Genomic DNA, 115,343 nt, shown 5'->3' with positions numbered 1-115,343 from the left:
GCTTTTGAGAGAATTTCAGCATCTAGCAATAGCTAGATTTATGGAGATGTACACTTAGCAGAATTGCTTTACAGAATGATTGCCATTTCTAACTATTATTTATCCATTAAACTTTACCCCTAAATCAACACTTAGGACTGCTTCAATCTTACGAATGATTCCTTCTGTCGCCGGTGCTCTCAAATTTTCAGCTTCTAATTGATACCAATAGGCGCGACTAATGCCAGCCTCTCGACAGATTTGCGAGAGAGACCGTTCATCTCTCTCCCTTGCCTGCTTTATCCGCTTTCCAATATCTGGGAAGTCTTGTACCACTTCCACTACTCGCTTAACTTGCACTACTGTCGTGGGCTTAACTCTAAATCATGATTTTAGTGTAATTTGTCTACAGATATTTGACAGTTGTCTACAGACAGTAGACAATAGGAAATGTAAGTAGGATTACGACAAGATATGATAAAAACCTGTAAGGTATCCTTCAAAGTTCTAATCTACTTAGATCCCAGCAATTATTCTAAATAGTTTGCTAGTGGTTTGGACAATTTCGACTCATAAATCAGATTCTATAATGTTTTGTCATGTCTAAATTCTTGTCGAGCAAAGCTCTGCATAATGTTACTTCTGTTGAAACTACCTCGCCCAAGCAGGTTGAGCTATTTTCAGAGAAGACAAGTTTTATATCGTCAGACCTGTTTGACTTGAGGAGCATTCGCCTACTGGTATCTAGGCTTCATGATATTCTCCGTGACAATGATAGCCAGAGCAACATCATCAACCGCTTTGACGAAATCACTAAACTGGTCTTCGCCAAGATTATGTCGGACAAAACTCACAACAATGGAGCATCCACACCCTTCTCTCCTTCAGAGCTTCCTGTAAATCCCTGCGTCGTCCGAAAAGATTATCAGCATCTTGCACACCAGCACAGCAATGTTATTCCAAAACAGTTTAGTGAGCTTAATTGTTCTGATAGTACAATCGTGAAATGTGTCTTATCACTTCAATCTTTCAACTTCGCATCTACACAATTTGATATGAAGGGATTGGCTTACGAAGAAGTTGTTCGCAATACTTTTGACAAAGGCGATCACCAACAGTTTTTCACACCGCCTCATATTGTTGATTTTATTGTCTCTGCTTGCCAGCCTTATATTAAAGGTGATGTATGTGATCCAGCATCCGGGACGGGTGGATTTCTCTCTAGCATTGCAAGGCATCAAATAAATTATTCATCCCTTACAAGTATTGAGATTGATGAGCGACTGTCTTGGGTTTCGGGAATTAATATGCTTCTTCAGGGAGCAAAAAACATTCGTACAGTGTTTCTCCCTTCTGGGGGGACTCTTGGTGAACAAGCCAAACAGTTCTTTTCATGTTTCGATACGATAATCACTAACCCACCATTTGGCAGCGATTTTACTGAGCCTGATGTTTTAGAAACATTTAAATTAGGATCAGGCAAATCATCTCGTCGGCGTGGAATTCTTTTTATTGAACGCTGCTATGCTCTTTTACGTGAAAAGGGTACACTTGCCATAATTCTTGACGAAGGTGTTTTGAACTTATTTCATGCCACTGATGTAAGACAGTTTATTATCAAAAAATTTGATCTCAAGGCTGTTATCAGTCTGCCTGAAACCGCATTCATGCCTTATGCTACGGTGAATGCCTCCATTTTAATAATGTCTAAAAAAACATCAGATGATAGCAATTTTCCAGTTTTTTTTGCTAAAGCAGATAAAGTTGGACGTAAAACAAGTGGGGATGAAGATGTTCGTTATGAGGATAATGGTAAAAGTTATCTCAATAGTGATCTTCCATCAATATTGAAGGCTTGGCATAAATACCTTAATGAGGGTAAAACTGATGAGTCAGAAAACATCTATATTGCTGATATTTATTCGAACTTTATCAAAAACAACAATGGATATCGTATTGATTTCCAGTATCATCACCCATCTAGAAAAAAAAGCCAAGAATTAATTGCTAGTTGTATTTATCCATTAAAGCGTTTAGCTGAGATTTGTACAGAAAGGAATGTCTCCGTTACCCCATGTAAGGAACTCTCTGGTGCAATTATTCGATATACAGGATTAGCAAATATTGAATCAAATACTGGACGGGTTGAACAATATCCAACTCCTGCTGACTCATTAAAAAGCTCAGTTAAAATGTACCAAACTGGTGATCTTGTTTTTGCAAAAATGCGTCCCAACCTGCGAAAAGTTGTATTAATGAGCTTTGCAGAGCCAGGTTTTGTATCATCGGAATGCTCCGTTTTTACCGTCAAGCAAGATGCTGATGGTACATATTTGATTGACCCTCTTATACTAAGTGTCTTACTTAGGTCTGACTTTGTTTATGGGCAAATTATGCATTTGGTAGCGGGTATTGGTCGTCCAAGAATTAACTCGAAAGAACTCTTGCAAGTAATGATTCCGCTTCCACCTAAAAATATTCAGGAGGAAATTCACCTCCGGTATTTGAGTCAGCACCAAAAAGTCGAGAACCTCAAATCGGATATTGGAAGCTTTCTAAACCGTTCTCAATTAATGCTCACATCGTCAGTACAAGAACTAGTTTCTTCTTTTATTGGAAGCCCAAAGACAACATCTCCTATGCCCATTGAGAATAAACAAATGGTGTTCACTCCTGAAAGCCTGAGAATCTTTCTAAAAGGGGAGTCCAACCCTCTAGATACATTGTCTTGGTTAACCGACTTCTTCTTGCCAGAGGTTGTTAAAAGACTGAATGAAACTGATGTTAGGCGTAGGCTTGGCATATACGCTGGGGAGAAAATTCCAGAAAATGAGAGAAACCTTACTGATGTACGCAATCGCGTGAGTCTAATCATCGAATATGAATTAGCGCGTTTGGCAACTCGCATTCTCGAAGATTACGAGATTAAAGATATTTTCTGGAGTTATGTTGTCGCTAACCGTTTTCCTGATTTAGAAGTTCGCACATCTTCAGGCTCTCGCGGTCTTCGGGTTGAGGTTAAATGCCTTCAAACAATTGCTGAAGAAAAGTCTGCTAACTTTGATACTTTAAGGAAAGACATTCATCCTCTAACCGACTTTTTGATTGTTTTTGCTTGGGACTGGAGGTATGACTCTGAAGATGTCACTTGGGATCGAGCGCCCTTCATTCATCATGCGTATGCTTTCCATGCATCTTCACTTGCTTTACTGCGCGACTGGTACTGGCTAAATTGTCCCCCTAAGGACTTGGGTAATGGATTGCAAGGCTTTGACCTTAGATATGCTGTCAACTGCAAAGACGGTAAATATAACGAGGAGGAGGGCAATTATGGTAAGCTTTTACGGATATGGCAAGAGGGCTTTAAATATGAACCACCTGAGTCGGATCTAGTTCACCGCACGATTGCAGACTATCTTGCCTTTAAGAATGGAGTGATCAAAGCAGGTTTAGATACTTTGGCTCATTTATTTTTACCTGGGCTTTCTGGATCTACTGAGGTTGTTGCCGTCCTTTACGATAATCAGCGAGTTGGTTGGCAGTCAGCTGAGGTTTGCTTCTTATTAAGCTCTGCTGTTTCAACACAGAAAAAACAAAATTTAGTTCTCAGCCAGCTAACAGTCAGCAAAGTTTACTTACTTACAGATAAATATGCTTGGAGAGAATTTGAGTATAAAAAAGGAAAATTGACATTGAAGCGAACAGGAAAAAAACCAAAGCGGCTTATTCAACCGAATCTAACTCCGTAGGATCTGACTCCGTAGAGTCAAGTTCAGCAGATTCAGGTTCAGCTGGGTCAAGCCGGAAATTAACAACTGATTGACAGAATTGAAATACCCACTCGTTGAACTCCAAGCCTGAACAATGATTCATGAAGAGGGTTATCTGTTCTACAGGTAATGTAGCAACTAACGTTTTCTCAAAGTTGTATAACTCGCATTTACTTAAATCGCTGTCTGTAGGCAGGACATGAAAGAAATACCCACCTCGATTAATGTCTCCCTTTGTACTACGAATGCAGATACTAGCTCCCTTTTGTCGCTCTCTCAAAATGTCTGAAACTTGGCCTATAGAAACTGGAGTATCCGTATCCATGCTGACTAAAGGAGGAAAGGGAATATCTTCAAACTTCTTCTTTTGCATCTAAATTATTTGTCTAATTAGGTCTGTCTAAATAAGTGGATATTCTCTTAAAAGAGATAACCTGAAAATTTTGCGCTCTGCTAGGATTTAAATTACTTACCAGCTTTTTTCAAACCTTGCCATCTTTCTCGCAGTTGCTGCAAGTTAGGCGTATGACCGCCATAACGCCAACCAACATAAGCTTGACAAATTTCATCTATTACCTCAGCCGTTGCTAGAGCATGATGCTGGTATGAGACTCTGGCATACTCTAAAGGTGTTTGTGCTGGATGTTTGCCTAAACCTTTTTGGGTTGTCCATTGCAGCATTTGTTGATAAAGGCTCTCCATCGCTGGCAATTTCTTTAACCATCGACGGTTGCGCCACTGTCGCCACTGACCCCAACCCAGCCAAGCGAAGAAAGCTGCTGTAGTTGACAAGATTAAGCCAGTCAACACGCCGAACCAACCTTGGGAAAATAAAGCTAAAAACCAAGTGATCGCTCTAATCACCCACTTAAATATTGTCTCAAATACATTATTCAACAAACCTGTCACCGGAGAGGGCAACCATCCAGCAACCCAATGCCACAATTGGCGCAACACACTAAAAGTCTGAGTGTCTTCTATTGAAGGTGGTATCAGAGGATGATTGGGAATAGGGTCAAAAGCAAACCAACCATATTTCGGAAAATACACTTCCGTCATCGCATAAGCGTCAGTGTTACGGACAACATACAGCCCTGTAAATGGATTAAACTCTCCTGAACTAAACCCTGCTACTAAACGCGCTGGGATACCAATGGAACGCAACATTACTGTGAGAACTGTAGAGAAGTGGTCTGGATAGCCTCCCTTTTGCTTAAACAAAAAAGTTTCTACCAAGTCTTCTTTTTCACTCAAATAAGGTAGGTCTAAGGGATTTTGGGGAATAGAGTAGCGTTGCTTTAAATATTGAGCTAAATAGAGAGCCTTTTCATAGGGTGAATCCAGGCTTTTAGCAGACTTTGCGACTTTTTCTTGATTGTAGTTAGCGAGGATTTCTTCGGTACGTTGCCGGACTTTTTCGGCAATTTCGGGAGGAATTTGCAGATAATGCTTTTTAATTTGTTGAGGATATTTAGTAGAAGCTTCACCTAACAAAGTGCGATCGCGGTATGGTACTTCTGAAACTACTGTGTAGGTAAAACCTTCTGATAATTCTACAGGCGATCGCAATCCGTCTTCTTTATCAACAGCGATCACTGGTGCTGGAAAGTAAACTTCCTTGGGATAAGTCATCGCCGGAATCAGGTTAGGCAAATCCGACACCACTGTATAAGTTTGTACTACCTCTTGGGTTTTACCAGTGAGTACAGATGGGGAAAGAAAAATTTGGTAAGACCAAGGCGATCGCCTAACAGTTGTAACATCTTCATTACGGGAAACTTCCCATCCCTTACCTGTATAGTGGTCAAATCCTAATACTCGCCAAAAACCCTCAGCTTGCGATCGCACCCGCATAACAACCTTGGGTTTCATCTCGCCCCGCAGGTTTTGATTCATTTGGCTATTAAAACCGTAATAAAAATTATTATCTACTTTACCTGGTTGACCAGTTTTATTTTGTCCTGTACCACCGCTACCACTGCCTTGATTACCACCTTTCCCTTGACGGACATAACCGGGATTAATGATACTACGACCTGTGAAATTACTTTTTACTTGAATAGCAGAACTTACAGGAAAATTCCGTAATTGATAACCGGGAAATCTTGGTAAAACAGCAAAAATTGCCAGCCCTAAACCGACAATTAGTAAAAAAGTTAGAATTAAAAATTTAAAATTAAGACTTGAGGAATTCTTCTGATTGAATTTTTCCTTTTGAGTTTTTAATGGTTGCAAACCCAAGCGTGAGCGGTAATCTAGTACTAGAGTTGGCAGAGCGATCGCTAAAAATAACAGCAACACAGGTGCAAATGCTAAAGTCTGACTTAGGGTTGCTGCCACACCTAATAAAATCAGTCCGATCACAATCGAATAGCCCAAATTTTTCCGGCGCGGTGTATCAAAGCTATGTAACACCTGGAGTTGAATTAATAACTCTGCCAAACCCAACCGCGTATCATTCAACTCTCCGACTAATCGCCCAAAGAAAGCACCCAGTGCTACTAACATTCCAATGGCGATACAGAATTTAATTGCGATATTGCGATCGCGGCGACGATAATAACTCCAAATTGCACCCACTACACTCAGGGGTAACGCCCAAAAACTGAATGAAGTCTCAGCGGCAATATCCGTTGCCACAATTCCCAAAATAACCAACGCTAGCACCAGCACCCGCAATAAAATTGAATCTTCCACTTCAATCAAAGGTGCCCCCTGCGGATTTTGCCGCCAGAAGTTACCTACACGCCAAAACCGATTCATCTTGGATAAGTTAAGCATTTCGAGTCTAAGTGAAAATTCCACGGAAACAATGCTGAGGACAAAACTATTCGCCCTACTTTAAAGTATTCCCGTTAGAAGAAGCTTTCTTATCCTGCCTTCACGCATCTATGAAAGTTTAGCGCCTATTTTAAAAGTTAAAATCCTCCCAAGAAGTTCCCTCCCCTTTATCAGAGGAGAGTTAGGGTGGGGTCAAACCTTGGTTAATCAGCTATTTCAGACTTGTGTGTACACCATAGCCCCCCAAGCGAGGTGGGGTTCTTCGGCTTAAGTAAGTAATCAATCGAAGATGATATGACGTTACCGCGAACTGTAACGTCAAGCGCAAACATAATTTTTTATAAAAAAACAACCCAACCGAATAAATTCGTTGTGAAAAATTGGTGGCTTGGTAAAATAAAGGCGAAATCAGCACAACACAAGGAACTAACTCGTTCCTCAGGCTTTGCTAGTAACCCAGTAGACTGACGAGTACCCACAAAAAATCAATTATGGGGTGGAGGGTGAGTTTACACTCACTGCCTACCTGTAATCACACTTAAGTATAAGGAAGCACCCTGTTGCTAGTAGTATCTAGAGACTGAAAAAGCCCAAGGCAACAGCTAAGAAATAGTTACCTTAAGATTATTCGGCATTACGTACCAGAGGTGGCAATTAAAGTTACACAGTGGGATTAATCACAAACAACAACGACTGTTCGTCTATTTCTGGAAACTCAACTTCCAGGGTATAAGTTGGGTTAAGTTGCTCGCAGCCTAACTCTACATTTAAGTATCCCGAAGTCGAAGATGTTGTCATTGCTAAAGTGCCACTTCCCCGCAGCGTCAAAGTTCCTTTAACAGGTAACTCAGCCTGAACAAGTAACTTCGTAAGTTTACCTAGAGACTGGTATTCTACTCTGATGTTCAAAGCACCAACACTGGTTAGCCACTGTCTTTCTACTACCGGACTGGTTGCTGAAACTGGTAGAGTCAGATTTTCCAGCAGTTGTTTAGCTGCTAGCAACGACAAAGCCATCTGTTGACGCGGTTGTAAATCTGAATAATCGCTCTGAATAGCGGGCATCTCCAGAGTACTTGCAGACCGATAGGTGCTTCTTAGCACCAATCCAGCTATATCGTTTAGTGCTTGAGACTCATTGGGAAAAAAGTTCTCCACCACTTGAACTAATTTTGCCCCCAATGGCACTGAAGATGTCACCAAAGCCTGACACTGTTCTAGCAATTGCTGGAAAACTCTTTCCGGTAAGCGAGTCGGCAAGGTCAACTTCGATTGTTGTACCATCCATCCCCAGCTAGGAACGAGTGTCATTGACGGCTCATCAACAAAATCAGGATATTCGATTAATTGTGTTTCCCAAGGAAACAACGGTGGGTGCTCTTGGGCTTGGATTTGTAACCGATTCTTAAGGACAGCTTGAAAACGATCTTGCACAGTAGGAATTTCTCCCAGTTGAAAGGTCTGGGGCGTTCCTCCCAATTTTGGCTCACTGCTTTTTGAAGCAGTGGCTTCCTTGAGGAGGTTTTTTACCCCGTCATTTTCCTCACATTCTACCGATTGCTCGTTATTTTTGACATCATCTGTCAATAACCAATCGAGACACCGGTGTTGTAAGGATTCTGAGTCACTATTCATGAGTAGATGCACCTGATCCGGAAACTAATGAGTTACGAATTTCCCAAGCTTGCTCAAGAATTTTAAACCATCGTTTTTGCAGTTGTGCCATTGACAGCCCTAAAGTTTTTGCTATTTTTTCATCAGCTTGTCCTTGTTGCTTCAACTCTAATAAAGACCGTTGCTTATTGTCCAGCTGTGCTGTGTATACTTGCCATTGCTGGGGAGTTAAACCCAAATTTGTGTGCAAAGAAGCTTCCAGCCACTCGTGAACTAATTCCCAACGGTGCAACAGGGCGAATCGAATCAAATGATACTTAAAGCGCTGCTGCAAATAATCTCTCTGGCGAGGAGTTAAACCTAAAACCGATTCAATTTCCTGTGCTGATAAATCCTGGAGGCGAAGAGAAAAGTAATCAGCGCAGTCAGATTGTTGTCGTTGTTCGAGATAATTCATTAATTCCGTAACCACAACAGAACGCAAGGTGTCTTCTTCGGGTTCGGGTTCGGCTTGCGTTGCCATTGTGGAGCGTAATTGGTGAACTGCTGGCTCTTCCCAAGAACCGTCACCTTCATTATTGCTACCTTCTGCGGCTTGTTCTATATCTACACTGGTTTCTGGGGGCTGCTGTTGAGAAAAAGTTTGTGCCCGGAGGATAATTAGCTGCTGCTGACGGCCTGGTAAGGGAATGCGTCGCTTGCCGTAGCGCTCGGTAAATGCCATATACTCGGACAATTCCAAGAGTGTCTGAGGGCGATAAGTAGCACCGAGTTGATTTTCTCGCCGGAAAGCGTTCAACGCCTCCAAATAAAAACTCTGGAGAAAATCTTCAATTATCGTCAGCCGCCCTTGATAGCTCAATTGCTTCTGAGGAGGATTAATATATCGATAAACAATTGCACTCAGAGTACTGTGTAATTCGACCCTGCCCCGATTTGAACCCAACTGATAGTACCTGAGACACTGTTGCAGCCGATGCCGAGCCAGGGTTAGCGCCGAGCTTTCTACAGATCCAGAAGCTTGGATACGTTTACTCTCATGACAAATCCGGTAGACTTCGGTGGTAATACGTCTTGCTACGTCGTGACAATTCTGTTCCGAAGCCTTAGTTGACTGCTGAAACTCCTTGGACAGGAGTTGAAAGATCGCCTCCACGCCTGTAGAATTTTCTCCCAGAATAGTTGCAGATGGAATAGTTACGGTTGCGGCTGAATTCATAGTCTCGGTTTTCAAAAGACCCTAACTTACTTAAATACAACCTGTACGACTGTGGGTATTGGCTGGTTTGGTTTTACGTATAAGCTAAACGCAGGCCAATCCTATATTTAGGATATGGCTGATTTTATTATTCCCAATTCTGATGGGATTGTTCACACTTGATAGATGTTATTGCCATTACCCAGGAGTCGTATACAAGTCATTATGGATTTAGAAGCACAAATTCAATTGCTGATTGACAATGCACCCCGCGATGGTATAACACCACATCTTGTTGCAGCAATTGCTCCTGCCCTTAGAGCGATCGCTCAAAAATTACGCTACTCCCAGTACTATATTCTCCAAAATTCGGAGTCAAGCTGGGTTTTAACTACGTTGAGCAATCGTGCTAATCCAGGATTGGAAAAGCGTGTGATTTACGCTTTCCCTACCATACAGGATGTCTCTCTAATTTCCCCTGCTGGGCTTGACCCTCAAATGCTAGCTAAAATTACTCCTGTCACCCATATTTTGTTCCAATTAGTGGCATTAGAACCCGTAGATAGTATCGTTTTTTTGGAGACGCCGGGTAAGACCACTCATACCGTCGAAGTTCAGCGCACTGAACTAGAAAAACTTATGCAGAAACAGTTACGACAACAGCGATCGCCTAAACAGATCCCCCCTGATATTGCATAGAAAAAATTTGGATGTGGGATTTTTTAGATACAATCCCACATCCAAAATTTTAAATCTCAAATTTCTTTAAAAAAGTTTTCTAAATCAGTAAAAAAAGAAATTTTTTCTTTCCGTTCCACCATACAACTGACTCAACTTTCGGTGAAACCTAAAATTGATTAAAAAATAGTTATCAGTGAACATTTTTCCGTTTTTAAGTTTTAGTTTCCTAGTGAAGCAGAGTTTTATACTTAAGAATTTTCACATCAAGAAATATCCCATTCTTTATTGTGAGGTGGCCAGTAACCAAAAGCACGCAAGTATTTAGAGTGAGCGCTCAGTCGAACACTATCCACCCCAGAAATAGTAAGTAATTTATTTTTTGGAAATCCCTAATAAGAACCTCCAAACAAAACTCCACTTTCTACCTGTTAAATAAGTGGATTTAATTAAACATAAAACTGCTTTAGTGCATTAAAGCGTTAACACAACACTTCAGGTTTTCGGTGCGTTACGTAAACCACAACACACCTACATCTAAATCCCCACTTTCTACCTGAGAACTCTGAGAACTGATTTAATAGAGGCGACTTAGTGTGTACTCAGCTATGTTAATCAATGCCTGATGAGATTCTGAGGCTGGGAGAACTGCAAGATGTTCAATTGCCAACTTAGCATGGTGAGCAGCTAAGTCTCGTGCCTGCTGTATACCTTGACTATCTTGAATCAGTGCTAGTGCTTGCTCTAAATCTCCTTCTTGAGCAAACTCTCGTTCAATCAGCACTTCCAAAGATGGTTTTTCCGCCAAAGCAAATAAAACGGGTGCAGTTAGATTACCACTTTTAAGATCCGACCCCGCTGGTTTACCCAAGGTATCCGTTGTACTGGTGAAATCTAAAATGTCATCAACAATTTGAAATGCTATACCAAAATGACGACCGTAGCTATACAGATGCTCAACAGTTTCTCGCGAGACTTCGCTGAGTAACCCAGCAGCTTTAGAACTATTGGCGATTAAGGAAGCTGTTTTGTAGTAACTCTTCTCAATGTAAGTTTCAATAGAGATACCAGCATCAAAACGATTTAGTCCCTGCTGAATCTCCCCAGTAGCCAGATCCATAATGACTTCTGAGAGCAGTTTCACTACCTCCAAATTGTCCAAGTTTGCTAAATACCAGGACGATTGGGCAAAGAGAAAATCTCCTGCTAAGATGGCAATGCGGTTCCCGAACAAACTATGAACGGTAGGAACGCCTCGCCGCACGTCTGATTCATCTACCACATCATCATGTACCAAGCTTGCTGTGTGAATCATTTCTGTAATCTCAGCAAGACGGCGATGACGCGGTGTAATGTCTTGTTCTAACATTGTTGCCCGCGATATTAGCAGGACAATTGCTGGTCTGATACGCTTTCCCCCAGCTCCGAATAAATGTTCGGCTGCTGCAAACAGAATGGGGTGGCGGTTTCCAACTAGCTGTTTTAGGTTATCTGCTAGTAGTCGCAGGTCTGCTTCCACAGGGGTAAACAGGGAGGTGGCTGGGGTCATGGATGGGCGGACTCTGACTTAGGTTACGAAAGTTTACATATCCTATACTCATTTTAAGATAACCCTGTGCCAGCGCAAAGTTTTCATAAGGTAATCCCATTTTTATGAGTCTATGGGTGATAATTAAGGTTGTCGAGGTTTTTGTCAATAAGTAATTGTGCTTATTTTGTGGCTACTCAAACTTTAAACTAACTTAAAAGATGAATTCTCAGTACACGGGATAAATTCCAAATTAAATTGTGTTAAGTAGTTTCTCATCTCACCTTTCTTGCCACAGTTACAAAGATAATTTAAGCAATATTACTTATTGACAAAAAGGCAGCGTTTTAAATTCGTTGCCAAGAGGCAAGGCTAAATTTCTCCAGATTGAGGTGTAGCTCTTCAAAAAATTTGAAATTTAGCAGCCGAATAAGCTCAAAATTCAGGGCCGTTGTGTTACGCTAAAATATAGGAATTTTAAATTTTGTAAGATATTCGCACCCCAAAAGTTAAGTCAGCTACTAGTTGATTTTACTGACTTGGTGTTGTGAGTCTAAAATAAATATTCGTCGGTTAGATTAAGGGAATAAATTCTTTAATTTTTCCTACGATAGGGAAAACTCCTGGTTCGGAGCTGTGTGATATCCCTATGGGAAGTCGCTACACGTACTCAGCGCACGTAGAGCGCAAGCATTGCTCTTTTCACAGCAGTTTGAGCAAAAATAAAGCAGATCGGGTAGACCGCTGAAAATCGTAGTTTTAGATTGCTAAACGGCAAGCTAACTGCTGTGGGATCTATGGTCTGCAAGAAGTCGCATTAGCTCATAAATTCTTTGTCCGTAGAGGATTTTATCTCTATAGGTAATTTTACCATAGGAAACTACAGTCATCAAGAATGCACTTGCTTGGCTGAGGTTCTACTAATTTTATGGAATTTTATATTCGTTTAGAAGGGTGCTAGTAGAACAATGATTTACGGAAGTATACCTATGATGATTTTTATTTTAGCCTCTGGATATTTGTTCACAGTCTACCTGTTATTAGCACTGGCGAAGCGAACCGGTACAAAGACTGTTCCTACAAGTTTCCCTTCATCTACCGAAGGAAAACATAAGCAGGAGATATCAGTTAATAGTCAATAGTCATTTGTCCTTAGTCCTTCGTCATTTGTTTCGATAAATGACTAAGGACTAATTAGTTTTATTGGAGTTGGGAAATAGCGATATCAGTGAAGGAAACCTCTTCAACCATTGGGGTATAGCCTAGCCACTGCACTCCTGACTGGGAAAACTGTTGCGGACAACCGCTGACGGCGAAGCGAGTTGGTAATGGTAGATGAGTATTTCTTAAGCCTAGTAAGTCTAGTTCTTGGGCACAAGCTGCCACAACATGAACAGCTGGATCGACCAACTGGACTTGAGAGGGGAGGAGCGATCGCAGTACTGGTGTAAGGTGGGGATAATGAGTACAGCCGTGAACTAAGGTGTCAATTTCCTGCTCTAATAAAGGCTCTAGGTAGGCTCGTGCTACTTCCGCAGTGTAAGGATCGTGAATGCGGTTTTGCTCAATCAGTGGCACAAACTCTGGACATCCAACTTGCCAGACTTGGACATCAGGAGCAATTTCAAGAATAGCGTGCTTATAAGCATTACTTTTAGCTGTAGCTGGAGTGGCAATTACACCAATCCGCTTTCCTTGCTGCACCGCAGCTTTTGCACCCGGTAGGATTACTCCCAAAATAGGTATGTTGAATTCTTGACGCACAGTTTCTAGGGCTAAGGCAGAACTGGTGTTGCAAGCCATAATTACCATTTTTACCTGCTGCTGTTGTAGCCAGGTAATAATTTCACGTGTAAATCGTAAAATTTCTGCTTGTGAACGAATTCCATAAGGAAGTCTAGCTGTATCCCCAAAGTAAACAATTGATTCATTGGGGAGTTGTCGATATAGTTGTCGCAGTACTGTTAGCCCACCCACACCACTATCAAAGATGCCAATTGGGGCACGTTGGGGTTCTCGCTCGGAAAAATCGTCAAGATTCCCTTCAAAAATGGAAGATGAATACACAGGCAGATATATATTTAGGTTTTGGGATTTAAAATACAGAATTTAGCAGACAATCTCCAAATTGACCACTAAATTCTGTGTGTCAAAGAAGTTTAAATATTACCTCTTTAATTAGTAATTTGTACTATATTACCTCTGCTGTAAGTATTTTAGAATGCCACGAGCGATCGCTTCTGCCATCCGATTTTGATATTCTCGTGTTCCCAATCTGGGATTATCCTCGTAACCAGTCATATAGCCTGTTTCTACCAAAATCGAAGGCATGGAGCTTTTCCTAAGAACATAGAATCTGGCTTTGCGGGTTCCCCGATCTTTAATAGTGCCGATATCCTGGAGAATGGTTTTACGAACTACTTCAGCCAGACCATAACCACTATCGTAATAATATACTTCTAACCCATTGACATCAGGGCGATTATCAACGGAATTAGCGTGAATGCTGACAAACAAAGTCGCGTTAACTCGCTTGGCAATATCTACCCGTCCCTGAAGTTCTACAAAAAAGTCGGCATCCCGCGTGAGTACAGCTTGTACACCATTTTGCTCTAAAATTGCTCCTACCCTTTTCCCAATAGGCAGAATTACATCCTTTTCTAAAAGTCCCCCTAGACCAGGGGCACCTGAGTCTTTTCCACCATGTCCTGGGTCAATAACTACTAGCAATTTACCTCTAGGAACTGAGGGGCGTGGTCGTGACTGGGAGATTGGACGGGGATTATCTATGGGATTTGGTAATTGACCTTGGTCTGGTAATGGCAGGGGAGGTAAAGCAATGGGCGGTGTGATGCTGCTACTAGAGCGTCGTAATTCTAAAGCTAAAAGCTGGTCGCCAATCTGGTTGAGTTCCCCAATTTGTACTCCAGCGGCTGGTTGAACCAAGACGGTGACAGTGTTGGATTCTTGTGGTTGCAGGCGTACCCGCAAAATCGGGCTATTAGGATTAAAAGTCGGGCCTGTAACTTTGGGAGCTAACTTAGCATTGTTGATAGTGATGCGGAACAGACCAGAGGTTCTATCCCAGCCTCCTGTAGCAGATAAACTTTGGTCGGCTCGAATCAGCAGTTGTGTACCATTATTAGCCAGTTGCACAGACTGAATGTTAGCAGGTGTGTTACTTGGTGATATGGGACGTGGACTGTTACTTCCAGACAGTTGGGCGACTCCACGACTGGGTAGAACCACAAAACCACCAACACTGCTAGTGGTTGCGCGCCAATTTGGACTATTTTCATCCACTTGTAAAGTCAGGCGAACAACAGATGGGCTGGTTTGCAGCTGGGTGAGCTGGATACGGCTAACACCATACCGATTAATCGACAAATCTCGCTGCCCTAAATTTGGTGATAGAGTTGCGCCAGCAATGTCGATGTTAATTGCCTTCTGATCGTTGCTACGATTTACCTGAATCTGAGGATTACCACCATTGGTACGGACAAAAAAACCATCACCAGTGACTTGTAAGTTCTCAATTTGAGTAACTTTGGCGACAACCATTCTGTTGTTCAGTGGATTTACAGAACCTGCTGTCACCACATTGTAAATATTTCTTGGGGGGAATGTTTGTGTAGATGTTCTGGGTGAAGTATCAGTGGCTATAGCTTGTTCTGGTTGCCCCTCAGTGTTTCTTGTCGGTACATTGTCGGCTTCTGGCGTAGGTAATTGCACTGTCCAGCGATCGCCAGTTGTACTCACAAATTGTACTCGTTTGGGGTCTAAACTATAACCAGGAGTCAGTTCAACCACTATGCGCGTTGTTTGTTCGTCAAACTGGCCAACACGAATAGAACGAATTGCACCGCCCACTTGTTGGGTTAGCTGCGGGCGGCCAAATGTGGTTCCTGGTAAATCAATTACTAGACGAGTCGGGTTAAATATTAATTGTGCTTGGGGTTGAACATCCCCTTGAGTATTAATTTCCAGCTTGTTTTGATTGGCATCAAAACGCCAAGATTCAAGTCTCGCGGCCATTGCCGGCGACGATAGCATGAAGATGGTTCCAATAGTACTGGATAGTAACCAGCGTAATTTCACAGTCTTTTCTCCTGATTCACATTTATGGGAGCCGTCAACATCTCAACATATTGGCAAATCCTCACACCGTCACCGCGCACACTTGAGTTTGGCGCTGTTATTAAGACACAGCTAATGGCGTAAAATATAGCACGCTCCTCTGATTTTGCCATGCCATTAGCCTATATAAATTTGACTGCTAATTTTAGATTTTAGATTCCCGATTTTAGTTTTCTGCCAGACTAGGGTCTTGCTACACTAACACCTGTTGTAGGTGATACAAATCCAAAATCCAAAATCGTTCGACTGAGCGTAGCCGTATCCTCCGGGGAAGCAAGCTACGCCATTCCGCAGGACAGTCTAAAATCCAAAATTTGTTGACTTGCAAAGTATCAGATGACAATAACAAAGAAGCTACTCTTATTCCGCCGCAAGAATACTTAAATTGTTTTACTACTAAATTGGATAAAAATGGTAAAGATTAGATGTACTTACTCAACAATTTAGAAATTTAGACTAAATTACTTATCTTCTCTTTAGATACTGAAGAACGCCACGAGCGATCGCTTCTGCCATTTGATTTTGGTAAGCTGAAGTTCTGAGCCTAGCCATATCCTGTCGACCAGTCATATAACCCGTTTCCACGAGAATGGAGGGCATAGAACTTTTTCTGAGGACATAAAATCTGGCTCGCCGCACTCCCCTGTCTCGGATATTCAGGCTTTGAAGAATACTGTTATGGACAATGCGAGCTAGACCCAAACCACTGTCGTAATAATACGTTTCCAAGCCATTAACATCTGGACGACTCGCACCTGCTGAATTAGCGTGAATGCTAACAAACACATCAGCATTTGCTCGCTCTGCTAATTGTACGCGTCCTGGAAGGGTAACAAAATAGTCAGAATCCCGCGTCATAATAACCTGTACGCCATTTTGCTGCAAAATCTCAGCAAGTCTCTTACCAATAGGCAAGATAACATCTTTTTCGCGTGCCCCCCCAATGCCAAGCGCTCCTGAGTCTTTACCACCATGTCCAGGGTCAATAATAACTACAACTCGCCCATTGGTAACTCGGCGCTGTGGTTGTGTTATGGGCTGAGGATTTGGATTGTTTGGGTCTGGAAATGGCCCGCGGTTTGGCGGTGGTAGCCCAGGTAAAGCAAAGAGTGGTCTTCCGGGGAGGCTGACAACTCGCCGAGAACCTTGTATTGGTAGAGCCAAAAGCTGGTCGCCGATTTGCTGGGGTTGTCCAAGTTGCACTCCGCCTGCGGGTTGAACTAAAACAACCACTGTATTGGTGGATGCTTGAGGTTGCAGACGTACCCGAAGAATGGGGCTATTGGGAGCAAAAGTAGGCCCTGTAACTCTGGGAGCTAACTTGGCATTGGTAATTGTGACGCGGAAAATACCTAAGGATCTATCCCAGATTCCCGTAGCAGATAAAGGTTGGTTGCCTCTAATTAGCAGTTGTTTGCCATTATCGGCAAGTTGCACAGATTCAATTGTTGCTGGCGAGTTATTGGCAGATGGTCTATTGGGAAAGGAAACGGCTTCTGACTGATTGTCCGAATTATTACTTCCAGGCAATCTGACAACCCGACTAGGTAGAACTATCAAACCACCATCGTTACTATTACTTGCTCGCCAATCTGGGCTATTTTTATCTACCCGCAAAGTTAGGCGGACACCAGGAGGTTGGGTTTGCAATGAGGTGAATTCGACGCGGCTAATACCATGTTTGTTAACGGGAATATTACTCTGCTGCGTCAGACGTGGTGATAAAGATGCACCAGAGATATCTAGGAAGATGGTAGCGCGATCGCGGCTGCGAATTACCTGAATCGGAGGATTAGCACCACTGGTGCGAATGAACAACCCATCACCTGTCACTTGTAAGTTTTCAATTTGAGTTGCCCCTCGTGTAGTAGTGGCAACCCTTGAAATATTAGATTGACGTTCGGAGTCTGGGGTAACTACACTGTAAGCACTTCTAGGAGATGAAGCTACTCTTTCGACTTCTGGCTTCGGTAATTGCACTGTCCAGCGATCGCCAGTTGTACCAACAAATTGCACTCGTTTGGGGTCTAAACTGTAACCAGGAGCCAGTTCGACAACTATGCGTGTTGTATCTACATCAAACTGTCCAACACGGATTGAGCGAATTCCACCACCCACTTGTTGGGTTAACTGTGGACGACCAAATGTAGTTCCCGGCAAATCAATTACCAGCCGAGTTGGGTTGAAAATTAGTTGTGCTTGGGGTTGAACTGCTCCCACAGTATTAATTTCCAGCCTGTTTTGATTGGCATCAAAGCGCCAAGATTCAAGTCTCGCGGCCATTGCTGGCGACGATAGCATGAAGATAGTTCCAATAGTGCTGGGTAGTAACCAGTGTAATTTCACAGTCCTTTCTCCTAATTCACATTCATGGGAGCCGTCAATATCTCAACTCATTGGTAAATCATCATCACACCATCACCACCTAAACTTGACCTCTGAATCCCTTGTTTGATTTTTAAGCCGATATTTAGACACACTTAAATCATTTATCGGGTTTCAAATTAAGTTTAAATCCCCATGCGAAAACTTCCACCTTTACAGGTGGAGAACTTTGACTCCCAATAAAGCTAGAAAACTGATAATTGATAGCTGTTTACTGATAAGTGTTTGTTCTTTGTTGCCATCGATGCACTGAGTAAATAATTCCCATTACTGTCAAACGATCTAGCAAGATTTATGGGTGTTACTCCCCGATTGTCTGGAAAATATTCAGAGAAAAGCTCACAAACCGAGGGAGACTAGAAATTAAGTAACATTCTGAAGGCTGGTAGAAATTATAAACAAATGATTATTCTACAATCACACGGGACGGAGATTTGAGGATAGAAGTTTCCACTGCACAATTGGAGCAGGGGGGCAGAGGGGCAGAGGGGCAGAGGGGCAGAGGGGCAGAGGAGCAGAGGGGCAGGGGAGATTATATTGAACAAGTTTCTTCCTCTCTTCCCAATGCCCAATGCCCAATGCCCAATGCCCCATTCCCCATTTCCAATAATTAACGATCGCCAGAATCTGGAGTTACTCCCAAATTGCCGCTGTCATTTGATGCTGGCACCCTTGACTGAGGTGGTTCAATTACCAACGAAGTCCCAGAGGAACCGTCTAAAATTAGTTGCTCTGAGCTTCCATCCACGGTTTTGGGATCTGGAAACACAAATCGTAACAATGGAGGAGCTAAAAAGGTTGTCAAGATAACCATCATGATAATTGCTGCTCCTAATGGTTTTGAGAGAGCGCCACTGGCAGCGCCAACACCAGCAAATACTAACCCAACCTCGCCTCTAGGAATCATCCCCACACCGATCGCTAAACGGTTGATTTCTGGTTGACCAAACACGCTTAAGCCTGTGATAACTTTACCGAGAATGGCTACTATGATCAGGAAAGTTGCCATAATTAGACCTTCCCGATTGTCGGGAATTGCTGGGTTTAACACTCCCAAATCGGTTTTTGCGCCAACAGTCACAAAGAAAATTGGCACTAACATATCGGCAATGGGACAGACTTGCCTTTGCAGTTCTTTACGCTTATCTGTCTCTTCTAAGACTAAACCAGCTGCAAAAGCTCCCAGAATTGCTTCTAAGTGGATGACGGCAGCCAGGTATGCCATCGCAAAAGCGAAGATGAATGCTGGGATTACTAGTCCACCGCGTGTTTTGAGTTGATCGGCGATCGCTACAAAGGACTTATTGAAAACATTGCCTAGTAGGATTGCTCCCAAAATAAAACCTGTGGCGCTGATAATCAAATAAATGACTTTGCTGACATCCACCACGCCGTCTTTAGCTAAACTGGCAACTACCGCTAAAACGATGATTCCTAGTACGTCATCAATTACAGCAGCACCCAAAATAATCTGCCCTTCTTTAGAATTGAGTCGCCCCAGTTCTGACAGCACTTTGGAAGTAATACCAATACTAGTAGCAGTCAAAGCCGCCCCTGCAAAAATTGCGGGTACAGCACCAATACCAAACAAAGTCATCAGTCCCACAGTCCCAGCCGCAAAGGGTACTACTACCCCAACTATTGCGACAACAGTGGCTTGAATACCAACTGCCATTAAATCTTTTAAATTCGACTCCAAGCCAATTTCAAACAGCAAAATAATCACACCCAATTCTGCCAGAACAGAAATGACCTCGGACTGGGCTGCAAACACCGCTGGAGCGGCTTCAGGCGTTAAACCAGCAGTGGTTTGAAGGAAGGACACGATCAAAGAGTTAGAACTGTCTGTGCCGCCTTCTGGAAATACCAAAAGGTGGAAAACAGAGATGCCAACTACCACACCGCCAACGAGTTCGCCTAAGACAGGCGGCAAACCCACTTGGTTTGATAACTCTCCACCAACTTTGCTGGCGAGATAAATGACTACTAAGCTTAGTAGCACTGCTTCGACTACCATTGAACTGTCTGCGGCTTGTGTTGCGCTGGCCAGCAGAGGAAAAGAGAAGTTGATTGGATCTAACAAATGCATTAGGTTCTCTGAAAATCCTTCTCTTTGATTCTGACGCGTTTCTGAAAAACATCCTATGGTGAAGCAATCCGAATTCAAAATGAATACGGCGTAAACGTTTTATTTACGCTGTGCGGTACTAGTGTAATTTTTTTAGTTTCCAAAAATGTAACCATTTCAACTTTTAACGATCGCAGTGTCAAAGTAAGAACATACAAATCGTATCTAGCGATCGCACTTGAGTTGTGAAAAACTGATGGTGGCTGTTGTCTCTCAACGACCACCAGAAGATTGCTACATACCTTTATTCAAAACATCTGTGGATACTTTGAGGAGTGCAAATATGATGACTAGAGCCGCTTTACCCGGTTCTCAGTTTCCATCTGGAAACTTGTGGAAAATACTGCCTTTAGCAATGCTTGTATGTGCAACTTTTGTACTACCTGCATTCGCACAAGAAAAAGATAAATTGTGGCGAACCCTGAGTGTCAGTGGTCGCGGAGTGGAAACAATTCCGACAACTCTGGCACAAGTCAGTTTAGGAGTGGAGATTCAAGGGAAAACAGCCCAGGAGGTACAGCAAGAAGCCGCTCAGAGGTCATCTGCGGTGGTTGCGTTTCTCAAGAGCAAAAATGTTGAAAAATTACAAACTACCGGTGTCCGTCTCAATCCGGTTTACAGCTACACCAATAATGTACAGCGGATTACAGGCTATTCTGCCACTAACACCGTGAGTTTTAGTATTCCTGTTGAGCAAGCTGGAACATTATTGGATGATGCAGTCAAAGCCGGTGCAACACAAATTAACGGCATTACTTTTGTTGCGAAAGATGAAGCGATCGCAACTGCTCAAAAGCAAGCATTAAAAGAAGCTACTCAAGACGCACGGCAGCAAGCTGATGCCGTTTTCAGTGCCTTGGGTTTTAAATCCAAAGAAATAGTCAGCATTCAAGTTAATAATGCCAGTGCGCCTCCACCACCACCAATGTTTTTGCGGGCTGAGGCTGCGAAATCGGCTGATGCTTCCACCCCGATTGTTGGTGGTGAACAGCAAGTAGAAGCATCGGTGACGCTGCAAATTAGTTATTAGTCATTTGTCATTGGTCATTTGTCCTTTGTCATTAGTAAAGGCAAAGGACTAATAATCAATGCCCACTTGCCCTGAGCGGAGCCGTACCCCTCCGGGGAAGCAAGCTACGCGTAGCGTCTCGCAGAGAAGGGATGCCTAATTAAAAATGTTCTGAAGACATATCTCCTGTACCGCCTTCTCCATCTCGTTTAGAGCCTAATAAATCTAGTTGATCTACTCTAATAATTGGTGTAGAACGGTTTGCTCCTGTTTGGCGATCGCTCCATGTGTCAAACTTTAAGGAACCTTTGATGCCAATTAAGCTGCCCTTACGGACATAATTACCTGCTACCTCAGCCGTTTTATCCCATAACTCCAGCGTGAACCAGTCAGGTTCATCGCTGTTGCGCGATCGCCTTTTAACCGCGAGTGTCAATCTACACTTAACACTACCGGATTCAAAATATTTTATATCAGGGTCGCCACCTACACGACCAACAAGAGTGACAATATTAATACTCATGTGCGTTACCTTTCAGTACAAACGTACTTAGCAATTTCGACTTTCATCATAGCGAATTGTGAAAGACTTGAAAATAATGTGTTAAACAGTTAACAATATAATTGACTTGAAAATTTATACACACTATTTGGAGAAACACATAAAAATATACGGATATACTAATCTAACCAGAGAATATCAAAAAGTACGGAGCTTGAGACATATTAAATATTCCTGGGAATCATATAAAAATATAGTCTAGTTTACTCGAACTCAGGATACATTCGTAATCGAATCCGGCACAATTAACTATTACCGTTGTAGTCAAAAAGTATTGCACATAGGGGGCTTAGACACGCGTGGGTCTTTTTAGGAACTTCCGCACTTCATGGGATATGGGTATCGACCTCGGTACCGCAAACACCCTAGTTTATGTATCTGGTAAAGGTATTGTACTACAAGAACCTTCTGTAGTTGCTATCGATGTCAACGAAAAGGTTGCACTAGCAGTAGGAGAAGAAGCCAAAAAAATGCTCGGTCGGACACCGGGAAATGTGATTGCTCTCCGCCCTTTGCGGGATGGTGTAATCGCTGACTTTGAGATCGCCGAACTGATGCTGAAAAGCTTTATTCAGCGTGTAAATGAAGGTAGGTCTTTGATTTTACCCCGAATTGTCATTGGTATTCCCAGTGGCGTCACAGGAGTAGAAAGACGAGCGGTGATGGATGCAGCTCACCAAGCAGGAGCCAGAAAAGTCTATTTAATCGATGAGCCTGTAGCTGCGGCCATTGGTGCAGGACTACCTGTTGCCGAAGCTACAGGCAACATGATTATCGATATTGGTGGTGGCACAACAGAAGTTGCAGTGCTGAGTCTTCAAGGTACGGTGATTAGCGAATCAGTACGTATTGCTGGAGATGAACTGACTGATGCGATCGTTCAGTATATTAAGAAAGTTCATAACTTAGTCATTGGTGAACGTACTGCCGAGGAAATTAAGATTCGGCTTGGTTCTGCCTATCCGACTAATGATGATAATGACGCCATGATGGAAGTCCGAGGCTTACACCTGCTTTCTGGTCTACCGCGAACTGTAACCATCAAAGCCCCAGAAATCCGTGAAAGTATGTTGGAACCGCTATCAGTAATTATAGAAGCTGTGAAGCGGACACTAGAACGCACACCGCCAGAACTGGCAGCAGACATTATTGACAGAGGTATTATGTTAGCTGGTGGCGGTGCTTTGCTCAAAGGCATAGATACCCTAATTAGCCATGAAACAGGGATTATTACTCACATTGCTGCCGATCCTTTGTGCTGTGTTGTACTGGGAACAGGTCGTGTGTTAGAAAACTTTAAACAGTTGGAACGAGTTGTTACCGAAAGCTCTCGCAATATGTAGCAAAAAAATATCAGAATTGAGTTCTATTTGAGTTCTATTTGGGTTCTATATAAATAGAATCCAAGTAGAACTTAATTTATATAAGTACATACAGGTATATATGGTGACAATACGGCGTTGGTGGGATCGTAAAGGGTTGCAAATTGGGTTGTTAGCTTTAGTGCTTGGTAGTGCTTGGATATTGCGACAGACTCAAGGTGAACTAGTGCTTGAGACATACCAGGCAATTACCCGTCCATTAGAGATGTTGCAGTCAGGGCCAACTCCAGAAGAACGTCTCAAAGATGCCCGGATGATGGAATTGCAAACCCGTATAGTAGATTTGGAAAGTCAAAAGACAAAGCTACAAGATTTATTAGGCTATGTGGAAAAAGAGCCATTGGCATCACGACCAATTCCAGCACGGGTGGTAGGACGTAGTGCTGACCAATGGTGGCAGCAAGTTACGCTGAATCGCGGTGCGAATGCAGGGATTCAGGAAGGCTTCGTAGTCAAGGCAGAAGGCGGATTGGTGGGTCTGGTGGAGAGTGTAACTCCCAATACTAGCCGGGTGTTGTTAATCAGTGACCTCAAGAGTCAAGTGGGTGTATCGGTTAGCCGCACAGCAGCTAAAGGCGTTTTGCGAGGAGATTCTTCTGCTGAAGCTGTATTGGAGTTTTATGAAAAAGTTCCAAATGTGAAAGTAGGAGATCTAGTTTCCACATCTACTTACAGTCAGAAATTTCCCTCTGGTTTGGCAGTAGGACGAATTAAGTCGCTGGATTTAAAGAAACTTCCGGCATCAGTGGCGAAAATTGAGCTTTTTCCGCCAATCCGCTCTCTCGATTGGGTAGCTGTTTATCCCAAGCCAGAAAACCAAGAGTCGGCAAATCAAGTGCCGCAAAAGTCTAAGTAAATTCTTTGAAAAAATCCATAGAAAAATGAAGATTCCTGCATTTGGTGCTAGCAGGCAGAAAAAGCCAAAATCGTCAGAGCGAAAATCGAAATTCCGAATCCAGCCGCTTGCTCGTTGGCATCCCGGTATACGTCAGTTGTTGGGTTGGATCGTGACGGCTAGTTCTGTACTATTATGTTTACTATTATTACCAACCCGATTCCCAGGTATGGAATTGTTGGGAATTGGCCCTAACTGGCTATTAATTTGGGTGGTAGCTTGGAGTGTGAAGCGCACGGTGTTTGCCGGAGCATTGGCAGGTATAGTTCTGGGGCTACTTCAAGATTCGATGACATCACCTAGCCCGACTCATGCCATCAGTTTAGGTATAGTGGGGGCTTTAACTGGTCTACTTCAGAAACAGCGTTTTATCGAAGAAGATTTTATTTCGATTGCTGTAATTGTCTTTGTTTTGGCAGTTTTGGCAGAAACTATCTTTGGGTTGCAATTAACTTTGCTCGGCAATGAGCGCAAGGTGACAGATATTTGGACATATTATCAGCGCGTCGCCCTTGCCTCTGCCATTCTGAGTAGTTTGTGGGCACCTGTGGTCTATTATCCGTTGAATCTTTGGTGGCAACGGATGAAATTGTTGGAGCAATAGTAAAGTTAGAGACGCGATTAATCGCGTCTGTACAGGAGTTAGGAGTAGAGATGCGATTAATCGCGTCTGTACAAGAGTTAGGAGTTAGGAAGGGGATAGGTTACAGGTGACAGTAAAGAAAATTATCTTTTGTACCCTGTAACCTAAATCTTTATGGAATTTGGGCAACCTCTGGCAATATTGATTCAAGCTACAGTTAACTGTAAGTGTGAATATTACAGACTCATGTAAATTGAGACAGCCAATAATAGCGCCTAGATATTACTGTTTAATTATCAGGAGCAAAGCGCGATTCTCTTGTGGAGAGGCTGCGCGATCGCGTGCAGAATATTGACAGTGTTGCCTAAAATTATGGATAATTCCCCAGTGGTCGCTCAAGCAGATGCATCCTTACCAAATGACACTCAGGAAAATACACGAATAGTGGAGTCAGCAGCTGGCTCGAATTCACCACCGAAGCAAAAGGTAGGAACTGACTTTGACTCTCGCATGATGCTGCGGTGTTTGGAACTGGCTCGTCGCGCTTTAGGGCGGACTTCGCCCAATCCGTTAGTGGGAGCGGTGATTGTCAAGGATGGCGAGATTGTCGGCGAAGGATTTCATCCTCGCGCAGGTGAGCCTCATGCAGAAGTGTTTGCCTTGAGGGCAGCAGGCGTTGGCGCAGCCTCTCCTCAGGAGAATCGCGCGCGTGGTGCAACAATCTACGTCAGCCTCGAACCTTGCAATCACTATGGACGTACTCCCCCTTGTTCGGAAGGATTGATCGAAGCAGGGGTGGCAAAAGTAGTGGTGGGTATGGTTGATCCCAATCCGCTGGTAGCTGGAGGTGGCATTGCCCGTTTACGGGCGGCGGGAATCGAAGTATTGGTTGGAGTAGAAGAGGAAGCCTGCCGTCAGCTAAATGAAGCTTTTGTGCATCGGATTCTCTATAAGCGACCTATGGGAATTTTAAAATATGCCATGACTTTAGACGGCAAAATTGCTACTACCTCTGGTCATAGCGCTTGGGTGACAAGTCAAGAAGCCCGCAGTGAAGTACATCTAGTGCGGGCAGCTTGTGATGCCATAATTGTCGGCGGTAATACAGTCCGACAAGATAATCCTTATTTAACCAGCCATCAGGTAGGGGCACATAATCCCCTGCGGGTGGTGATGAGTCGCCATCTCAACTTACCGGCAAGTGCCCATCTATGGCAAACTGCGGATGCTCCAACTTTGGTGTTGACACAGAAGGGTGCTAACCCCGATTTTCAAGAACTGTTGCTCAAGCAGGGTGTGGAGGTAGTGGAATTAGCGTCACTGACACCAGATAAGGCAATGGCGTACTTATATGAACGAGGTTTTTGTAGCGTGCTGTGGGAGTGTGGTGGTACTTTAGCTGCTAGTGCGATCGCTCAAGGAGCAGTACAAAAAGTTTTAGCATTTATTGCCCCAAAAATCATTGGTGGTAGTATTGCTCCCACACCAGTGGGCGATTTAGGTTTTACTACCATGACTGAGGCGTTGTCTTTAGAACGTGTTCGCTGGCGTGTAGTCGGCTCTGACTGCTTAGTGGAAGGTTATTTGTCCCAAAAAGTTAATAGTCAACAGTAATAACGCTTGACGATCGATCTATTTATCTTGATTTTGCGTTGGCGTAGCCCAACCTAGGCATCATGAACACTGTCGTTCATGGGCAAGATCGCGTATAAGGGCTAGTCGAGATTGAATGTAGTGGCTAAGAAAATCAGTTTCGTTAGAATCTAACAACACTTGCGTTTCGGTTTGTTTCACTAACCACTGCACCAAGGTAGCATCATCCAGTTGTAAAAGTAGCTTGGCTTGAGCGGTTTCAACCACTGACCAAAGCTGACGCATGATTGTAGGAGTCATCAGACCTCAATTGAATAATTTAGCTTTGCTGTCTTCAGATTACACAATTCCAATCGAACTTTACGACATGAATGTAGAAGCTGAGACAAGTATTATTAAAAACTTAATAATGGTATTTATAACTTTATGAAGATTAAGAATTGAAAATAAAGAATGGGGAATGGGAAACACAGATTTTTATGGATTTAGTTGCAAAATCTAGCGAACAAATGCACTAATTCTAAAAATTGGGTTTTTGTGTTTGGGAAGACTGAAATTATCTTGATTGTAGCCGAATAAAATCAGTTTTTAAATCACTATGTTGAATCCTGAGTCTGTCTTGTAGGATACAAAAATCTAACTTTTGAGAATGGTGTTTGCCAGAAAGTTAACACTGTTTGGCTGTAGATGGATCTACAAAATCATGTAAATCTGCATCCCAAATGCTGATGTAAATAAAATCACATTGTTGGCGGATAATTTGACCTTTAACTGAGCCATTTTTAAAACTAAAATTATCCGATTGACGTTGTTGTACCTGTTTGAGTCCCTGCTTAATTTCTTCAGTGGCTTGCCCTGCTAACATTCCATTCAAGGTAGTCTCCATTACTTCTGGGTCTACCGATTGAGCAAAAGATACTTCAGTTTGACGCAGCGTTTTAGAATTACGATCGAATAAGTAGCCAAGGTCAATTTTGTTTGGCACAAGTTTATAAACGACAGCACGAGTCTTGCCCCATGCGCCTCTTAAATCTTGATTTGGTTTGCCGAGGGTAGCTTCTACGATGTTTCTTGTTGTACCTGTAGGGAATGCGGGAACGCTTTGTCTGCTGGCAGTGGCAGCTAATTTACTGCGCGGCTTGTTTTGTGGTGTAGAACGCGCTTCTGGTGTGGGAACTGCACTTGCCTCATTCTCTGGTTCTGGCTGTGGTGTGGATGTTACTACGGGCGCTGGAGTCTCTGAAGTTATAGGATCTTTTTCTGGCTGTGGTATAGGTACAACTGGGGGATTAGAGGTTGGTCGCTGTCGTGGTGATGAACTAGGGATAATTGGAACTGGAGAAGTTTGGGAGGAAACGGGCGGTTCGGTAGATTCAGAAGTGGGAAAAGATTCTGGTGATGGCGTGGGATTTGTACCAATGGTTGTTTCTGGTTGTTGCTGACGAATGATGCTAGGAATTGCTACTGCACCAATCAAGCCACCTATGAGCAAACTGCCAATAATCACAGCAGATTTTTGCCAGTTTCCAGGAGTGGAAGACCCTGGAATCGCAGAATTGTTTTGCGGAGAATATAATGGCTGAGTTTGTCGAGTCGATGCATTGGGAGAAAAACTAACTGTGGGAGTATTGGTAGTTAACTCAGTAGGTATATTACTAGCAGACTGCAAGGCATATAGCATTTTACTGGCAGTGCTGTAGCGATCGCCAGCATGAGGCTTAATTGCCTGATTGAGTACCGCCGCCAATTGAGAAGACACGTTAGGGGCGTGCTGCTGCCAAAGTATTTCCCCAGTTTTTAGATCGGTTACTAGTTCTTGCGGGTGTTTGCCAGTCAGCAGATAAATTGCCGTTAAACCTAAACTGTAAATATCAGTGGCGTAAACTGGGCGGCCAACGGCTTGTTCGCTAGGCATATATCCCGGCGTACCAATAACAAGCGATCGCGTGGGGTATCCTGGAGAATTCACCACTGAACGGATTGTTTCTTTGACTGCACCAAAATCAATCAAAACTGGCTCGTTATCAACAGAACGTAGAATAATGTTATCTGGCTTGATATCTCGGTGAATAATGCCTTTACTGTGAACATAATCTAAAACTGAAAGCAGACTCAAGAGAATTTGCCGAACAGCAGTTTCACTCTCAAATCCTTTGGCTTCGACAATTTTTGTCAGGGTTTGGCCGTGAATCCATTCTTGGACGAGATAAAATTGTCCATTCTCAGAAAAGTAGGCGTAGAGTTTGGGAATTTGGTGACTACTTTCACCCAAATACTCCAAGGTTGCCGCTTCCCGTTCAAACCTTTGTTGGATAAGTTGGTAGGTTTGCGGGTCATTATTGGTTATCGGTTTTAGTTGCTTGATTACACAGCGACGGCGAGAAGGCATGTGAACATCTTCTGCTAGAAAGGTTTCGCCAAACCCACCAGCGCCGATTACCTGGATAACTTGATAGCGATTGTTCAGCAGGGTTATTGTCATGAAAAATTATAAGCGTAGACACCCAGTGCAGAGCCGGAGACTTCTTGTCTTCTCCGAACTTGTCGTCAGACATTGCCCTTTCCAAATGTACATCACATAAGCGAAGCCAGGGCGAATATACTCTGGTGAAATTAAATATGCGTTATCCAGAACCCTTGTAGAGACGTAGCAGTACTACGTCTCTCCATTCTTTTTCAGCACATACAGCAGATTTCAAGTTAGTGAAGTACACAAACTAAGTCTCAAAGCCAGGTACAAAACCTGTTTTACTTCTGTTAGCGCAGCGGGCGTAGCCCATTCTGACTCCTGAATTCTGACTCCTGAATTCTGACTCCTGAATTCTGACTCCTGAATTTTGGAATGAATGAAATACTTTACTAAGCGAACTCTATAGTCTCAACAAACTCTAAAATACTTTCTTTGATGTCTTCAGCCTCTTCCTCAACAGAATCGGGAATTTCGCCGTTAATAAAGCTGTGCTGACTACTAACTATGTACAAAAATTCACCACTGATAAAGGCGAGCAAACCCCGGTACGCATCTAATCTGATTGCAGTTCCATTATTTTCTTGCTTAGAAATTGTGGAACCTTTGGGCATATCAATTAACACGTAGTAAGCGCCTCGCAAAGTATTTTCCAGATATTCGGTATATTCCACAGAAGCATCTGGTACATTGGCAAAAATCGCTTGGGGTATATACTTGTCTACTAAAATCGTTTGTAAATATTCTTCTTGTCCAACAGACTCCAATTCCTCTAACTGCTCTAGGGGGAAAGGATAATAATCGATTCTCAGTAAAGTACCAATGTCATCAGAAAAGCCAACTACTCCTTCTTGGCTTTGAATTCTACCACCCTGCTGCGGTTCAACCGGAATCGGTACGGTAAAATTACCTAAAGGAGATTGATATGTCTGTTCGCTAAAATCTTCGATGACCACTGTTTCATCATCATCATCGTCGTCTGCATATTCTTCATCTTCTGCTTCTTTAAAAGCTGCAATTACCTCCTTGATGATTTCCTCTGCTTCTTCATCTTCAAGTTCTAAAGCTGCTTGTAGCTTTTTCAGGTAGATTTGTTTCGGTTTGGGGATGGCGAGGTCGTCGTCTAAAAGCACTATTACCCCAGCAGCAAAACCATCTAGCACTAATTCATCTGAGAGAGATACTTTGGCGGCATTAAACAGGGGCCCAATTCCCTCTTCTTCGGCAATGGAGATGAGTCTATCAACTATTTCTGTAATTTCATCTTCTGAGTATTCCTCGAAAACCTCGAATTCCCAGAGGATACCCGCTAAACTTTCTGCATCTACCTCTTCAATAAATGAATCAGCGATCGCAGTCACAGTTGCGATCGCCGCCACCGCTTCCTCTGGACTTAGTGATTCCTCTGATGTCTTTGGTGAGTTAAAAACCTTGTCATATTTGGTCATAATTGCTACCTAAATTAATTCCTTGATAGTAATAACAGATTGAAAGTGACAATGGTCAGTTTACCAATGGAGCGAATCTTCTAGAGAAAAAGTTGGCTTATACGTGGTTTACTCAGTATCGATCGGGTGTAACAAAACTTTATTGACAACTAATTTCCCAGGAGTTGAGGTTTTCTAAAATCTGTTGTCGAATATACACTTAAACACGAGCTAGGCTCAATATTTACCGCAAGTCAATTTGATTAAATATTGTAAATTGTTGCGATCGAGCAATTATCGTAGATAACTGCTATAGCTTTCTATATTTATTCTCTAGCAGATGAATTATATCTACCGATAGAATTATAAACTAGCTAGCGATAGATACCTACACCGTAGGCAGGATGTCACAATACCGAAGTTTGTAGTGACACACAATACTCGAAACGTTGTACTGTTGGTTCTGCAAGTGTGAATTAGATGAAATTTTGAGTTTTTTATGGTACAAACCCCACCATCGCAGTTTTCACCAGATCAATATAAAGTAGATCCTGCAAAGGAAAATGTAGAAGCTCTTATACAAGAACCGCAGTTAGATATTGAGATTGCTCTAGAGTTCCTTTACACCAGAGATATTGAATTTCGTCAGGAAACAATTTATTTTCTCGTAGTCGATCGCTTTTATGATGGCGATCCAGATAACAGCGAAGGTGCAAACTCAGAACTGTACGATCCAACTAGACAGGATTGGGGTAAGTACTGGGGTGGCGACTTGCAAGGTGTCATCGATAAATTAGATTATCTCAAAAATATGGGAGTTACCGCTCTTTGGCTAACTCCACTGTTCGAGCAAGTTGAAGAGTTATTTGTTGGCAATGCAGCAATACATGGCTATTGGACAAAAGACTTTAAAAGGCTAAATCCTCGATATATTGCTGAGGGAGAGAACCCTTCTTTAAATGCTACTCAAGAAGAAAAAAATACAACTTTCGATCGGTTAGTTACAGAAATGCACAAGCGCAATATGAAGCTAGTGCTGGATATTGTCTGCAACCATAGTACACCTGATACTAGCGGTAGTAAAGGTGAATTGTATGATGATGGTGTCAAAATTGCTGATTTCAATGATGATGTCAATAATTGGTATCACCACTATGGCGAAGTGCAAAATTGGGAAGATGATTGGCAAGTACAAAACTGTGAACTATCTGGTCTAGCAACCTTTAATGAAAACAATACTGAATATCGGGAGTATATTAAGTCAGCAATTAAACAATGGCTAGACCGGGGTGTAGATGCACTGCGGGTGGATACTGTTAAGCACATGCCGATCTGGTTTTGGCAAGAATTCACTGGCGAGATGACCAATCACAAACCAGATGTATTCATTTTTGGTGAATGGATTTATAGTAATCCAACTGACGATCGCTCAGTGGAATTTGCCAATCACTCAGGCATGACACTTCTAGACTTTGGTTTGTGCGTGGCAATTCGAGCCGCACTAGGGCAAGGTTCAGAAAACGGATTCCAAACAATTCAGTATATTTTTGACCAAGATCATTGCTACAAGGGGGCAACAGAGCTAGTTACCTTCATTGATAACCACGATATGTGCCGTTTCCAATCGCTGAACCCAGATCCAGCGATGTTGAAGGTTGCGATCGCCTTAATTATGACCTGTCGCGGCATTCCCTGCATATATTACGGCACAGAACAGTATCTGCATAACGACACTGATGGCGGCAACGACCCGTACAACCGCCCAATGATGGAAAATTGGGATACTGAGAGTGAGATTTATCGTTGCATCAGGCTGCTGTCTGGCTTACGACGACTGAATCCAGCGGTGTCAATGGGTAGCCACTGGCAAAAATACTTAACACCGGATGTTTACTGCTATGTACGCCGCTATCGCGACTCTGCGTGTTTTGTCGCTTTAAACCGGGGAGGAGAAGTTACTTTACCAGAAGTAGAAACAGAATTGCCCGATGGCGAACATACCTGCGTGGTGACTCGCAACAAGTATGAGGTGAAAGATGGCAAGATTTACGATCTAGTACTAGAAGAACGGGGAGTGATTGTTTTCAGCCACGTTGGCGAACGAATAAAAGCACAAACAATTGTCCGCGTCCAACTCAATGGCGTAGAGACTAAACCTGGTGAAATCATTGTGGTGACAGGAGATTGCCCAGAGTTAGGTAACTGGGATATCAGTAAAGCCTATCCCTTAGAGTACATCAACACCAATACTTGGTTTGCCGAGATTCCCTTTGATGAAAGTGCTGGTAAGCTAATTGCTTATAAATATGCCATGTGGCGGGAAGGGCGATCGCCTCTACGCGAAAATCTCGTAAATCGTCGTTGGGTAATTGCGAAAGAAGGTACTGTCAAATGGCGTGATACTTGGGCATCGGGAAGAGAATCTTAGAAATATGGAATGAGGTATGAAAAGTGAAGAGTCAAGGATTAAAATTTTGATTCTTCACTATTCATTATTTTGGAATTTCCAGTAACAAAAAATACATAAATACGCGTATCGAACCGCAGTGTGCGCCATAGTGTAGTAGTTAGACACTTTAGTAATTTTGTACTGATGAGACTCTTCTCTTACTGCCTACGTTATGATGATGGCGCGGCTCCTAACCCATTCTGGGAACTTTGCACTCTCGCAATTTGCAAGCCTGTTATCCGACGAGCCGCAAACATTGGAGATTGGGTTGTAGGACTTGGTTCTACACAGTCACCAATTGGGAATATTACCGATTGCATTGTATATGCAATGCAGGTAACGGACAAAATGACATTGCGAAAATACGACGAGTTTTGCCGAATTCATAGTCCTCACAAAATTCCAAAATGGAACAGCGAAAAATTTGAGTATCGTGTTGGTGATTGCATCTATGATTACAGCCAAGGAGAACAACCAGTATTGCGACCAAGTGTTCATGACATCAGTAATCAAGAAACAGATTTAGGCGGTATAAATGTTTTGATGTCACGGCACTTCTACTACTTCGGTGACAAGCCTGTTCATTTGCCTGATCGGCTCACTCCACTTGTTCATAAAAACCAAGGACATAAATCGACAGCAAATCAGCCATACGTAATAGAATTTATAACTTGGATCGATAATTTAGGGTACACGCCTAATCAAGTACATGGTGAATCTCAACTCAAAAACGAATTTATTTTCAACCCAGATATCAGCGGTTTCTGTACCCAACACAACCTGCAAGATGACGATGCTAATAAGAGGAGTAATTGCTAGATTACTTTTGTGAGATTATTCGTGGGTCAAGATTGAGCAAAAATAAGCAAAATGTTGCTGAAAACAAAGGGGTAACTGTTGATGAGTAAAACGACACTCTACAATCAGGACTTTCTAGTGTGGATACAGCAACAAGCTGAGTGCCTAAAGAAAGGACGCTGGGCTGAGTTAGATGTTGAACATTTGGTAGAGGAACTACAGGCTTTGGGTCGGAGTGAACAAAAGGAACTTGGAAGTTATTTACAGCTACTTTTAATACACTTACTCAAATGCCAATATCAACCAGAGCGAAAAACTAAAAGTTGGATTAACACAATCTCAAACTGCCGAAATAAAATTCAAGATTGCTTGGAAGATACTCCCAGTTTGCAGCACCTTCTAGAAGACAGGGAGTGGATACAGAAATATTATCGCCGCGCTCGTCGAGATGCCGCAAATGAAACTCAACAGCCAATAGAAACTTTTCCCCTTGAGTGTCCTTTCACTATGGAACAACTTCTCGATCCTGAATTTATCTAAGTTAGACTGCTGAGACTCAGTAAGTAGGCATAATTAAACATAAACAGGACTTACGCAAAATAATGAAAAAACGAACCGCAAAGGACGCAAAGGACACAAAGGAATGAGAGTTTCAGAGAGTTATTGCGTAAGTCCTAATAAAATAAAATCCTAGTTCGTAGTGAGTTATTCATCGCTCAAAACAAAGATTATCGGCTTCCTCAAGGTGGGAGAACACCACTGTAATTTAACATTGTGGGTGCATAGGCAAGCAAAAACCGCAGGCATCGCACATTCATCGCAAACTTTTAATATTGATGATATCTATCCACCTCTGACTTTTTATTGCGATAATTCCCAAGGGGGACGCGCTCTCCACTGGTCAGTTAAAGGGGGATAGATGACACTCAAGCGGTTGGTTTTATTTTTTGTGATGACGCCGATAGCAGTTCTGTTGGCAGTTTCAGCTTTATTCGGTAGTTGGCAAGAACCTCAATTTCAAAGTCGTTTGGAACTATACCAAACAAATATTGCTTTACAAGCTCAAGCTTGGCAATCAGAAGATAGCGGTGATGACAAACTCCAGACGATTCGGGAAGCAATACTTGGTGAGCAACCCCTAGAAAGCGCTACAAAGCAGTATCAGGAGGCGCGTCAATCAGTTCAAGCTAATTTAGACAAAGTTAACAACAAACTTGCACAATTACGCTCTCAAGCTGAAATAACTCCCACGCCTCCGAAACCTCTACCAGACGCTCCTCCCACTATTAAAACCTCTAAACAGGGACAGCAACAGTTACAACAGTCTTTTAAGCAATTACAAAAATTACTGGCTGAATTAGACCTGCGCTTGGGAATCTTACAAGCACAGCAAGGACAGACGGATATAGCCGTCAAGACTTGGAGCGAATTACAACAACGCTCAGATATTAATCCAGGATTTGGGGAAACCGCTGCTGTATTGACTGGACTGTGGAGCAATCCTCCGCGTATCCTCCCAAATGCTCAAGAACCAATTCAAAAGAATTTAGAAGGTTGGTTTCGCTCTACTGCTTTGGTTAAGTTATACCAACTCCAGCAACGACAAGACGCGTTATCAGCAGTAAAAGCCGCACAACAAGAATCTTCTGCTCAAGCAGTGGTGAAATTGGCAGTTATTGGCACTATTCCCACCTTGGCAGCTTTAATTGGTTTAATATTGCTGATTTTATTATTTGCTCAACGGTTGTTGAAAGGAAAAGCCTCGTTATTAGCTCAAAATGCTGATATCCCTTGGTCAACGCCTTGGGGTGGTGAAACGGTTTTGCAGGTTTTTATCATCGGCTTTTTCTTCATGGGGCAAATTTTTGTACCTTTGGTGATATCACTGCTACCCATCCCGCGTCCCATTTTGGATGTGCGACTTCAGGCATTTTCTGTGTTGGTTAGTTACTTCTTGGTGGCATTAGGTGCGCTGTTAGTGCTGTATTTCTCTCTCAAGCGCTTTTTCCCACTACCAGAATTCTGGTTTCGCTTCCGTTTTCAAGATAACTGGTTTTTGTGGGGACTGGGAGGCTATTGCACGGCTTTACCTGTAGTTGTGGTGGTATCTTTGATTAATCAGCAGCTATGGCAAGGACAGGGTGGGAGTAATCCTCTGTTGCAACTAGCTCTGGAAAGCCAAGATAGTATCGCACTTGGTATATTTTTCTCCACAGCGGCGATCGCAGCTCCATTTTTTGAAGAAATCCTCTTTCGTGGTTTTTTGTTACCCTCTCTAACTCGTTACTTACCCGTGTGGGGATCGATTCTGATTAGTAGTTTGTTGTTTGCGATCGCTCACCTCAGCTTATCGGAAATTCTCCCCCTGACTGCATTGGGCATTGTTTTAGGAGTAGTTTACACGCGATCGCGCAATCTCCTCGCTCCTATGCTCCTCCACAGCCTTTGGAATAGTGGTACACTATTAAGTTTATTTATTTTAGGTAGTACTTAATACAGGTACACTACTGTTGCCAAAAACAAAAATATCTGATTTTATCTCCATAGGTAGAGACAATTTACTAGTGATAATTGGTTATAAGCATAAATACTAGCTGAAAACCCAATTACGATAATGGCAAAAGCAAATTAACGAATGCTATTAACATTCTCATTCGGGTAGATTTTAGCCATTTTTCGAGATGTTAATTGTCTTCTTGAACCATTTTTAGCTGTCATAAATTGGAATGCAATTCCGGTTTGCGCTCATGGAAGTGGGGATCGGTAACTAAAAGCGGTTAGAAAGATATGGAAGATGCCTTTTGCGCTTCTAGATTCCCACTAGCCAAATTGTCTTGCCATTGGTGCGATGGCGTTTTACATTCGCTGGAAGCATCGCAAAAGAATCCGGAAATAATACTGATGGACTTGTAAAAAGTGGTGTATGTAGCAGCTTTTGCTGATTATTTAAGATTTATTCTGCTCAAGATAAATATCTGAGCTAAAAATCTGCAAAACTGCTGCACCAGGGTTTGCGATCGTCAAATCCAGCAAAAGTCATCAAGGAGTACCAGTTCGGACTAAACAGCAAGACATCTTGGCGTCTCCTCTGGAATAAAAGCACGCTGATTTTAATTATTCATCTTGAGACTTACTCAGACTGAAAAAATTAAAAATCTATTTATTAAGCAAGTAAATGTATTTGCTTCCATTACAATAAAGACTTTATTTTTATACTCACTTATCAAGGAGCAGCACTTATATGGCAAATCTCAACCCCAGTCACCCTACCAAACAACTTCTAGCTGGTTACTGTGGCATTATCCTGGGAGCGTTTGGGGTTCATAAGTTTATTCTAGGATACGCTTCGGAAGGCTTTATCATGTTAGTGATTTCTGTAATTGGGGGTTCTTTTACCTACGGCGTTGCTTTGTTAGTTATGCAACTTGTAGGTCTAATTGAAGGCATGATTTACTTAAATAAATCCCCTGAAGGATTTGTAAGTACCTATTTTGTGAATAAGCAGGGCTGGTTCTAGTGCAAGAATAGCTTTCTTACTGGAAGCAGAGAATGATATCCACTTCCCAACTTAGGATTGCAGCAAAAGCGCAGGGATAAAGGGCAGCAACCAAAGAAAGATCCTTTTTCCCTTCCGCTTCACCCTTAGCAGAAGTTATATAGCACTTTTACCTCCTATATTTATTTTTATTAATATGCTCATTTTCAAACCTAAACAGCTTAACTGGGCAATGTTCTTCTTGTTAGGCTTAGGATATTTCAGTGTTATGTCTCATTTAGAAATCAACTATTTCTTCAAAAACCTGATTGCGATCGCGCCAATACAGGTGGCAGCGATTATTTATGTGACTTATCGACGTTGGAAATGTCAACCCCCTGTAGGGGAGTTAAAAATTAAAAATTAAAAACTCTACAGAGAAATCTGGGAACTTGGAACGTTGAATTAAGTACAGCGATAGTCGTTCATGCTCAACAAAGTACGATAAATTAAGAATTTTAATATGGTTGACATTGAGTCATAGTTCCATATTTAGCCTACGCTCGAATTAGAGACGCTTTTAGTCAGGCGTTGAATTTCTGTAGCGAATCTAAACACAAGCCATGCAACTTGTCCCGAAAACTAAGCCAGCCCTAGAACCTGACCCAATCCTAGAGAAGATTATTCTAGATGTTGGGGGTATGAAGTGTGCTGGGTGTGTGAACGCAGTAGAGCGACAGCTGATCCAACATCCAGGTGTTAAGAGTGCCTGTGTGAACCTGGCCACAGAGGTAGCAGTTGTAGAGTCAGAAGTTGGTGCAATAGATGCAGATGCACTGGCACAGCGATTAACAGCCGTTGGATTCCCGACTCAACCCCGAAAAGCTAATGGCATAGCGGGCGAAATATCGACCTTACCAGATCCAGCAGAACGACAACGCCGAGAAATGCGTTCTTCTCTATGGCAATTAGCGATCGCAGCGGTGTTGCTGATATTGTCGGGAAGTGGACATTTTGGTAATCTTGGTAGCTCAGTGCTGCCAGTGTTAAATAACATCTGGTTTCACTGTGGACTGGCGACAGTGGCGCTGTTAATTCCCGGTCGTCCGATTTTAGTAGATGGCTGGCTGGGCTGGCGGCGAAATGCGCCTAACATGAACACCCTAGTGGGATTAGGAACGCTGACAGCTTACATTGCTAGTTTAGTAGCGCTGCTTTTTCCCCAATTGGGTTGGGAGTGCTTTTTTGACGAACCAGTAATGATGCTGGGCTTTATTCTCTTAGGAAGGACATTAGAGCAACAAGCTAGAGGTCGCGCGGCGGCTGCATTTAGGAAATTGCTAGCACTCCAGCCACTCTTAGCGCGATTAATTGCCAACCCAGAGAAAGCCGGAATGGGTTCTTCTAGTGTTGAGATTCCTGCTGAACAAGTGCGTGTCGGTGAATGCTTACAAGTGCTACCAGGCGATAAAATCCCCGTTGATGGTGAAGTGGTAGTTGGTCAAACAACGGTCGATGAATCCATGTTGACTGGGGAATCAGTGCCAGTAATCAAAAAACCAGGAGATATGGTGACAGGGGGGACACTAAACCAGTCAGGAGCGATCGCTATTCAAGCAACCCGGACTGGAAGTGATACAACTCTAGCTCAAATTGTCGCCCTAGTAGAAGCCGCTCAAACTCGGAAAGCCCCAGTACAAAAATTAGCAGATACAGTAGCTGGTTACTTTACCTACGGCGTGCTGACAGCATCTGTCTTAACATTTGGATTTTGGTACTTTTTCGGCACTCACATCTGGACTGATATCACCATGTCTGGTGGCATGGAAATGATGAGCCACGCTACACTTGAAGCTCACTACTCAGCACTCAGCACTCAGCACTCAGCACTCCTAATCAGTTTAAAACTAGCGATCGCAGTTATGGTAGTCGCCTGTCCCTGTGCTTTGGGACTTGCCACACCAACAGCCATTCTTGTGGGAACTGCTATGGGTGCAGAACGAGGTTTGTTAATCAAAGGTGGCGACGTTTTAGAAAGAGTACACCAGTTAAACACCGTAGTATTTGATAAAACTGGCACTCTCACCACAGGTAATCCCATCGTCACAGATTGTCTGCTAATTGAGGAATTGGGGAAGGTGGGGCCCCCTCTGGGGATAAGGGGTAATGGGGAAGAAGCAGAGAAGCAGGAGAAGAATAACAATACCCAATCCCTTATTCAACTAGCAGCAGCCGTAGAAAGCGGTACTCACCATCCCCTAGCAAAAGCAATTCAGCAAGAAGCACAGCGGCAACAGTTATCTATTCCAGAGGCTGTAGATTTTCACACGGAACCAGGACTAGGGGTGTCTGCTGTGGTAGAAGGCACAGTTGTATTGTTGGGTAACTGCGAATGGTTGAGTTGGCACGGCATTGCCATTAACGAAACCGCACAACAGGTAGCACAGGATTTAGCAACAGATGGTAAAACAGTCGTTTGTGTAGCAATTGGCGGAACTTTAGCCGGACTAATTGGTGTTTCTGATACCCTCAGATCGGATGCTCGATCCACTGTAGATAAGTTGCGTCAGATGGGCTTACGGGTAATGTTGCTCAGTGGCGATCGCAAAGAAGCAGCTAGCGCCATAGCCAAACAATTAGGATTAGATAGCGCTGATGTAATAGCAGGCGTTCCCCCAGCTAAAAAAGCCGCGGCAATACAGTCCCTCCAGTTAGAAGGGGCAAAGGGACAAGGAGACAAGGGGACAAAGAAAACTCCTAACTCCTCACTCCTAACTCCTAACTCTCCACTCAGCACTCAGCACTCGGTAGTCGCAATGGTAGGAGATGGAATCAACGACGCTCCAGCTTTATCCCAAGCTGATGTAGGAATTGCTTTACACTCCGGGACAGATGTGGCGATGGAAACTGCTGAAATTATTTTAATGCGCGATCGCCTAAACGATGTCGTCGAATCTATTCAGCTTAGTCGCGCCACCTTCAACAAAATCCGCCAAAATTTATTCTGGGCTTTTGCATATAATACACTTGGCATTCCTTTAGCAGCAGGTGTTTTATTCCCTAGTCTGGGTTTTGTGCTTAACCCGTCTGGTGCTGCTGCATTGATGGCTTTTAGTTCTGTTAGCGTCGTCACCAACTCAATATTATTACGGCGATTCGCTCATCGCCCGTAAAATACTCCTTTACACGTCCAATTTGCCACCACAAATATTGGTTGTCAAAACAGAATTCAGGAGTCAGTCGTCAGATTAAGACACTTACCAAAGCTATCATAGCTACTGGAGTAGAACGGCCATGTTCTACTCTTTCAAGGTATTATGCAATTTTAAAGCTTATTTAGATTAGCACCACAGACTGATGGTGCGCGAAAATGGCAAGATACGATACTAAACAAATCTTAATCAATTACAGTTTCACCGATTTGTCAATGGCAGCAGAAACTAATGAAAACCATCTACTGATTATTGAAGACGATCAAGGTCGCAAAGAATTTTCTTTGGAGCACCCTGTCTACTCTATTGGTAGAGACCGCGAATGTAATATCCGTTTAATGTCGCAGTTTGTCTCCCGCCGCCATGCCACATTAGTGAGATTGCCACGAGAGCATAATAGTCATAGCTACTATTACCGGATTGTAGATGGCGATGCCAAAGGTAAGCCTAGTTCTAATGGTTTGATGATTAATGGACGCAAGATACCAGCCCACGATCTCAGAAATGAAGACGAGATCGTTTTTGGGCCTCAAGTACGTGCCATTTATTACCTTTTAAGAAATACTCAGCGTTTAGGACAAACGGATTCGAGTGAGTATGATATTACACTAATAAACCCCGGTATGGCCGAGGATTTAGAGGAGTAGAAAAGTGAATTATAACTACCAATTACAGTCTGACACTTCCACAACTTCAAGCCGTGGGAGTATCAATTCAATCACCAAAGCTTATCCTGCAATACTTTCAATCAAATGCCAATGACGGCTACTTTCAATAGATTGCTTGATTAACTCAAACATTTGTCGGCAGTAATTATCTAGGTGAATTGGTAGTTCTTCATTTTTAATCACAATACTCATCCGGGTTTCTGTTTCAGTAGATTTTGATTTATCAATCAGTACTTCTACCGTTATTAATTTAGGAAAAGGAACATTTCCAGGAACCTCACGACCGATAATATATTCGGCTGTGTGATATTGAATATCCAACTGACAGTCCTGTAGAAGTTCTACAAGTAACGGCAACAGATGGTCACTAGGAACAGAAACAATAAATGAACAGGTATAGCGAGCCATAATAGCCCCAAGCCTTGCAACACTCCGTCCATCCTATAATACCGAAGTATCTAAATATAAAGTCATTAAAAAATCAAAGTTTTTGAGAGCAGGTACTAGCAGGTACTACCAGATATACAGTCAATGAAGAGGCAGGGGGCAGGGGGCAGAGGGGCAGGGGAGCAGGGGAGCAGAGGGGCAGAGGGGCAGAGGAACAGGGGGAAAAGTTCCAAGCTACGTCTGCAAGTATCAAAGCCTCATTAAAGGAGTTCAAAGGCTCATTAATGAGTATCAAAGACTCATTAAAGGAGTTCAAAGACTCATTAAAGGAGTTCAAAGGCTCATTAATGAATATCAAAGCCTCATTAATGAGTATCAAAGACTCATTAAAGGAGTTCAAATACTCATTAAAGTTATAGTGACACTAACTTGCATTCTAAAACATATCTCCTCTGCTCCTCTGCTCCTCTGCTCCCTTGCTCCCCTGCTCCTCTGCCTTCTTTGGTAAGCTGAAAGTTTGATCAAAAATTTTACAATAAAGGTTTGGCTGAGGTAGAAAATGAAAGTCGCAATTACTGGGGCAACAGGATTTGTTGGTAGTCGTTTGGTACAACGATTACAGGGGGAAGGTCATAAAATAGTAGTATTAACTCGGAATACCACTTTTGCTCAAAAGGTTTTTCCCTCTGAGGCTTTCCCTAATGTAGAAATTGTTGCCTATACACCAAATGCATCTGGTTCTTGGCAAAGTGTCATCGCTAGTTGTGATGGCGTAGTTAATTTGGCAGGAGAACCTATTGGTGAAGGACGCTGGACACCAGAACGGAAACAAGAAATTCTCAATAGCCGGAAGTTAGGTACACAAAAAATAGTTGAAGCAATAGCCAATGCTAACTCCAAACCATCTGTGTTAATTAACGCTTCAGCTATTGGCTACTACGGCACCAGTGAAACGGCTACCTTTGATGAAACAAGTCAATCTGGTAACGATTTTCTTGCCCAAGTCTGCCAAGCCTGGGAAGCTGAAGCGAGAAAAGTAAAAGATGCTGGTGTGCGACTGGTAATTTTGCGTTTTGGGATTGTTCTGGGCAATGGTGGTGCTTTAGGTAAAATGATTCCGCCTTTCAAACTCTTTGCTGGCGGGCCTATTGGCAGTGGTCGGCAGTGGTTCTCATGGATTCACGTAGACGATTTAGTTAACCTGATTTTGCAAGCTTTAACTAAACCGGAAATAGAAGGCGTATATAATGCCACTGCCCCTAACCCAGTCCGAATGGCAGATTTAAGCCTAACTATGGGACAAGTGATGAATCGCCCTTCTTGGTTGCCTGTTCCTGCTTTTGCGATCGAAGCCCTTTTAGGAGACGGGGCAATAGTAGTTTTAGAAGGTCAGCAAGTTATCCCAAAACGCACTGTGCAAACAGGTTTTGAGTACAAATATCCTAATTTGCAACCGGCATTAACACAAATTCTTAATTAAAAGGCACTGGGGACTGGGGACTGGGGATTGGGCAAAACAGGCAGAGGCGCAGAGGAGAGAAATTTTACCCGTGCTAATCTGCTTCTTTTTCATTACCCAGTCCCCAGTCCCTAATTCCCAGTCCCCAGTCTATTGACTAGAAAGAAATTTTTTGGAAACCCAACTGATAATACCGCTAAGAATGGCACCGCCCATGAGAATGCCAATTGCTGGGTTAAACAAGGGTTGCCACAGTTGATGCCATAAATCCAAACCCAGGTTTACTCCTGCGGCATCACCGATCGCAGCGATCGCTAACCAACCAAAGCCAAACAAAACCAAAAAAACATCGGCGACTAAAACCATGTTTAGCCAATTTAACAATTTCTCTTTCATGATTGGATTGGGGATTGGGGATTGGGGATTGGGGATTGGGGATTGGGGATTGGGGAAGGTGGGGCCCCCTCTGGGGATAAGGGGTAATGGGGATTGGGTACTGGGGATTGGGAAGAGACAACCTAGAGACTTACTTCAATAAATTCCCCCTTGCCCTCTTGTCCTCATAGTCCTCAGTGCCCAGTCCCCATCCTCTACTTTTCAAACAGCCAATTTTTGACTTTTGTCAAACTCTGCCAATCTGGTTTTCTACTTAAACCGTCCTCAATACTATTTTTTATTTCATCACTCCATTCTTCGTTGACAAAAATCAACTGCTGTGCTATGTCAATGTGTTCCCGCAAACCTTTTTGCTTTGTTTCCAGCATTGCTAGGGCGAGATTGATTCTAGCCTGGGGATCTTGTGGATTTAACTTGACTGCCTTCTGTCCAGCTTTGTAAGCCAAATTGGGTTTGTTATCGAGTAGATACAACCACGTTAAACAAACCCAAGCAGCACTAGTTTTAGGAGCGCGATCGCACACTTCTTTAAATACAGGGATTAAAGATTCTGCTGATTCTCCTGCTTTATAGCGTTCTAAACCTGTATCAAACAGGGATTCAACTGTATTAGTCATTGGTCATTAGTCATTGGTCATTAGTCATTAGTCATTAGTCATTGGCCATTGGTCATTTGCAAAAGACAAATGACAAAGGACAAATGACAACTGACAATATTACACCCCAAATGACTTACCGCAACCACAAGTTTGATTAGCATTGGGGTTAGTGAATTGGAAACCACCACCAATCATGGCATCGCTGTAATCGAGCATTAAACCGTAGAGATATAACAGACTCTTGCGATCGCTGACAATTTTGAAGCCATCATAGTCAAAAACTTCATCATCAGGAGTGATTTTGCTGGTATCTTCAAAATCCATCATGTAAGACATCCCAGAACAGCCACCCTGACGCACTCCTACCCGTAAGCAGAAGTCTGTGCCTTGCTTGTCCCGGAGGGATTTTACCTGGTGCAATGCGGCTTCGCTCAACAGAATTCCGCGTTGTTGAGCCTGAATTGCTTGTGTCATCTGCTTTTCAACTCCTTAATTAGTATAAGCGTTACCCTATATCGGCTTGTTAATGCTTCTGGGTTGCTCGTTAAGTGTTTTTGTATTCATTCTAGCGGCTTAGATGTTTCTAGATGCCAAATTGTAAACACTCTGTCAAAAGTAGCCAAAGATTTTTATTCTAGAATTGAGAGACTTAATGTGTTTATACATTCGGTATTCTTAAAATTCAAGCCCTACGGCAGCAACAGAAGCAACCACCCTTCAGGTGCAGCCATAAAAATTAATCCGAGGCTAGCTAGCCCTAGCTCCCAAAGTTTACTTCCAAATTGCTTCTTTTGATCTCTATGACAAGTTTTAATCGCTCTACCAGTCGTCGGTTGAAGAAATTAACTCAAATTCCTTCTGTATGGGAGGGCGATCGCCGTCCGTTGTCATCACCAAACCATCTGTCAGACTCAGAGGCAAAGGGAGAATGCATTCTTTGGGTAGATTTCTCCCAAGGTGTTGTCCGAGGAATGGACGTGGTAGCTTCAGATATTGGCCCAGAAGCAATAGTTCGCACCTTAATGCAAGCAATGGAGCATCCCCAGAGTCCGGCAAGACCTGCTAGACCTCAAAGAATTGTAGTCAAAGACCGCGAGATCCAATTTTACCTGCGGGGAGTGCTGCAAGATTTGGATATCGCTATTGACTATGCACCAGAACTGCCTTTAATTGACGAACTATTTCGTGGATTCGCCGACATCCTCGATAGTCAAACCCCCGACTTACCCCCGCAGTATGCACAAATCTTGCGAGAAAAAGCATTTGCGATTTGGCAAGCAGCACCTTGGGAATTTTTGGAAGAACAGCAAATTTTGTCAATCGAGATTAATAAGTGGGATGTTGGCACACTCTACGCCTCAGTTATGGGAATGCTGGGAATGGAGTATGGGATTTTGTTTTATCGCTCAGAAGAGTCTTTAAAACAGTTTCGCGCCGCAGTTTTAACGGATGAAGAATCAACAGAGCATCTAGAAGAAGCGTTCCTTAAGCAAGATTGCCTGTTTCTCACTTTTGAGAGCGTTGACGAAACCGATGAAGATGACGATGAAGAAGATGATTTGGCGGATCTGCCATTATCAGAAATTGACCCTACTTTTGGTAATATCCACCCCTTAGAAGGACTAAGGTCTGTTTTGTATGACGAAGAGGCATTGGTAATCTTGGTTGCGATCGAAAGCCTGAGCCGCTTTATTCGCGATCACCGTCGCCAACTTCATGAGGAGATTTTCCCTACTCTGGGCCGTCGCTATCGCATTTCTCTACCGCAGTCGGAAGAATCAACTAAATCAGTGCCTGTGACAGTCTCTACCATGCCGCAGTTAGCAGCAGAATTAGAGGAAATGGCAGGTTTTGGTATTGATGACGAGGAGATTGACAACCTTGATTTCCAATCATTGCGAGATGACTTGATACCAGAAGATTCCTTCCTCAGCTTAGGTGTAGTGTCCTGGGAAATGTTGGATTCTCTGCGAAAGGGGGTCAGCTACCACCAAGCTAGTGAAATCAAACAAGTGGGTGACGGTTTGCCGGTGATTCTAATTCAAACCTCTCGGCCCAAGGCGAAGACTGTAATTGAAAGAATTGAAGCAACGGGCGGACTGAGAGCAATTTGCTTTAATCCAGGTGCCAATCCTTTTGATGGCGATCGCTATGACTTGGGTTTATTGCAAACTCAAAATGGCGAATTGTTCCTATTCGGTGAATTTTTAGATGAAGATCCGATTCATGTCGAAGCCCGGAAAAAATGGAATCAGCGGTGTAAAAATACTCAGGGCTACTGTGGCTTAATCATTGCCAAAGGACTAACGGGAGCCTCCCGTGGCAATCCTCAGTTACGAGATATGATGGCTTTGTTTGAAGGGCGATCGCTTTCACCTAAAGATTTAGGTATTGGCACTCTCCAACTTATGCCCCAACTTAAATTTGAGTAATTGCATGAATTGCCGCAATCCTGAATCTCAAATTATCGATATGAGAAATTAAGTTGATATGTATTTGATTGGCATATTGACTGAAACTGTAATTTGATAGGGGAAAAGGGGGAAGGCTTTGCCTTTTAACGTTTACCCCTCTTCTCTTTACCAACGGAGGTTAATTCTGCGGTGCTGAGTACTGTCTTACCCCATAGCGAAACGGGAAGATTGAAGTAAGGGCGCATTATTTGACTGTTTCAGTGAAGTAAAAAGTACTCAGGATTTTCACTTTTATATCTAATACCCCATAGCTTATAGGCAATCTTTTAGTCCGAGCAGAGCGTTTCCGGTTCCACTCAGTCTTCGTCATCCGCCTAGCTATCAGGGCGCAGCACTTTGTAATGAATATTCATGTATGTGTCAATACTAATAAACGACCAATCATAAGAAGCTAACTTTACCTAAATTTCATGAAGTACCTGTATTTTCATCGTTTTCTAGTCATTTTATTTAAACATTGCTCAGTATAAATAACTACACAGACCTAAAAATTTATCTACAAAGACTGCTTGAATCGAACCTAACTGATGTACTTAGATATTGGAATCTTTTTTTTAACAAGTTTTTGAGTTTAGCATCCTGTTATGTATCAATATCATTAAGCAAAAGTTCAAATGCATATCTTTTTCTTTGTAATTTTTTTATAAAGGATGAAAAATAGCTTAGTTAGTGTCTAAATGAAGATTATTTAAAGTGCGTAAATAATAGCTATAATAAACACACTGCCGACAAAATTAAAATATACGATTCTTTTTATAGGTATACTTACCAGATAAAAAATAGTTGTAATAAAAATTTTATTGGCAGTAATTTATCTCTTGGCTTAGATATGAGGAAAAGATTTTATGTCAAACTTATAGCGCCTTGCTTGGCTAAAAATGATTTATATAACCTCCAGATAGATGAAGACGAAAAATCGCAAAAAATTGCTGATTTTAAGGCAAGCTAAATCGCTAGAATGAAGATAAAAAAAATGCAAAATTTCATTGCATTTTGACGATAATTTATTGTAAAAGTATGAAACAAAACTAAAATATTATTATCGACAACAGTCAAGTAACATCACATAGATTCTAGATTAATTTGTCTGTGTAAAATTACAGATATTGCTGTCAAAATTTACCAACATACTTGGCAATTTACACTCGGTAGACTGAGCGTTGTCCCCTTTTTTTGGCTACTATATTGGCACTGAAAAGCAATCAGCTTGATCGAGGTAAGCTAAAATTCATAACTGTTCAAGTAGCTCTTAACTTCTTGGTTACAGTATGGTTACAGATAAGTGTTTGTCGCTTATTTGCCTACTAACAAGAGTGACTATTCACGCTCTATACACACCACTCTAACCCGCCGATAAGCCAGGATTTCAGCATGATAATGATTCTGAAGCTTTATTTTTTGGGGTTCTAGCAGATGCTCTCTCCAAGCAGGTTTGGTGAACTTAGTTAAGAGAGAAGGTCAAATGCTTTCAATAGAGAATAACTTTGGAAATCTTCATTGAGTCAATAGTAGGTGTCTCGAAATCCTTTATAAAATTTCATTGTCAGGCTTTACTCATGCTGTTAGTAGGGTTATTAGCTTCAAAAGCAACTATGTGCTATTTACGCTGTCACAATAGTAACAAATAAAGTGTAGTGTTTTGATTTTTTTAGAAAATGATCAATCCTTTGACAAAATAAACATTTTTAATATTAATGGTATTACTTGTTTCGTGAGACAAACTCTGATAACCTTATCGGTTCCCTCTTTAATTTAGACTCTTTCGACCATCTAAATATACAGCAAATAGCATGATAATGACAAATAAAAAATGGGCCGTTAAACGCATAACAGTTAATCTCGCAACGCAGGAAGCGGAAAAACTAGAAAAATATTGCCAACAAACAGGTAGACCTGCAACTGACGTGATTCGTGAACTGATTAGAAGTTTGCCCATCTCCGACGACGGCAAAGATGCAAATAACTAAGAAGTTAATTTCACAACATTATCCAGAAAACAGCTTTGCCAACAAAAAAATATCTCTGATACTTTTGAGAGTCCGTCGCCATGGACAAAAGTTTGTGTAGATGATACAGACGCGTTTTTATCGCGTCTGGTCATTTACCGGAACTAAAAAAAGTAATCAAAGAAGTTTTAGTATCGATATTGGCAAGCCTTAATATGCTGCTGGAGTTGATATTAAGTAGCAAATTCCGACACCAACCCAGTTACAATCTGTAAAGAAACTGAAAAGGAACGACGGAATGCGTGTTGCAATCGTAGGTGCGGGACTGGCTGGGCTAGCAACCGCAGTAGATTTAGCTGATGCTGGTTGTGAAATAGAGATTTTTGAGTCTCGTCCGTTTGTCGGTGGTAAAGTTGGCAGTTGGGTTGATGGAGATGGCAACCATCTAGAAATGGGGTTGCATGTATTTTTCGGGTGCTACTACCAACTATTTGACTTAATGAAAAAAGTGGGGGTGTTAGAAAACTTACGCCTCAAGGAACATACCCACACTTTTATTAATAAAGGGGGGCGCACTGGTGCTTTAGATTTTCGTTTTATTACAGGTGCGCCTTTCAATGGGTTAAAGGCATTTTTCACTACTTCCCAACTATCGTTGCAGGATAAATTACAAAATGCGATCGCTTTGGGTACTAGTCCGATAGTTCGCGGATTGGTAGACTTTGATGGGGCGATGAAAACTATCCGCAATTTAGATAAAGTTAGCTTTGCCGATTGGTTTCGCAGTCATGGTGGAAGTAATGGCAGCATCAAGCGGATGTGGAACCCCATTGCTTACGCATTGGGATTTATTGATTGCGAAAATATGTCTGCCCGTTGTATGTTAACCATATTCCAGTTATTTGCAGTTAGAACTGAAGCTTCAGTTTTGCGAATGCTGGAGGGTTCTCCATCTGAATATTTACACAAGCCGATTCTGGAATATCTGGAAGCTAGAGGCACCAAAATTTACACGCGCCGACAAGTTCGGGAAATTCAGTTTGCTGAGTCAGCTGAACAAACCCGTGTCACAGGTATAGTAGTTGCCCAAGGTGATGTAGTAGAAACGATCGCTGCTGATGCTTACGTTTTCGCCTGTGATGTTCCAGGAATTCAACGCATCCTACCCCAGGAGTGGCGTAAGTGGTCAGAATTTGACAATATTTACAAACTGGATGCAGTACCAGTGGCTACAGTGCAGTTACGCTTTGATGGTTGGGTAACAGAACTGAACGATGGAGAACAACGTAAACAGCTAAACCATGCGGCTGGAATCGATAATTTACTTTACACAGCCGATGCTGACTTTTCTTGTTTTGCCGATTTAGCGTTGACTAGCCCTGCTGATTATTATCGCCCAGGACAGGGATCTTTGTTACAGTTAGTGCTGACACCGGGAGATCCGTTTATTGCTCAAAGTAATGAAGCGATCGCACAGCATGTCCTCAAGCAAGTCCATGAACTGTTTCCCTCATCGCGGGAGTTAAATATGACTTGGTACAGTGTGGTAAAACTTGCTCAGTCTCTCTACCGAGAAGCGCCAGGGATGGATGCGTATCGTCCCAACCAAAAAACACCAGTAGATAATTTCTTCCTTGCAGGCAGTTATACTCAGCAAGACTACATCGACAGCATGGAAGGTGCTACTATTTCTGGACGGCGTGCGGCAAAAGTGATTTTGGAGAGTTTAAAGAAATAACGTAGACACGCAGTGGCTTGCCGCAGGCTACCGCAAAGGGCGCAAAGAGCGCAAAGGAAGAAGTAGAGATGTCAGACTGGTTAGAACATACTGTGCAGGTAGAAGTAGAGGCTCCCATAGATTTAGTATGGAGCCTCTGGTCTGATTTGGAGCAAATGCCCCGGTGGATGAAGTGGATTGATTCGGTGAAAATTCCGCCAGATAATCCAGATATATCTCTTTGGAAATTAAAAACTGGCAGTCTAGAATTTAATTGGCAATCCCGAATTCTTAAAGTTATTCCCAACCAAATTATTCAATGGGAATCGGTTGATGGTTTGCCGAATCAGGGAGCGATTCGCTTTTACGATCGCCACAATAGTAGTATTGTTAAAATGACTATTTCCTACGCCATCCCCGGCATTATTGGCAAAATTATGGATAACTTATTTTTGGGGCGGATAGTTGAATCAACGATTCAAGCTGATTTGGAAAGGTTTAAAGAATACGCGCTGAATGTTAAAGCTAATTGATATAGATAGCAAAAACAGGCAGTAGGAAACAAGGTATCAAAGTTTCTTGCTGTCTGATGGAAAAATTGGGATTTTTTAAGAATTGTAACAGGTAATGCTGAAAATTCCTATTGAGAGAGCGGAGGATCAATCTTAGTAAAGCTGTCTGCTTGAAATTTTAATGTGTTTGTATAAATTATTCTTTGTAAATTAAAGTTATAGAATCATTATTTTGCTCAACATGACCGCACAGATAATCTTCAAAGTCTGAGTATTGATCTTTTGGTGAATTATCTTCTAACTCTTCTTCTAACTCTACATATTCAGTAAAACTCCATATATTATGGGTTTGACATCTAATATGGGTTTGAGGGATAAAGTTTACATCAACTCTATAATCATAAACCGTATCCTCCAATTTTTCCAGTTTTCCATCTTTTTGTAATTTAGTCACTAATCCTTTATTTAGATAAATTTCCTTCCCATTATAAGGATAATCAAATTTGACTATTTTTGCTTTACCAGTAGAATTATCAAGACGTATGATCATGAGCTTTGCCAATTAAGAGTTAATATCAAATAATTCTTATTTAGTAAATAGATGATTTATTCTAAATCGTATTTACCACTATTGTTATAATGATTTATAAGCTCAAGTTGAGTAAATTCTGAATCATCAATACCATGAGCATTTGAGATAATAGATTTTGCCAATTCATCAGCACAATCATCATCATTTTCAGAGTCTTTATAAATTTCCCATAATTTTGCATAATCATGTTTTTTTAAACTTTCAGTAGAATAATGTATAACCGAATTTAAGTTTAGGTCATCAATAATACCTTCAACCCAAATTTTGAATTCGTTACTAGTGAAATCTGTCATAAAAATCCTAATTGCCGAATATGTCTACGACGAGCTACACCTGCGTTAAAACTACCAAGTTGGATCGCTAAACAAGTTAATCGTCAATTCCTCGCGTGGCGGTACTCCGGTTATACAAGCGCGGACGATCTCTCCATCCTCTAATTCGACGGTGCAAGCGTGACAAGATCCCATGAGACAACCGGTGGGAATAAATACCCCAGCCCGGTCTGCTACATCTAAGAGGGCTTCTCCCACTTCGGCATCTACTGTGACATCATCTGGTAAAAAGCGGACACGAACAATCATCAATATTACGCATTTAATAGAGTTGTCATTTGTCAGTTGTCCTTTGTCCTTTGCAAATGACCAATGACCAATGACTAATGACATTTCAACGCATTTTAGCTTAAGACAAAAACAGACTTAAGTCTAAATGGCTTTCAACTTCAGTAGCTAGAGAGTCCAAAATCTGCTCTCGCTGTTCCCGATAGTTAGCAACACCGGTGGGCAAAGATTTTAAACCGCGCTGTTGACGTAGGCGATTTAACCAAGCCCGTCGCCAAGGGCCATTGTCAAAAAGCCCGTGGAGATAACTTCCCCACACTGATTGACAACTATCCACTAACCCTAAATTAATATCGTCAAATAGGGCATGGTAGGATTGAGGATCTATGCCTTGCTGTTCAATGCGCGATCGCCCTTGGTGGATTTCAAAGCCATTAACTGGTAAGCCTTGTTGGGGATAATTTGAGCTAACTTGGCGCTGGCGGGCGATTTTTTGTCCTGTAATTACAGTTCTGATTGGTAAAAGATTTAACCCTTGAAATCTGCCAGCTTGTCCCTCTATCCCTTCTGGATCGGCGATGATTTGACCTAGCATTTGATAGCCACCGCAGATACCTAAAACCGTTCCCCCAGAAGCAGCATAGTTTTGAATAGCTTCTGCCATACCGCTTTTTTGCAGAAGTAGCAAGTCAGCAATTGTGGTCTTTGTACCTGGGATAATTACGGCATCAGGATGTCCCAAATCTTGCTTAGGACTTAAGTATTTCACTGAAACTGTACTTTCTGATTCCAGTGGGTCAAAGTCGGTGAAATTGGCAATTCTTGGTAAGCGGATGACGGCAATGTTGAGGTCAGTTTGGGCTTTATTCGAGGACGATTGACGTTCTAGCAGGTCAAGAGAGTCTTCTGCTGGAAACATTTCTTGCAAGTACGGTATAACACCGATAACGGGGATACCTGTGCGTTCTTCTAACCATTTTATCCCCGGATCTAAGAGCGATCGCTGCCCTCGGAACTTGTTAATTACTATACCTTTAATTAAGGCGCGTTCATCTGGTTCTAATAACTCTAGAGTGCCAACCACATGGGCAAAAGCACCACCCCGGTCAATATCAACTACTAACATAGTTGGTGCATTCAAATATTTTGCCACTCGCATATTAGTTAAGTCGCGGTGCTTGAGGTTAATTTCCGCTGGACTACCAGCACCTTCACAAACCACCAAGTCAAATTCTGTTCCTAAATGCTGTAGCGATTCTTCAATTGTCCGCCACCCCAATTCAAAATATTGCTCGTAGTAATCTGAGGCACTCACTTTGCCTACAGACCTACCTTTAATAATTACTTGAGAAGTCATATCCCCTTGGGGTTTGAGTAAAATTGGGTTCATTTCTACCCAAGGCACGACTCCCGCCGCCCAAGCTTGCACTGCTTGAGCGTAGCCAATTTCTCCACCACTGGCAGTGACATAAGCATTTAAAGCCATATTTTGACCTTTAAAGGGAGCTACTCGCCAACCACGTCGCGACAGAATGCGACAAATAGCTGTAGTTAAAAGTGATTTCCCTGCATGGGATGTTGTCCCCACTACCATAATTGATTTCATAGTTGCTATCACTTAGTTTTTCAAGATACAGAGTTAATTTTTAGGAGCGAACAACAGGGGATCTGGGGGAGATGAGTAAGCAGGAGAGCAGAGGATTAAGTAGCAGCAAGTCTTTCCCCTCGGTCACTGAGCGTAGCCGTACCCCTTCGGGGAAGCAAGCTACGCGCAGCGTCTCGTAGAGAAGTAGAAGTGCTGCCCCTCCGCTCCTCTGCACCTCTGCCTTTTGTACCCAATGCCCACTATAACCATCACAAATTATAGTTGGATGGTTATGGTAAAGACTTCATGAATAGATATGATGTTTCCGTGTATATTGTTCCCTTTGATTCTCTAATCCTAACTCTTGGATTTTTTATTCTAAAAAGGTATCCGTAACCAACGAATCACTGAATCATAGAAACGATCGTGCCATGAAGGAGTACGCCAATTTTTACCCTGGTACTGTTCCACTAACTGGCGTCCCAAGGGAGTGAGACGAAAACTATCTGTAATTCCCTGACCATCGACTTCTCGGCGCAATACACCTACTTGAATCAACCAGCCCAAAGCGTCATCACAGGCTAATTCTGATAAAGGGCGTTTAGTATAGCCTTGCTTGAGTCCATTTTCCAGAGCGATCGCAGTTACTGATACACTCTGGTGGCCCATCACTTCAAATAAAGATACATTAAAAGGCGAACACACTAGCGATCGCTCGGCTCTTTCTACTGTGCTTTGAGGATAGACAAAAATATTTGGGTTTTGGGAATCAACAGCAGGCATCGTGTATGGGTATAAATTTTTCTTCTAATAAAGATTAATTTAATAATCTATTTTTTCTTATACTAAATACCCCATTAAACCAAAATTAGTTATCTAAAGTATATTTATCCTATTTTTTAGTAATTATATTTAAACATTATAAATTAATGTAAAATTTCAAGTGCATCAACAATCTGAAACAGGAAAGGTTAATTATGCCTCTAGCAGTTGGTACGGATGCACCTGCATTTACCGCCAAAGATACAAACGGCAACACAGTCTCGCTATCTGATTTTGCCGGAAAGACGGTTGTTTTGTATTTTTACCCCAAAGATGACACGCCAGGCTGCACCAAACAAGCCTGTAGTTTTCGGGATGCCCAGTCTCAATATCAAGGTAAAGATATTGTCATCTTGGGAGTCAGTGCAGATGATGAAGTCTCCCATCAAGCATTCACCCAAAAATATAACTTGAATTTTCCCCTACTGGCTGACAGCGACAAATCCCTAATCAAAGCTTTCGATGTGGATGGCGGCGGTTATGCCAAGCGCGTCACCTACGTAATTGACCCCAGCGGCAAAATTACCCATGTTGACAGTGCTGTAAATACAACCACCCATGCTAGCGATGTTTTAGCTGCACTTGGGCTGATCTGATAATTCAGGATTTTTTAAATGGTCTTAGCCCCAAGCCTCTATGGCTTGGGGTTTTTGTTTGATTCAGTTACCTGATTGTGGTGTCACCAATGGCGGCGTAACTGATGGTTGTGTAAGCGTTGGCAAACTGAGGGTTGGTTGCTGTTGTTGACCTTGAATTAGTTTTTGTTGCCTTGCTTTAAAGGCTGCTGCTGCTGAGTTTAGTTCTTCGTTCTGTTGGTTAGAATCCCAGTTGAGATTCCCGAAATTTGCCCGATGAATCAGATCGAACATATTGAAATTGTCTGAGTTGGAACGGGCGAAAGGATCGGTATTTTGGTCTGTTGTACTATTGCTGGGGAAAGCATCCGTTGGGCTGCTGATTTGAGCGGAACTTGGTTGAGCTATGAGCAAGGAAGCAAAGCTAATTCCTGCTGCCGTAGCAACAAAGAGTCTAGTAATTTGTAAAAATGGTTTTTTCATGGGTTTTGACCCTACCTAAAATTTATCTATTCTATCTTTTTAAGCCAGAGTCCGCCGCAGTTGGGGTTGAATACTCACTAAGGCGACTAGGGCAAAGCCAAACAACACCAGCAAGGCTCCCCCAAAGGTAACATCGCCCCAAGGAGCCTGCATCACTACACTACCTAGTTCCCAACTACTGTGGAAATAGAGATAGCGAATTGGTTCAATTGCATAGCTGAGAGGATTCAAAGTAGCCACAACCTGCAACCACTGAGGCATGAAGGATAGAGGTGCTAAAGCAGTACTCGCAAACAATAATGGTAGGTTGGTGACGAAAATCACTGCAATCAATTCAATGTGTCCGGGTAGAGCGAAAGCTAAACCGAGGGAGATGGCTGTTACACCCAAAGCTAAGAGTAAGACAATGAGAGCGATCGCACTTAAACCCGCTATATCTGGAAGTCCAGCGCCCAAAAATGCCGCTGCTGCAACAATTACGGCAGCTTGCAACAAACTTTGGCTGATGATAAAGATGGCTGAGGCAAAGACAATGGAAAACCGCGATGCTAACGGTGCTACCAGCAAACGATTCAAAAAGCCGAACTCGCGGTCAAACATCACTGGTAAACCAGCATTTAGCGCCCCAGCAAAGGCTGTAAACACAATAATGCCAGCAGCCAAAAATTGGCCGTAATTTGTTGTATTCCCAAATATACCCTTGGGAGCATTTTGGAACAAAGCACCAAATAGCACTAACCACATTACTGGTTGAATAATTCCAGCAACTAAAGATGAGGGACGGCGTTGCAATTGAATAAACAAGCGACGAGTTAAAGCCAACGTCTCTTGTACCAATTCACCGAAAAAGTTAGGTGCAGTATTAGCATCTGCTCGTGGCGATGCTAATGGTTGCCAATTGATATCAGATTTAGGAGTAACACTCATAGCAATTTTGGATTTTGGATTTTGGATTTTAGATTGGGATTGGGGATTGGGCACAAGAGGTAGAGGTGCAAAGGGGAGCACTTCGGCTACGCTCAGTGACCGAGGGGCAGGGGGAAAGACTTACTGCTTGCTCTTATCCTCTGCTCCCCTGCTCCTCTGCTCCCCTGCTCCCCCGCTCCCCATTCCCTATCTCATATTCTGCTTCTTTTCAGCTTTGGGATCGCGGGTGGCGACGGCTGCGAGTTCTGCATCCAATAAGGTGCGTCCTGTGGCAGCGAGATAAACGTCATCGAGGCTGGGGCGAGATTGGGCGATGCCAAATATGGGCAAGCCAGCATCATTCAGCGCTTGCTGTATGTTAATAAGAACATCATTTTGAGGTGTCACTACCAAGTTGAGCGAATTACCTTGAGCGCTGTTGATGATAACTTCTTGGACAAAGGGTAAAGGTTTCAGGAGGTTTTTAGCTTTTTCAGCTTCCTCAATGGGGGAAAATTCGCGGATTCGCAAGGTGATGCGATCGCCCCCTACTTGATCTTTCAATTGCGAAGGTGTACCACTGGCAATTACAACGCCGCGATCTATAATTGCCACGCGATCGGCTAGAGCGTCAATTTCTTCTAAATAATGGCTGGTAATTACTACCGTCGTCCCAGAGGCGCGTAATTTTCTCAGGAAATCCCACACCACAAAACGGGTTTCTATGTCAAGCCCTACAGTTGGCTCGTCCAACACCAAAACATCCGGTGCATGGAGCAATCCAGCAGCCAAGTCTAGGCGCTTGCGTAAACCGCCAGAGTATGTTCCTGTCTTTTTATTAGCGTATTCTTGCAAACCGAGTAAATCTAATACCGTTTCAATACGCTGTTTGGCTACTGCGCCTGGAAGGTGATAAAGTGCTGCTTGCAATTGCAGCAGTTCTTTTCCAGTCAACACCTTATCTATAGCGACTTCCTGAGCTACATAGCCTAGTCGTTGTCTTGCAAGTCTCGGATTATCCAACACAGAGATGCCAGATACTTCGATTTTGCCAGCATCCGGTGTGGTCAGCGTACACAAAGCACGCAAGGTAGTAGTTTTCCCAGCACCGTTGGGGCCAAGTAAACCAAAAATTTCTCCTGGTTCTACCTGAAAGGAAACATCCTGGACGGCAACCACTGTACCGTAGCGCTTTTGCAAATTTTGAATTAAAACGGCGGGAGCCATGACAGCCGATCCCCAACTATACAAATCTCAATAAAGTCTATCTTTATTGTAGAAGGTAGAGAGCAAGGAAATAGCGCATGAGCGAAAATCTGTAAACAAATTCGCGTCATGCGCTATGCTGCCAAAAATTTTTAATTATTCTAAACAAGTTGCTCGATTGCGTTTGTAGCGAAACAAACCAAATACTACAGCAACTAATCCTAAACCTGGAAGATTTGCAGGCTCTGGAACCTGAGTACGAATGGGAGGCTTAGGCGGAGTGTAGTACTTCGTTGGGACATCTGGTAGATCGCCATTAAATAGATAGTTGTGAGACTCACCATTTCCTGTCAAAGAAGCTACCACTACATTGCCGTTAACTTGACCATTATTGAAATTGAAATTAGCCAAAGGCGCAAGAATACTACCTTGGATGCCAATCCCACTGGCAGTTATGTTTGTCGCTTCATAGAAGTTGTAAATTACCTTTTGTTGATCTGTGCCTTGGATAGTGAACCCAAAGTTTTGCAGCGACACATCCTTACCGCTGATATTGACAACAATAGTTGAGTTTGCGTCCCCCTTAATTTCAAAATAGTTTGTCTTGGAGACATCTGAGCCTGCAAGATTAAAAACATTGAAAGCAGTACCACTACCACTAAGGTTAATACCACCCCAAGATTGAACAGTGGTTTTACCAGTAGGAGTCAAGGTTGCCAAATATTCAGATAACCCTCGAAGTTGTTTCCCTGCTTCATTGAAGTCGATGGGATTACCTTGGCTGAGAGTTCCTTGGGGAAATCCCACATTGCTGGATACATTGGCGCTGCCTCCATAGACAGCATTACCGTGGTAAACTTGACCGTTACTTAAAGTTAAATTCTGTCCAGCGACTACTACGTTGCCGCTATTACCAGAAAGTCTGCTTCCAAGTCCGCCGATGAAATTTATGTTACCGCCAGCAGCGAGTTTTCCTTCAATATCTGTATATTTTTGAGAGATATCTCCCAAAACAAATACATTGTAATCAGAGGCAGCGCCTAACTCAACTGCATTCGCTCTTGCTGAGAAACCCAGCGCCAGAGTGACTACAATTGGAACGGCTACTTGCCTCCAAATATAATAGGTTTTTGATTTCATCTTCTGATTTATAAATCATCAACATGATCCTATGGGTATAAATTAAAGATGGCATTAGTCAGATAGATATTTTCATTGAAGTTTCATACTGGTATTACTACTATATATTTTTCCCTAAATCATCCGAAAAACCGCACATTTACTATTGACTTCATCAATTAGACTTTTCTGAAGAATAATTCAGTAGTTATAACGTTATTTCACAACTTTCAAAGTTTTGAGGCTAATGTCATTACAACCGCTGATAAATCCCCCCATAGCCTGGATTTGTTGTAGGTATTCAAGGACTGATTTGGTGATGACTTCTCCCGGCATTAACACAGGAATTCCTGGGGGATAAGGACAGACGATTTCGGCACAGATGCGTTTATTGGTTTGTGTCAAAGGTAGTATTTCAGTGACAGCAAAAAAAGCTTCACGAGGAGAAATTTGTAAAGCATAATCTAGTGTTCTGTCTAGATTTAGCCAAACCTGGTTTTTAACAGTCAACTTGCTTCGGCGATATTCTTTGGTGAGGGTGGTGAAACCTTGCACTAATTGTTCAATATCGGCTGGGGTGTTACCCAAACTAATAATAAAGGTGAGATGTTGTAGTGAGGCGAATTCAGCAGTAACACCTAATTTTTCATCGAGAATTTCATCTGCTTCAAATCCGGTTAAACCTAAACCAGAAACAGTGATAGTTAGTCGCGTTTTGTCTAAAGCGACAAAGCCGGGAGATTCCTCCAACTGAGGCATTTCCAAAACTGATAATTCAGGAATTTGACTGATTCTGGTTCTAGCTTCCTCAGCAAGTTGCAAAGTGCAAGACATCAGCATTTTTCCGTGCATTGCCATTTGCTGACGCGCTGCATCTAAAGAAGCTAAAAGTAAATAACTAGGACTGGTAGATTGTACCAGTTGCAAAGCTTTACTGATGCGATCGCAATCTATCTTGTCACCTTGGACGTGCAGCATCGATGCTTGTGTCATTGCACCGAGTACCTTGTGGATGGATTGTACAGTTAAATCTGCACCTGCGGCTAAAGCTGGAGTGGGTAATTCGGGATGAAAGGTAAAATGTGCGCCGTGTGCCTCGTCTACGAGTAGAGGAATATTATATTGATGTGTGATATTGGCGATCGCACTCAAATCTCCACAAACGCCGTAATATGTTGGATAAACCACCAATACTGCTTTCGCATCGGGATGCTGTTGGAGTGCAGATTGTACAGCGTTGGGCGTGATGCTATGGGCAATATCTAAAACTGGATCGTATTCAGGATTGAGAAAAATGGGTATTGCGCCAGAGAGAATTAAACCTGCGATCGCAGAAGAATGCACATTGCGAGGCAGAATGATTTTATCACCTGTGCCACAGGTAGCAAGAATAGCCGCTTCAATCCCACAGGTAGAACCATTGACAAGGAACCATGTTTGCGAAGCGCCAAAAGCCTCAGCTGCTAATTGTTGTGCTGCTTGAATAACACCTTGGGGTGCAAAGAGATTATCTAAATCTGCTAATTCGGTTAAATCAGCGCGAAAGACGGCTTTACCCAGTAAGTCAGCCAAGGATTGAGAAATTCCCTCACCTAGTTTATGTCCTGGGGTGTAAAAAGGCGCATGAGGTCTTGCTGCATTGGCTTTTAAGGCATCTAATAAAGGTGTTAGGCTTTGATCGAGCATTAAAATAAAACAAACCGTTAATGATAAAATTTGAAATCTGTTAGAGCATATTCATAAAAGAATTAGCTTTTTACTGCACGCTCTCTCACCCATTGTTTTAACAGAGGAATTTCAAAATCATATCCTCCATTGATTTTGTGTAAAATATGATAACGCAACAAGCGGGTTAATACCTTTTCAGCAATTTCAGTACCTATAGATAATAAAATATCTGTTCTGGCAACTTGTAATAATAACTCTTGACCAATTACCATTTCTTCTGGTGTAGTTCCTGTAAATTCTGTCCAAATATTTGTAAAATAAGGTTGACCGGAAATAAATGCGTCATTAATTGAAGCTTGCAAGAGTTCAGCAGTAATAAAATCAGTATGGTTAAAGTTAGCTTGATTCACCATTGATGCCCCCAATAATTGTAGGCAGTAAGGGTGACAATTGGTAAATCTCAATACTTCCTCTACAATGCCTGGAGCGTAACGCAGTGCAAAATCTGGATCTGGATTAAGCAATAATTCCTCGGCTTCGTTATCTTCAAGATAAAGCATTTTTATCGGGACAACGCTGATAAAATAGCTACTCCAATTTGGGCCTAATTCCTCTAAAGTTTGCACCCCAGAAAAGAGAAAACCGAGTTGTTCATAATGTTGAATTAAGTGGCGCAGTTCGTCAAATAAACGTAAAGTTATCTGTCCTTTTTCAATGGCGGTACCGATTTTTTCAAATTCATCAAGGTTGAGAAGGATGCGCCGTTCTCCGATTTGGGCAAGTGCTTCATCCAACCAATCTTCTAAGTTAGTATAGGGACTAGTTTGAAAATCGGTGCGTTTGGGAATGTTTGGTAATTGAACACCTTGACTTTTACAGTCTTTATGAATTGCACGGACTAAGCCAAAGCAAAAGTCAGATTCGCTGGTGGTAATGGCGGAACTTTGCATATCCACAAATACGGGGAGGATATCACTGGGAAGCAGGCGGGGAAAGTTATACAAAAAGGAAGTTTTACCACAGCGACGAGGGCCATGCAGCACAAGGGTAGGTCGGTCACGGTCTAGAACTCGACGGACAATTTCATTGGCAAATCTCTGACGACCTTTAAATAAGTTTTTTTGGTCAAGTCGCACCGGATTTCCATATTGGAATGGGTTGATTAGTTCGCCTTGAGAGATTTTGCGTTGTTCATTTTGTTCCAGTTCAATAACCGTTTGCCAACGTTCCAGTACAGGTGTCCAGCGTTTAATGGCTTGGTCTTTAAGTCCCAGAGAGGCTAATTGAGATTGTAATCGAACAAGCTTATTATTGATTTTTTCTAATCCTCGTTCTCGTAGGGGTATATTTTCATTTTCGAGTGCAGATTGAATATCTTGAATAATAGTTTGCAAACGAGGAAGAAGGATAGAAAGTTCAGGTTTAACCTTTGGCAAAGGTGTTTCTATAGTGGAGGTGTCGCTGTCAGAATTGAGGTGATAGAAGGGGAAAATCAGGAAGGGTAATATAGGATGGTCTGAGTTGGTAGTAAAGATTAGTTCTGGAATGCTTTGAATTTGCTTGAGCTGGTCGGCGACAATTTGCGGTAAGGCATTTTGCAAGGTTATTTGTAATCCTGGTAAGGAAGAAGTTTGAGTATATTGAAAGATTTTCAAAGCTGCTTGAGGATTGCTGCTAAAAGCTGAAATGAAAAGCTGTTCGTAATTAGGTAATGCTAAGGGCAGCCAGAGAAGTTCACTGGTATAGGGAGGTAAGCTGTAAAGTAATTGCAATGGTTGAGGACGAAGGCGATTAATAATTGATATGAAAAAGCTGAAAGGAGCAAATAAAAGATAGTCAATAATTCTGTAATAGCTAACTAAGACTACAGGAATAATTAATGCTGAAAGCCATCTTAAATTGTGGGCAGAAAGAACTATTAAAATTACTGTAATAAGGATAAAAAAGCCATTATTTTTGCTTGGTGCAAGAGCAAAGGCTATTATAGCTGCATAAACCAAAAACCAGGGAAAGCCTAAAGTAATACCACCTCCCAATCCAACCCCCAATCCAACCCCTAATCCAACCGCCACGATGAGTACCACGAATCCCGCTACTCCAAACGTTACGACTTTCTGCACTCCGCCCCCCACTACTCTTACCACCTCCATTGCACCTGCCCCCACTCCTACCCCCATGGTGAACCCCACGATCGACCCCACGAATCCCGCCACTCCAGCCGCTATTTCAACCGCAAAATCCTCAAATCCAACCTCAGGTGTGATCTCTACTTCTCCCGTTACTCCCACCACTTCTTGTATGACTTTTGCCTCCACTGCAAACACCACAGTGCCACCCATCAATGCCACCCAAAGTCCCACTGCTTCGTACACCACATCACAAGTAAGGAAAGGATGTTCTTTTTTAAAGAGTTGTGATACTAAGCGAACAGTTAAATATACTCCCGAAAATACCCCGAAAACTGTAGCTGCAAAAGCTATATCAATAAAAAGTGGAAGTTTGAGGTATTTGATAGCTGCTATTAAAGCTCTTAAGAAGATATTAGGTTGAATGGAGACAACTATCAACCACAAAAATGGGATAAACAGTCCTAAAGGTAGAAAAAAAAATGCTATTGCATAGGCACTTAATATTGAACAAGGTAACTGTAGCCAATTTAATAGTTGATTGTACTCAACTATTTTTAAAACAAGAGGAATATTTAGAATAAATAATATTAATAGATATTGACTAATGAATCGTGAATTTCCGGTTAAAATATAATCCTGAAAAGTTTTGTCTACTCTTTGCCCATTTTCTTCTTTTTGTGGCAACCATTCATTTATTCGTTGCTGAAGCCTTGAAGGACAAAACATTGCCCACCAAAATAGCTCCCAAGTTTCCCGTAAAAACAGTAACATTTTATTTAAAATTTGATATTTAAATCGTTTGCTTCTTAACTTTTACATTTCACAAAATCTGCAAAAACACAGCTAAATAAACGCCCATTCTTCCGTAATAACCCATGACGCTGAAGCCGATCTTCTGCTATATTTGAAATAAGTAAATTACCTCCTCCTAATTTGTGACGCAATGCTAAACGTTCAACTTCAGTTAAATCTTTCCAAAGTTCTTCAAAACGAGGCTTGGCTTGAAAATTAAACTCATTTTTAGCTATTTCTTGATTCCCATATTGCCACAACATTGCCCCCGCCATCTGCACATAATAGGGCAATCCCCCTGCTATCTCATCTACCCATTCCAATAGTGCAGAATTAGGCGTAAATCCTTTATGAATAATGCTTTGCCAAGCTTCCTTCTCTAATGCCCCTAAAATAGTCATACTGAAAATATTGGCAAAGGGAGAACCCAGACTCAAAGTTTCGTAAACTTCATTAAGAGGTCGTTTACTGGCAATTACCATTGTTAATAAACCCGCAGAAGCCTTAGAACGCCAATCTTCTCCCCAATCCTGAAACAATTCCAATCTATCTTTTTTACTCGCAATGGCTTCAAACTCATCCAATAAAATAATTAAACGATACCCTTCATCTACTAAAAGCTGTAAGCCATCTTCTACTGCAAAGCCATCTTCATTATCTTCCTTTAACCAAGGAAAATTCCCTGTTAGTTTGTGAATCCCTCGCCTTAAGCCTTCAATAATTCCCTCTGAAGTATGAAAATTTCCATTCGTTAAATCTAAGAAAACAACTAAAGGCTTTTGTTCGCCAGAACAAAATTCGCTGGTTCTTTCTCTGATATATCGCAATAGAGAAGTTTTTCCATTGCGCCGCAAGCCTATTAAATTGACACATTGAGGACTAATTGCGCCAATGCGGTTTTTAATCTCTAAAATCTCTTTTCTCCGTCCGTAAAAACGTTGTGGAGGAACAGGAAGACCATATTCAAATGGATTCTCACCTTTGGGCTTTAGCTGATGGAATTGTTGATTAAGTAAAGCAATTTCGGGAAACTGTTGCACAATAACTTGAGCCGAAACTGCCCGCCCCCCTAAATCGTTACCCTCATCACGGGAAAGATGCACAATTCCACAAACTTTACCTGTTAGTAAATTTAGCAAAGGCGAACCACTAAACCCTGAGATAACTTGCCCTTGCTTTAACTTATAGAGAATAATATCCTGTTTAAAACTTATTCCTTCATATTTAAAACTTGCTGAATCTCCCAGCGAATAATCAACTTCGCTATTCTTGGGATAACCGAAAATATATAAGTCATCGTTGGTATTGGGTTCTGTGTCATCCAATTCAACACAGGGATGATCCAAACAATCCTCGTACAATTGTAAAAGGGCTAAATCAAGGGGATATTTGTATAATTGCGTAACTTTAGCTGTGTAATTCTGGTTTCCTGCTTTCCAGAATACTTGCACAGGGTTATCTTTCGCAGATTCGACCACATGGGCGCAAGTGAGAATCCAATTCGGTGCAACAAAAAAACCTGTTCCCTGACTACTGGCAACATTTAAACGCACTGTACAGCGTTGTAAATAGTCTTCGTTACCCATTAATTGCTCTCACGCAGCATCTTTGTAAAAAGATTACCACAACTGTAAGACAATCAATTGTTATTTACCCCATTCCATCGTAATTTCCAGGTTAGCTGTGCCTGTTCCTTTGACAATTAAAGCGGTTAGTTGTCCTGACTCAACTCCAATTTGTAAACCTAGTTTGACACTAAATTTATCTGGCTTGACTGTCTCGCTAATATCTTTTAATGTACCTGCGACATCTTCAGCAATGGATTTAATAATTTCTGTCGCTTGTTTAAAGACTCTGGTTTCAGCAGAAACAGGTTGTTCTCCTATAGGCGTAACCTCTACTTTAATTATTTTGCCGTCAGAAAGTTCAAAGGAAATAATTTTGGTTTTATCTGCCATACTTTATTTTTTATGTTAATTTCTCGTGCAAGGCTCTTCCTAAATAATGCGAAAAAGGTATATGGTATTGTTACATTTTTCGTGCGCGATTAATTTGAGAAAAATTGGTATTGCACGCAGAGGCGCAAAGGATACAGAGGAACAAGAAAATCGTTACACAGAATGCTATGCTTGCGTTAAAATCCGTAAGTCCTGTGTAGCTTACTAGATGAGACCTTATCATCAAATCCCAATTTTCGAGTGTGGTGAACCGCTAATAGCGATTCCTTTAGAATTGTTTGCGGTGGAATCTCCCCATCCTTATGAAAAATTAGGTGCGCCTTATGGCGATCGCTCCCCTTATTATCTACGTCAAAGCGTTATCGAAAATTTGCTCCAAGCGCAAAATTATCTTAATCTTCTGCATCCTAACTGGCATATCCAAATCTTTGATGCTTATCGCCCGATCGCAGTCCAGCAGTTTATGGTAGATTACAGCTTCGCCCAAGCAGTGCAGGATAGGGGATTAACTAACGTGGAATTATCCCCAAACCAACGCCAAGAAATTTGGGAAGCAGTTTATGCAATTTGGGCTGCACCAAGTTTGGATGAAAAAACTCCACCTCCTCATAGTACGGGTGGGGCGGTGGATGTGACGCTAGTAGATGATACAGGGCAAATAGTGAATATGGGTTCGCCGATTGATGAAATGTCAGAGCGATCGCATCCAGATTATTATGCCAATAGCGATCGCTCAGAAGCACAAAAGTATCATGCTTACCGTCAGCTATTGCGAGATGTAATGTTAAAAGTCGGTTTTCAACGCAATCCTAGAGAGTGGTGGCATTTTTCTGTTGGCGATCAAATGTGGGCTTGGCTGAATAATCAATCTAATCCAGCCAATCCTGTCACAGCACGTTATGGACGGCTTGTATAGATGCGTTATGCATCTTGAGGATTCAGTTCTTTTAACTCGTCGGTAGTGTAAGTACCAATGGGAGTCCAAACCAGATAGGGAAGGAGTAACAGCGCCGCCATTAGAGAAATCGGTAAAACGCAGATTGCCAGGACAACGCCTGAAATCAAACCTATCAGCCCAAGAATTTCCCCAGCTTTGAGACTGCGAAACCTCAGCATTATAGGTATGTAGGCGACGGTGATAATTTCTACCACAAGATACAAAGCCATTATTAGCCAAGTAATTAGGCTTCCGGGATTTTTTTCCCAGACAATATAAGCTGAAGCTGCACCACAAATAAAAATCACAGTCCAGATGACCGGAATCAGTGGCTCAAAAACTAGCCAGCGAGGGCGACTTAACTTTGCAAACCATTTAACATCACGCGGCGCGATCAAGAAACTACCAAGGGCGATGAAGAAAGTTACAGCCCCAATTATTATCCAAGATGGAATCATAATGCACTCAAGCTTTGTGTATTTTGTCAAGTCATACACTGCAAGTGTGACAATTTAGGCTATATGTTTAATCATTCTCTGGGGCGATTCTTAGGCATCTTGAGGATTGAGACGGATCATCTGCCAAGTGGTATAAGTACCAATGGGACTCCAGAGCAAATAAGGAACTAGTAATAGGGCTGCCCAAGCAGAAAAACCTAAGACTGCAAGTATCAATAAAGCACAAATGATTAAACCTGTGCCACCGAGAATTGTGCCGACTTTCAGACTGCGAAGCTTAAACATTACAGGCGTATAGGCAATGGTAACTATTTCTAATAGCAGATATAAACCCATGATTAACCAGGTTGAGGTGCTTCCTGGGTCTTTTTCCCAGACAATATAGGCTGACCAAGCACCGCAAATAAATATTACAGTCCAAATAATGGGAATTGCGCCCTCAAAAGTTAGCCATCTCGGTCGTTGTAAACGCTTGAACCATTGGCGATCGCTAGGCGTAATCACGTTCGCGGCTAAAGCAACCAAGAAAGCCACGCCCCCAATCACCATCCAAGATTTAATCATGCCCGTTAGTCCTTTACAAGCGCTATCTATCGCTTAATATCACTCTTTATAGTGTGATTTTGTCAATTTTATTGCTAATTACTCATCATCCCTGAGTTTGAAACCTTCACATCGTTTGGCTGGATTTTAAATTATGGGCATTGGGAATGGCACAAAAAGTAGAAAGGACATGATTCGTGTGACTTTTTTAGTGTCACGCGATTTGGATGCTATTTTTCTAGATGCGATCGCCAAAGCGCGTCCTGGTTGGGATAATGTAGTCAATGTTGGATGTGCAGCAAATGCACGTTGGAGATAGCTTACAGCGCTGCATTTGGTTCTTAATCCACGCTTATCTGCCAGCCTCCGCCTCAATTAATTATATCTACAGGACTTACGCAACTGGCACATTGAGATCGCTAATGAATAGTACCTTGGTACTATAAAGCTGCACATGAAATGAACAGTCTTGACAGTCCTGCAAGCAAGCTAATAAGTTGCTGTACCGGAACGTACTAATATTGTCGGCTGAGTCCCAGAGGTTATCTATGTCCAGTTTTTCATATGCGACCGTCACGTTGATGGCTGTCTTCAAGTGTACTGCGATCGCCTCGACCACTACCCTCAACCATTACGATTAAGAACGTGAGTATAAATCGTAGTTAATTTTTCCGTATAATAACTACTTAGACTTCTAAGTTATTGATTAGGACGTAGTTTTAAAGTGGTCTGTGGGGTGATAATGCCGGAAGAAACAATTCTGATTGTAACGGATGATGTAGAAGAATCCAGCATTGACGGACAAAGAGGTTGGGGAAGTGTTCAGCAACGCTTGAGTAAGGTAGCAGAGATTCCTGTATCTGTGCTGGAGCAGAATATGAACAGCCTCTTGCGGATAGTGGGGCGATTATTCCAACAGGTTGATCAACAGGTGGGATCACAATCCGATCTTTGCTTGGATGAAGTCACGCTACAAGTAGAAATCAGCGCCAAAGGAGAGGTTAAGCTATTTGCAGGAGGCGAAGCTGCTGGAAAGGGTGTGATTACGCTAAAGTTTAAGAGACCGAGCTAGAAGTAGATGGTGAAGAACTGGGCAATTGTAATTGGTATCAACTACTACGAACACTTGCCACTTAAGAAGCATCTAAAGTGTGCAGTACAAGATGCAGAAGCAATGAAAGCGTTCCTGTGTAACAGTGCTGGATTTCCATCTGAAAACATCCTATTTTGTTCTGATCACTCGCAACCTATCAGCAATATCCCCACCCGTCCTTCTCGTACAAACCTACGTCGGATTCTGTTTGAGAAGAGTCTACAGGCTTTTGAAGCTGATAACTTTTGGTTTTTTTTTGCTGGACATGGAATTAGCAAAAACTGGCAAGATTACTTGCTTCCCTGTGACGGCGATGCCAATGATCCCGAAACCGCTATCTCAATTCGAGATGTTGTTGATTGCCTACGTCGTTGCAAAGCAAAAAACATTGTCCTAGTTTTAGATATGTGCCGCGAAGGCGAACTTCAACCAAGTGGTAGTCGCGGAGTTAGTGAAGTGGGCGAAGAAACGATTAAAATCACTCACCAGCAAGGTATCATCACTATTTTTTCCTGCCAACTTGGTAAAGAATCATATGAAATTGCTGAACTCAAACAGGGAGCCTTCACTCACGTTCTTCTCAACGGCTTGCAGCAGAATATGATTTTGCGGCAACTGGAGCAATATCTTAGACGAGAAGTTCCGGCTCTCAACCACAAATACGACAAACCCGTTCAAGAACCGCTGGTCATCCCTGAACCAGGATTGAAATATGACTTGTCTCTGTTTCCAGAACTTGTGAAGACAAAGGGTAATAATAATGACTTAAGGTCTCAGCAGACTGGCACAATCGATGTAGAGAGTCGAGGGCAATTGCAAACTCCTTCACAACGCGACAGAATACAGCAACAAATCCAAGTGTTAGAGGCAATCATCGAGGACGCAAAATCTAACCCAAGCTTTGCAAATGTACGTGAACGTTTTTTGCAGTTAAGGAAAGAGACAACTGACTTTCTCTCAGAAGAAGTCGGCAAAAAAGAAGCGCTAACCTTAGTTATGATATGTCCACGTGGAGACTTTAAAGCTGATAAGGCTCGCCTACTCAATGAGGCGACACAGATTCGCAATTACTTACTCACATTATCCCAGAAACTCAATTGAGAGGAAACTCAGGATGGCATCAAAGAATTTTTCTAGCAAAGAAGTTGATATAGATGTGTTGATTACTGAGTTACGTGATTTTTTTGAAATAAAAAACTACAAAATAGACTATAAACAGGGAACATCAGGAGCGATCATTTTAGATACGAATAAGGCTGGCAAGCCTTATGACTTCCTTGGTCTTTCGCTCAGAGTAACAGTCAGGTTAAACTCTGGATCTGAAGTAACCCGTATTTGGATAGGGAATCAGAAGTGGGTTGACAAAGTTATTGTAGGGTTTAGTGGTTTGGTAATTTTTGTTTGCCAGGGAACTATCTACTTGTCTTCTTTTAGTTTTGGTCTATTTCAGGTTGGCTTACTACTTCTGAAATTGTTTTCTATTTTACTAATACTGCTTCCTGCGCTAGGTGCGTATTTGCAGTACAAAGTTACACAGGATGTATGGAATATGATTGAAGATCATGTGGCACTTCGATCCACAGTAAATCCTTGATAACCTTATTTACTAAACTCAGAATGATTATACAAGAGAATAACAATTCAAAAATCAAAAATCAAAAATCAAAAATAATATTAGCGATCGCACTCTACAAAGGATCAATAGCATATATCGTGAGATTTCTGAGACAACCAGAGCTAGGATAAGAAGGTAGTCTGTCGCAGACAAGCTAACTATATGACATCCACATCGCGTGTTGTTCATAGAGACCCCGATATATTGGGAGGAATACCTGTTTTTATTGATACTCCTGTCCCAATAAAAACCTTGCTCGATTACCTAAAATCGGGTGACTCACTGGATGAGTTTTTAGATCACTTTCCCAGTGTCAGCCGTGAGCAAGCGATCGCTTTATGGAATAACTCTATTCTTTTTGATGATGAAATCTAATTCCTAAAAAGATGTCGTAAACAAACTCAAAAAAGTCCTTTTTCTGCAACAATCCTGAAGTTTGATAACATCCTTTTTCATCTAACAGTGGTTTCATCACATAGTATGCAGGCTGGTAATTATACCAGGGAATAGAAGGCCACAAATGATGAATTAAGTGGTAATTCTGTCCCATAATTAGGATATTGAGAACTTGGTTCGGGTAGACGCGGGCATTTTTCCAGCGATCGCGCTCCGCAAAAGGACGATGGGGCAAATAGTCGAAAAATAATCCTAGTGCTATGCCCACCACAAAAGCCGGTAAAAACCAAAAATTGAGAACATAACCCAAAAAGTGGTATTGCACAGAGATATAAACAATTACACCGACAATTAAGCGGCTGATAAACCATTCTAATAGCTCATATTTCCGCCACAATCGCCGTTGAAAGAAAAACACCTCGTGGTACAAAAACCGCACTGCAATCAGCCATAGCGGCCCACCCGTAGAGACATAATGATCTGGGTCGTCTTTAGGATGGTTGACATGACCATGATGCTGTAAATGCACCCGCGTAAATACTGGAAAAGCAAAAGCTAGCATCAACGCACTACCATGTCCTAACATCGCATTCATCACCCGGTTGCGATGGGCAGATTGGTGACAGGCATCATGAATTACTGTTCCAGCACAATGCAAGGCAATAGTATTAACGCAAAAGCATAGCCAATGCGGCCATTCCCAAAGCCAGTAACCAAAGTTGGATAACACTAGCATGGATACAGCAACAGAAAACAGCAGCAGCGTCGGATTGAAATCACCAGGAGGCGCTAAAAATTCCTTGGGTGGGATTGTCAATGGCTTTTGTGCCTCCGATGCGATCATCTCTAACATTGACTCCTTCTTGAGCAGACATTACGAATATACGATAAATATTATTGAATGATAAAGTTTTGCAAATTTTTGTATAGCAAGATTTATCCACAGCTTTGCATATCAGCAGATGAATAACGCTATGATTCCAGACGAAGCCTAGTCTTTGCTGATAAGTGGGATATGACCATCGGCAAGAAGTTAATGGAACAAACTCCTTCGTTGGGAGGATGTATACAAGATTGATGTACTATATCTAGTCTATCCCACAGCCCCCACTCTCCCATAAACCCTCATCTAACTGCTTATATCTTATTGATATAGCAGTGACTGAAAAGGAGATGCCACTTAAGTTACGATGACTTCCCAGATAGCTCCCTAACTTCAGCCCCTATGCAATTACGAGATTCTCTGCGCCGGACAAAAATTGTCGCTACTATTGGCCCCGCCACTAGCAGTCCTGAAATGCTCAAGGCGATTATTGAAGCGGGAGCCACGACGCTGCGGCTAAACTTCTCCCACGGAACTCATGCCGACCATCAGCGTAGTATTCGCTTAATTCGGCAAACCGCTTTTGAATTAAATCAGCCAGTAGCTATTCTCCAAGACTTGCAGGGCCCAAAAATTCGCTTAGGAAAGTTTGACAACGGGTCTATAGTTTTGGCAAAAGGCGATCGCTTCACCTTGACAAATCGTCCAGTAGTAGGCACGCAGGAAATTAGTTGCGTCACCTACGATTATTTAGCCGAAGAAGTCCCAGTTGGTGCAAAAATCCTCCTCGATGATGGACGAGTAGAAATGGTTGTGGAGGAAATTAATCGGGACAAAGGTGATTTGCATTGTCGAATCACCGTGCCTGGTAAACTTTCTAACAACAAAGGCGTAAACTTCCCCGGCGTTTACCTGTCAATTAAGGCAATGACCGACAAAGATCGAGAGGATCTGATGTTTGGTCTAGATCAAGGTGTCGATTGGGTGGCACTTTCCTTTGTCCGCAATCCCCAGGACATGATCGAAATTAAAGAACTAATTTCCAGCACAGGCAAGCAAGTACCAGTGGTTGCCAAAATTGAAAAGCACGAAGCCATTGAACAAATGGAGGCGATTCTGGCTTTATGTGATGGCGTGATGGTTGCCAGAGGCGACTTAGGGGTGGAATTGCCAGCAGAAGATGTTCCGGTACTGCAAAAGCGGCTAATTGCCACAGCAAATCGCTTGGGAATTCCGATCATCACCGCTACTCAGATGTTAGATAGCATGGTGAGCAATCCTCGTCCTACCCGCGCCGAAGTATCGGATGTGGCAAATGCGATTTTAGACGGTACAGACGCGGTGATGCTCTCCAATGAAACCGCAGTGGGTAGCTTCCCTGTAGAAGCAGTGGCGACGATGGCGCGAATTGCCGAACGTATGGAGCAGGAAGAAGCCCAACACCTAAACCTACGTTCTACGAGAGATGCCCGACGCTCCATTCCTAATGCGATTAGTCAAGCTGTCGGTCAAATTGCCGAACAATTAGGTGCAGCGGCAATTATGACCCTAACCCAAACGGGTGCAACCGCTCGTAATGTCTCTAAGTTTCGTCCTCACACACCAATTTTGGCAGTGACACCCCATGTAAATGTGGCGCGGCAGCTACAGATGGTGTGGGGAGTCAAACCGCTGTTGGTGCTAGGATTACCTTCCACTGGTCAGACATTTCAGGCTGCGATTAATGTAGCTCAGGAATTGAAGTTACTGTCTCAGGGAGACTTAGTAGTGATGACGGCTGGTACACTCCAGGGTATTTCTGGCTCTACAGATTTGATTAAGGTAGAAGTGGTAACGGCAGTACTAGGTCACGGAATTGGACTGGGACAAGGTTCAGTGAGTGGTCGCGCACGGGTGGCTAATACTGGTATGGATGTGAGTAACTTTAATCCTGGAGATATTTTGGTTGCACCCCGCACTAGTGCCGATTTTGTTGAGGCAATTCGGAAAGCTGCCGGAATTATTACCGAAGATGAAAGTCTCACAAGTCACGCGGCAGTAATTGGCTTACGTCTCGGTGTACCAGTGATTGTCGGTGTTAAACAGGCAACGCAGGTGATTCGAGATGGGGCGATTATAACGCTGGATCTGCAACGGGGTTTGATTTACTCTGGGGCGGTGAGAACGGCTTAGGATTGGGTAGAACACAGCAGGGGAGCAGGGGAGCAGGGGAGAGAGTTGCAGCAGGTTTTTCCCTCTGCCCCTCAGCCTCTCTGCCTCTTGTGCCAATGCCCAATCCCTTTATGAAACAGTTGCGATCGCAGCCCCAAGCCATCCAGCAAAGTTTTGTTGCTGTTTGGAGTTAGGATGCGCAACAGGCTTTACCTGATATCTAGTTGGACGTGGTGATGCCAGGGTGATGGAATAAGTACGGAGTTCGTCTTGGTGGAAAACTGCGACTTCTATTTTATCGTTTGGTTGATAATCTTTTAAGCGATCGCTTAAGCCACCCGCCGTTACCTTAATTCCATCAATTGCCAACAACTCATCACCTGCATCAATTCCGCCTACTTGTGCAGGTGAACCAATCTCCACAAACTTAACGATCTCTCGCCCATTCTCTGTATTGATTCTTACACCCAGGTAAGGTTCTTCCTGTTGATCGGCTACCAACTGCAAGCCGAAGGGTTCTAGATACTGATTAAATGGCAAATCTTCAGTACTATCAACGTAGCGTTTAAAGAAATCAGTCAAATCGATTCCGGCAACAGATTCGATAACTTTCTGCAACTGTTCTGGGGTATAGCCAATTTCATCTTGCCCAAATTGCTGCCACATTTTCAGCATCACGTCATCAAGGGAGCGCTGATTGTTGTGAGTAGAGCGAATCAGCAAATCCAGCAACAACGATACCATTTCTCCTTTTAAATAGTAAGAAATTTGGGAATTCCCGCTATTGGCATCGGGGCGATAGAGTTTTATCCAGGCATCAAAACTCGACTCGGAAACAGGTTGTACCTTGCGCCCCGGTGTTGTTTCATATCTGGTAATTTCCTTACCCAAGTTATTTAAATACGACTGAACATCATAAATTCCCGCCCGCAAAGGAATTAACAAGTCATAGTAACTAGTAGTACCTTCACAAAACCATAATGATGGTGTGTAATTTTCTTGGTCGTAATCAAAAACCTCTAATGCTTTTGGGCGAATTCGCTTGACATTCCACAAGTGAAAGAACTCGTGTGCAACTAATTGCAGAAAGCGATCGTATTTTTCCTGAGCGCGAAACCCAAAACGTTGGTAAATTAAAGAGCAAGAGTCTTTATGCTCCAAACCGCCAAAAGCTTGGCTAAATAAATGTAGTAGAAACACATATCGTTCATAAGGCAAACCGCCGAACATCTGCGCTTCTACCTGAATAATTTTTTGGATATCAGCAATCAGCTGCTGAACTTGGTAATTACCTTGCCCCCAGATTGCCAATTCATGGGGTTTTCCTAATACCTCAAATTTATACAATTGGTGGGAACCAATCTCAAAGGGAGTATCCACCAAAGTATCAAAATCGCCAGCCAAGAAAGTATTTGTTTCTTCAGCAACGGGAGGTAGAGCAGTAGTTACCTGCCATTTCGGGTGTGGTGGTACGATAGTGACGCGAATGGGTTGCTTATCCCAGCCAGATATTCTAAAAAATAGTGCCGCACCGTTAAAATAACCGTGAGTGGTATCTAAGTGATTGGTTCGTACTGATAGCTCATTCGCAAAAATGCGGTAACGTACAGTTAATTCTGAAATACCTATTTTGTCTACCTGCCAGTGATTTTTACCGAGCTTCCGCCAAGTTAAAGGCTTATCCTCTGCAAAAGCCTCAAAATCCTGTAAATTCTTGGCGTATTCCCGGACTAAATAGGAACCAGGTGTCCACACTGGCAGTTTTAAATCGAGAATTGGTGAGGGATGATTGACAAGGCGTAAAGTCACCTCAAACAGATGGGTTTCTGGTTGGGACATTGCCACCAGGTAATGAATAGTTGGCCCAGTTTCCTTGATGTAGATATTGGGACGAGTTGCTGTTGCTTCAGTCATCTTGTTTACTGAGGTAATTGTTAATGGGCTTTGCTCTCAAATAAAGATTACACTTTATTTCTTTTCCATAACTAAAAGTTATAGGGCTTTTTAAGTACATAAATACTATACAGAATTTGGGTATTTCAACCATATTTAGCTGTCTGCGATGTCTACGATGGTCACTGAGCGGCTGGTGAGCGGAGTCGAACCATTGTCGTACCACTGCAAGCGCAGCGTCTCGTAGAGAAGTGCGGGCTACGCCAACGTACCAAAAATCGGCACTAGTGAGGCCAAGTCAAAAGTAAGCTGGATGGCGCAGATTCTCCGATTGGAAAACCCATTTTGAAAATATACTTTAGTTTTCAGGTACAACCTGTAGATGCTCAAATATAATACCCGTATCCTTGACTTCTCAACAGAAGTCGAGGTTCCATTTACTGAGCATTTATCGAAAATCGAAAATCCATGACTGAAAACGAAAAGGATACAGGGCAACTAAATTTATTTATGGGGATCATTAATTTTAAATTTTGAATTTTGAATTTTGAATTCGGAGCAAAGCCCTTCACCTCGTTCTTGGGAAATGGCAAGTGCGCTACACCACGCAGAATTAGATATTACTCCGGCGGTGGGGGTGGCTACTGCGACTGAGTTTCAGGCTTTTATTCAACTTTACAAAACACTACCGAATCTGACACCTATTTTGGCAGGTAAAGGCGATCGCATTCCCTGGCCTCAAGAACCAAGTACTAAGTATGCCACAGCAATTGGTTTAACAGTGCGTGCTGCTGACGCAAACCAAGCTTACAACGCTTTTATTTGGCTCAGTCAAGTTGCAACAGCCGAATGGGTGCAGTTGTTTGCTGTGGATTTATTTCGAGTCATGCGGAGTAAAGGACATCTGGGTGTTTTGGCGCAATTAGTCCAGAAAGACGCAAAATTGCAGCAGTTTATGAAAGATTTTCAACAGCTAATGGGTTTATAAGCTAAGTCCAAGAGATAAAGCACCTTCAACAATTCCGGCTTAATTACGAATTACGAACTACGAATTATGAATTATGAAAATAGCTCCCGAATTATCAGTGCTTCTGTGCTGCGTTTGCGGATAAAGTCGCCATTTTTTGCTACCCTAGCATTGTTTGCTCGCTTCCTTCCTTCGCAGCAACTACCAACTGCTGCCACTGACGGCAAAGATATATTTTTTAATCCAGAGTATTTGCTTTCTTTACCTACCACTCAGCAGGATGGACTACTACTGCATGAAGTCTTACACGCGGCACTACTTCATGTGCCGCGCCGGGGTGTGCGCGAAGCTGAACTGTGGAATATTGCCGCAGATATTGTAGTCAATGGCATTATTAGCCAACAGAGTGTATTTGAACTGCCTCCGGGAAGATTGCGAGAACCTAAACTGGAGCATTTGAGTGTAGAAGAAATTTATGAGTTGCTGTTAAAAAATACGAATAATTCCGTAAAACTACTGCATCCTGATTTACTCAATGAAGCCCCTTTTGATGTCTCATCCTCTACTACTCCTGATATTAGTAACAATCAGGCAGCAGAGACTCAGGAAACAGGTAACAATCAGACACTCTTAAACTCTGGAAAAGCAGACGGAAAGACAGCATACCCTAACGACTTTGCCCGTCTGACTGCTGAAACTTCCTCCACAAACAGCGATAGTCTGTCAGAAGCGAGAAAAGCAGCTTTAGAGACACACTGGCGCAATGCTTTGCAACAAGCTGCTGTTATGATTCTGCAATCTATCTTTTGCAGCTGCCCGAACTAGCTGATTGCTGTCTTGTGCCAGTTGAATGAGGATTTGTTGAGTAGCTTGGGGATTTTGAGCTACGGCTAGCCGTTCCAACCAGGAGATAGAAAGGCTTTTTTCTTGTAGTAATTCCTGGGAAATCTGGGGTTGATTTAAGGCAATAAAGCTAACTAAGGAAAACTGAGACTTGGCATAATGATTGAGCGTCACAGCAAGGCTATCAGGATGACGTGATAGAAAATCAGGATTCAGTTTCAAATACTCCGTTGCATATTCGCCGCAAAGAATACGTTCCACTGCTTCTTTCGGTAAACTGGGGTTGAGCATGGCGTTTCGACGCACTAGATTAAATGATTTCTCAACCGCTAGTTCTTCTAAAGTCTCAGCGGACAAGTTAATTTTTGAAGCAACATTCATCCGAACGTTACCGTCTTCATCTCTGGCTAATTTTTCCAGGGTGCTGATTGGCGTATTCGGGTTTTGGGCTACTGCTTCACGAACTTTTGGGTCTGGTGATTGAGCTAGTTTTTCCAAGCTGCTTATAGGGGTGTTGAGGTTTTGCGCTACAGCCTCACACACCTTAACTTTAGTTGATTCAGCAAACTGTGCTAGAAAATTAGCAGGCAAATCAAAGCGCCGAGCGAGAAAAAGACGAGCGGCTTCTCCTCCATCCTGTGCTAATCGCTGCAAAATGGTTTCTAGGGGACTGGTACTTTCTTCTGCTAGGATATCTAAGATACTCTCTACCTCAGGGTATTGACCATATTTTTCACTTGACATTCGATAGGCGATCGCTCTACTTACAGATGCGTCTCTAGCTAATTGCTTAAACAGAAGACTTATTGGTGTATTGGGATTTATACTAACCTGACGACGAACTTCAGAAGAGTCATCCTGAGCTAACTCTTCTAAAATACTGACTGGTGCATTGGGGTTGTCAGCAACAGATTCACGCAGTCGTTCATCAACGCTTTTGGAAAATTCTAAGAGCAGTTCTGGCGGTGTATTTGGGTGTTTACAGACACTTCTGGGGTCTTTTTGTGCTAACTTTTCCAACACATAAGGAGGAGTTTTAGGATTCTTCCTAACCGCTTCGGCAGTATATTCCCCTTGTTGTTCTCTTATTACCCTAGCCGCAGCATTAGCAACGTGTATATCTGTATCTTTTGCCAGTCCTTTCACCACATTTAGGGGTGTATTGGGATTTTCAGCAACCCTAATACGAACTATTTGGTCTTGATTTGTACTCAAACTGTCCAAAACATCACTAGGTGTATTTAAATTACGAGCAAGAGCAGTTGGAGCTTGCTTTTCAGTGAACGATTTTCGTAGAGTCTCTGTGGGAGTATTGGGATTTTGGGCTATGCTATACCATATGTAATCATCAGTATGGTTGGCTAGGTGTTTGAGAACATTGGGAAAGGTAGCCGGAGAATCAGCGATCGCTCTACAAAAAAAGTCTTTGTAGCTTGAGTCCTCCACCCAATGTTCAACCATAAATTCTGGAACAGGGCAAATCTGAGTTAGAACTGCTAAAGAACCAGTACCAGCTTGGCGAGCAGAAGGAATTATTCCTTTAATCACCTCTTTAATTCTTTGTTCGTATTTCTCTGTTAATTCTCCAGCCAGATTGATGTGTAAACGAGCAGATTCCACAACTTGAGGATGTCGGCTTTGAGTTAACCGATTTAATACACCTTTGGGCGTTTGGACATTTTTAACTAGCGCCAGTTGTACTTCCAAATCCGCTTGATCTGCGACTTGTTCCAAAATATATACTGGAACATTTTTCTGTCTGAGAATGCTTCGCAAAGTACTTAAAGGAATTTCTGCAACTAGATTGAGATTTTCCAAAAGCAGTAATGGAAACACGGGGTTATCTAGCAATTGGGACGGAAATTCTGCTCCCAAACGCAACAGGACATCAACTGGAGTGTTGGGATTGCCTGCAACGGACTGACGAGTTTGTTGGTCAGTAGATAATGCTAGTTCCCGCAACAGTTCCGGGTCAGCACTAGGTTCTGCTGCTAATAATTGTGCCTGGGTGACGTTTTTTGTCAGGGGTGGAGTGGTGTCATCCATTTGTCTAAATTTGTGAACTATCTACACCTCTAATAAGCAAGTCAACCGAAGCCTATTGTCGGTTGACTTACTTAATACCAAAATTTGTATCGCTGAATAAATAAAACAATTACACTTTGCCAGCCAAGTTCATCAACTGTTTGAAGTTCACAAGATAAGTGATGTTGTTGGCGCTATCAATTTTAATCCACCCTTTTTCATGGAGTTTTTCCATGATTTTGGTGGTTTCTTCAACGCCGATTTCTGTCACCTCTGCTAAATCTTTAAAGGGAATGTTAAAAATTTCTCTTCCTAAGTCTGATTCCTGACCATAGCTTTCACCTAAAGTCACTAGAGTATGAGCGAGTTTAACTGCTGGTGGTGAAGACCGCATTTGCAAGCGCACGTTAATTTGCCGCAATCGCCGCACCATCAGTTGTAACATTCGGTGATGTAACTGCGGGTCTTTAAACAATATTTGAATAAACCGCTCTCTGGAGATACTAAGCAACTTCACGGGTGAAAGGGCAATGACATCAGTTGAGCGTGGAGATTCATCCAAAATTGCCATTTCTCCAAAAAAATCTCCATGCCCAAAAATTGCCAAAGCTACTGAATCTTCCCCGACGGTACGCCGGACTTTGACCCAACCAGAAACCACGAAGTAAACGGCGTTACCCCAAGCATCTTCCATGACAACGGCTCGCCCAGATGGGTATTCATGTTCAATTGCAACGTTGAGTAGCCATTCCAATGTCTGTGGATTGGCTGTACTCATTAAGGGGAAAAGTTCACTAAAAACCTCAGTTAACATGAAATATTTGCAACAATAGGATTTAAGAGGGGGAAACTAACTTTGCTACTATTAAGTTTGTTTAAACCGTAATCTTACTCAGAATACGATCGCAAAATCTGTATTTATTTGGAGATGAATCTCTAAGCTTTATCAGTCTAGGATTCCATTACAACATAACAATTATGTATGCTAACGAAATCAGCGTTTTCACTTACTGACCGATGATTTACTCTTTGTTGGTAAATTGCTATCTAGTGCCAGTATTTTGATCTGTTGGTCTAAATTTTTCACTAATTGATTCAGGGTAACTAAAGCCTCTAATTGCTGAGAATCAAGACTAGGATTCAGTAAAAGTCGTTCTTGTAGTTCATGTAACTTTATACTTAGTTGCTGAGAAATTCCTAAAGCATCGCGGCCTATACGCGTTAATTGTTGTTGTTGATAGAATTTTAATGCTGCTCCCCGCAATACTTGGAGTGTTGCCTCTTCGCCGTAGATTCCCGGCATGACTCGCAAGCGTAATAATACGCGATTTTTTTGATATACGTATTCCTTTTCTACCTGTTTTGGTTCTGTAATCGTGGTTACAGGCAGGGAAGCAAACCGCTTTAATTCATTCAATACTCCTTGAAAAACTGAGAGCGGCAGTTTGTCTAATACAGACTGCAAAACTCCATTGTCACTCCACAGTATTCTGCCTTCGTAAGCTTGTCTTTCTAAGTACAGCCGACCAATTCCCCCAGCCAGGATTCGCCCTAGTAATTCTTCTAGTAATTTTTTGGGTGGTAGTGTTGTTAGCAACTCAATCGGACTCAGTAGTTCGGAAGCTTGTGTGGGAAAAATAGGTAAATTGTTTGATGATATGGCTTCAGAATTCTCTTCCGATTGAGTTGTGGAAATAGTAATTTGAGATGATTGGTCTAACTCTGGGATAGGAGGCAAGTCTACCCGCTGCCCAGAATTTTGACGCTTTTGTGTCTGAAACACCATCAATACTGGTTGTTGATTTGATTCCGAGTCGGCATCTAAGGAAGGACTAGGTATGTCAGCAATTGTAGCTGGGCTATTTGTTGGGGGAAAGTCCACTGTTGCCTGATGCACTTGTTGGGCATCTAGCTGGGATGTATTCTTATGGTTGAGGTAGGCTGATAGTATTCTGCGGTGGGCATCGGCTGCGATCGCCTCAATCACCATTGTGTAATTGATAGAAGACAAAATGCGACCAACGTAATCTAGGGCTTCGCTCTCTTGTGGATGAACCATACCTAACAAGAGGTTTTTGTCTTCTAATCCAAAGGGCAAAATTTGGTGGTAGAGGCAAGCTTCAAAGGACAAAAGATGATCGATTAGGTGGAACATTTGTTCGCGATCGCCTCCTTGCTCCCACTTAGTTTGAGTGGCAGTTAGCATTTGCTGTCCATTTGCTGCGGTATCATTTAGTTCGCCCTTTGAAGACAACATAGATTTGATTCGTTGGTATTTACTTATATTTTGCCTCTAATTCAATAGGTAGTTAATAAAGATACTTTGTTAGATTGTTAAAATTTCAATTATATATACTTAAGTAAATGTAAGTAGAAGATGAATTTTAGATTATAGACTGGAGATAATACTGAGGATTGGGCAAAAGAGTGCTGTTAGTGGATAGCTAGGGTTGAGCCAGTTCCCCTGCTCCTCCGTTACAGAGGGTAGCCATACCACTTGCCTACGGCACGCTCCGCGAACGTGGAAGCAAGCGTCTGTCTGCGACACGCTGCGCGAACGTAGAGAAGTGCTGCTCCCCACTCCCCCATGATCCATTTCCCACTACAAGCTACTCCTCGGTTCTTAAAGCTTGGGCTGTCAGATAGACTTTTGTCCATTCGCCCAGTACTTGATGGGTTTTGAGTTTTAACTGTTGAGCTATTGCTTCTATTGAGTTACCCGCTTTCCGCAAAGCTAAAATCTGCCGCCCCAGAGGAGTCAATTTTTCATCAAGTTGCTCCCATTGGTTTTGTGTTAACCCCAAGTTATGTTCTTGCAAGGAAATTGAGAGCCAACTTTCCACGAGTTCTGGTTTACCTTTGAGGGCAAAAACACGCACAGCATGATAACTAATTTTTTCTCGTAGTCGATATACCTCTTTAGTCTGCTTATTCAGTTTCTGGGCGATATCTTCCTGGGACTTACCTTGCAGATAGAGTCGTAGCCATTCCACTGCATCTGTTCCCAGATTTTCTTGTAAATAATCTTCAAATTCTTTTTGTACTGACTGGCGCAGCCCTTGTTGTTCCTCTAGTTGTTGTGCTTCAATATATTCTGCGATCACCTGACTATCGACTAAGTTAACTCGATTGTCACTGTCGTCTGTGAGAACTTCTTCTGAGACTAGTCGAACCAAATCACGCCCTGGCACTTGGGTTAAACCACCGCGCTGAGTGCGACGCAAATAATTCACAAATCGGTAAGCTAATAGAGGTTGATTCCGTACTGGCCGCAAACAATATTCTTCTAAACTGGCAAATAGCAGAGCATCTCCCAATCTTCTATCGGTTGTATATTTGGCAATATCAGCCATTTGCTGTTGCATCTGGCTGTCGTTTTGGAGTAATTCTTGGAGTACTTCTTGTAACACATCCATCACACTGCGCTGGCGATCGCGGCTGAGGGAAACCCAAGTCTGAATCTTATTCCGTAATGTTACTAAACTCCCCAATCGGGTTATCAAGTTGCGATAAGCACGTTCTCGCCCCAGCCCCAAGTAGCGTTGACGTAAAATCCTCCAGCGATATTCCATCGCTTGTTTGGCGATATCGAGTTCTTTAGGATTATACAGATCGAACCGTTTTGAGTCAGATCCCAACAGCCAGAGAATAATGCTTTGCCTCGCGGCTTCATTTTGGTCTGGACATTCGACAGCCAAGCGCTTTTGCCAATCTAGAGCCAGTTTTTCCACATCCGTTGTCATAGTGAGATTGCATTCCTCGAAACTCAATTTTGAAGTTTGCATTACAACCCCCATTCGTCCCACCTAATTGTTTAACTGGCAGCTGCCCCAGATTTCACGTATTTCATGAATTTCATGAAAATAGCTCAGTGATTCTACTTTTATTACGTCTGAATTCATTAGAATTATGCAGAAATTTCTATATTGATGTTTTGCTTTTACTTTAAAAAGTTCAAAACCAATATATATCAAGCATTTGGGGTATTCTGCCCATTTAAACTTTTTGTAAACTTTTTTGTAAAGTTATGTGTTTTAGTTGAGAACAGAAATCTGCTTAAAGTGGGGAGGATACACCTTTTACAAAATGGATCGGGTAAATCTGACATTTTGTATGTAACAGAGCCGAGGAACGAATATAATTTAACTCAAATTTGGACGTTATTCCACCAGTATAAGTTTCAACTCTGTACAAACCTTTACGTAGTAAGAATATTTAGTTGAATCTCAATATCCTTAGTGTTAATGAGATTTTGCCCTGGAAGATTCCCTAAGTGCTCTATATCAGGATGTTGGCTTTGGCAAAGCCTCCACCCAACCTACAATTTTTTTGCTACTACAATTTTTTTGCAACATCAAAGCCATGACAGTCCATTACTTGACTAACGAGATTTTTTCAGAAATCAAATATGATTCCTATATACGACAATTAGAGTTTTAAGAGGTTGTTTGTTAAGTCGTTGTATAAAATCTTAGATAAATACTATCGTCATAGCGTGGAATTAGTCTCAGTATCTTATATGGCGATGTCTACGATGGTCACGTCACTTCGTCGAAGCAAGCTACGCACAGCGTCTCCAAGAGTTGTGCGGGCTACGCCTACGCTATTCTAAATAGTAGGAATTGATAGGCAAATTTCTCTTTTTTAAACTAGCTTCAGTTACAACCACACCTTTCATATTTGTTAAGTTATTCTTAAAACTTTTATATTCCTAAAAATGAACAGTCAACAGTCAATATTGGTTTTGACTATTGACTCTGACTGTTACTTTTCCTCTGCTTCAAAATTCAACTTATGCAAAATCTAAAAACAGGAGGAATGCATTTCTCTAAAGTTTTAATAGTCAGAAGCCTGACAATAAACTTCTCTTTAAATTCATCTATGGGAATTTTTTGTTTTGAATTCCCCCGCAGGAGGTTAAATCTATCGATTGTTCGCTCTAACAATGGGATTTTCTACAGATTCTCGATACCCTTGAACTTGTTCTGTGTAACCAATTGGCAGAACAGCTTCAACGTTTTCATGGGGACGAGCAATAATTACCCAGGATTCAAGTGTACCGCCATAAACATTTTCTGCGGCTTCAACACCGGCAGCCATAGCGGCTTTTACTTCAGAAACATCGCCACGAATATTAACTGTAAAGCGAGCGCTACCTACTCTGATATAACCAACGAGGGTAACTCGACCAGCTTTTACCATAGCATCTGCTGCTGCTAGCACCGCAGGAAAACCTTTAGTTTCAAGTGCTCCAACTGCCTGTAATGACATTATTAATCTCCTGTATGAATAAACTGGGGGCTACAAGTTAATTGTACGAAGCTTCGCTACAGATTTTGATAGCAAAATTGCTTAGAACATACGGAAAGGTTCTGATTCCTCAGTGAAATGGATTGGTAATATGGTTTCCACATTTTCTGGGGGATTAGGAACGATGTAGTAGGTAATTACTGTACCAGCTTTTACTTCCTCTCCAGCTACGATTCCGGCTTCAACAGCTCTATTTACTTCAGAAACGTGTCCCCGGACGGCGACTAACAAGCGGGCACTTTCCGCTTGACCATAATACACAATTGTGACTGCGGCAGCTTTGACCATTGCATCTGCTGCTGCTAAGACACTCGGAAAACCTAAAGTTTCAATTACGCCAACCGCCATTGGCATGGCATTAGCTCCTGGATTAAGGGATAAACGATTTTAATTGTACGTGGCTTTAGTCCCCATTTTGACATTTTGCAAAACTTTCTTTGATGCCATATTTTTTTTGGAGAGTAGAGAGGCGATTAATTGTGTCTGTCCTGTAAGCGATTAATTGCGTCTGTTGGGAGTTAGAATATTTTGATATTACCTGACTTATGTTTTATATATAAATTACAAATAATACTTCAGCATCTTAGGTTGTGTAACTTTATTGTTTAACAAAATCAGTTATGGGTGGAAGCAAGCTAGTACGATAAACTGAAATTTATGTTTCCAAATTTTCTTCCTACGGCAGTTGAGCAACTCACAGAACCTACTTCGATCGCACTAGCTCGGAGTATTCAAACAACTGCGATCGCTACTCCTTTAACTAATCAAGCAGTTACCACAACATTTGTCAAGCAAGGGTGTGGTGGAACTCCGATTTTATTAATTCACGGCTTTGACAGTTCTGTATTAGAATTTCGGCGGCTTTTGCCACTGCTTTCTGAAGATAATGAAACTTGGGCAGTGGATTTGTTGGGTTTTGGATTTACAGATAGACTTTCAGGAATTGCCTATAGCCCAACTGCAATTAAAACCCATCTTTATTATTTCTGGAAAAGCCTAATTAACCAACCTGTAATTTTAGTGGGCGCTTCAATGGGGGGTGCGACGGCGATTGATTTTACATTGGCTTATCCAGAAGCAGTCAAAAAGCTGGTGTTAATTGACAGTGCGGGGTTAGCAGGTGGTTCGCCATTGAGCAAATTCATGTTTCCCCCATTAGATTATTTAGCAACTCGGTTTTTGAGTAATCTGAAGGTGCGCGATCGCGTTTCCCGCATTGGATATAAAAATCAAACTCTTGCCTCTATGGATGCGTTATGTTGTGGCGCATTACATCTACAAATGCCGAGTTGGAATCAAGCTCTGATTTCTTTCACTAAAAGTGGTGGTTACAGTGCTTTTAGACTGGAAATATTATCACAAATTGTGCAACAAACACTAATTTTATGGGGCGATTCCGATAAAATTTTGGGTACTGAAGATGCCATGAAATTTAAAAGGGCAATTCCACACAGTACTCTCACCTGGATTCAAGATTGTGGTCATCTCCCTCACTTGGAACAACCACAAATCACCGCGCAGCATATTTTAAATTTTTGCGGTGAACCATATTAAGTAGCTAAGTGTAAAGAAATTAAAGTTTGTAGTAAGGACTTTAGTCCTGATAATCCTTGTTTTGAGCGATGATATCGTGTCCGGTTAAACACTTATAATATACGTAGGTTGGGTTGAGGAACGAAACCCAACATTTTACCCTTGTTCACGTTGGGTTTCACTACCGTTCAACCCAACCTACATTGATAGATTTTATTAAAAGTAATCACCCGAACTTAATATGAATTGCTCACTACGAACGTAGACATAACCTAAGCCTTCGCTACATAAGCTGCTATTATTATCTGGCGTTTCCAGACTTAACGGGGAAAAGTCAAATATTAGACCTGTCCGGCTGCCAAGACTTGGGCTGCGGTCAAATCCAGCATTGGAAAAGTTACAGACCTTATCAGGTCTTTTCCCTGAAACACAGTTTCTTCATACAGCCCATCTACCAGAGTCAGCAAGGTAACTCGATCTTTATCAGCGTCAACAATCCAGTATTCAGGGATACCCCGTGCGGCATATTCAGAACGCTTATAACGGTAGTCTCTATCCTCATTCACCTTCCCAGGAGAGACAACCTCAACCACCATTATTGGGGAAGGCATATCTGGGGTAATCGTAGCTCGCCCACCTGCTAGAGCCGCTAATAATTCTTGCGTCAAAATCATTAAACCTGGCAGTCGCACACGAGTCCGGTTGCCTATCACCACGAGTTCTGTATCTTTGTGGCGAATGAGTTGAATCGGCACAAACTTAAGAAATTCCGACAGTAGATAAAGAGAAATTAAGTTATTTCTATCAGTTTCCGGCGGCATTTCGACCAACTCTCCATCCACAAGTTCGTACTGGGTGTCTGTGCCGTCATCATAGGCAAGATACTCTTCTAGGGTGAGTTTATTGACGGTTGTGGTTGTATTCATCGTCTTCATCAACCCCACTGCTTATAGTCGCTTTGGACATCTCCTAATTGTATCAGTTGAATAATTTTAAGCCTTAAAGATAGGGACTGAGTATATTCATTTTTTAATTTAATATGAAAAAAATACTGCTATTAACCCAATAGTTAAGACATTTGAAGAAAGATTGTCTAGGTCAGAAATGGCACTGCGAGAATGACGGATAAATGAAGCAGTGCCATAGATTTTGATTTGTACCATTAACCTTTAACTGACTCTAGTCAAGTAACCACATCTCATTAGAACTATCGGGATACACATTTGGTTGATTTTGAGGTTGAGCTTGAGCAAGTGTTTCCGATGACCGATGTGATTTTTTGTAGTTAAGCGGATTGTAGTGGTCTTTTACTGGTTTGATCGCGCTAGTTTCTTTGACAACAAGTTTAGATTTCTCTTCTACTTTTTGTTCTACTTTTTGTTCTGCTTCTTTTTTGAAAGAATTAATTTCTTCTATCAGCAGGGAATTTGCTTCTGCAAGTTGCAGTGCTGTTTTTTTGGTTTCATCAAGTTCTTTGGTTAGCTGTTCTAGTAATGATTTTTGTTCTGATACAAAGGTTTTTTGTTTAGATAATTTTGATTGCAAATCAGTAATTTCTTGTCCAAGAGATGCTTCTTTTTTGTGGCTTGTTTCTAGATTACTTGTCAATTCTTTGACAGTTGCTTCTAAATCAGCCTTAGTAGGACTTGTGCGCTTAGTAGAAGCTGGCTCAAGTGGTTGTCCTAACGATTCCTCATCATCTGAAGCTTGTTCTTCAACAATTTTTTCTGCTGTAACTTCGATCGCAGATTCACCTTCTGGGGGTGTAAATTTTTGCGCCTCTTCTTGTAGTAAGTCAGAGAGACTTTGTTTCCTAGCCATTATTATTTTCTCCAATCACGCTGTAATTCATCAGCTGCACGGCGGTAGTCTAATTCCGCCTCCCGTGCGTTTCCACCTCGCCATTGAGTAATCGCTACACCTTCGAGTGCTGCTCGTTCATGAGCTTTATAGGCACGGATGAAGGTATTACAAGTAGGAATACCTAAGCGAGTCAGAGTGTTTTTTGCTTCTTGTGCTTCCCCCAAACTGCGGGTATCGACTTTGGTGAGCAATACCCGATGGGGGGTTCCCAAGGGGATGACGGCTTCCTTGACTGTTTCCACGAGGATTGCTAAATCCATTGCAGATGGGGGTGTCGGCAAAACTAGATAATCTGCGATCGCAACTACCGCCACTAATGCTTCAGAGCCGAGGGCGGGAGGTGTATCCACCACTACTAAATCGTAACCTGTTATCTTTCCTAAATCACTTAAAAGTGCGGGATCGGTTTCTTGAGATAAATCAAATCCCATTCCCTGCTGACTGCGCCCAAACCACCAACTGGCAGAACCTTGAATATCTGCATCAATCAGCAGCACCTTTTTTTTCTTCGCAAAGTTTGCAGCCAGATTGACTGCGGTAGTCGTTTTACCGACTCCTCCTTTACCGTTGAGAATAGCGATGATTTTTGGCACTGCTTACTTCCGATGCTGCCTTTTGAGTGCTGAGTACTGAGTGCTGAGTGCTGAGTTAGGAGTAGAGAGGCGATTAATCGCGTCTGTACAAGAGTTATTATTATCCTCTTTGTCTTCTTTTTCAGTTCCCAGTTTCCAGTCTCTAGTCCCCAATCATGAATATACCGCTTTCTGTAACCTTAAGTAACATGAAAAGTCGTAACAATAAAATTCAGAAGCCATCAACTCCACAAAATTCTATGACAACTACTTACAATTTGCCTGATGGGCCTCAAATGCCGCGCTGGCTGAGGATGATCAAGTTTATTACTCAGCCAGTGAAATATGTGGATGATTTTGCCCAAGTCTACGGTGACACTTTTACCATCAGGAGTAATCGCTCTGATAACCATATGGTGTATTTTAGTCAACCCCAAGCGCTTGAGCAGATTTTTACTGCTGATTCCAGCCATTTTGAGGTTGGCAGGGGGAACATAGGACTAAAATTTTTACTTGGCGATCGCTCCTTTATGTTAGCGGATGGCGATCGCCACCAGCGCCAACGGCAACTATTAGCTCCTCCCTTTCACGGCGAAAGGATGCGGGCTTACGGCGAGGAAATTCGGGAAATAACCCGACAGGTGACTAATGAATGGCAAATTGGCAAGCCTTTTAAGATCCGTGAGTCGATGCAAGAAGTTACCTTGCGTGTTATTCTGCGGGTTGTATTTGGTTTGAATGATGGACAGCTATTTGAGGAACTGAGGCGATCGCTAAGTGACTTATTAGACTTCATCACTTCGCCTATAATGTCCAGTGCCTTCTTTTTCCAGTTCATGCAAAAAAATTTCGGGGCGTGGAGTCCGTGGGGTTGGGTTCTGCAACAACGGCAAAAAATTGATCGACTGATTTATGCTTTACTTCGAGAACGTCGGGCTGAACTAGATCGAGATCGCCAAGATATCCTAAGTTTGATGATGGCGGCTCGTTACGACGATGGTCAAGGGATGTCAGATGAAGAATTACACGACGAGTTAATGACGCTGCTAGTTGCGGGACATGAAACTACTGCTTCTGCATTAACGTGGGCTTTTTACTGGATTGATCGTTTACCAGAGGTGCGTGAGAAGTTGTTACAGGAACTCAACACCATTGGAGTTAACGCTGATTTGAGTAGTGTAGCTAAATTGCCCTATTTAACAGCAGTTTACCAAGAGACATTGCGACTTTACCCAATTGTCATGACTGCTTTCCCGCGGATTGTGAAAACCCCAATAAAAATTATGGGCTACGAACTGCGAGAGGGAACGGTAATAATCCCCAGTATTTATTTAGCGCATCATCGGGAAGAAGTTTATCCACAATCCAAGCAGTTCAAACCAGAACGCTTTTTAGAAAGACAATATTCACTTTATGAATATTTACCCTTTGGTGGCGGTAATCGTCGCTGTATTGGGATGGCATTTGCTCAGTATGAAATGAAAATTGTCTTGGCAACTGTTTTTTCAGAATTTCAAGTTTCGCTAGTGAATAAACGTCCCGTGCGTCCTGTGCGCCGTGGGTTAACTTTAGCTGCACCCGCCGGAATGCGAATGGTTGCTACACCTCAAGTTAAGCGTGCGAATACACAAGCGTTAGTTTAAGCAATTAGGGTGGGGATTAAAATACCCACCCTACATATTACTTTTATTTCAAATTATCCCCCTCTGCTTCCTCTGGTTCCAGCAATTCCCAAATTAGAAAGGCAATTTCTATGAAAATACCTGAGCCTGGGATTAACCACTCTGCAATTAAGGGAATTACAAATAGTACAACTGTCACCAGCTTTTTAATATTGATAGATTTCGTTGCCTTTTGCATTTGTTTCACCTTGAATACTGAGGCAACGGTAAATTTGGGGTAGTAAGTGAAAGCAAATGCTGTTGTCTGTTGACTGTAATGGGTGAATACCCGGAGATTTGAGTTTGGGGATGCTAGATTAAGTTTGGGGATTCCCGAAACTTTGTCCAAATTTGAGCAAAAGTAACCGATGGCGCGTGTTAGCTATGGCGATGATGTTAAAGCGCGGGTAAGGCAGTTGTTAGAAAGGTTGTTGGCTTATGCCAATGATGAGGTAAATGATGGTGAGCGTTTTAAAATTGACTTTAATTGTCAAACACCAAACCAATTAGTTGTGAGGACACAGCTAAGAGTTTTGGCGGAACTTGGTGGTTTAGAGAAAGAACAAGTTCGAGAAGCACTGAAAGCACTTGCTGAGTTTTTGGGTCTTCTGGAAGATTTGCGCGAACACAAACGAGGTTCGGAGAACTGGCACTTTAAGCTGACGCTTTGGTGCGATAAAGACGACAAAGACGGGAACTTAAAGAAATTTGATGAAGAATGGCAACGTCTTAGGGAAGCAAAACCAGGTGTGCAGCGTGCGGAAGCGAGAAAAGCTAAACCCAAGCCGACGTTTTACGAAAATATTCCTTTAAGTGGGGTAATGGAGTTTGTTGGACGTGAAAAAGACCTCGAAAATCTCCACCAGCTTTTGCAGGAAAACGAACAAGTGGTAATAGCTGCTGTTGCTGGTATGGGTGGAGTTGGTAAAACTGAACTTGCCCTACAATATGCCAGGAATCACCGCGAAACTTACAAGGGTGGAATTTGCTGGTTGTTGGCAAAAGTTGGTGATGTGGGGATTCAAGTTGTCCAGTTTGCCAGAAGTGTGCTTGATTTAAACTTACCAGAAGGTTTGGATGTCTTTGCACAAGTGCAATACTGCTGGCGGAATTGGCGTGAGGGCGATGTGCTGCTAGTGTTAGACGATGTTGGGGAATATCAGCAGGTTAAGCCTTATTTACCCTCGTCATCTTCCCGGTTTAAAGTGTTGATTACCACGCGCCAATACTTGGGAGCATCTATTAAGCAATTATCCTTGGATGTATTGCAACCAGAAGCGGCGCTGGAGTTATTAAAGTCGTTTTTTAAAGAAACACCACAGCGAATTGAGCAAGAATTAGCTGTGGCAAATCAGTTGTGTAAGTGGTTGGGATATTTGCCTTTGGGTTTGGAATTAGTGGGGCGATATCTCAAGCGCAAAGTAGATGTTTCTTTAACAGAAATGTTGCGACGGTTAGAGAAAAAACGACTAGAACAACCCGCCTTGGATAAACCAGAAGGGGACATGACAGCACAACGGGGTGTGTTAGCAGCCTTTGAGTTGAGTTGGCAGGAATTAAACGACGATGATAAGCAGTTGGGCTGTTTATTGAGTTTATTTGCACCCGCGCCTATACCTTGGGATTTGGTGAAACAGTGTTTACCAGAAGAAGACGAGGAAGAGTTAGAGGAAATTCGGGATGATAAGTTATTGAATTTGCATTTACTTCAGCGCAAAGATGAGGAAATTTACCAACTACATCCACTGTTGCGCGAGTTTTTCCAATATAAGCTTACAGGTTTAGAACAGGCAGAGGAATTAAAGCGATCGCTTTGTCGGGTAATGGTAGCAGTTGCTCAAGATATTCCTGAAAGTCCCACACTTCAGCAAATTAAAGATGTTACCCCTGCAATACCTCATTTAGCTGAAGTAGCGCACAATCTCATTCAATACGTTAACGATGATGATTTAATTAGGCCTTTCATCGGTAATGCTTCGTTTTACAATGGTCAGGGATTGTATGACAAAGCAGCACCTTGGTGTGAGCAGTGTTTAGAAATTAGCAAAAAACGCCTAGGCGAATTACACCCAGATGTCGCCACTAGCCTCAATGGCCTCGCGGCACTCTACGATTCCCAAGGCAGATACAGCCAAGCCGAACCCCTTTACATCGAAGCTTTAGAACTTAGGCGCAAGCTGCTGGGCGAATCACACCCAGATGTCGCCACTAGCCTCAATGACCTCGCGGCATTCTACAATTTCCAAGGCAGATACAGCCAAGCCGAACCCCTTTTTCAACAAGCTTTAGCACTGAGGCGCAAGCTGCTGGGCGAATCACACCCAAATATCGCCACTAGCCTCAATGGCCTCGCGGCACTCTACAATTCCCAAGGTAGATACAGCCAAGCCGAACCCCTTTTTCAACAAGCTTTAGCACTGAGGCGCAAGCTGCTGGGCGAATCACACCCAAATATCGCCAATAGCTTCAACAACCTTGCGGCACTCTACGATTCCCAAGGCAGATACAGCCAAGCCGAACCCCTTTACATTGAAGCTTTAGAACTTAGGCGCAAGCTGCTGGGCGAATCACACCCAGATGTCGCCACTAGCCTCAACAACCTCGCGTGTCTCTACAAATCCCAAGGCAGATACAGCCAAGCCGAACCCCTTTTTCAACAAGCTTTAGCACTGTGGTGCAAGCTGCTGGGCGAATCACATCCAGATGTCGCACTTAGCCTCAACAACCTAGCTAATCTCTACAAATCCCAAGGCAGATACAGCCAAGCCGAACCCCTTTACATCGAAGCTTTAGCACTGTGGCGCAAGCTGCTGGGCGAATCACATCCTAATGTCGCCACTACCCTCAACAACCTTGCGGGACTCTACAAATCCCAAGGCAGATACAGCCAAGCCGAACCCCTTTTACAACAAGCTTTGGCACTGAGGCGCAAGCTGCTGGGCGAATCACATCCAGATGTCGCACTTAGCCTCAACAACCTCGCGTGTCTCTACAAATCCCAAGGCAGATACAGCCAAGCCGAACCCCTTTTACAACAAGCTTTAGATATTTTTGAGCGACAATTAGGGGTGAATCATCCTCATACTATAACTGTGCGTGAAAATTTAGCAGATTTGCGCGATCGCCTCAACTCACAACAGTAAAATTCAAGTTCCCAACCTCATCAATCAAGCTTTTATCTCAAGGTTTCGCGTTCTGAACTCGAAGTTTCGTGTTTCAAACGAGAATGTTCCTGTTTTAAGTGAGAACGTTCTTGTTTTAAGTGAGAGCTTTCCTGTTTTAAACAAGAATGTTCTTGTTCCAAACGAAAACGTTCCTGTTTTAAACGAGAATGTTCTTGTTCTGGGGTGGAATGATGGTGTTCTGAGGGCGATCGCTCCACTTAGATTGTAGAATGATGTGCGATCGCCTGTGAAGGTTGAGAGATGAATATAATTGCGTTCGGTTTTGCCGTTGCTGGAGGCATCGCTTAGATGTCCTGACTCTCATGAAAAATATCTTCAAAATCTCGATATCCACTCAAAACCCTCTCCACTTGGATACCATTTTTAACTGGTCTGTAAAAAATGACTTGATTATCCACTAGCAAACTACGTAAATTAGGTGCTAGTTCCTCACGGCTACGCCCAAGTTCAGGAAAATCTGCTAACAAAAGACACTTTTCTTCAAAAGCATCAAGAAAACGACTAGCTGCACCTAAATTAAATCGGCTTATATAGTTTTTTATATTTTTTAAATCTTGCTTGGCAGCAGCACTCAAAATATATCTGCTCATGCTTAACTCTGCTGCGCTTGTTGAATTTCTTCTCGTAATTCTCTTAATACTTCTTCCCCGTCAAAGACATCACCGCGATCTGATTGTTCAATTCCAATAGCAATTTCTTTGCGGAGTTCTTCTAATCGCACTAAACGTTTCATCTCCCATTCCTCTAGCAGTTGCAAGGCAGCGCAAACTACTTCAGAAGCAGATGAATACCTACCTTGCTTAACTGTTGATTGGATAAACTGCTCTAGTTCTGGAGTTAAAGATATATTCATAATATGGAAGATAATATTTTCATCAACATGACTACATTTTACTACGGCGATCGCTCTGCTTTAGATTGTAAACCGAGAGGCGATCGCCTGTGAGGGTTGAGGCATTCTTCAGCTAGATGAATAGAACGCTTGAAATTTGCAAACAAGCAGGTTTACTGCCTAACTTTAATTAAGGTAATCCCTAAACCCACAGAGGTAGAGTATTTTCTCCGCGTACCTCTGCGCTTCCCTCCGCGTCCCTTTGCGTTAAAAAACAATCTCCTCCCTCATCCTCTCCTCCAACACATCCAACAACCCATCCACATCCTTCCCAACTTCCTCAAAACAAATCGGTGGTGCAGGTTCCGATGCAAACTGAATTAACTTAATTTCCCCCTTCCCAATCCCAATCATCACAACTTCCACATCCGGCTTGTGATTCTCCACAATCCCCAAAATTTCTTGCAGCCGATTTTCAACTCTAATATTTAAATTCTCTATCTGTTCTTTCGGACAATAAACAAAATGCGGCGTTGGTTGCAAATCAATACCAACAGTACCCTGACTGTCACCATTTGCTAACCACAATCCCCAAAACAGCGCCGCCAACTCTTGCTGATTTGCTTTGACAAACTTATCCAACTGGCGACGCCACTTAGTATCACCTGATTCTGGTTGACTATTACCAAAAAACATAAATAATTCGTAATGAAGACACAGACAATAGGCGAAACTTATCTCAAACCTGACTGTACACGCCAGAGGCCGGAATAAATCCCGTCTTTCTCCAGCAATTGCTCATGGGTTCCCGACTCTACTAATTTTCCATGTTCCATGACATAAATGCAATCGGCATTGCGGATGGTAGAAAGACGATGAGCGATCGCAATTGTAGTTCTATCTACTGTAATCCGTTCTAGCGATCGCTGGATTGCCGCTTCTGTCTCATTATCCACCGCCGAGGTAGCTTCATCTAAAATCAGAATAGGCGGATTCTTTAAGACTGCCCGTGCGATCGCAATCCGTTGTCTTTGTCCACCAGATAACTTTTGTCCTCTTTCCCCCACAATTGTCTCATAACCTTCGGGCAATTCAACAATAAATTCGTGTGCCTCGGCTATCTTCGCCGCCGTGATGATTTCTTGTTCTGTAGTTTCAAAGCTACCATAGGCAATATTCTCCGCTACAGTGCCATGAAATAGAAACACATCTTGACTCACCAAACCGATGCAGCGCCGTAAATCTTTTAAATTCAAACTTTGCAAGTCAATACCATCCACAGTAATGCTTCCAGCTTGCACCTCATACAACCGCAACAAAAGTTTGACTAAAGTGCTTTTACCAGAACCGGTAGAACCGACAATTGCAATGGTTTTCCCCGCCGGAATATCCAAAGATAGATTTTTAATCACTGGAAATCTATCTTTATAGGCAAAATAAACATTGTTAAATTGCACTTCACCGCGTACTTCATTCACAGGTAAAGCTACATCACCTGTATGAATAGCAATAGGAGTATCTAATAAATTCATGACTCGATTAGTAGAAGCCATTGCCCTTTGATATTGGTCAAATGTTTCGCCTAATCTAGTTAAAGGCCACAGCAATCGTTGAATTAAAAACACTAATACGCTGTAAGTACCAACAGACATTGCTCCAGAAACCGCTGCCATCCCGCCATACAAAAGTAATGCCGTGAACCCCACCAAAATCAGCATCCGAATTAACGGCACAAAAGCAGCAGAAAGAGTAATTGCTTTAGAATTACTGTGGCGATAAGCGTCACTATCTAATTCCAAACGAGAGGCTTCATAAGCTTCAGATGTGAAGCTTTTAATAGTAGTAATTCCGCTGATATTGTTTGACAACCGCGAATTGAGAAAACCCACCTTTTCGCGGACATCAGCATAGCGAGGCGCAAGTAGTCGTTGGTAAGCAAAAGAACCCCAGAGGATAAATGGCATCGGTGACAAAGCCATCCACGCTACACTAGGAGCCAGAATAAAGAAAGCAGCGCCAATAATTAGAACAGTTGCAGAAACTTGGATAATATCATTCGCTCCTCCATCCAAAAACCGCTCTAACTGGTTAATATCATCACTGAGGATAGACATTAAACCGCCAGTGCTGCGTTCTTCAAAATAAGCCAATTCCAACTCTTGCAAATGTTTGTATGCATCCAAACGCAAGTCATGCTGAATATTCTGAGCCAAATTCCGCCAAAGTCGAGCGTAGGCGTACTCAAAAACCGATTCAAGTATCCAAATGATGACAGTCAGGAAGGAAATAATCAAAAATTGTTGAAAGACATCCCGCACCCCTAACTGTGCAATTATGGAATCCTGTTGCTTAACTACCACATCCACCGCCACGCCAATTAAGCCGGGTGGTGCCAAGTCGAAAAATTTATTGAGGGTAGAATAAGTAGTCGCCAGCCAAATTTGTTTACGATACTGGTGTCCATACTCAAGCAAACGCTGGAGAGGATGCGCTGAATGTTTACGCCTTTTTGATGCCCGATGAGATTTTAATACAGTAGCCACGGCTTTTTGCGATTTCGTGTGACTGATATTACCACGGAACAAAGTCTTGAGTCCTAAGTCCTGAGTCTGAAGATTGATTCAGACAGACTAGTGAGAAACTAGTAACTGAGTTTATTCAAGGACTGGGGAGCAGGGGAGCAGGGGAGCAGAGGAGCAGGGGGAGAATAAGAAATGACAAATGACAAATGACAAATGACAAATGACAAATAACTAAATATTGGAGAAAGGAATTTGAAAAATCAGCAATTTGGTAATTGGCAAACCACAGTTTTGGGAATTGTGTTAGCAATACTAGTGATTATTGGGCTAAATTCCTTTATCATTATTAACCCAGGACAAGCAGGAGTAATTAGCATCTTGGGTAAAGCGAGAGATGGCGCTTTATTGGAAGGTATCCACGTGAAACCGCCTTTTATCACTGTGATAGATGTGTATGATTTAACAGTGCAAAAATTTGAAGTCCCAGCGGAGAGTTCCACTAAAGATTTGCAAAATTTATCTGCGAGATTTGCAATTAACTTTCGCCTCGATCCGATAAAGGTAGTTGAAGTTAGAAGGAAGCAAGGAACATTAGAGAATATTGTCTCAAAAATCATTGCTCCTCAGACACAAGAAGCATTTAAAATTGCCGCAGCTAGAAGAACAGTAGAAGAAGCAATTACGAAACGAAGTGAATTGAAAGAAGACTTCGATCAAGCGTTAGGCGATCGCTTAGACAAATATGGGATAATTGTATTAGATACTAGCGTAGTTGATTTAGCATTCTCACCAGAATTTGCCAGAGCAGTTGAAGAAAAGCAAATTGCTGAACAACGGGCACAAAGAGCCGTTTACGTAGCACGGGAAGCTGAACAAGAAGCACAAGCAGACATTAATCGTGCCAAAGGTAGGGCAGAAGCTCAAAGACTCTTAGCAGAGACACTCAAAGCCCAAGGAGGACAGTTAGTTCTGCAAAAAGAAGCCATTGAAGCTTGGAAGAGTGGCGGCGCTCAGATGCCCAAAGTCCTGGTTATGGGTGGTGACTCCAAAAACGGCGTACCCTTTATATTCAACCTTGGGAATGTCCAAAATCAACCGTAAAAGGGAAGTGGGCATGAGAGAACAAGGTCTAAAATTATGGAATTTGCTCTGACCTCAGACAAATTCTACAATACATTGGACTATTTCCAATTCAAAACCTAAAATCCAAAATGGTATAAGTTGGTCTAGTACAGGTTGGTGTAAATAAACCTACTATTTCATTACAGCCAGAAAGCCCGAAATTAAAGCCTTTTGACTTCCGCCTTGCGGTACTAGTCCCAACTCAAACACCACAGAAAAACCAACAAGACAATAATCGAAGTTTATGTCAACCCCCAATCCTCAGAATCTCACCGCCGAAGAAGCGAAAAAATTACTGAACAAATTCAACTGTCTAGACATTGCCCCTATCCTCAACTCATCAGAAAAAGTAGTAATTCGTAATGCCTTAATTTTGCTCGCCAAGCTTACTGATTACCAAATTTTAGGAATTTGTGCTGATACAGCAGAAGAAGGAATATTGGCGATGAAAACCTATTCTCTGGCTTTGGGTTATGAACCACCAAATAATTTACTGACACCTGAAGGCCCAGTTTATATCAAATTAAATGGTAAAAATGGCTTGTGTTATCTTGATTCCTATGATGGACATCATCGTGGTGTATTAGTATCTTGCCAGTCTTATGACGAAGATGGAATCAACGAAATGTATGGACACCTTCCCTTGGACTTATTTGTATAGAATTTTGCGAATGTAGGTAAGGTATTTGCCTTACCTACTCACTAATGAAAAATAATTAATGACTTCAATCTTATGAGTATTATTACACTACAATCAGTAAAAAAAGACTTTGGTATCAAGGAAATTTTAAAAGATGCAAGCTTTAGCCTTGATGCTACCGATAAAGTTGGATTAATTGGTACTAATGGTTCCGGGAAATCAACTCTATTAAAAATGATCGCCGGTTTGGAATCCATTGATAGCGGTCAAATTTTAATTAACTCCGGTTCTAAAATCATCTACTTACCGCAGCAGCCAGATTTAGATGAAAATCACACAGTTTTAGAGCAAGTTTTCGCTGACAGTGGCGAACATACAGCTTTAGTACGCGAGTATGAAGAACTTTCTGATAAATTGGTTCACTATCCAGATGATAGTCAACTGATGTCTCGCCTTTCTGTGGTGATGCAACGGATGGATACGAGTGGTGCTTGGGAACTAGAAACTAATGCCAAAATCATCCTGACAAAATTAGGAATTTCTGATTTTGATGCCAAGATAAGTACTTTATCTGGAGGCTATCGCAAGCGCATTGCTTTAGCATCAGCTTTGCTATCAGAACCAGATGCTTTGCTCATGGATGAGCCAACAAACCATCTTGATGCTCTTTCTGTAGAATGGTTACAAAGTTATTTAAATCGCTATCGCGGCGCATTGTTTTTGATTACCCACGATCGCTACTTTCTAGATCGCGTTACCAACCGGATCGTGGAAATTGACCGAGGCGACATTTACACCTATACAGGTAACTACTCATATTACCTCGAAAAGAAAGCTTTATCTGAAGAATCTGCTGTAAGTAGTCAACGCAAACACCAAGGCTTGTTGCGGCGCGAGTTGGAATGGCTCAAAAAAGGGCCTAAAGCCAGAAGTACCAAGCAAAAAGCGAGAATTGACCGCGCTCACGCTCTGCGGGATACTGAATTTAAAGAAGTTCAAGGTAAAGTTGATATTTCGACAGTTGGTCGTCGCATTGGTAAAAAAGTTATTGAATTAGATAACGTTTCTAAGTCATACAATGGACGCACCCTGATTAATAATTTCACCTACGAATTTAGTCCAGAAGACCGCATCGGCATTATTGGCGCTAACGGTGCTGGTAAATCGACTTTAATGGATATCATTACCGGACGGGTTAAGCCAGATTCCGGCATTGCAGAAATTGGTACTACAGTTCACATCGGTTATTTTGACCAGCATTCGGAAGAATTGCTCACTGCATTGAATGAAAGTCAGCGCGTGATTGACTACATCAAAGAAGAAGGAGAATTTGTCAAAATTACCGATGGAACTCAAATTAGTGCTTCGCAAATGTTGGAGCGGTTTTTGTTTCCTGGTAATCAACAGTATGCCCCAATTAGTAAACTTTCCGGTGGTGAAAAACGCCGTTTATTTCTGTTGCGGGTTTTGATGGGTGCGCCCAATGTCTTAATTTTAGATGAACCGACAAACGATTTAGATGTTCAGACATTGGCAGTATTAGAGGATTATTTAGAAGATTTTGCCGGGTGTGTAATTGTAGTTTCTCACGATCGCTACTTTCTCGATCGCACCATCGACACAGTATTTTCCTTTGAGGAAGGCGGTAATCTGCGGCAATATCCAGGTAATTACTCGATTTATCTGGACTACAAGAAGGCTGAAGAGGCACAGCTACAGGCTGCGATCGCTAAGGAGAAGCCTAAAAATGCCGAAGTTCAAAATGGTGCGGCTTCACCCAAGGAGGTAGAGAATACCAAGCGGCGGAGATTATCCAATTGGGAGAAAAAAGAATTTGAGCAGTTGGAAGGTAAGATTGCCGAGTTAGAGGCTGAGAAAGCGGAAACCGAGAAAACACTAGCGAATGTCTCACCAGGTAATTATAGTGAAGTGCAGAAATTGTACGATCATGTGGAAAAACTCAAGCACGCGATCGATGTGGCGACTGAACGCTGGTTAGAATTGGCTGAAATGGAGTCTTGATTTCTTAACGTGACGTGAATTAAGACAGGAGACGCGATGAATCGCCGTCTCTACAAAAGACTGATTGTAGAGACGGCGATTTATCGCGTCTTTATGATGATTTATTCAGCGTAGGTGCGTTACGGCGTTCCGTTAACACACCTAGCACTTCATCGTTTTACTTTTGAGAATCGGTTTCCTCCTTTTTATCCTGCAAGCTGCGAATTTTAACCAGCACTGAAATATATTGTTGAGTCATCCAAATCAACGCCTCAATGGATGATTTACCTTGGTCAATCTGGCTTTTAGCTTGGAAACCAATCAAGACTAGTTGCATTGCCAGCAACAAAGCAATAATTTTACCGAGAACATCTTTTGACATTTGTTTCTACCCCAAAGAGTTGATAGATACAGGTTCTCTTTGGGGTTGTGTCCCTAAGCAAATACCCCAATGTCGCTGAAAATGCCTTAGAATCTGGATTACATGAGTTTGGGGTAGTAGTTTCAATCTGGGGTAGCCCCAAACTTCTTACTCAATTTTTTGGATGTAATGCCACGAATTACCTATGGGCCTCAGATTCAAAAGCGAGTCAAGCGTCTGTTAGAGGCATTGCTTTGTTTTGTCGATGGGGAATTTGAGGATAGTAACTTTAAAATTGAGTCCGACTGGAAAGAAGCAGACAGTGCTAACCCCAAGCTGACTGTGCAGACTACGTTAGTCGTGTTGGAGTTGCTGACGCAAAAAGACAAATATCCTGGCAAGTTAACTAAACCGCAAATTCGAGAAGCGCTGAATTTGCTGAAGGATTTTTTGAAGATTCTGGAAGATAACCGTCTGCAAACCAAGGGTGTTGAGGAATGGCACTTTACACTCAAGCTATGGTCAAGAGATAGGGAAAGGAACTTAAAACGGTTTGATGAGGCTTGGGAAAGTAGTAGACCAGAGAAATCAAAATTAAATAACCCCTCTCCAAACCTCTCCCCCACAGGGAGAGAGGCTTTGAATTTTCCCCATTCCTTTGTAGGGAAGGGGGTTAGGGGGTTAGGTCACACAAGTATATTTCAAGCGCCACCTTTACCGACATACTTTGTAGAACGCCCAGAGTACAGCGATGATTTAAAGACTCGTCTTTTAAATGGTTCATCGTCTGATAGTCGCACTTTGGTAATTACTGCGATTCACGGTTTGGGTTCGGTGGGCAAATCTACTTTAGCTGCGGCTTTAGCCCATGATGCAGAAATACAATCTCGTTTTTGTGATGGCATTCTTTGGGCAACATTAGGTCAACAACCCAATGTGCTGGCTTTACTTAGTGGCTGGGTGCAAGCATTAGGAGACTATAGCTTTAAACCTACAAGTGTTGAAGCAACTTCCTTGCATTTGCGGACTCTGCTTTATGACAAGGCTGTGTTGCTGGTGGTGGATGATGCTTGGAATACCAAAGATGCACAAGCGTTTAATTTTGGTGGGGCGCGTTGTCAAGTTTTAGTAACTACTCGTGAAGGTCACATTGCCGATGCCTTAGCAGCCAACACCTACAGCCTGGATATAATGAAACCAGACCAGGCAATGGAATTGCTGACGAAGAAATTAAGACGCGAGATTACAGGCACAGAACGTCACTCAGCAGAAAATTTAGCCAAAGGCGTTGGTTATCTTCCCCTAGCATTGGAACTTGCAGCCGCCGAAGTTGCCTGTGGTACGACTTGGAATGAACTGTTGGCGGATATTCAGCAAGAAGTAGCCAGATTAACAAGTTTTGACCGACCGGAAGCCGAAGAAATTACTGATGAGGCTAGTTTAAAACGCCTGAGTTTAACGGCATCATTAAATTTGAGTGTCAAGAGAATGCCACCAGAAAAGCAGCAGCATTTCTCTTGGTTAGGGGTATTGCCGGAGGATGTCAACATTAATAAGATGATGGCGGCAACGCTGTGGCAGATGGATAAGCGTGATGCTGCCAAGATGTTGCAATATTTACGGAATAAAGCATTGCTATTAACAGGAGTACCGCTTGCTGATGGTATGCCTACCTATCGCTTACATGACTTATTCCACGATTTAGCGTGTAATTTGTTAACTGCTCCCTCTGAGCCAAAGCGCCCAGGAGATTTGGCTGGGTTGGGTTTAAACCTTGCTGATGTTCACGTTGCTTTTTTAAAGAAGTATCGGCAGAAAACCCAGAATGGTTTATGGCATACTTTACTCGATGATCGTTACATTCATCAGTATTTAGTTTGGCATTTGGAAAAGGCTGGACAGTTAGAAGATATTCACCAGTTATTGCGGGAAGAGTCTGCAACTGGAAGCAATGGCTGGTATGAAGTGCGGGAGAAACTGGGGGAAACTGCGGGTTACATCACAGATATTTCTCGTGCTTGGGAACTAGTAGAGGCGAATTGCACTGAATCAATGCCGCAAATTGTGGGTTGGCAGTGTCGCTATGCTTTGATTACTGCCTCTCTTAATAGTTTGGCGGCTAATTTACCAGTAGAACTGCTAGTGGCGTTGTTCAAAAACAATGTGTGGACTGCTGAACAAGGACTAGCTTACGTCCTGCAAAAACCAAAGCCAGAGGAGAAAGTCAACTCGCTGACAAAGCTAGTCAACTATTTGCCACTAAATCTTCAAGAATTAGCACTGCAAAAAGCCCTTGCTGCTGCCAGGGCGATTCAGTCTGAGTCTGATCGTGCCAAAGCCTTGAGTGCCTTAGCTGACAATTTGTCGCAAATGCAAGCTGCCAAACTTTTTTCCCTTTGGAAAGATACTCTTCATGAGTTATCCCTTCGCACTCGCCGTAATTTGCTGCAAGATATCAAAGCGTTATTTCCAGTTATCTTTTCATTAGGTGGTGAAGCAGCAACAGCAGAAATTGCTCGTGCAATTGTGGATGTGGCGCGATGGTGGAAATAATTTGTAATTTGTAATTCGTAATTCGTAATTTAAGAGAGTTAGATTTAACTTGCATCTGTAGCCTGATTTTGGTCAATTGGTATAAGGGGATGCAGGATCTATAGTTTTAAGTGAAGTGCGATCGCCTTTTACAGCTACTCAACCATCAATCAGGTATCGAATTTACAAACTCTCTCTGGTGTCCATGAGTTGGCGATCGCAGTTTGTAGAAAGGCGATCGCCTATATTGGTCTTTTTTACAGAATACTATGCGATCGCTTAGGGAATTCCAAGAAATAAATTATCCAATATTGTGGGGCGAGACGCCATTGGTGTCAAGTTAAGCTATAAATGGCTTCTCGCTTGGTTTGAGTACCCGTCGGAAACTGAAGTTCCCGCCTAATAGCTAAAGTCTACTGAAGTAGACTCAAGATTTTTTGGGGATATTTAGTCATCTTTAGATGACTTCGGCTATGAGCCAGGAATTTCAATTCCTGGTGGACGTGCAGTTTCACGTTAAGTTGACACCAATGGCGAGACGCCCACCCCACAAGAGTTTATTGAATATTTTTTTATTTGGAAGTCCGTTAAAAAAGTTTTGCCTACGCAGGAATATTCATTAACAAGCCATTTTGCGTTTATGCACTCCCTAACTTACGGGAGCCGCTACAGAACTTACGGGAGCCGCTACAGAACTTATGGGAGCAGCTACAGAACTTATGGGAGCAGCTACAGAACTTATGGGAGCAGCTACAGAACTTACGGGAGTAGCTACAGAACTTACGGGAGCAGCTACAGAACTTATGGGAGCAGCTACAGAACTTATGGGAGCAGCTACAGAACTTATGGGAGCCGCTACAGAACTTACGGGAGCCGCTACAGAACTTATGGGAGCTTATAAATACCAAAATATAGTAATTAAGCTCCGAAAAATTACTGTTATCAATCCAAAATTTTAGTAAAAAAAATTGCGAGTTTTACTGAACCGGAACGCAGTTTAATTGAGGCAAGCTAGCTCTAGGAGCATCTTAAAGGAGTAATTTTATGTCTCGTAAAAAACGCACATCCCGTACTTTAGAAAAAGCTCAGTTAAGATCGGCTGGGCTAAAATCAATTGTTCCAAGCGTCAAATTTGATGAAGATTATAGTCTAGAAAAATTAGTTGAGTCAATCGATCAGTTACGCAGCAAAATTGATGTTTATAATACTGCTCTGTCTGTAGTTGACTCTTCTAAAACTGAAATTGAAGAGATGGAAAAAAACTTGAGTCAGCTTTCTGAGAAAATGTTGATGGTGGTTGCAATCAAGTACGGCAAAGACAGCCGCGAATATGAGATGGCAGGTGGTGTTCGCTATAGCGATCGCATCCGCAAAATCAGATCGAGCCGCTTGAAAAATGTTGCAGAACAAGCATCTGATGAAAATGCTAAAACTGCATAAAATGCAGGATAAGGCAAGAGACGCGGTAAATCGCGTCTTTGAGAAATCCGGGAGAAATTGTTTCTTTAGAGGTTGTTTGAAAAGTCTAAATTATTACTTGCCCTTCTAAGGCGCTCTTACTGGGGCGGAGTACAACAGTTTTCCCCCTTGCTCCCTGCTCCCCTGCCTCTTTTGACCATTCAGACTAATTTTAGGAAAAGCAAATGGGCGTTAGCACCCTAGCAAAATCAGCACATAATACAATAGCTAGCGTCCCCCAAAAGCCACTCATGCCGCAAAATAACCAAACCGCCATCGAATTCCGCGATGTCACTTTTAGCCGCAACCATCGCCCATTAGTGTCAAATCTCAACTTCACCATCCGTCAAGGAGAAGCACTGGTATTACTTGGGCGCAGTGGTAGCGGCAAAACCACAACAATGAAGTTAATTAATCGCCTATTTACACCTACACAAGGCGAAGTTTTATTTGATGGCATTCCCACAACTCAATGGGATGAAATTAAACTGCGGCGAAAAATTGGTTACGTCATTCAAGAAATTGGTTTATTTCCCCATTTCACTGTCGAACGCAATGTTGGTTTAGTCCCTTCTTTGGAAGGCTGGCAACCAAAACAAATTAAAATGCGGGTTTATGAACTGTTGCAATTGGTAGGCTTAGAACCAGCACAATTCGCCACACGTTACCCGCACGAACTTTCGGGAGGACAAAGGCAAAGAGTCGGTGTAGCCAGGGCTTTAGCAGCAGATCCGCCAGTGTTGTTGATGGATGAACCCTTTGGCGCACTCGATCCAATTACGCGCCTCGAACTGCAACAAGAGTTTCGGCATTTGCAGCAAGAGTTAGGCAAAACAGTTGTTTTCGTCACCCACGATATTCAAGAAGCCTTAGTTTTGGCATCGAGAATTGGTTTAATGTATGGCGGAGAATTGGTAGTATTGGGGACGAGAGATGAATTTATGCGATCGCAACATCCAGAAAGCCTCGCTTTTCTGCAATGTCTGCGTTCCCTGCAAGATACTTTATGAAAAATTTCTTCTTGGTTAAGTATGCCCCAGAAATTCTTCAGCATACACTCGAACATCTATTTTTAGTAGGCATCGCGATCGGAATTGCCATCCTTGTAGGCATTCCATTAGGTATTTTAATTACACGTAAAACCTATCTCCGCCAACCAATTCTCGGTATAGCAAATATTCTCCAAACTATACCCAGCTTGGCGCTATTTGGCTTACTCATTCCTGTTCCGATAATTGGCGGAATTGGTGCAGTACCAGCAATTGTTGCCCTGACTGTATATTCCTTACTGCCGATAATTCGTAACACTTACACAGGTATTACTAGCGTCGATCCAGCAATTCGGGAAGCTGGGAGAGGTATGGGAATGACAGATAGACAATTGTTATTGCAAGTTGAGATACCCTTGGCGATGGGAGTAATTTTGGCAGGTGTGCGAGTCGCAACAGTAATCGCCATTGGTATTGCAACTATTGCCGCCGCAATTGGGGCTGGTGGTTTGGGAGTATTTATTTTTCGCGGTATATCAGTAGTAAACGATCAGTTAATTTTAGCTGGTGCAGTTCCGGCGGCAGTAATTGCATTATTAGCTGACTTTGCAATTGGCTGGATGGAGAATAAATTAAAAATTAAAAGTTAATGAAAAGATTTTTCACGCTTTGCTTTTTAAGTTTTGCCTTGTTATTGGTAATTGTTGGCTGTACGCCGAATTTAAATAGTAATAACGGTGGTAATATTATTGTTGCTTCCAAAGATTTTACCGAACAAGATATTTTAGGTGAACTGTTAGCACAGCAAATTGAAGCCACAACTAATTTAAAAGTAGCTCGTCGTCCCCGTTTGGGTGGTTCTTTTGTTTGTCATAGTGCTATTACTGCTGGCAAAATCGATGCTTATATTGAGTACACAGGCACATCTTTTACTGCAATTTTGAAGCAAAAAGCAGTTAACGATCCCAAAGAAGTTTATGAGAAGTTAAAACAAGCATACTCCCAGCAGTTCAATTTGGAAGTGATGCCCAGCTTAGGTTTTGAAAACACTTTTGCGATGATTGTCCGGGGTGAAGATGCCAGACGCTACAATATTCAAACTCTCTCCCAAGCTACTCAATATACACCGCAGTGGCGTGGCGGTTTTGGTTACGAATTTTTAGAAAGAGAAGATGGTTTTCCCGGATTAGCGAAAACTTACGATTTACGTTTTGCTAAATCTCCGCAAATTATGGACTTGGGTTTAATATATCGTGCTTTGATTCAAAAACAAGTGGATATGGTGGCGGGTAATTCCACTGACGGACAAATTTCTCGCTTGGGTTTAGTTGTACTCAAGGATGATAAACATTATTTTCCACCTTACGAAACAGTGCCTATTGTCCGACAAGAAATATTAAAAAAATATCCCGAATTAAGAACAGCGATCGCTTCCCTGGCTGGAAAGATTTCGGCAGATGAAATGCGACAGTTAAACTATTTAGTTGAAGGGGAATTACGTGATGTTAAAGATGTTGTCCAGGAGTTTCGCAAATCGAAGGGATTAAATAATTCGTAATTCGTAATTCGTAATTAAGAGTTAGTGTAATGTACCGAAAACCAGAAATGGTGCGTTACGGCTTCCGTAAAACACCCTACTGGCGTGACAAGACTAAAATGCTGCAATAAATTTTATTGTGGGGTGGGCATCTTGCCCGCCAATTAGGACGGGCTAGAAGCCCATCCCACAAGAGTTTGCTAATGCACAAATTTAGTCTTGACACGCCACTACTGTTGTCCATGCAAAAAATTCTTTAACCACCTAATTACTTCACTTGTTGTTTGCTCATTGGCCATTTGGAGGCATTGCTGCACAATTTCTCTGACGTTAGGGAAGTAGTTGCTTTCTGTAAGCACATAACTTTCTCCCTGCAATCGATAAATTAATAACCGATTACTCTTTAATATCCAAACTTCTGGCACTCGATAAGGCAAGAAATCATTAATATCGGTGTAGCTTGTCACATCTATTTCAATTGCTAAATCTGGTGGTGGATCTGACTCCCAATCAATTCTTTTTTTGCCTACTACTGCTCTGCAATTTTCAATGTAAAAGCAAAAGTCTGGTTCAATACCGCTAATCTCTGGCAAGCTCATGGTAATGGGCGTAAATGACTCGTATATGCGGTTTAAATGATCCAGCAAAACCTTAGCAATATCTGCCAACAAACTCGCATCTCTTCCATGCTCTGGTAGCGGTGCCATCAGCAAAATTTCTCCTCTGCGATATTTAATGCGAGGCGAGGAGCGATCGCCTAGTTGCTGACTCAATACTTGATAGTCTTTCCAGTCTCCCAAAAGCTTCAACACCGCGCCAGGTGGTAACTCGATTCTTTCTGGTGTAATTACGGTATCCATAATTAGCTCACATTTTAGATATTGGCGTAGACGGGTTGGCGTAGCCTCTGTCTGCGACACGCTGCGCGTTCGCGTAAGCGTCCCGCAGGGAACGTAGAGAAGTGGCTTGTCGCCAGACATCGCATTACATCGAGGATAACGATTAAACAACCACAAAATTGTTGTTCGTTAGTGACAACCCAGCAGATAATGTTGTAAATTGCACCTGAGCAAATTGTACTTGAGTAAATTCGCCTGCACTACCATCTTGGTCAAAGAACAATGCACCTGTAGTGGAGTTATAAATAAATCGCTGGCTGCTAGTGGTTGCAGATTCTCCAAGTGTAAACTGACTTGCCTTAAGTACACCTGCTGATAAACCGCCACCAAAACCACCAGCTGACACCTGAATTAATTCATTAGGTTCATTAACAGCACCGAAGTCACGTATCAGATCGAGACCTTCATCGAAACTACTGAAAACAAAGGTATCAGTACCACCTTCCCCAAAGAGCCGATCATTACCCTTGCCACCGATGATGATAGCATCGCCAAAGCCACCTCTAAGGGTATCATCACCATTGCCACCTTTGAGGGTGTTATTACTTGAGGAATAAGAGGCTATCAAGGAATCATTACCATCGCCCCCATCTAATAGATTATCGCCTGTTGAACCGGAAACATCCAATGTATCGTCACCAACACCACCGTTAAGGGTGTTTTGACCATCTGAGTCAGATGAGACAGAGAGAAAATCATTACCATCGCCCCCATCTAAGAGGTTATCGCCCAATGAACCGGAAATATTCAATATATCGTTACCAACACCACCGTTGAGGGTATTATCGCCAGATACGCTACCCTCAACGTAATTTCCGAATTCGTCCGAACTCAAGGCCTGTAAAGAATCATTGCCACTGCCTCCATTGAGGAGGTGATTCCCTGTTGAAAGACTAATATCCAAGAAATCTTCACCAGCGCCGCCATCTATTGTGTCGTTACCATTGCCTGACCGGAGCGTATCATTACCATTGCTTCCCACAAGATAATCATCGTAGTCTGTACCTGTGATATTTAATTGTTCGATATTTTTGTAGCTAAACACTGTTGTGTCCGCCGTCGAAGAAATTACTGCAATGTTAGTAATCGCATCAAAAGTTGAAGTAATTCCCGTGGTAGCACTGCTATAACTGAAAGACAAGGTGTCATTACCTGTTCCCCCGTCTACTGTTTGAGTTACTAACGTAGATAGGGAGTAGAAATTTAAAGAATCATCGCCATTCCCGCCATTGAGGGTGTTATTGTCGATGCCACCATTGAGAGTATCATTGCCATCGCCACCGTTGAGAGTATTATTGCCATTGCCACCCCTCAAAATATCATTGCCACTTAAGCCTTCAATAATGTCATCACCCCCTTGACCATTGATGACATCATTTGAATTGTCAAATCCACTAACATTGTTGGATAAATCGTTTAGGAAGGTGACTGTATTTTTTTTAAAGACAGTGCTTTGGGTGAAGTTGGGATCGAAGACATCAAAGCTGTCGGTGATGGTAGTTTGCCCATAAAACAGAATATTGCCTAAATCTACAGTGGCTCCTGTAGATTTGGTGAGGTTATCAAGGTTGGACAGGGCAAAGTTTTCCAGGATGAATCTGGTATCACCATATCCTTGAAAGCTGATTTCTAAACTTGTGCCATTCTGGGTGAGAAGCAAATTGTCGGCAGTAAAGCCAATGTTGTCCTGGAATATCAGAGTATCCAGTTCGGCTATGACTGCTGCTGTGGGGTTTATTCCTTTACCTACTCCACCGAAATCGGCGATCGTATGAGTGCCAGTATTAATCGGGTCTGTGCTTATTTCGCCAATCGTGTTTCTGACTAAGCCTTTGTAAACAAATTTATCTTTACCACCGCCGCCTGTGAGGCTATCATCGCCATTACCGCCTGTAAGACTATCATCGCCATTACCACCGTTGAGGGTGTTATTACCAGTGCCACCAGAGGCTGTTAGAGTATCATTGCCATCGCCCCCAGAGAGGAGGTTCTTGCCAGATGAGCGAGTGTTGTAGTAGTTGTCAGTATATTGATAAAGATAGCCAGAGGCTGTCAGAAAATCATTGCCATCGCCTCCAAAAAGCAGGTTATCGCCTGATGAACCACTAGCATTTAAAGTATCATCACCAGCACCACCGTTGAGGGTGTTATCGCCATCTGAGTAAGAGTTAGACGATGTGTACTCCGCACTCCTTCCACTCCCAGAGATGGAGAGAGAATCATTGCCATCGCCCCCATCTAAGAGGTTATTGCCGAATGAACCGCTAGCATTTAAAGAGTCGTCACCAGCACCACCGTTGAGGGTATTATCGCCTAAAGAGCGATCGTCGACTTGTCCGAACTCGGAGTAGTACTCATAGCTGCCAGAGGCTGTCAGGGAATCATTGCCATCGCTACCATTAAGCAGATTATTGCCTGAAGGGAATTCAGCATCCAAAAAGTCGTCACCAACACCACCATTGAGGGTATTATTGCCCGCACCACCTCTCAAAAGGTCATTGCCACTTAAGCCTTCAATAATGTCATCACCCCCTTGACCATTGATGACATCATTTGAATTATCAAATCCACTAACATTGTTGGATAGGTCGTTTAGGAAGGTGACTGTGTTTTTTTTAAACACAGTGCTTTGGGTGGAGTTAGCATTGAAGACATCAAAGCTGTCAGTGATGGTAGTTTGCCCATAAAACAGAATATTGCCCAAATCTACAGTGGCTCCAGTGGATTTGGTAAGGTTATCCAGGTTTTCTAGGACAAAGTTTTCCAAAATGATTTTGCGAAAAGTAAACCCTTGAAAGCTGATTTCCAGATTGTTGCCATTCTGCGTGAGGAGCAAGTTTTGGGCAGAACTATAGCTCTGGAGATTTAGGGTATCCGCTTCGGCAATGACTGCTGCTATGGGGTTTGTACCTTTACCTACTCCAGTAAAATCGGTGATCATCTGAATGTAGTTGTAGGCTGAGTTCTCGTCGTAAATAAATATATCGTTGCCACCGCCACCAGTTAGGCTGTCGTAGTAATAAGCCCCCCGTAGGGTATCGTTACCGTTGGTTCCAATGGTAATTGCCATAAGTTTTTCCTACCTGAATCGATTTTTGGAGTAACTTTAGTTGTCAATAATCGAGTTAGTGCTGTTTGAACAGCACAAATAATGTGCCAAAAGTTGCAGCTTTCGGGATACTTTATTCAGTCTAACGATACCTACGACGGCAAGCTAGGCAAACAATGGTAATCAAAATCTGATAAGTTAAGTACACCGAGATGCTAAAGATGTATAAAATTTTATGAGAAATGGTATAAAAAAGCTTGCTGTTGCTAAACCTAAGCAAGTTGCGATGCCTGCGGCGGGCGTAGCCATCGCAATCTTTTCTTTCACCGTCTTGCTTTACAGCCAAGTTGCATCAGCAGCCTTAACTTTACCCCTACGTAGCAAGAAGGGGATGGTGGTATCAGCCCATCCCCTAGCAAGTGAAGCGGGAATTTTGATGTTACGCAAAGGGGGTAATGCCGTGGATGCAGCTGTAGCCACAACCTTTGCACTTTCTGTAGTTGAGCCTTTTTCAGCCGGAATCGGTGGCGGCGGATTTTTATTGATGCACTCTGAGAAAACTGGCGACATGAAAGCGCTAGATTTCCGGGAACGCGCACCCCTGAAAGCTACAAGAAATATGTATCTAGATGCACAAGGAAAGGTGCGTCCCAATGCAAGTATTAATGGTTATTTGGCAGTAGCGACACCAGGAACGGTAGCAGGACTTTATGAAGTGCATCGTCGCTATGGTAAGCTTTCTTGGCAAGAGGTAATGAAACCTGCGATCGCACTCGCTAAAGATGGCTTTGTTCTTGGCAATATGCTAACCCAGAGGCTCAACCAGCGCCAGGAAGCAATTCTCAATAATCCCGCAGCGCGAGAAATTTTCACTCGCAATGGTGAATTTTATCAACCAAGGGAAAAACTTGTGCAGCGTGATTTGGCACGCACTTTAACAGCAATTGCCGAAAATCCCCAAAGTTTTTACACCGGAAGTATTGCTCGGGCGATCGCTTCTGATATGGTAAAAAATGGTGGTTTAATTTCTCTCGAAGACCTGAAAGCCTACAAACCAATCTGGCGCACTCCCGTTTGTGGCAACTTCCGCAAAGCTAAAATTTGCTCAATGCCACCACCATCATCAGGAGGCGTTCACCTATTGCAGATTTTAAATATTATCGGTGACACCGATTTGAAATCTTTGGGATGGCATCATCCAGACGCGATACATTTAATGGTAGAGGCAATGAAGATTGCTTACAGCGATCGCTCAAAATATTTAGGCGATCCTGATTTTGTCAAAGTCCCTGTACAAGAACTTCTCAGTCCAGCTTACGCCAAAAAACGCCGTCAAGAAATTAATATGCAAATGGCTCGACCCTCCACCGAAGTCAAGCCAGGAGATTTAAATTCAAAATGTCTGCGTCTTCCCTCATCCCCTTGTCTTCCCCATGAATCTCTCCAAACCACTCATCTGAATGTTGTGGATGAAGAACACAACGCCGTCAGTCTGACTTTCACCATTAATCTCAATTTTGGTGCTGGTGTGGTGACACCAGCAACTGGAATTGTTCTCAACAATGAGATGGATGATTTTGCCGCTGCGCCAGGAGTGCCTAATGCTTTTGGTTTGGTTGGTAACGATGCCAACAGCATTGCACCTCGCAAAACTCCTCTATCCAGCATGACTCCCACAATTGTCACAGAAAATGGTCATTTTCGGATGGCAGTAGGCGCACCTGGTGGTAGCACCATCATCACCCAGGTTTTGCAAGTAATCCTGAATGTGCTGGAATACAACATGGATGTTGGTGCGGCTGTTTCTGTTCCACGCATACATCATCAATGGCTGCCAGATGAGTTGCGCGTTGAATCCTGGAGCTTGGATGCTTTGACTTTGCAAGACTTACGACGGCGGGGGCACAAAATTAAGGAAACTATTCCTTGGGGTAATGGTAACGCGATCGCTGTTACATCTGATGGAACTTTAGAAGGAGCCACCGATCCTCGCGGTGAAGGTTCCCCCAGAGGTTTGTGAGGAAGACACAGGGACGCAAAAAATAACTAATGAAAAATGACAAATGACTATTGATTTTGAATTGTTGACTCTGCGTAGCTGCTGCTACCAAACTCGTTTGCCCGTGCGCTAGGTACTAGTGTCCAACCTGCTTTTAAAAGTTTTTGATAAGTTGCCCAACCTTTAGAACCACCTGGTATTTGATAATCTGGGACTGCAAAATGTCCAAAAGCTGTGTAAGGACGCCAGGATTGATTGGCTTCTGTCTGCAAATACAAAATTTTCTCTCCGTCGCCACCAGACTTAGACAACCAGCACATTTGTCGATGCATTGCAAACTCCTTTGCTTTTAGCTAATGGTGCATAATAGCTGATCTTTGTCAAGGTAATTATCATCCTTGGGGATAATCTTTGCCTAATACTTTAGACAAAATGTAATTAAGTTCTATCCACTACGGGATAATTGCTTAACAACTCATAGCCTGGAAGACAGCTGCTAAAGGGACATAAAGATAAACAGCTTTGCCTCACCTTGTTTATTAGGTGAGATTTTTCCCATGTTATCCGCGTTTTTTGCGATCGTGTGTAACAATAACTACTGTTTTGACTGAGGCTTGCAATCAGACTATTTGTTTTTCTGCTTACACATATAAGCGCAGGTTTTAGAAGTTAGTTATAAAGCAATACGCTTGGGTTACAAAAAATTGTAGCCACAGAAATGTTAGCTTTCGTTCCTTAACCAAACCTGATATTAGAGTATAAATAAAATTAACTGTAGGGTGGAATAGCACTTACTTAAGCTAGATTTAGATACCCGATTTCTTCAAGAAATCGGGTATCTAGACAGCAATTTCGGTTATTAGAAGGATGGAGCATACAACTTATCGCCGACAATCTGGCGAATTGTCTCTACTAGTTGGCTGTATGCAAAGTTAGATAAAACTGGTTGTGCTGTTTCCAAGTGAATCGATCGATCTAAATCAATCCATGACTTGCAGCCAGCGTATTTGGCGTAATAGGGAATTTCTAGCTCTTGCGATAGTTTATATGTCCGCAGAAGCAGAATATAAAGGGGTTGACGTGCTTTCCATTTGAGGCGATCGCTAATAAAATGCTCGTTCCAAATATGGAAGGGAAGTAAGGTGTTGACAATAGACTCGTCACTCACTGGCAAAATATCTGTAATTTCAGCCCAACTGCCAATGCGAACTGTTTCAGGATGCCAGCCTGATGTTACAGGATAGACACTATTGGCGTATTCAGCTTTCAGCATGAAAGCTTGTTGATGTTCATAAGTAGGGTAAAGCAGAATTTGCTTGTGGGCAACTTGAAAATGTCCATGTCGTTCGTGGATACCGCCCTTGCGGAGCAACATAATTGTTTTGCCACTTTCCAAGGCATTTATGGCAACTGCCCATTCTTTGAGAGCATGAAAAGTTGTAGTCAATTCCATCGGCATCTACTGTAACTCTGATTTAATTTGAAGCTAAGACTGAGAAAGTATGAACCTGTCCAAGGTAATGAATTAGGAAGCAGTTGTGGAAAAGCGAACGCTAGGTACAAGTGAAGTCAAAATCACACCCATCCTCAATGGGAACTTGGCAAGCTGGTAAAAGAATGTGGGTGGGAATTGAGGATGCTGACTCGATTAAAACTATTCGAGCCGCTTATGAAGCTGGGATTACGACAATTGATACTGCTGAAGTATATGGTGAAGGACACTCAGAGCGAATTGTCGCTGAAGCTTTTAGCCCTTCTTCATAATTGTACCCTTGCTCAGTTAGCTTTAGCCTGGTTAATTGCTCAACCTCAAACAAATGCGTAGACGCATCTTAGCGGCTTGTCGCTAGACATCGCTGGAGGGCGTTATCCCGAACAAGCACGAGACAACGCTATTATCCGCCCAAATCAAGCTTTCCGCCGCCCAAATAGCAGAAATTGATGCCATTGGACGTATTGTCGCTGACCATCTGGATGACAATCAGATTATGTGGGATTGATGACAATGCAGTTTGGTTACTATGCTTAATCTATCCAAGATCCCTATAACTTTCTTCAAAAGAGAGCTGGGGATCAAATTTATGGCTGGAGATTGCAAAATCTAACAAAACGTCAACTTTCGTAAACCAAGGGTTGCAACTCACAAATTAAGTGATAATTTAAATAGTAGGACACCAAACAAAATATGAACCAAACAAAAAGGGTCAATGACTTAGTGTCCCCTTGTCATCAGCCCAAGCAAATTTCAGCATATCAAATGTGATAGAAGTGGCAAAAAGCCTAATGTAAAAGGCAAAGCCAAATCCTAAAGCGGAAAAACGCAAGAATGCTGAGTTTGTTAGTTTTTCAGTCCACCCTAGTTATTAACTTTCAGCTAGTTAATTAGTTTAAAATTTGAAATCTGTAAACTCGATAAAACCTGGTCAACCTCGACCAGGTTTTTGGTATTTTATTGTAATATGATTTTCTCGATACGGCAGGGATTAACTGTGGGGTTTTGTTGGGTTGAGCGACACATAAACCCAACAAAGTCTCGATCATTTTGGGTTATCCTACGGGAAGCCCCTTTGGGTCTACGTTCCTCAACCAAACCTACATCAGTATAATTTTTAGTCTTAACTGAACTGTATTGAAGCGTACTGGACTCTAGCTAATTTTCCAGCAGAAAGCATAAGCACTTTAGATATCAAGGCTTTTCTAGCTTCTGTCTATAAATCTACTCATTTGCTACTCATCTAAAGCATTTTACCCCAGACTTTAAAGATTTTAGCAGGCTATTATACTGCTAAAATGCTACTTATTTTCGTAGCGATCGCAGGCTTAGACCAAAGGATCAGCCAAGTGACAAAACTTAATTTTTGTAACTATAATTATGACCAATCAAAAAAAAGAAAAAAATACTCTTTTTTGGGTAAGTATAGGTGCTTTGAT

The 115,343-nt window shown here is 42.4% G+C and carries 98 protein-coding genes and 3 pseudogenes; 46 read left to right on the top strand and 55 right to left on the bottom strand.

Annotated features, from left to right (window positions below; all coding sequences use genetic code 11):
• Window positions 1-99 precede the first annotated feature (99 nt).
• Entirely contained in the window at window positions 100-339 is a 240-nt protein-coding gene (locus V7K61_RS33975; protein ID WP_335060612.1) for a helix-turn-helix domain-containing protein, read from the bottom strand.
• Between the two features lie 239 nt (window positions 340-578).
• Here V7K61_RS33975 and V7K61_RS33970 point away from each other — a divergent pair, with 239 nt between their 5' ends.
• Window positions 579-3,728 carry an N-6 DNA methylase gene (locus V7K61_RS33970; RefSeq protein ID WP_335060609.1) on the top strand — a complete coding sequence of 1,050 codons (3,150 nt, stop codon included), beginning with the start codon at window positions 579-581 and terminating at the stop codon, window positions 3,726-3,728.
• On the opposite strand, the gene V7K61_RS33965 is transcribed toward V7K61_RS33970, so the two are convergent.
• The 4 genes from V7K61_RS33965 to hetZ form a co-directional block, all read right to left on the bottom strand.
• Window positions 3,703-4,122, bottom strand: coding sequence for a hypothetical protein (locus V7K61_RS33965; RefSeq protein WP_335060607.1), 420 nt, complete (start codon window positions 4,120-4,122; stop codon window positions 3,703-3,705). The genes V7K61_RS33970 and V7K61_RS33965 overlap by 26 nt on opposite strands.
• Window positions 4,123-4,214: 92 nt before the next feature.
• A complete protein-coding gene (locus V7K61_RS33960; RefSeq protein ID WP_442936401.1) occupies window positions 4,215-6,530 on the bottom strand; it encodes a transglutaminase TgpA family protein in 2,316 nt (771 codons plus the stop codon).
• Between the two features lie 660 nt (window positions 6,531-7,190).
• Window positions 7,191-8,165 carry a PatU gene (locus V7K61_RS33955; RefSeq protein WP_335060603.1) on the bottom strand — a complete coding sequence of 325 codons (975 nt, stop codon included), beginning with the start codon at window positions 8,163-8,165 and terminating at the stop codon, window positions 7,191-7,193.
• A complete protein-coding gene (gene hetZ / locus V7K61_RS33950) occupies window positions 8,158-9,363 on the bottom strand; it encodes a heterocyst differentiation protein HetZ (RefSeq protein WP_335060601.1) in 1,206 nt (401 codons plus the stop codon). Before hetZ ends, V7K61_RS33955 begins: the two co-directional genes overlap by 8 nt.
• A 204-nt stretch (window positions 9,364-9,567) precedes the next feature.
• On the opposite strand from hetZ, the gene V7K61_RS33945 reads away from it, so the two are divergent.
• The gene (locus tag V7K61_RS33945) at window positions 9,568-10,041 is read left to right on the top strand and encodes a hypothetical protein (RefSeq protein WP_335060598.1); all 474 of its coding nucleotides are present in this window, start codon (window positions 9,568-9,570) and stop codon (window positions 10,039-10,041) included.
• A 556-nt stretch (window positions 10,042-10,597) separates the two neighbouring features.
• On the opposite strand, the gene sds is transcribed toward V7K61_RS33945, so the two are convergent.
• The 5 genes from sds to V7K61_RS33920 all read right to left on the bottom strand — a co-directional run bounded on the left by sds (window position 10,598) and on the right by V7K61_RS33920 (window position 20,159).
• On the bottom strand, window positions 10,598-11,569 hold the full coding sequence (gene sds, locus V7K61_RS33940; protein ID WP_334936418.1) for a solanesyl diphosphate synthase: 972 nt from the start codon (window positions 11,567-11,569) through the stop codon (window positions 10,598-10,600).
• Between the two features lie 1,179 nt (window positions 11,570-12,748).
• A complete protein-coding gene (gene murI / locus V7K61_RS33935; RefSeq protein WP_335060596.1) occupies window positions 12,749-13,615 on the bottom strand; it encodes a glutamate racemase in 867 nt (288 codons plus the stop codon).
• A 129-nt stretch (window positions 13,616-13,744) separates the two neighbouring features.
• Window positions 13,745-15,646, bottom strand: coding sequence for an N-acetylmuramoyl-L-alanine amidase (locus V7K61_RS33930; RefSeq protein ID WP_335060594.1), 1,902 nt, complete (start codon window positions 15,644-15,646; stop codon window positions 13,745-13,747).
• Window positions 15,647-16,150: 504 nt separating this feature from the next.
• Window positions 16,151-18,031 carry an N-acetylmuramoyl-L-alanine amidase gene (locus tag V7K61_RS33925; RefSeq protein WP_335060592.1) on the bottom strand — a complete coding sequence of 627 codons (1,881 nt, stop codon included), beginning with the start codon at window positions 18,029-18,031 and terminating at the stop codon, window positions 16,151-16,153.
• Window positions 18,032-18,680: 649 nt separating this feature from the next.
• Window positions 18,681-20,159: a cation:proton antiporter gene (locus V7K61_RS33920; RefSeq protein WP_335060590.1), complete on the bottom strand. Its 1,479-nt coding sequence runs from the start codon at window positions 20,157-20,159 to the stop codon at window positions 18,681-18,683.
• A 325-nt stretch (window positions 20,160-20,484) separates the two neighbouring features.
• On the opposite strand from V7K61_RS33920, the gene V7K61_RS33915 reads away from it, so the two are divergent.
• Window positions 20,485-21,228 (top strand): SIMPL domain-containing protein, encoded by a 744-nt coding sequence (locus V7K61_RS33915; protein ID WP_335060633.1) that lies wholly within the window; start codon window positions 20,485-20,487, stop codon window positions 21,226-21,228.
• Window positions 21,229-21,367: 139 nt separating this feature from the next.
• Here the strand turns inward: V7K61_RS33915 and V7K61_RS33910 are convergent, their stop codons facing one another.
• Complete coding sequence (locus V7K61_RS33910) at window positions 21,368-21,730, bottom strand: single-stranded DNA-binding protein (protein WP_069071395.1); 363 nt, start codon at window positions 21,728-21,730, stop codon at window positions 21,368-21,370.
• Window positions 21,731-22,104: 374 nt separating this feature from the next.
• On the opposite strand from V7K61_RS33910, the gene V7K61_RS33905 reads away from it, so the two are divergent.
• The 4 genes from V7K61_RS33905 (at window position 22,105) to ribD (ending at window position 26,243) form a co-directional block, all read left to right on the top strand.
• The gene (locus tag V7K61_RS33905; RefSeq protein WP_094352488.1) at window positions 22,105-23,112 is read left to right on the top strand and encodes a rod shape-determining protein; all 1,008 of its coding nucleotides are present in this window, start codon (window positions 22,105-22,107) and stop codon (window positions 23,110-23,112) included.
• A gap of 100 nt (window positions 23,113-23,212) precedes the next feature.
• On the top strand, window positions 23,213-24,007 hold the full coding sequence (gene mreC / locus V7K61_RS33900; RefSeq protein WP_335060588.1) for a rod shape-determining protein MreC: 795 nt from the start codon (window positions 23,213-23,215) through the stop codon (window positions 24,005-24,007).
• Between the two features lie 25 nt (window positions 24,008-24,032).
• On the top strand, window positions 24,033-24,650 hold the full coding sequence (mreD, locus tag V7K61_RS33895; protein ID WP_335060586.1) for a rod shape-determining protein MreD: 618 nt from the start codon (window positions 24,033-24,035) through the stop codon (window positions 24,648-24,650).
• A 351-nt stretch (window positions 24,651-25,001) separates the two neighbouring features.
• Entirely contained in the window at window positions 25,002-26,243 is a 1,242-nt protein-coding gene (ribD, locus tag V7K61_RS33890) for a bifunctional diaminohydroxyphosphoribosylaminopyrimidine deaminase/5-amino-6-(5-phosphoribosylamino)uracil reductase RibD (RefSeq protein ID WP_335060630.1), read from the top strand.
• Between the two features lie 60 nt (window positions 26,244-26,303).
• On the opposite strand, the gene V7K61_RS33885 is transcribed toward ribD, so the two are convergent.
• The 3 genes from V7K61_RS33885 to V7K61_RS33875 form a co-directional block, all read right to left on the bottom strand.
• Window positions 26,304-26,522: a hypothetical protein gene (locus tag V7K61_RS33885; RefSeq protein WP_094352484.1), complete on the bottom strand. Its 219-nt coding sequence runs from the start codon at window positions 26,520-26,522 to the stop codon at window positions 26,304-26,306.
• Window positions 26,523-26,889: 367 nt separating this feature from the next.
• Window positions 26,890-28,704, bottom strand: coding sequence for a protein kinase domain-containing protein (locus V7K61_RS33880; RefSeq protein ID WP_335060583.1), 1,815 nt, complete (start codon window positions 28,702-28,704; stop codon window positions 26,890-26,892).
• A 377-nt stretch (window positions 28,705-29,081) separates the two neighbouring features.
• Window positions 29,082-30,137 (bottom strand): hypothetical protein, encoded by a 1,056-nt coding sequence (locus V7K61_RS33875; protein WP_335060581.1) that lies wholly within the window; start codon window positions 30,135-30,137, stop codon window positions 29,082-29,084.
• Window positions 30,138-30,615: 478 nt separating this feature from the next.
• Between V7K61_RS33875 and V7K61_RS33870 the strand changes: the two genes are divergently transcribed.
• The 9 genes from V7K61_RS33870 (at window position 30,616) to V7K61_RS33830 (ending at window position 40,697) form a co-directional block, all read left to right on the top strand.
• Window positions 30,616-32,544, top strand: a complete 1,929-nt coding sequence (locus tag V7K61_RS33870; RefSeq protein ID WP_335060579.1) for an alpha-amylase family glycosyl hydrolase — start codon at window positions 30,616-30,618, stop codon at window positions 32,542-32,544.
• Between the two features lie 165 nt (window positions 32,545-32,709).
• Window positions 32,710-33,384, top strand: a complete 675-nt coding sequence (locus V7K61_RS33865; RefSeq protein WP_335060577.1) for a hypothetical protein — start codon at window positions 32,710-32,712, stop codon at window positions 33,382-33,384.
• Window positions 33,385-33,465: 81 nt separating this feature from the next.
• A complete protein-coding gene (locus V7K61_RS33860; RefSeq protein ID WP_335060575.1) occupies window positions 33,466-33,903 on the top strand; it encodes a DUF29 domain-containing protein in 438 nt (145 codons plus the stop codon).
• A 160-nt stretch (window positions 33,904-34,063) separates the two neighbouring features.
• Window positions 34,064-34,282, top strand: coding sequence for a hypothetical protein (locus V7K61_RS33855; RefSeq protein ID WP_335060573.1), 219 nt, complete (start codon window positions 34,064-34,066; stop codon window positions 34,280-34,282).
• On the top strand, window positions 34,283-35,857 hold the full coding sequence (locus V7K61_RS33850; protein ID WP_335060571.1) for a CPBP family intramembrane glutamic endopeptidase: 1,575 nt from the start codon (window positions 34,283-34,285) through the stop codon (window positions 35,855-35,857). It begins immediately after the preceding gene.
• Window positions 35,858-36,604: 747 nt separating this feature from the next.
• Entirely contained in the window at window positions 36,605-36,880 is a 276-nt protein-coding gene (locus V7K61_RS33845; protein WP_334843085.1) for a TM2 domain-containing protein, read from the top strand.
• A gap of 247 nt (window positions 36,881-37,127) precedes the next feature.
• Window positions 37,128-37,265 (top strand): hypothetical protein, encoded by a 138-nt coding sequence (locus V7K61_RS33840; protein ID WP_335060569.1) that lies wholly within the window; start codon window positions 37,128-37,130, stop codon window positions 37,263-37,265.
• 196 nt (window positions 37,266-37,461) lie between these two features.
• Entirely contained in the window at window positions 37,462-40,011 is a 2,550-nt protein-coding gene (locus tag V7K61_RS33835; RefSeq protein WP_335060567.1) for a heavy metal translocating P-type ATPase, read from the top strand.
• A gap of 197 nt (window positions 40,012-40,208) precedes the next feature.
• Window positions 40,209-40,697: an FHA domain-containing protein gene (locus V7K61_RS33830; RefSeq protein ID WP_335060565.1), complete on the top strand. Its 489-nt coding sequence runs from the start codon at window positions 40,209-40,211 to the stop codon at window positions 40,695-40,697.
• An 81-nt stretch (window positions 40,698-40,778) separates the two neighbouring features.
• Here V7K61_RS33830 and V7K61_RS33825 read toward each other — a convergent pair whose 3' ends face one another.
• The gene (locus V7K61_RS33825) at window positions 40,779-41,126 is read right to left on the bottom strand and encodes a hypothetical protein (RefSeq protein ID WP_289798874.1); all 348 of its coding nucleotides are present in this window, start codon (window positions 41,124-41,126) and stop codon (window positions 40,779-40,781) included.
• Between the two features lie 538 nt (window positions 41,127-41,664).
• Here V7K61_RS33825 and thyD point away from each other — a divergent pair.
• The gene (gene thyD, locus V7K61_RS33820) at window positions 41,665-42,585 is read left to right on the top strand and encodes a thylakoid membrane protein ThyD (RefSeq protein WP_335060563.1); all 921 of its coding nucleotides are present in this window, start codon (window positions 41,665-41,667) and stop codon (window positions 42,583-42,585) included.
• A gap of 129 nt (window positions 42,586-42,714) precedes the next feature.
• Here thyD and V7K61_RS33815 read toward each other — a convergent pair whose 3' ends face one another.
• The 3 genes from V7K61_RS33815 to V7K61_RS33805 all read right to left on the bottom strand — a co-directional run bounded on the left by V7K61_RS33815 (window position 42,715) and on the right by V7K61_RS33805 (window position 44,033).
• On the bottom strand, window positions 42,715-42,960 hold the full coding sequence (locus tag V7K61_RS33815) for a hypothetical protein (RefSeq protein WP_335060561.1): 246 nt from the start codon (window positions 42,958-42,960) through the stop codon (window positions 42,715-42,717).
• Window positions 42,961-43,154: 194 nt separating this feature from the next.
• Window positions 43,155-43,577 (bottom strand): hypothetical protein, encoded by a 423-nt coding sequence (locus V7K61_RS33810; protein WP_334936378.1) that lies wholly within the window; start codon window positions 43,575-43,577, stop codon window positions 43,155-43,157.
• Window positions 43,578-43,676: 99 nt separating this feature from the next.
• A complete protein-coding gene (locus V7K61_RS33805) occupies window positions 43,677-44,033 on the bottom strand; it encodes an iron-sulfur cluster assembly accessory protein (protein ID WP_094352468.1) in 357 nt (118 codons plus the stop codon).
• Window positions 44,034-44,359: 326 nt separating this feature from the next.
• Here V7K61_RS33805 and V7K61_RS33800 point away from each other — a divergent pair, with 326 nt between their 5' ends.
• From V7K61_RS33800 to V7K61_RS33785, 4 genes are all read left to right on the top strand, one after another.
• Complete coding sequence (locus V7K61_RS33800; RefSeq protein ID WP_335060559.1) at window positions 44,360-45,991, top strand: DUF6930 domain-containing protein; 1,632 nt, start codon at window positions 44,360-44,362, stop codon at window positions 45,989-45,991.
• A gap of 1,832 nt (window positions 45,992-47,823) precedes the next feature.
• Window positions 47,824-48,000 (top strand): CopG family transcriptional regulator, encoded by a 177-nt coding sequence (locus tag V7K61_RS33795; RefSeq protein WP_335060557.1) that lies wholly within the window; start codon window positions 47,824-47,826, stop codon window positions 47,998-48,000.
• A gap of 277 nt (window positions 48,001-48,277) precedes the next feature.
• Entirely contained in the window at window positions 48,278-49,717 is a 1,440-nt protein-coding gene (zds, locus tag V7K61_RS33790) for a 9,9'-di-cis-zeta-carotene desaturase (protein WP_335060555.1), read from the top strand.
• A 68-nt stretch (window positions 49,718-49,785) separates the two neighbouring features.
• Window positions 49,786-50,229 carry an SRPBCC family protein gene (locus V7K61_RS33785; protein WP_335060553.1) on the top strand — a complete coding sequence of 148 codons (444 nt, stop codon included), beginning with the start codon at window positions 49,786-49,788 and terminating at the stop codon, window positions 50,227-50,229.
• Between the two features lie 175 nt (window positions 50,230-50,404).
• Here V7K61_RS33785 and V7K61_RS33780 read toward each other — a convergent pair whose 3' ends face one another.
• The 5 genes from V7K61_RS33780 to V7K61_RS33760 form a co-directional block, all read right to left on the bottom strand.
• Window positions 50,405-50,758 (bottom strand): hypothetical protein, encoded by a 354-nt coding sequence (locus V7K61_RS33780; RefSeq protein WP_335060551.1) that lies wholly within the window; start codon window positions 50,756-50,758, stop codon window positions 50,405-50,407.
• Window positions 50,759-50,814: 56 nt separating this feature from the next.
• Window positions 50,815-51,093 carry a hypothetical protein gene (locus V7K61_RS33775; protein WP_335060549.1) on the bottom strand — a complete coding sequence of 93 codons (279 nt, stop codon included), beginning with the start codon at window positions 51,091-51,093 and terminating at the stop codon, window positions 50,815-50,817.
• 51 nt (window positions 51,094-51,144) lie between these two features.
• Window positions 51,145-51,381: a 2Fe-2S iron-sulfur cluster-binding protein gene (locus V7K61_RS33770; RefSeq protein WP_289798882.1), complete on the bottom strand. Its 237-nt coding sequence runs from the start codon at window positions 51,379-51,381 to the stop codon at window positions 51,145-51,147.
• A gap of 100 nt (window positions 51,382-51,481) precedes the next feature.
• A complete protein-coding gene (cobQ, locus tag V7K61_RS33765) occupies window positions 51,482-52,966 on the bottom strand; it encodes a cobyric acid synthase CobQ (protein WP_094352460.1) in 1,485 nt (494 codons plus the stop codon).
• A 357-nt stretch (window positions 52,967-53,323) separates the two neighbouring features.
• Window positions 53,324-53,728, bottom strand: a complete 405-nt coding sequence (locus V7K61_RS33760) for an Npun_F0494 family protein (RefSeq protein WP_335060547.1) — start codon at window positions 53,726-53,728, stop codon at window positions 53,324-53,326.
• 194 nt (window positions 53,729-53,922) lie between these two features.
• Here V7K61_RS33760 and V7K61_RS33755 point away from each other — a divergent pair, with 194 nt between their 5' ends.
• On the top strand, window positions 53,923-54,363 hold the full coding sequence (locus V7K61_RS33755) for a peroxiredoxin (RefSeq protein WP_099101976.1): 441 nt from the start codon (window positions 53,923-53,925) through the stop codon (window positions 54,361-54,363).
• 63 nt (window positions 54,364-54,426) lie between these two features.
• Here V7K61_RS33755 and V7K61_RS33750 read toward each other — a convergent pair whose 3' ends face one another.
• The 8 genes from V7K61_RS33750 to V7K61_RS33715 all read right to left on the bottom strand — a co-directional run bounded on the left by V7K61_RS33750 (window position 54,427) and on the right by V7K61_RS33715 (window position 64,603).
• Window positions 54,427-54,825 (bottom strand): hypothetical protein, encoded by a 399-nt coding sequence (locus V7K61_RS33750; protein ID WP_335060545.1) that lies wholly within the window; start codon window positions 54,823-54,825, stop codon window positions 54,427-54,429.
• Between the two features lie 39 nt (window positions 54,826-54,864).
• Window positions 54,865-55,752, bottom strand: coding sequence for an ABC transporter permease (locus V7K61_RS33745; protein ID WP_335060543.1), 888 nt, complete (start codon window positions 55,750-55,752; stop codon window positions 54,865-54,867).
• A gap of 186 nt (window positions 55,753-55,938) precedes the next feature.
• Window positions 55,939-56,958: an ABC transporter ATP-binding protein gene (locus V7K61_RS33740; RefSeq protein ID WP_335060541.1), complete on the bottom strand. Its 1,020-nt coding sequence runs from the start codon at window positions 56,956-56,958 to the stop codon at window positions 55,939-55,941.
• Window positions 56,959-57,093: 135 nt separating this feature from the next.
• A complete protein-coding gene (locus V7K61_RS33735; RefSeq protein WP_335060539.1) occupies window positions 57,094-58,077 on the bottom strand; it encodes a choice-of-anchor A family protein in 984 nt (327 codons plus the stop codon).
• A gap of 195 nt (window positions 58,078-58,272) precedes the next feature.
• Window positions 58,273-59,742, bottom strand: coding sequence for an aminotransferase class I/II-fold pyridoxal phosphate-dependent enzyme (locus tag V7K61_RS33730; RefSeq protein WP_335060537.1), 1,470 nt, complete (start codon window positions 59,740-59,742; stop codon window positions 58,273-58,275).
• A 62-nt stretch (window positions 59,743-59,804) separates the two neighbouring features.
• Window positions 59,805-62,624: an AAA family ATPase gene (locus V7K61_RS33725; protein ID WP_335060535.1), complete on the bottom strand. Its 2,820-nt coding sequence runs from the start codon at window positions 62,622-62,624 to the stop codon at window positions 59,805-59,807.
• A 35-nt stretch (window positions 62,625-62,659) separates the two neighbouring features.
• Window positions 62,660-64,231, bottom strand: a complete 1,572-nt coding sequence (locus V7K61_RS33720) for a trypsin-like peptidase domain-containing protein (protein WP_335060533.1) — start codon at window positions 64,229-64,231, stop codon at window positions 62,660-62,662.
• Window positions 64,232-64,291: 60 nt separating this feature from the next.
• Window positions 64,292-64,603, bottom strand: a complete 312-nt coding sequence (locus V7K61_RS33715) for a CU044_2847 family protein (RefSeq protein WP_181928040.1) — start codon at window positions 64,601-64,603, stop codon at window positions 64,292-64,294.
• A 208-nt stretch (window positions 64,604-64,811) separates the two neighbouring features.
• Here V7K61_RS33715 and V7K61_RS33710 point away from each other — a divergent pair, with 208 nt between their 5' ends.
• Window positions 64,812-65,519: a M15 family metallopeptidase gene (locus V7K61_RS33710; RefSeq protein ID WP_335060529.1), complete on the top strand. Its 708-nt coding sequence runs from the start codon at window positions 64,812-64,814 to the stop codon at window positions 65,517-65,519.
• A gap of 5 nt (window positions 65,520-65,524) precedes the next feature.
• Here the strand turns inward: V7K61_RS33710 and V7K61_RS33705 are convergent, their stop codons facing one another.
• Window positions 65,525-65,998: a TspO/MBR family protein gene (locus V7K61_RS33705; RefSeq protein WP_335060527.1), complete on the bottom strand. Its 474-nt coding sequence runs from the start codon at window positions 65,996-65,998 to the stop codon at window positions 65,525-65,527.
• Between the two features lie 90 nt (window positions 65,999-66,088).
• Window positions 66,089-66,562, bottom strand: coding sequence for a TspO/MBR family protein (locus tag V7K61_RS33700; RefSeq protein ID WP_335060525.1), 474 nt, complete (start codon window positions 66,560-66,562; stop codon window positions 66,089-66,091).
• Between the two features lie 166 nt (window positions 66,563-66,728).
• Here V7K61_RS33700 and V7K61_RS33695 point away from each other — a divergent pair.
• The 5 genes and pseudogenes from V7K61_RS33695 to V7K61_RS33675 form a co-directional block, all read left to right on the top strand.
• Window positions 66,729-66,987 (top strand): annotated as a pseudogene (locus V7K61_RS33695) (chorismate mutase); the annotation flags it as partial.
• Window positions 66,988-67,283: 296 nt separating this feature from the next.
• Window positions 67,284-67,613, top strand: coding sequence for a Pepco domain-containing protein (locus V7K61_RS33690; RefSeq protein ID WP_335060523.1), 330 nt, complete (start codon window positions 67,284-67,286; stop codon window positions 67,611-67,613).
• Window positions 67,614-67,619: 6 nt separating this feature from the next.
• Window positions 67,620-68,735 carry a caspase family protein gene (locus V7K61_RS33685; protein ID WP_335060521.1) on the top strand — a complete coding sequence of 372 codons (1,116 nt, stop codon included), beginning with the start codon at window positions 67,620-67,622 and terminating at the stop codon, window positions 68,733-68,735.
• Between the two features lie 13 nt (window positions 68,736-68,748).
• Window positions 68,749-69,228: a hypothetical protein gene (locus tag V7K61_RS33680; RefSeq protein ID WP_335060519.1), complete on the top strand. Its 480-nt coding sequence runs from the start codon at window positions 68,749-68,751 to the stop codon at window positions 69,226-69,228.
• A gap of 183 nt (window positions 69,229-69,411) precedes the next feature.
• Window positions 69,412-69,624: a DUF433 domain-containing protein gene (locus V7K61_RS33675; protein ID WP_335060517.1), complete on the top strand. Its 213-nt coding sequence runs from the start codon at window positions 69,412-69,414 to the stop codon at window positions 69,622-69,624.
• On the opposite strand, the gene crtR is transcribed toward V7K61_RS33675, so the two are convergent.
• Complete coding sequence (gene crtR / locus V7K61_RS33670; RefSeq protein WP_335060628.1) at window positions 69,599-70,489, bottom strand: beta-carotene hydroxylase; 891 nt, start codon at window positions 70,487-70,489, stop codon at window positions 69,599-69,601. The genes V7K61_RS33675 and crtR overlap by 26 nt on opposite strands.
• A gap of 381 nt (window positions 70,490-70,870) precedes the next feature.
• On the opposite strand from crtR, the gene pyk reads away from it, so the two are divergent.
• Window positions 70,871-72,640 carry a pyruvate kinase gene (pyk, locus tag V7K61_RS33665; protein ID WP_334936335.1) on the top strand — a complete coding sequence of 590 codons (1,770 nt, stop codon included), beginning with the start codon at window positions 70,871-70,873 and terminating at the stop codon, window positions 72,638-72,640.
• A gap of 108 nt (window positions 72,641-72,748) precedes the next feature.
• Here pyk and V7K61_RS33660 read toward each other — a convergent pair whose 3' ends face one another.
• Window positions 72,749-74,533 (bottom strand): M61 family metallopeptidase, encoded by a 1,785-nt coding sequence (locus tag V7K61_RS33660; RefSeq protein WP_335060515.1) that lies wholly within the window; start codon window positions 74,531-74,533, stop codon window positions 72,749-72,751.
• Between the two features lie 526 nt (window positions 74,534-75,059).
• On the opposite strand from V7K61_RS33660, the gene V7K61_RS33655 reads away from it, so the two are divergent.
• Both V7K61_RS33655 and V7K61_RS33650 read left to right on the top strand, forming a co-directional pair.
• A complete protein-coding gene (locus V7K61_RS33655; protein ID WP_335060513.1) occupies window positions 75,060-75,500 on the top strand; it encodes a hypothetical protein in 441 nt (146 codons plus the stop codon).
• Between the two features lie 66 nt (window positions 75,501-75,566).
• Window positions 75,567-76,304, top strand: a complete 738-nt coding sequence (locus tag V7K61_RS33650) for a DUF2201 family putative metallopeptidase (RefSeq protein WP_335060511.1) — start codon at window positions 75,567-75,569, stop codon at window positions 76,302-76,304.
• Here V7K61_RS33650 and V7K61_RS33645 read toward each other — a convergent pair.
• From V7K61_RS33645 to V7K61_RS33620, 6 genes and pseudogenes are all read right to left on the bottom strand, one after another.
• Complete coding sequence (locus tag V7K61_RS33645) at window positions 76,224-78,368, bottom strand: HEAT repeat domain-containing protein (protein ID WP_335060509.1); 2,145 nt, start codon at window positions 78,366-78,368, stop codon at window positions 76,224-76,226. The genes V7K61_RS33650 and V7K61_RS33645 overlap by 81 nt on opposite strands.
• Before the next feature lie 109 nt (window positions 78,369-78,477).
• Window positions 78,478-79,161 carry a Crp/Fnr family transcriptional regulator gene (locus tag V7K61_RS33640; protein WP_335060507.1) on the bottom strand — a complete coding sequence of 228 codons (684 nt, stop codon included), beginning with the start codon at window positions 79,159-79,161 and terminating at the stop codon, window positions 78,478-78,480.
• A gap of 189 nt (window positions 79,162-79,350) precedes the next feature.
• A pseudogene (locus V7K61_RS34285) lies at window positions 79,351-79,911 on the bottom strand (pilus assembly protein PilB); the annotation flags it as partial.
• A gap of 1,045 nt (window positions 79,912-80,956) precedes the next feature.
• The gene (locus V7K61_RS33630) at window positions 80,957-82,144 is read right to left on the bottom strand and encodes a HetZ-related protein 2 (protein ID WP_335060503.1); all 1,188 of its coding nucleotides are present in this window, start codon (window positions 82,142-82,144) and stop codon (window positions 80,957-80,959) included.
• 1,126 nt (window positions 82,145-83,270) lie between these two features.
• Window positions 83,271-83,618, bottom strand: a complete 348-nt coding sequence (locus V7K61_RS33625) for a carbon dioxide-concentrating mechanism protein CcmK (RefSeq protein ID WP_094352433.1) — start codon at window positions 83,616-83,618, stop codon at window positions 83,271-83,273.
• Between the two features lie 81 nt (window positions 83,619-83,699).
• The gene (locus V7K61_RS33620) at window positions 83,700-84,011 is read right to left on the bottom strand and encodes a BMC domain-containing protein (RefSeq protein WP_334839645.1); all 312 of its coding nucleotides are present in this window, start codon (window positions 84,009-84,011) and stop codon (window positions 83,700-83,702) included.
• A 303-nt stretch (window positions 84,012-84,314) separates the two neighbouring features.
• On the opposite strand from V7K61_RS33620, the gene V7K61_RS33615 reads away from it, so the two are divergent.
• Window positions 84,315-85,211: an alpha/beta fold hydrolase gene (locus tag V7K61_RS33615; RefSeq protein WP_335060501.1), complete on the top strand. Its 897-nt coding sequence runs from the start codon at window positions 84,315-84,317 to the stop codon at window positions 85,209-85,211.
• A gap of 320 nt (window positions 85,212-85,531) precedes the next feature.
• On the opposite strand, the gene V7K61_RS33610 is transcribed toward V7K61_RS33615, so the two are convergent.
• From V7K61_RS33610 to V7K61_RS33600, 3 genes are all read right to left on the bottom strand, one after another.
• A complete protein-coding gene (locus V7K61_RS33610) occupies window positions 85,532-86,116 on the bottom strand; it encodes a Uma2 family endonuclease (protein WP_335060499.1) in 585 nt (194 codons plus the stop codon).
• Window positions 86,117-86,369: 253 nt separating this feature from the next.
• On the bottom strand, window positions 86,370-87,011 hold the full coding sequence (locus V7K61_RS33605) for a hypothetical protein (protein ID WP_335060497.1): 642 nt from the start codon (window positions 87,009-87,011) through the stop codon (window positions 86,370-86,372).
• Between the two features lie 2 nt (window positions 87,012-87,013).
• Complete coding sequence (locus V7K61_RS33600; protein WP_335060495.1) at window positions 87,014-87,646, bottom strand: ParA family protein; 633 nt, start codon at window positions 87,644-87,646, stop codon at window positions 87,014-87,016.
• 239 nt (window positions 87,647-87,885) lie between these two features.
• Here V7K61_RS33600 and V7K61_RS33595 point away from each other — a divergent pair, with 239 nt between their 5' ends.
• Complete coding sequence (locus tag V7K61_RS33595; RefSeq protein WP_335060493.1) at window positions 87,886-89,268, top strand: cytochrome P450; 1,383 nt, start codon at window positions 87,886-87,888, stop codon at window positions 89,266-89,268.
• 43 nt (window positions 89,269-89,311) lie between these two features.
• On the opposite strand, the gene V7K61_RS33590 is transcribed toward V7K61_RS33595, so the two are convergent.
• A complete protein-coding gene (locus tag V7K61_RS33590) occupies window positions 89,312-89,485 on the bottom strand; it encodes a hypothetical protein (protein WP_335060491.1) in 174 nt (57 codons plus the stop codon).
• A gap of 169 nt (window positions 89,486-89,654) precedes the next feature.
• On the opposite strand from V7K61_RS33590, the gene V7K61_RS33585 reads away from it, so the two are divergent.
• The gene (locus V7K61_RS33585) at window positions 89,655-92,429 is read left to right on the top strand and encodes a tetratricopeptide repeat protein (RefSeq protein WP_335060489.1); all 2,775 of its coding nucleotides are present in this window, start codon (window positions 89,655-89,657) and stop codon (window positions 92,427-92,429) included.
• A gap of 32 nt (window positions 92,430-92,461) precedes the next feature.
• Here the strand turns inward: V7K61_RS33585 and V7K61_RS33580 are convergent, their stop codons facing one another.
• The 5 genes from V7K61_RS33580 to V7K61_RS33560 all read right to left on the bottom strand — a co-directional run bounded on the left by V7K61_RS33580 (window position 92,462) and on the right by V7K61_RS33560 (window position 95,846).
• Window positions 92,462-92,668: a hypothetical protein gene (locus tag V7K61_RS33580; RefSeq protein WP_335060487.1), complete on the bottom strand. Its 207-nt coding sequence runs from the start codon at window positions 92,666-92,668 to the stop codon at window positions 92,462-92,464.
• Between the two features lie 87 nt (window positions 92,669-92,755).
• A complete protein-coding gene (locus V7K61_RS33575; protein ID WP_335060485.1) occupies window positions 92,756-93,061 on the bottom strand; it encodes a type II toxin-antitoxin system RelE/ParE family toxin in 306 nt (101 codons plus the stop codon).
• 2 nt (window positions 93,062-93,063) lie between these two features.
• Entirely contained in the window at window positions 93,064-93,324 is a 261-nt protein-coding gene (locus tag V7K61_RS33570; RefSeq protein WP_335060483.1) for a type II toxin-antitoxin system ParD family antitoxin, read from the bottom strand.
• Between the two features lie 246 nt (window positions 93,325-93,570).
• Entirely contained in the window at window positions 93,571-93,999 is a 429-nt protein-coding gene (ccmS, locus tag V7K61_RS33565) for a beta-carboxysome assembly chaperone CcmS (protein ID WP_335060481.1), read from the bottom strand.
• A 38-nt stretch (window positions 94,000-94,037) separates the two neighbouring features.
• Window positions 94,038-95,846 carry an ABC transporter ATP-binding protein gene (locus tag V7K61_RS33560; protein ID WP_335060479.1) on the bottom strand — a complete coding sequence of 603 codons (1,809 nt, stop codon included), beginning with the start codon at window positions 95,844-95,846 and terminating at the stop codon, window positions 94,038-94,040.
• Between the two features lie 231 nt (window positions 95,847-96,077).
• Between V7K61_RS33560 and V7K61_RS33555 the strand changes: the two genes are divergently transcribed.
• The 3 genes from V7K61_RS33555 (at window position 96,078) to V7K61_RS33545 (ending at window position 99,609) form a co-directional block, all read left to right on the top strand.
• Window positions 96,078-96,926, top strand: a complete 849-nt coding sequence (locus tag V7K61_RS33555) for a prohibitin family protein (RefSeq protein ID WP_335060477.1) — start codon at window positions 96,078-96,080, stop codon at window positions 96,924-96,926.
• Between the two features lie 265 nt (window positions 96,927-97,191).
• On the top strand, window positions 97,192-97,608 hold the full coding sequence (locus V7K61_RS33550) for a DUF1824 family protein (protein ID WP_094352421.1): 417 nt from the start codon (window positions 97,192-97,194) through the stop codon (window positions 97,606-97,608).
• A 72-nt stretch (window positions 97,609-97,680) separates the two neighbouring features.
• On the top strand, window positions 97,681-99,609 hold the full coding sequence (locus V7K61_RS33545) for an ABC-F family ATP-binding cassette domain-containing protein (protein WP_335060475.1): 1,929 nt from the start codon (window positions 97,681-97,683) through the stop codon (window positions 99,607-99,609).
• Between the two features lie 157 nt (window positions 99,610-99,766).
• Here V7K61_RS33545 and V7K61_RS33540 read toward each other — a convergent pair whose 3' ends face one another.
• Window positions 99,767-99,970, bottom strand: a complete 204-nt coding sequence (locus V7K61_RS33540) for a hypothetical protein (RefSeq protein ID WP_335060473.1) — start codon at window positions 99,968-99,970, stop codon at window positions 99,767-99,769.
• Between the two features lie 168 nt (window positions 99,971-100,138).
• Here V7K61_RS33540 and V7K61_RS33535 point away from each other — a divergent pair, with 168 nt between their 5' ends.
• The 7 genes from V7K61_RS33535 (at window position 100,139) to V7K61_RS33505 (ending at window position 106,486) form a co-directional block, all read left to right on the top strand.
• Complete coding sequence (locus tag V7K61_RS33535) at window positions 100,139-102,502, top strand: NB-ARC domain-containing protein (protein WP_335060471.1); 2,364 nt, start codon at window positions 100,139-100,141, stop codon at window positions 102,500-102,502.
• A gap of 115 nt (window positions 102,503-102,617) precedes the next feature.
• A complete protein-coding gene (locus V7K61_RS33530; RefSeq protein ID WP_335060469.1) occupies window positions 102,618-102,764 on the top strand; it encodes a hypothetical protein in 147 nt (48 codons plus the stop codon).
• 415 nt (window positions 102,765-103,179) lie between these two features.
• Window positions 103,180-103,440 carry a hypothetical protein gene (locus V7K61_RS33525; RefSeq protein WP_335060467.1) on the top strand — a complete coding sequence of 87 codons (261 nt, stop codon included), beginning with the start codon at window positions 103,180-103,182 and terminating at the stop codon, window positions 103,438-103,440.
• Between the two features lie 85 nt (window positions 103,441-103,525).
• Entirely contained in the window at window positions 103,526-103,921 is a 396-nt protein-coding gene (locus tag V7K61_RS33520; protein WP_335060462.1) for a hypothetical protein, read from the top strand.
• A 269-nt stretch (window positions 103,922-104,190) separates the two neighbouring features.
• Entirely contained in the window at window positions 104,191-104,949 is a 759-nt protein-coding gene (locus tag V7K61_RS33515) for an ATP-binding cassette domain-containing protein (RefSeq protein ID WP_335060626.1), read from the top strand.
• The gene (locus V7K61_RS33510; RefSeq protein WP_094352407.1) at window positions 104,946-105,578 is read left to right on the top strand and encodes an ABC transporter permease; all 633 of its coding nucleotides are present in this window, start codon (window positions 104,946-104,948) and stop codon (window positions 105,576-105,578) included. Before V7K61_RS33515 ends, V7K61_RS33510 begins: the two co-directional genes overlap by 4 nt.
• Window positions 105,578-106,486: a glycine betaine ABC transporter substrate-binding protein gene (locus tag V7K61_RS33505; protein WP_334929451.1), complete on the top strand. Its 909-nt coding sequence runs from the start codon at window positions 105,578-105,580 to the stop codon at window positions 106,484-106,486. Before V7K61_RS33510 ends, V7K61_RS33505 begins: the two co-directional genes overlap by 1 nt.
• Before the next feature lie 209 nt (window positions 106,487-106,695).
• On the opposite strand, the gene V7K61_RS33500 is transcribed toward V7K61_RS33505, so the two are convergent.
• Complete coding sequence (locus V7K61_RS33500; RefSeq protein ID WP_335060460.1) at window positions 106,696-107,325, bottom strand: Uma2 family endonuclease; 630 nt, start codon at window positions 107,323-107,325, stop codon at window positions 106,696-106,698.
• 142 nt (window positions 107,326-107,467) lie between these two features.
• Entirely contained in the window at window positions 107,468-110,434 is a 2,967-nt protein-coding gene (locus V7K61_RS33495) for a beta strand repeat-containing protein (protein WP_335060458.1), read from the bottom strand.
• 265 nt (window positions 110,435-110,699) lie between these two features.
• On the opposite strand from V7K61_RS33495, the gene ggt reads away from it, so the two are divergent.
• Window positions 110,700-112,433, top strand: coding sequence for a gamma-glutamyltransferase (ggt, locus tag V7K61_RS33490; protein ID WP_335060624.1), 1,734 nt, complete (start codon window positions 110,700-110,702; stop codon window positions 112,431-112,433).
• A 47-nt stretch (window positions 112,434-112,480) separates the two neighbouring features.
• Here ggt and V7K61_RS33485 read toward each other — a convergent pair whose 3' ends face one another.
• On the bottom strand, window positions 112,481-112,744 hold the full coding sequence (locus V7K61_RS33485) for a hypothetical protein (RefSeq protein ID WP_335060456.1): 264 nt from the start codon (window positions 112,742-112,744) through the stop codon (window positions 112,481-112,483).
• Window positions 112,745-113,271: 527 nt separating this feature from the next.
• Window positions 113,272-113,871, bottom strand: a complete 600-nt coding sequence (locus tag V7K61_RS33480; protein ID WP_335060453.1) for a DUF1802 family protein — start codon at window positions 113,869-113,871, stop codon at window positions 113,272-113,274.
• Window positions 113,872-113,950: 79 nt separating this feature from the next.
• Between V7K61_RS33480 and V7K61_RS34280 the strand changes: the two are divergent.
• Window positions 113,951-114,164 (top strand): annotated as a pseudogene (locus V7K61_RS34280) (aldo/keto reductase); the annotation flags it as partial.
• Between the last annotated feature and the right edge of the window lie 1,179 nt (window positions 114,165-115,343).

The organism is Nostoc sp. (assembly GCF_036918015.1).
GTDB lineage: Bacteria > Cyanobacteriota > Cyanobacteriia > Cyanobacteriales > Nostocaceae > Nostoc.
Note: the sequence above shows the minus strand (reverse complement) of the source record. Positions and strands in the feature narration are given on the sequence as shown.

Excerpts from the sequence above, each read along its gene's own strand:
- V7K61_RS33970 (WP_335060609.1), top strand. The coding sequence starts at position 579 with ATGTCTAAATTCTTGTCGAGCAAAGCTCTGCATAATGTTACTTCTGTT.
- V7K61_RS33965 (WP_335060607.1), bottom strand. The coding sequence starts at position 4,122 with ATGCAAAAGAAGAAGTTTGAAGATATTCCCTTTCCTCCTTTAGTCAGC.
- V7K61_RS33960 (WP_442936401.1), bottom strand. The coding sequence starts at position 6,530 with ATGCTTAACTTATCCAAGATGAATCGGTTTTGGCGTGTAGGTAACTTC.
- V7K61_RS33955 (WP_335060603.1), bottom strand. The coding sequence starts at position 8,165 with ATGAATAGTGACTCAGAATCCTTACAACACCGGTGTCTCGATTGGTTA.
- hetZ (WP_335060601.1), bottom strand. The coding sequence starts at position 9,363 with ATGAATTCAGCCGCAACCGTAACTATTCCATCTGCAACTATTCTGGGA.
- V7K61_RS33945 (WP_335060598.1), top strand. The coding sequence starts at position 9,568 with ATGGATTTAGAAGCACAAATTCAATTGCTGATTGACAATGCACCCCGC.
- sds (WP_334936418.1), bottom strand. The coding sequence starts at position 11,569 with ATGACCCCAGCCACCTCCCTGTTTACCCCTGTGGAAGCAGACCTGCGA.
- V7K61_RS33920 (WP_335060590.1), bottom strand. The coding sequence starts at position 20,159 with ATGCATTTGTTAGATCCAATCAACTTCTCTTTTCCTCTGCTGGCCAGC.
- V7K61_RS33915 (WP_335060633.1), top strand. The coding sequence starts at position 20,485 with ATGACTAGAGCCGCTTTACCCGGTTCTCAGTTTCCATCTGGAAACTTG.
- V7K61_RS33910 (WP_069071395.1), bottom strand. The coding sequence starts at position 21,730 with ATGAGTATTAATATTGTCACTCTTGTTGGTCGTGTAGGTGGCGACCCT.
- V7K61_RS33905 (WP_094352488.1), top strand. The coding sequence starts at position 22,105 with ATGGGTATCGACCTCGGTACCGCAAACACCCTAGTTTATGTATCTGGT.
- mreC (WP_335060588.1), top strand. The coding sequence starts at position 23,213 with ATGGTGACAATACGGCGTTGGTGGGATCGTAAAGGGTTGCAAATTGGG.
- mreD (WP_335060586.1), top strand. The coding sequence starts at position 24,033 with ATGAAGATTCCTGCATTTGGTGCTAGCAGGCAGAAAAAGCCAAAATCG.
- ribD (WP_335060630.1), top strand. The coding sequence starts at position 25,002 with ATGGATAATTCCCCAGTGGTCGCTCAAGCAGATGCATCCTTACCAAAT.
- V7K61_RS33885 (WP_094352484.1), bottom strand. The coding sequence starts at position 26,522 with ATGACTCCTACAATCATGCGTCAGCTTTGGTCAGTGGTTGAAACCGCT.
- V7K61_RS33880 (WP_335060583.1), bottom strand. The coding sequence starts at position 28,704 with ATGACAATAACCCTGCTGAACAATCGCTATCAAGTTATCCAGGTAATC.
- V7K61_RS33875 (WP_335060581.1), bottom strand. The coding sequence starts at position 30,137 with ATGACCAAATATGACAAGGTTTTTAACTCACCAAAGACATCAGAGGAA.
- V7K61_RS33870 (WP_335060579.1), top strand. The coding sequence starts at position 30,616 with ATGGTACAAACCCCACCATCGCAGTTTTCACCAGATCAATATAAAGTA.
- V7K61_RS33865 (WP_335060577.1), top strand. The coding sequence starts at position 32,710 with ATGAGACTCTTCTCTTACTGCCTACGTTATGATGATGGCGCGGCTCCT.
- V7K61_RS33860 (WP_335060575.1), top strand. The coding sequence starts at position 33,466 with ATGAGTAAAACGACACTCTACAATCAGGACTTTCTAGTGTGGATACAG.
- V7K61_RS33850 (WP_335060571.1), top strand. The coding sequence starts at position 34,283 with ATGACACTCAAGCGGTTGGTTTTATTTTTTGTGATGACGCCGATAGCA.
- V7K61_RS33845 (WP_334843085.1), top strand. The coding sequence starts at position 36,605 with ATGGCAAATCTCAACCCCAGTCACCCTACCAAACAACTTCTAGCTGGT.
- V7K61_RS33840 (WP_335060569.1), top strand. The coding sequence starts at position 37,128 with ATGTCTCATTTAGAAATCAACTATTTCTTCAAAAACCTGATTGCGATC.
- V7K61_RS33835 (WP_335060567.1), top strand. The coding sequence starts at position 37,462 with ATGCAACTTGTCCCGAAAACTAAGCCAGCCCTAGAACCTGACCCAATC.
- V7K61_RS33830 (WP_335060565.1), top strand. The coding sequence starts at position 40,209 with ATGGCAAGATACGATACTAAACAAATCTTAATCAATTACAGTTTCACC.
- V7K61_RS33825 (WP_289798874.1), bottom strand. The coding sequence starts at position 41,126 with ATGGCTCGCTATACCTGTTCATTTATTGTTTCTGTTCCTAGTGACCAT.
- thyD (WP_335060563.1), top strand. The coding sequence starts at position 41,665 with ATGAAAGTCGCAATTACTGGGGCAACAGGATTTGTTGGTAGTCGTTTG.
- V7K61_RS33815 (WP_335060561.1), bottom strand. The coding sequence starts at position 42,960 with ATGAAAGAGAAATTGTTAAATTGGCTAAACATGGTTTTAGTCGCCGAT.
- V7K61_RS33810 (WP_334936378.1), bottom strand. The coding sequence starts at position 43,577 with ATGACTAATACAGTTGAATCCCTGTTTGATACAGGTTTAGAACGCTAT.
- V7K61_RS33805 (WP_094352468.1), bottom strand. The coding sequence starts at position 44,033 with ATGACACAAGCAATTCAGGCTCAACAACGCGGAATTCTGTTGAGCGAA.
- V7K61_RS33800 (WP_335060559.1), top strand. The coding sequence starts at position 44,360 with ATGACAAGTTTTAATCGCTCTACCAGTCGTCGGTTGAAGAAATTAACT.
- V7K61_RS33795 (WP_335060557.1), top strand. The coding sequence starts at position 47,824 with ATGATAATGACAAATAAAAAATGGGCCGTTAAACGCATAACAGTTAAT.
- zds (WP_335060555.1), top strand. The coding sequence starts at position 48,278 with ATGCGTGTTGCAATCGTAGGTGCGGGACTGGCTGGGCTAGCAACCGCA.
- V7K61_RS33785 (WP_335060553.1), top strand. The coding sequence starts at position 49,786 with ATGTCAGACTGGTTAGAACATACTGTGCAGGTAGAAGTAGAGGCTCCC.
- V7K61_RS33780 (WP_335060551.1), bottom strand. The coding sequence starts at position 50,758 with ATGATCATACGTCTTGATAATTCTACTGGTAAAGCAAAAATAGTCAAA.
- V7K61_RS33775 (WP_335060549.1), bottom strand. The coding sequence starts at position 51,093 with ATGACAGATTTCACTAGTAACGAATTCAAAATTTGGGTTGAAGGTATT.
- V7K61_RS33770 (WP_289798882.1), bottom strand. The coding sequence starts at position 51,381 with ATGATTGTTCGTGTCCGCTTTTTACCAGATGATGTCACAGTAGATGCC.
- cobQ (WP_094352460.1), bottom strand. The coding sequence starts at position 52,966 with ATGAAATCAATTATGGTAGTGGGGACAACATCCCATGCAGGGAAATCA.
- V7K61_RS33760 (WP_335060547.1), bottom strand. The coding sequence starts at position 53,728 with ATGCCTGCTGTTGATTCCCAAAACCCAAATATTTTTGTCTATCCTCAA.
- V7K61_RS33755 (WP_099101976.1), top strand. The coding sequence starts at position 53,923 with ATGCCTCTAGCAGTTGGTACGGATGCACCTGCATTTACCGCCAAAGAT.
- V7K61_RS33750 (WP_335060545.1), bottom strand. The coding sequence starts at position 54,825 with ATGAAAAAACCATTTTTACAAATTACTAGACTCTTTGTTGCTACGGCA.
- V7K61_RS33745 (WP_335060543.1), bottom strand. The coding sequence starts at position 55,752 with ATGAGTGTTACTCCTAAATCTGATATCAATTGGCAACCATTAGCATCG.
- V7K61_RS33740 (WP_335060541.1), bottom strand. The coding sequence starts at position 56,958 with ATGGCTCCCGCCGTTTTAATTCAAAATTTGCAAAAGCGCTACGGTACA.
- V7K61_RS33735 (WP_335060539.1), bottom strand. The coding sequence starts at position 58,077 with ATGAAATCAAAAACCTATTATATTTGGAGGCAAGTAGCCGTTCCAATT.
- V7K61_RS33730 (WP_335060537.1), bottom strand. The coding sequence starts at position 59,742 with ATGCTCGATCAAAGCCTAACACCTTTATTAGATGCCTTAAAAGCCAAT.
- V7K61_RS33725 (WP_335060535.1), bottom strand. The coding sequence starts at position 62,624 with ATGTTACTGTTTTTACGGGAAACTTGGGAGCTATTTTGGTGGGCAATG.
- V7K61_RS33720 (WP_335060533.1), bottom strand. The coding sequence starts at position 64,231 with ATGGGTAACGAAGACTATTTACAACGCTGTACAGTGCGTTTAAATGTT.
- V7K61_RS33715 (WP_181928040.1), bottom strand. The coding sequence starts at position 64,603 with ATGGCAGATAAAACCAAAATTATTTCCTTTGAACTTTCTGACGGCAAA.
- V7K61_RS33710 (WP_335060529.1), top strand. The coding sequence starts at position 64,812 with ATGAGACCTTATCATCAAATCCCAATTTTCGAGTGTGGTGAACCGCTA.
- V7K61_RS33705 (WP_335060527.1), bottom strand. The coding sequence starts at position 65,998 with ATGATTCCATCTTGGATAATAATTGGGGCTGTAACTTTCTTCATCGCC.
- V7K61_RS33700 (WP_335060525.1), bottom strand. The coding sequence starts at position 66,562 with ATGATTAAATCTTGGATGGTGATTGGGGGCGTGGCTTTCTTGGTTGCT.
- V7K61_RS33690 (WP_335060523.1), top strand. The coding sequence starts at position 67,284 with ATGCCGGAAGAAACAATTCTGATTGTAACGGATGATGTAGAAGAATCC.
- V7K61_RS33685 (WP_335060521.1), top strand. The coding sequence starts at position 67,620 with ATGGTGAAGAACTGGGCAATTGTAATTGGTATCAACTACTACGAACAC.
- V7K61_RS33680 (WP_335060519.1), top strand. The coding sequence starts at position 68,749 with ATGGCATCAAAGAATTTTTCTAGCAAAGAAGTTGATATAGATGTGTTG.
- V7K61_RS33675 (WP_335060517.1), top strand. The coding sequence starts at position 69,412 with ATGACATCCACATCGCGTGTTGTTCATAGAGACCCCGATATATTGGGA.
- crtR (WP_335060628.1), bottom strand. The coding sequence starts at position 70,489 with ATGATCGCATCGGAGGCACAAAAGCCATTGACAATCCCACCCAAGGAA.
- pyk (WP_334936335.1), top strand. The coding sequence starts at position 70,871 with ATGCAATTACGAGATTCTCTGCGCCGGACAAAAATTGTCGCTACTATT.
- V7K61_RS33660 (WP_335060515.1), bottom strand. The coding sequence starts at position 74,533 with ATGACTGAAGCAACAGCAACTCGTCCCAATATCTACATCAAGGAAACT.
- V7K61_RS33650 (WP_335060511.1), top strand. The coding sequence starts at position 75,567 with ATGAATTATGAAAATAGCTCCCGAATTATCAGTGCTTCTGTGCTGCGT.
- V7K61_RS33645 (WP_335060509.1), bottom strand. The coding sequence starts at position 78,368 with ATGGATGACACCACTCCACCCCTGACAAAAAACGTCACCCAGGCACAA.
- V7K61_RS33640 (WP_335060507.1), bottom strand. The coding sequence starts at position 79,161 with ATGTTAACTGAGGTTTTTAGTGAACTTTTCCCCTTAATGAGTACAGCC.
- V7K61_RS33630 (WP_335060503.1), bottom strand. The coding sequence starts at position 82,144 with ATGGGGGTTGTAATGCAAACTTCAAAATTGAGTTTCGAGGAATGCAAT.
- V7K61_RS33625 (WP_094352433.1), bottom strand. The coding sequence starts at position 83,618 with ATGTCATTACAGGCAGTTGGAGCACTTGAAACTAAAGGTTTTCCTGCG.
- V7K61_RS33620 (WP_334839645.1), bottom strand. The coding sequence starts at position 84,011 with ATGCCAATGGCGGTTGGCGTAATTGAAACTTTAGGTTTTCCGAGTGTC.
- V7K61_RS33615 (WP_335060501.1), top strand. The coding sequence starts at position 84,315 with ATGTTTCCAAATTTTCTTCCTACGGCAGTTGAGCAACTCACAGAACCT.
- V7K61_RS33610 (WP_335060499.1), bottom strand. The coding sequence starts at position 86,116 with ATGAATACAACCACAACCGTCAATAAACTCACCCTAGAAGAGTATCTT.
- V7K61_RS33605 (WP_335060497.1), bottom strand. The coding sequence starts at position 87,011 with ATGGCTAGGAAACAAAGTCTCTCTGACTTACTACAAGAAGAGGCGCAA.
- V7K61_RS33595 (WP_335060493.1), top strand. The coding sequence starts at position 87,886 with ATGACAACTACTTACAATTTGCCTGATGGGCCTCAAATGCCGCGCTGG.
- V7K61_RS33590 (WP_335060491.1), bottom strand. The coding sequence starts at position 89,485 with ATGCAAAAGGCAACGAAATCTATCAATATTAAAAAGCTGGTGACAGTT.
- V7K61_RS33585 (WP_335060489.1), top strand. The coding sequence starts at position 89,655 with ATGGCGCGTGTTAGCTATGGCGATGATGTTAAAGCGCGGGTAAGGCAG.
- V7K61_RS33575 (WP_335060485.1), bottom strand. The coding sequence starts at position 93,061 with ATGAGCAGATATATTTTGAGTGCTGCTGCCAAGCAAGATTTAAAAAAT.
- V7K61_RS33570 (WP_335060483.1), bottom strand. The coding sequence starts at position 93,324 with ATGAATATATCTTTAACTCCAGAACTAGAGCAGTTTATCCAATCAACA.
- ccmS (WP_335060481.1), bottom strand. The coding sequence starts at position 93,999 with ATGTTTTTTGGTAATAGTCAACCAGAATCAGGTGATACTAAGTGGCGT.
- V7K61_RS33550 (WP_094352421.1), top strand. The coding sequence starts at position 97,192 with ATGTCAACCCCCAATCCTCAGAATCTCACCGCCGAAGAAGCGAAAAAA.
- V7K61_RS33545 (WP_335060475.1), top strand. The coding sequence starts at position 97,681 with ATGAGTATTATTACACTACAATCAGTAAAAAAAGACTTTGGTATCAAG.
- V7K61_RS33540 (WP_335060473.1), bottom strand. The coding sequence starts at position 99,970 with ATGTCAAAAGATGTTCTCGGTAAAATTATTGCTTTGTTGCTGGCAATG.
- V7K61_RS33535 (WP_335060471.1), top strand. The coding sequence starts at position 100,139 with ATGCCACGAATTACCTATGGGCCTCAGATTCAAAAGCGAGTCAAGCGT.
- V7K61_RS33525 (WP_335060467.1), top strand. The coding sequence starts at position 103,180 with ATGGGAGCAGCTACAGAACTTATGGGAGCAGCTACAGAACTTATGGGA.
- V7K61_RS33520 (WP_335060462.1), top strand. The coding sequence starts at position 103,526 with ATGTCTCGTAAAAAACGCACATCCCGTACTTTAGAAAAAGCTCAGTTA.
- V7K61_RS33515 (WP_335060626.1), top strand. The coding sequence starts at position 104,191 with ATGCCGCAAAATAACCAAACCGCCATCGAATTCCGCGATGTCACTTTT.
- V7K61_RS33510 (WP_094352407.1), top strand. The coding sequence starts at position 104,946 with ATGAAAAATTTCTTCTTGGTTAAGTATGCCCCAGAAATTCTTCAGCAT.
- V7K61_RS33505 (WP_334929451.1), top strand. The coding sequence starts at position 105,578 with ATGAAAAGATTTTTCACGCTTTGCTTTTTAAGTTTTGCCTTGTTATTG.
- V7K61_RS33500 (WP_335060460.1), bottom strand. The coding sequence starts at position 107,325 with ATGGATACCGTAATTACACCAGAAAGAATCGAGTTACCACCTGGCGCG.
- V7K61_RS33495 (WP_335060458.1), bottom strand. The coding sequence starts at position 110,434 with ATGGCAATTACCATTGGAACCAACGGTAACGATACCCTACGGGGGGCT.
- ggt (WP_335060624.1), top strand. The coding sequence starts at position 110,700 with ATGCCTGCGGCGGGCGTAGCCATCGCAATCTTTTCTTTCACCGTCTTG.
- V7K61_RS33485 (WP_335060456.1), bottom strand. The coding sequence starts at position 112,744 with ATGCATCGACAAATGTGCTGGTTGTCTAAGTCTGGTGGCGACGGAGAG.
- V7K61_RS33480 (WP_335060453.1), bottom strand. The coding sequence starts at position 113,871 with ATGCCGATGGAATTGACTACAACTTTTCATGCTCTCAAAGAATGGGCA.